The organism is Mariniradius saccharolyticus AK6 (assembly GCF_000330725.2).
In the GTDB taxonomy this organism is placed as follows: domain Bacteria; phylum Bacteroidota; class Bacteroidia; order Cytophagales; family Cyclobacteriaceae; genus Mariniradius; species Mariniradius saccharolyticus.
Genome location: NZ_AMZY02000001.1, coordinates 57,672 through 173,014, shown reverse-complemented (window position 1 = coordinate 173,014; position 115,343 = coordinate 57,672). Strand labels below are relative to the sequence as shown.

Annotated in this window: 96 protein-coding genes and 1 tRNA gene (2 of these 97 cut by a window edge); 57 read left to right on the top strand and 40 right to left on the bottom strand. The window is 47.4% G+C overall.

The window, feature by feature from the left end; all coding sequences use genetic code 11:
- Positions 1 to 303 carry the 3' portion of a magnesium transporter gene (mgtE, locus tag C943_RS00765; RefSeq protein ID WP_008623384.1) on the top strand. Its footprint begins 1,065 nt before the window's first position, so only the last 303 of its 1,368 coding nucleotides appear in the window; its start codon lies beyond the left edge, outside the window; it ends in the stop codon at positions 301 to 303.
- Positions 304 to 422: 119 nt separating this feature from the next.
- The gene (locus C943_RS00760) at positions 423 to 2,336 is read left to right on the top strand and encodes a sialate O-acetylesterase (protein ID WP_008623383.1); all 1,914 of its coding nucleotides are present in this window, start codon (positions 423 to 425) and stop codon (positions 2,334 to 2,336) included.
- Between the two features lie 12 nt (positions 2,337 to 2,348).
- On the opposite strand, the gene C943_RS00755 is transcribed toward C943_RS00760, so the two are convergent.
- Complete coding sequence (locus tag C943_RS00755; protein ID WP_008623382.1) at positions 2,349 to 3,698, bottom strand: hypothetical protein; 1,350 nt, start codon at positions 3,696 to 3,698, stop codon at positions 2,349 to 2,351.
- Between the two features lie 107 nt (positions 3,699 to 3,805).
- Positions 3,806 to 5,533, bottom strand: coding sequence for a bifunctional isocitrate dehydrogenase kinase/phosphatase (aceK, locus tag C943_RS00750; RefSeq protein ID WP_008623380.1), 1,728 nt, complete (start codon positions 5,531 to 5,533; stop codon positions 3,806 to 3,808).
- A 483-nt stretch (positions 5,534 to 6,016) separates the two neighbouring features.
- On the opposite strand from aceK, the gene C943_RS00745 reads away from it, so the two are divergent.
- The 4 genes from C943_RS00745 to C943_RS00730 all read left to right on the top strand — a co-directional run bounded on the left by C943_RS00745 (position 6,017) and on the right by C943_RS00730 (position 9,126).
- Entirely contained in the window at positions 6,017 to 6,721 is a 705-nt protein-coding gene (locus C943_RS00745) for a bifunctional isocitrate dehydrogenase kinase/phosphatase (RefSeq protein WP_245545491.1), read from the top strand.
- Positions 6,696 to 7,328: an NUDIX hydrolase gene (locus tag C943_RS00740; protein WP_040478391.1), complete on the top strand. Its 633-nt coding sequence runs from the start codon at positions 6,696 to 6,698 to the stop codon at positions 7,326 to 7,328. Before C943_RS00745 ends, C943_RS00740 begins: the two co-directional genes overlap by 26 nt.
- 45 nt (positions 7,329 to 7,373) lie before the next feature.
- Positions 7,374 to 8,627: a DUF819 family protein gene (locus C943_RS00735; protein WP_008623376.1), complete on the top strand. Its 1,254-nt coding sequence runs from the start codon at positions 7,374 to 7,376 to the stop codon at positions 8,625 to 8,627.
- A gap of 259 nt (positions 8,628 to 8,886) precedes the next feature.
- Complete coding sequence (locus C943_RS00730) at positions 8,887 to 9,126, top strand: (2Fe-2S) ferredoxin domain-containing protein (protein ID WP_008623374.1); 240 nt, start codon at positions 8,887 to 8,889, stop codon at positions 9,124 to 9,126.
- 64 nt (positions 9,127 to 9,190) lie between these two features.
- Here C943_RS00730 and lepB read toward each other — a convergent pair whose 3' ends face one another.
- From lepB to C943_RS00690, 8 genes are all read right to left on the bottom strand, one after another.
- Positions 9,191 to 10,267 carry a signal peptidase I gene (gene lepB / locus C943_RS00725; protein WP_008623373.1) on the bottom strand — a complete coding sequence of 359 codons (1,077 nt, stop codon included), beginning with the start codon at positions 10,265 to 10,267 and terminating at the stop codon, positions 9,191 to 9,193.
- Between the two features lie 13 nt (positions 10,268 to 10,280).
- On the bottom strand, positions 10,281 to 11,003 hold the full coding sequence (dapB, locus tag C943_RS00720; RefSeq protein ID WP_008623369.1) for a 4-hydroxy-tetrahydrodipicolinate reductase: 723 nt from the start codon (positions 11,001 to 11,003) through the stop codon (positions 10,281 to 10,283).
- 3 nt (positions 11,004 to 11,006) lie between these two features.
- Positions 11,007 to 11,618, bottom strand: coding sequence for a DUF5683 domain-containing protein (locus tag C943_RS00715; protein WP_245545490.1), 612 nt, complete (start codon positions 11,616 to 11,618; stop codon positions 11,007 to 11,009).
- 3 nt (positions 11,619 to 11,621) lie between these two features.
- Entirely contained in the window at positions 11,622 to 12,539 is a 918-nt protein-coding gene (locus C943_RS00710) for a ParB/RepB/Spo0J family partition protein (protein ID WP_040478483.1), read from the bottom strand.
- Positions 12,540 to 12,550: 11 nt separating this feature from the next.
- Positions 12,551 to 13,330 carry a ParA family protein gene (locus tag C943_RS00705; protein ID WP_008623365.1) on the bottom strand — a complete coding sequence of 260 codons (780 nt, stop codon included), beginning with the start codon at positions 13,328 to 13,330 and terminating at the stop codon, positions 12,551 to 12,553.
- 8 nt (positions 13,331 to 13,338) lie between these two features.
- On the bottom strand, positions 13,339 to 14,022 hold the full coding sequence (locus C943_RS00700) for a metal-dependent hydrolase (RefSeq protein WP_008623364.1): 684 nt from the start codon (positions 14,020 to 14,022) through the stop codon (positions 13,339 to 13,341).
- 157 nt (positions 14,023 to 14,179) lie between these two features.
- Positions 14,180 to 15,982 carry a membrane protein insertase YidC gene (gene yidC, locus C943_RS00695; RefSeq protein ID WP_008623363.1) on the bottom strand — a complete coding sequence of 601 codons (1,803 nt, stop codon included), beginning with the start codon at positions 15,980 to 15,982 and terminating at the stop codon, positions 14,180 to 14,182.
- Positions 15,983 to 16,079: 97 nt separating this feature from the next.
- Positions 16,080 to 17,699 (bottom strand): CTP synthase, encoded by a 1,620-nt coding sequence (locus C943_RS00690; RefSeq protein WP_008623362.1) that lies wholly within the window; start codon positions 17,697 to 17,699, stop codon positions 16,080 to 16,082.
- A gap of 443 nt (positions 17,700 to 18,142) precedes the next feature.
- On the opposite strand from C943_RS00690, the gene C943_RS00685 reads away from it, so the two are divergent.
- From C943_RS00685 to C943_RS00635, 11 genes are all read left to right on the top strand, one after another.
- The gene (locus tag C943_RS00685) at positions 18,143 to 19,147 is read left to right on the top strand and encodes a DUF6242 domain-containing protein (protein ID WP_040478389.1); all 1,005 of its coding nucleotides are present in this window, start codon (positions 18,143 to 18,145) and stop codon (positions 19,145 to 19,147) included.
- Positions 19,148 to 19,192: 45 nt separating this feature from the next.
- Positions 19,193 to 19,600 carry a DUF6855 family protein gene (locus C943_RS00680; protein WP_008623359.1) on the top strand — a complete coding sequence of 136 codons (408 nt, stop codon included), beginning with the start codon at positions 19,193 to 19,195 and terminating at the stop codon, positions 19,598 to 19,600.
- Between the two features lie 112 nt (positions 19,601 to 19,712).
- Complete coding sequence (locus tag C943_RS00675) at positions 19,713 to 20,249, top strand: NADPH-dependent FMN reductase (RefSeq protein ID WP_008623357.1); 537 nt, start codon at positions 19,713 to 19,715, stop codon at positions 20,247 to 20,249.
- A 183-nt stretch (positions 20,250 to 20,432) separates the two neighbouring features.
- Positions 20,433 to 20,684: a DUF6364 family protein gene (locus C943_RS00670; protein WP_008623356.1), complete on the top strand. Its 252-nt coding sequence runs from the start codon at positions 20,433 to 20,435 to the stop codon at positions 20,682 to 20,684.
- Complete coding sequence (locus C943_RS00665; RefSeq protein WP_008623355.1) at positions 20,681 to 21,103, top strand: type II toxin-antitoxin system VapC family toxin; 423 nt, start codon at positions 20,681 to 20,683, stop codon at positions 21,101 to 21,103. Before C943_RS00670 ends, C943_RS00665 begins: the two co-directional genes overlap by 4 nt.
- A 99-nt stretch (positions 21,104 to 21,202) precedes the next feature.
- Positions 21,203 to 21,595, top strand: a complete 393-nt coding sequence (locus C943_RS00660; RefSeq protein WP_040478387.1) for a hypothetical protein — start codon at positions 21,203 to 21,205, stop codon at positions 21,593 to 21,595.
- Positions 21,596 to 21,728: 133 nt separating this feature from the next.
- Complete coding sequence (locus C943_RS00655) at positions 21,729 to 22,202, top strand: hypothetical protein (RefSeq protein WP_008623352.1); 474 nt, start codon at positions 21,729 to 21,731, stop codon at positions 22,200 to 22,202.
- A complete protein-coding gene (locus C943_RS00650; RefSeq protein WP_008623351.1) occupies positions 22,199 to 23,617 on the top strand; it encodes a CCA tRNA nucleotidyltransferase in 1,419 nt (472 codons plus the stop codon). The genes C943_RS00655 and C943_RS00650 overlap by 4 nt, the downstream gene beginning before the upstream one ends.
- Before the next feature lie 4 nt (positions 23,618 to 23,621).
- On the top strand, positions 23,622 to 24,326 hold the full coding sequence (locus tag C943_RS00645; RefSeq protein WP_008623348.1) for a tetratricopeptide repeat protein: 705 nt from the start codon (positions 23,622 to 23,624) through the stop codon (positions 24,324 to 24,326).
- A 361-nt stretch (positions 24,327 to 24,687) separates the two neighbouring features.
- Positions 24,688 to 25,752: a phytase gene (locus C943_RS00640; RefSeq protein WP_008623345.1), complete on the top strand. Its 1,065-nt coding sequence runs from the start codon at positions 24,688 to 24,690 to the stop codon at positions 25,750 to 25,752.
- Between the two features lie 26 nt (positions 25,753 to 25,778).
- Positions 25,779 to 28,577: a TonB-dependent receptor gene (locus tag C943_RS00635; RefSeq protein WP_008623343.1), complete on the top strand. Its 2,799-nt coding sequence runs from the start codon at positions 25,779 to 25,781 to the stop codon at positions 28,575 to 28,577.
- A gap of 84 nt (positions 28,578 to 28,661) precedes the next feature.
- On the opposite strand, the gene C943_RS00630 is transcribed toward C943_RS00635, so the two are convergent.
- Together C943_RS00630 and C943_RS00625 are read right to left on the bottom strand one after the other, a co-directional pair.
- Positions 28,662 to 29,111 carry a GNAT family N-acetyltransferase gene (locus C943_RS00630; RefSeq protein ID WP_008623342.1) on the bottom strand — a complete coding sequence of 150 codons (450 nt, stop codon included), beginning with the start codon at positions 29,109 to 29,111 and terminating at the stop codon, positions 28,662 to 28,664.
- Positions 29,112 to 29,200: 89 nt separating this feature from the next.
- Positions 29,201 to 29,383: a hypothetical protein gene (locus C943_RS00625; protein WP_157198371.1), complete on the bottom strand. Its 183-nt coding sequence runs from the start codon at positions 29,381 to 29,383 to the stop codon at positions 29,201 to 29,203.
- 352 nt (positions 29,384 to 29,735) lie between these two features.
- Here C943_RS00625 and C943_RS00620 point away from each other — a divergent pair, with 352 nt between their 5' ends.
- The 10 genes from C943_RS00620 to C943_RS22170 all read left to right on the top strand — a co-directional run bounded on the left by C943_RS00620 (position 29,736) and on the right by C943_RS22170 (position 43,684).
- Entirely contained in the window at positions 29,736 to 34,721 is a 4,986-nt protein-coding gene (locus C943_RS00620; RefSeq protein ID WP_051069454.1) for a translocation/assembly module TamB domain-containing protein, read from the top strand.
- The gene (tamL, locus tag C943_RS00615) at positions 34,718 to 37,012 is read left to right on the top strand and encodes a translocation and assembly module lipoprotein TamL (protein WP_008623338.1); all 2,295 of its coding nucleotides are present in this window, start codon (positions 34,718 to 34,720) and stop codon (positions 37,010 to 37,012) included. The genes C943_RS00620 and tamL overlap by 4 nt, the downstream gene beginning before the upstream one ends.
- A gap of 315 nt (positions 37,013 to 37,327) precedes the next feature.
- Positions 37,328 to 37,807, top strand: coding sequence for a hypothetical protein (locus C943_RS00610; protein ID WP_008623336.1), 480 nt, complete (start codon positions 37,328 to 37,330; stop codon positions 37,805 to 37,807).
- 206 nt (positions 37,808 to 38,013) lie between these two features.
- Positions 38,014 to 39,150, top strand: a complete 1,137-nt coding sequence (locus C943_RS00605) for a DcaP family trimeric outer membrane transporter (RefSeq protein ID WP_040478380.1) — start codon at positions 38,014 to 38,016, stop codon at positions 39,148 to 39,150.
- 14 nt (positions 39,151 to 39,164) lie between these two features.
- Positions 39,165 to 39,974 (top strand): carbonic anhydrase family protein, encoded by an 810-nt coding sequence (locus C943_RS00600; protein ID WP_008623333.1) that lies wholly within the window; start codon positions 39,165 to 39,167, stop codon positions 39,972 to 39,974.
- A 143-nt stretch (positions 39,975 to 40,117) separates the two neighbouring features.
- Positions 40,118 to 41,194, top strand: coding sequence for a hypothetical protein (locus tag C943_RS00595; RefSeq protein WP_008623332.1), 1,077 nt, complete (start codon positions 40,118 to 40,120; stop codon positions 41,192 to 41,194).
- 120 nt (positions 41,195 to 41,314) lie between these two features.
- Positions 41,315 to 41,854: a TetR/AcrR family transcriptional regulator gene (locus C943_RS00590; protein WP_040478378.1), complete on the top strand. Its 540-nt coding sequence runs from the start codon at positions 41,315 to 41,317 to the stop codon at positions 41,852 to 41,854.
- A gap of 600 nt (positions 41,855 to 42,454) precedes the next feature.
- Positions 42,455 to 42,913, top strand: coding sequence for a hypothetical protein (locus C943_RS22325; protein ID WP_008623330.1), 459 nt, complete (start codon positions 42,455 to 42,457; stop codon positions 42,911 to 42,913).
- Positions 42,914 to 43,000: 87 nt separating this feature from the next.
- Positions 43,001 to 43,303, top strand: a complete 303-nt coding sequence (locus C943_RS00580) for a hypothetical protein (protein WP_040478475.1) — start codon at positions 43,001 to 43,003, stop codon at positions 43,301 to 43,303.
- Positions 43,304 to 43,492: 189 nt separating this feature from the next.
- Positions 43,493 to 43,684, top strand: coding sequence for a hypothetical protein (locus C943_RS22170; RefSeq protein WP_008623326.1), 192 nt, complete (start codon positions 43,493 to 43,495; stop codon positions 43,682 to 43,684).
- Between the two features lie 156 nt (positions 43,685 to 43,840).
- Here C943_RS22170 and feoB read toward each other — a convergent pair whose 3' ends face one another.
- Positions 43,841 to 45,958: a ferrous iron transport protein B gene (gene feoB, locus C943_RS00575; protein ID WP_008623324.1), complete on the bottom strand. Its 2,118-nt coding sequence runs from the start codon at positions 45,956 to 45,958 to the stop codon at positions 43,841 to 43,843.
- A 3-nt stretch (positions 45,959 to 45,961) separates the two neighbouring features.
- Positions 45,962 to 46,177 (bottom strand): FeoA family protein, encoded by a 216-nt coding sequence (locus tag C943_RS00570; RefSeq protein ID WP_040478376.1) that lies wholly within the window; start codon positions 46,175 to 46,177, stop codon positions 45,962 to 45,964.
- Between the two features lie 289 nt (positions 46,178 to 46,466).
- On the opposite strand from C943_RS00570, the gene C943_RS00565 reads away from it, so the two are divergent.
- Entirely contained in the window at positions 46,467 to 48,341 is a 1,875-nt protein-coding gene (locus C943_RS00565; protein WP_157198370.1) for a hypothetical protein, read from the top strand.
- Between the two features lie 4 nt (positions 48,342 to 48,345).
- Positions 48,346 to 48,588 (top strand): VF530 family protein, encoded by a 243-nt coding sequence (locus C943_RS00560; protein WP_008623320.1) that lies wholly within the window; start codon positions 48,346 to 48,348, stop codon positions 48,586 to 48,588.
- Between the two features lie 84 nt (positions 48,589 to 48,672).
- Here the strand turns inward: C943_RS00560 and C943_RS00555 are convergent, their stop codons facing one another.
- Complete coding sequence (locus C943_RS00555) at positions 48,673 to 49,647, bottom strand: 3-keto-disaccharide hydrolase (protein ID WP_081610428.1); 975 nt, start codon at positions 49,645 to 49,647, stop codon at positions 48,673 to 48,675.
- Positions 49,648 to 50,079: 432 nt separating this feature from the next.
- Here C943_RS00555 and C943_RS00550 point away from each other — a divergent pair, with 432 nt between their 5' ends.
- The 3 genes from C943_RS00550 (at position 50,080) to C943_RS00535 (ending at position 54,814) form a co-directional block, all read left to right on the top strand.
- Entirely contained in the window at positions 50,080 to 50,292 is a 213-nt protein-coding gene (locus C943_RS00550; protein ID WP_008623316.1) for a hypothetical protein, read from the top strand.
- Between the two features lie 235 nt (positions 50,293 to 50,527).
- The gene (locus C943_RS00540) at positions 50,528 to 53,590 is read left to right on the top strand and encodes a PVC-type heme-binding CxxCH protein (protein WP_008623314.1); all 3,063 of its coding nucleotides are present in this window, start codon (positions 50,528 to 50,530) and stop codon (positions 53,588 to 53,590) included.
- A 12-nt stretch (positions 53,591 to 53,602) separates the two neighbouring features.
- Complete coding sequence (locus tag C943_RS00535; RefSeq protein WP_245545488.1) at positions 53,603 to 54,814, top strand: FG-GAP repeat domain-containing protein; 1,212 nt, start codon at positions 53,603 to 53,605, stop codon at positions 54,812 to 54,814.
- Between the two features lie 294 nt (positions 54,815 to 55,108).
- Here C943_RS00535 and C943_RS00525 read toward each other — a convergent pair.
- The 5 genes from C943_RS00525 to C943_RS00505 form a co-directional block, all read right to left on the bottom strand.
- A tRNA-Ser gene (locus C943_RS00525) sits at positions 55,109 to 55,193 on the bottom strand.
- A 261-nt stretch (positions 55,194 to 55,454) separates the two neighbouring features.
- Positions 55,455 to 57,230: an acyl-CoA dehydrogenase gene (locus C943_RS00520; RefSeq protein WP_008623310.1), complete on the bottom strand. Its 1,776-nt coding sequence runs from the start codon at positions 57,228 to 57,230 to the stop codon at positions 55,455 to 55,457.
- A gap of 276 nt (positions 57,231 to 57,506) precedes the next feature.
- The gene (locus C943_RS00515; protein ID WP_008623306.1) at positions 57,507 to 58,070 is read right to left on the bottom strand and encodes a sugar O-acetyltransferase; all 564 of its coding nucleotides are present in this window, start codon (positions 58,068 to 58,070) and stop codon (positions 57,507 to 57,509) included.
- 11 nt (positions 58,071 to 58,081) lie between these two features.
- Entirely contained in the window at positions 58,082 to 58,645 is a 564-nt protein-coding gene (locus C943_RS00510) for a DinB family protein (RefSeq protein WP_008623304.1), read from the bottom strand.
- Positions 58,642 to 59,898 (bottom strand): neutral/alkaline non-lysosomal ceramidase N-terminal domain-containing protein, encoded by a 1,257-nt coding sequence (locus tag C943_RS00505; RefSeq protein ID WP_008623302.1) that lies wholly within the window; start codon positions 59,896 to 59,898, stop codon positions 58,642 to 58,644. Before C943_RS00505 ends, C943_RS00510 begins: the two co-directional genes overlap by 4 nt.
- 145 nt (positions 59,899 to 60,043) lie before the next feature.
- On the opposite strand from C943_RS00505, the gene C943_RS00500 reads away from it, so the two are divergent.
- Positions 60,044 to 61,795, top strand: coding sequence for an ABC transporter ATP-binding protein (locus tag C943_RS00500; protein ID WP_040478370.1), 1,752 nt, complete (start codon positions 60,044 to 60,046; stop codon positions 61,793 to 61,795).
- A gap of 67 nt (positions 61,796 to 61,862) precedes the next feature.
- On the opposite strand, the gene C943_RS00495 is transcribed toward C943_RS00500, so the two are convergent.
- Positions 61,863 to 62,798, bottom strand: a complete 936-nt coding sequence (locus tag C943_RS00495) for an NAD-dependent epimerase/dehydratase family protein (RefSeq protein ID WP_157198369.1) — start codon at positions 62,796 to 62,798, stop codon at positions 61,863 to 61,865.
- 28 nt (positions 62,799 to 62,826) lie between these two features.
- Positions 62,827 to 63,696, bottom strand: coding sequence for a TraB/GumN family protein (locus C943_RS00490; RefSeq protein ID WP_008623297.1), 870 nt, complete (start codon positions 63,694 to 63,696; stop codon positions 62,827 to 62,829).
- A 265-nt stretch (positions 63,697 to 63,961) separates the two neighbouring features.
- Here C943_RS00490 and C943_RS00485 point away from each other — a divergent pair, with 265 nt between their 5' ends.
- Entirely contained in the window at positions 63,962 to 65,641 is a 1,680-nt protein-coding gene (locus C943_RS00485) for a bifunctional metallophosphatase/5'-nucleotidase (protein ID WP_008623296.1), read from the top strand.
- Positions 65,642 to 65,717: 76 nt separating this feature from the next.
- Here C943_RS00485 and C943_RS00480 read toward each other — a convergent pair whose 3' ends face one another.
- The gene (locus C943_RS00480) at positions 65,718 to 66,950 is read right to left on the bottom strand and encodes a DEAD/DEAH box helicase (RefSeq protein WP_008623295.1); all 1,233 of its coding nucleotides are present in this window, start codon (positions 66,948 to 66,950) and stop codon (positions 65,718 to 65,720) included.
- 260 nt (positions 66,951 to 67,210) lie between these two features.
- Here C943_RS00480 and C943_RS00475 point away from each other — a divergent pair, with 260 nt between their 5' ends.
- Positions 67,211 to 67,765 (top strand): cupin domain-containing protein, encoded by a 555-nt coding sequence (locus tag C943_RS00475; protein ID WP_008623294.1) that lies wholly within the window; start codon positions 67,211 to 67,213, stop codon positions 67,763 to 67,765.
- Between the two features lie 6 nt (positions 67,766 to 67,771).
- Positions 67,772 to 68,620 (top strand): helix-turn-helix domain-containing protein, encoded by an 849-nt coding sequence (locus C943_RS00470; RefSeq protein WP_040478360.1) that lies wholly within the window; start codon positions 67,772 to 67,774, stop codon positions 68,618 to 68,620.
- A 51-nt stretch (positions 68,621 to 68,671) separates the two neighbouring features.
- Here the strand turns inward: C943_RS00470 and C943_RS00465 are convergent, their stop codons facing one another.
- Positions 68,672 to 69,142: a DUF1905 domain-containing protein gene (locus C943_RS00465; protein ID WP_008623291.1), complete on the bottom strand. Its 471-nt coding sequence runs from the start codon at positions 69,140 to 69,142 to the stop codon at positions 68,672 to 68,674.
- A gap of 199 nt (positions 69,143 to 69,341) precedes the next feature.
- On the opposite strand from C943_RS00465, the gene ygiD reads away from it, so the two are divergent.
- Positions 69,342 to 70,175, top strand: coding sequence for a 4,5-DOPA-extradiol-dioxygenase (ygiD, locus tag C943_RS00460; RefSeq protein WP_008623289.1), 834 nt, complete (start codon positions 69,342 to 69,344; stop codon positions 70,173 to 70,175).
- A 167-nt stretch (positions 70,176 to 70,342) separates the two neighbouring features.
- On the top strand, positions 70,343 to 71,029 hold the full coding sequence (locus tag C943_RS00455) for a DUF1349 domain-containing protein (RefSeq protein ID WP_051069453.1): 687 nt from the start codon (positions 70,343 to 70,345) through the stop codon (positions 71,027 to 71,029).
- Positions 71,030 to 71,042: 13 nt separating this feature from the next.
- Here C943_RS00455 and C943_RS00450 read toward each other — a convergent pair whose 3' ends face one another.
- Both C943_RS00450 and C943_RS00445 read right to left on the bottom strand, forming a co-directional pair.
- Positions 71,043 to 71,675: a hypothetical protein gene (locus tag C943_RS00450; protein WP_008623287.1), complete on the bottom strand. Its 633-nt coding sequence runs from the start codon at positions 71,673 to 71,675 to the stop codon at positions 71,043 to 71,045.
- Positions 71,676 to 71,988: 313 nt separating this feature from the next.
- Complete coding sequence (locus C943_RS00445) at positions 71,989 to 73,095, bottom strand: serine hydrolase domain-containing protein (protein WP_157198368.1); 1,107 nt, start codon at positions 73,093 to 73,095, stop codon at positions 71,989 to 71,991.
- Positions 73,096 to 73,282: 187 nt separating this feature from the next.
- On the opposite strand from C943_RS00445, the gene C943_RS00440 reads away from it, so the two are divergent.
- Both C943_RS00440 and C943_RS00435 read left to right on the top strand, forming a co-directional pair.
- Positions 73,283 to 75,313 carry a S9 family peptidase gene (locus C943_RS00440; protein ID WP_008623283.1) on the top strand — a complete coding sequence of 677 codons (2,031 nt, stop codon included), beginning with the start codon at positions 73,283 to 73,285 and terminating at the stop codon, positions 75,311 to 75,313.
- Between the two features lie 239 nt (positions 75,314 to 75,552).
- Positions 75,553 to 77,223, top strand: coding sequence for a SulP family inorganic anion transporter (locus C943_RS00435; RefSeq protein ID WP_008623282.1), 1,671 nt, complete (start codon positions 75,553 to 75,555; stop codon positions 77,221 to 77,223).
- An 87-nt stretch (positions 77,224 to 77,310) separates the two neighbouring features.
- Here the strand turns inward: C943_RS00435 and C943_RS00430 are convergent, their stop codons facing one another.
- The 10 genes from C943_RS00430 to C943_RS00385 form a co-directional block, all read right to left on the bottom strand.
- Entirely contained in the window at positions 77,311 to 78,174 is an 864-nt protein-coding gene (locus tag C943_RS00430; protein ID WP_008623281.1) for an RnfABCDGE type electron transport complex subunit B, read from the bottom strand.
- Between the two features lie 257 nt (positions 78,175 to 78,431).
- On the bottom strand, positions 78,432 to 79,289 hold the full coding sequence (locus C943_RS00425) for a ferredoxin reductase domain-containing protein (protein ID WP_008623280.1): 858 nt from the start codon (positions 79,287 to 79,289) through the stop codon (positions 78,432 to 78,434).
- A 2-nt stretch (positions 79,290 to 79,291) separates the two neighbouring features.
- Entirely contained in the window at positions 79,292 to 79,510 is a 219-nt protein-coding gene (locus tag C943_RS00420; protein WP_008623279.1) for a hypothetical protein, read from the bottom strand.
- A gap of 11 nt (positions 79,511 to 79,521) precedes the next feature.
- Positions 79,522 to 80,100, bottom strand: a complete 579-nt coding sequence (locus C943_RS00415) for an electron transport complex protein RnfA (protein WP_008623277.1) — start codon at positions 80,098 to 80,100, stop codon at positions 79,522 to 79,524.
- Positions 80,097 to 80,738 carry an electron transport complex subunit RsxE gene (gene rsxE / locus C943_RS00410; RefSeq protein WP_008623275.1) on the bottom strand — a complete coding sequence of 214 codons (642 nt, stop codon included), beginning with the start codon at positions 80,736 to 80,738 and terminating at the stop codon, positions 80,097 to 80,099. Before rsxE ends, C943_RS00415 begins: the two co-directional genes overlap by 4 nt.
- Positions 80,735 to 81,436: an RnfABCDGE type electron transport complex subunit G gene (locus C943_RS00405; RefSeq protein ID WP_008623274.1), complete on the bottom strand. Its 702-nt coding sequence runs from the start codon at positions 81,434 to 81,436 to the stop codon at positions 80,735 to 80,737. Before C943_RS00405 ends, rsxE begins: the two co-directional genes overlap by 4 nt.
- Complete coding sequence (locus tag C943_RS00400) at positions 81,433 to 82,446, bottom strand: RnfABCDGE type electron transport complex subunit D (protein WP_008623273.1); 1,014 nt, start codon at positions 82,444 to 82,446, stop codon at positions 81,433 to 81,435. The genes C943_RS00405 and C943_RS00400 overlap by 4 nt, the downstream gene beginning before the upstream one ends.
- Positions 82,439 to 83,785, bottom strand: coding sequence for an electron transport complex subunit RsxC (gene rsxC, locus C943_RS00395; protein ID WP_008623272.1), 1,347 nt, complete (start codon positions 83,783 to 83,785; stop codon positions 82,439 to 82,441). The genes C943_RS00400 and rsxC overlap by 8 nt, the downstream gene beginning before the upstream one ends.
- A gap of 4 nt (positions 83,786 to 83,789) precedes the next feature.
- Positions 83,790 to 88,688, bottom strand: a complete 4,899-nt coding sequence (locus tag C943_RS00390) for a 2-oxoacid:acceptor oxidoreductase family protein (protein WP_008623271.1) — start codon at positions 88,686 to 88,688, stop codon at positions 83,790 to 83,792.
- 70 nt (positions 88,689 to 88,758) lie between these two features.
- Positions 88,759 to 89,118, bottom strand: a complete 360-nt coding sequence (locus tag C943_RS00385; RefSeq protein WP_157198367.1) for a HEPN domain-containing protein — start codon at positions 89,116 to 89,118, stop codon at positions 88,759 to 88,761.
- 393 nt (positions 89,119 to 89,511) lie between these two features.
- Between C943_RS00385 and C943_RS22460 the strand changes: the two genes are divergently transcribed.
- Positions 89,512 to 92,283: an ATP-binding protein gene (locus tag C943_RS22460; RefSeq protein ID WP_051069452.1), complete on the top strand. Its 2,772-nt coding sequence runs from the start codon at positions 89,512 to 89,514 to the stop codon at positions 92,281 to 92,283.
- Positions 92,284 to 92,301: 18 nt separating this feature from the next.
- On the opposite strand, the gene C943_RS00375 is transcribed toward C943_RS22460, so the two are convergent.
- Positions 92,302 to 93,036 carry a LytR/AlgR family response regulator transcription factor gene (locus C943_RS00375; RefSeq protein WP_008623268.1) on the bottom strand — a complete coding sequence of 245 codons (735 nt, stop codon included), beginning with the start codon at positions 93,034 to 93,036 and terminating at the stop codon, positions 92,302 to 92,304.
- Between the two features lie 578 nt (positions 93,037 to 93,614).
- On the opposite strand from C943_RS00375, the gene C943_RS00370 reads away from it, so the two are divergent.
- The 5 genes from C943_RS00370 (at position 93,615) to C943_RS00350 (ending at position 98,945) form a co-directional block, all read left to right on the top strand.
- The gene (locus C943_RS00370; RefSeq protein WP_008623266.1) at positions 93,615 to 94,250 is read left to right on the top strand and encodes a DUF2306 domain-containing protein; all 636 of its coding nucleotides are present in this window, start codon (positions 93,615 to 93,617) and stop codon (positions 94,248 to 94,250) included.
- 207 nt (positions 94,251 to 94,457) lie between these two features.
- Positions 94,458 to 95,459 (top strand): c-type cytochrome, encoded by a 1,002-nt coding sequence (locus C943_RS00365; protein ID WP_008623265.1) that lies wholly within the window; start codon positions 94,458 to 94,460, stop codon positions 95,457 to 95,459.
- A gap of 101 nt (positions 95,460 to 95,560) precedes the next feature.
- Positions 95,561 to 96,742 (top strand): acetyltransferase domain-containing protein, encoded by a 1,182-nt coding sequence (locus C943_RS00360; RefSeq protein ID WP_008623261.1) that lies wholly within the window; start codon positions 95,561 to 95,563, stop codon positions 96,740 to 96,742.
- Between the two features lie 104 nt (positions 96,743 to 96,846).
- Positions 96,847 to 98,151 carry a Zn-dependent hydrolase gene (locus tag C943_RS00355; RefSeq protein ID WP_008623260.1) on the top strand — a complete coding sequence of 435 codons (1,305 nt, stop codon included), beginning with the start codon at positions 96,847 to 96,849 and terminating at the stop codon, positions 98,149 to 98,151.
- 2 nt (positions 98,152 to 98,153) lie between these two features.
- Entirely contained in the window at positions 98,154 to 98,945 is a 792-nt protein-coding gene (locus C943_RS00350) for a sterol desaturase family protein (RefSeq protein WP_008623259.1), read from the top strand.
- A gap of 81 nt (positions 98,946 to 99,026) precedes the next feature.
- Here the strand turns inward: C943_RS00350 and C943_RS21205 are convergent, their stop codons facing one another.
- A complete protein-coding gene (locus C943_RS21205; RefSeq protein ID WP_008623258.1) occupies positions 99,027 to 100,886 on the bottom strand; it encodes a sensor histidine kinase in 1,860 nt (619 codons plus the stop codon).
- A gap of 382 nt (positions 100,887 to 101,268) precedes the next feature.
- On the opposite strand from C943_RS21205, the gene C943_RS00340 reads away from it, so the two are divergent.
- The 4 genes from C943_RS00340 (at position 101,269) to C943_RS00325 (ending at position 104,450) form a co-directional block, all read left to right on the top strand.
- Complete coding sequence (locus C943_RS00340) at positions 101,269 to 101,934, top strand: DinB family protein (protein ID WP_008623257.1); 666 nt, start codon at positions 101,269 to 101,271, stop codon at positions 101,932 to 101,934.
- 124 nt (positions 101,935 to 102,058) lie between these two features.
- Positions 102,059 to 102,721, top strand: coding sequence for a gamma-glutamylcyclotransferase family protein (locus tag C943_RS00335; protein ID WP_008623256.1), 663 nt, complete (start codon positions 102,059 to 102,061; stop codon positions 102,719 to 102,721).
- A gap of 17 nt (positions 102,722 to 102,738) precedes the next feature.
- Positions 102,739 to 103,911 carry a DmpA family aminopeptidase gene (locus C943_RS00330; RefSeq protein WP_040478456.1) on the top strand — a complete coding sequence of 391 codons (1,173 nt, stop codon included), beginning with the start codon at positions 102,739 to 102,741 and terminating at the stop codon, positions 103,909 to 103,911.
- An 8-nt stretch (positions 103,912 to 103,919) separates the two neighbouring features.
- Entirely contained in the window at positions 103,920 to 104,450 is a 531-nt protein-coding gene (locus tag C943_RS00325) for a DUF4440 domain-containing protein (RefSeq protein WP_008623254.1), read from the top strand.
- A 116-nt stretch (positions 104,451 to 104,566) separates the two neighbouring features.
- Here C943_RS00325 and C943_RS00320 read toward each other — a convergent pair whose 3' ends face one another.
- The gene (locus C943_RS00320; RefSeq protein ID WP_008623250.1) at positions 104,567 to 105,196 is read right to left on the bottom strand and encodes a hypothetical protein; all 630 of its coding nucleotides are present in this window, start codon (positions 105,194 to 105,196) and stop codon (positions 104,567 to 104,569) included.
- Positions 105,197 to 105,199: 3 nt separating this feature from the next.
- Entirely contained in the window at positions 105,200 to 105,847 is a 648-nt protein-coding gene (locus tag C943_RS00315) for a DUF4136 domain-containing protein (protein WP_008623248.1), read from the bottom strand.
- A 315-nt stretch (positions 105,848 to 106,162) separates the two neighbouring features.
- Between C943_RS00315 and C943_RS00310 the strand changes: the two genes are divergently transcribed.
- The 7 genes from C943_RS00310 to C943_RS21195 form a co-directional block, all read left to right on the top strand.
- The gene (locus C943_RS00310; RefSeq protein WP_008623246.1) at positions 106,163 to 106,603 is read left to right on the top strand and encodes a DUF4440 domain-containing protein; all 441 of its coding nucleotides are present in this window, start codon (positions 106,163 to 106,165) and stop codon (positions 106,601 to 106,603) included.
- A 32-nt stretch (positions 106,604 to 106,635) separates the two neighbouring features.
- Positions 106,636 to 107,355: a hypothetical protein gene (locus C943_RS00305; protein WP_008623245.1), complete on the top strand. Its 720-nt coding sequence runs from the start codon at positions 106,636 to 106,638 to the stop codon at positions 107,353 to 107,355.
- 334 nt (positions 107,356 to 107,689) lie between these two features.
- Positions 107,690 to 108,214, top strand: coding sequence for a nuclear transport factor 2 family protein (locus C943_RS00300; RefSeq protein ID WP_157198366.1), 525 nt, complete (start codon positions 107,690 to 107,692; stop codon positions 108,212 to 108,214).
- A 422-nt stretch (positions 108,215 to 108,636) separates the two neighbouring features.
- Positions 108,637 to 109,020: a response regulator gene (locus C943_RS00290; RefSeq protein ID WP_008623242.1), complete on the top strand. Its 384-nt coding sequence runs from the start codon at positions 108,637 to 108,639 to the stop codon at positions 109,018 to 109,020.
- Between the two features lie 3 nt (positions 109,021 to 109,023).
- Positions 109,024 to 112,905, top strand: coding sequence for a sensor histidine kinase (locus C943_RS21200; RefSeq protein ID WP_008623240.1), 3,882 nt, complete (start codon positions 109,024 to 109,026; stop codon positions 112,903 to 112,905).
- 12 nt (positions 112,906 to 112,917) lie between these two features.
- Positions 112,918 to 113,301, top strand: coding sequence for a response regulator (locus tag C943_RS00280; protein WP_008623230.1), 384 nt, complete (start codon positions 112,918 to 112,920; stop codon positions 113,299 to 113,301).
- Positions 113,302 to 113,380: 79 nt separating this feature from the next.
- Positions 113,381 to 115,343, top strand: the start of a protein-coding gene (locus C943_RS21195) for an ATP-binding protein (protein WP_008623226.1). It continues 3,377 nt past the right edge of the window; only the first 1,963 of its 5,340 coding nucleotides appear in the window; the start codon lies at positions 113,381 to 113,383; the stop codon falls past the right edge of the window.

Here is a 115,343-nt window from a genome sequence, read left to right as displayed (position 1 = left end):
CCTTGGCAGCGCTTTGTCAAGGGTGTGATGATTGCCCTTGTAAATGGCATCGTATTGGGTGGATTTGTGTTTTTGGTGGTGAAGTTTGTCTATGGATTTGACGCGATTTTTGGATTGACGATTGGATTGGCCATGTTCTGCGTGGTTTTGTTGGCATCCTTTATGGGTACGGTGACGCCTTTGGTACTCAACAAATTCGGCATCAACCCCGCAATCGCTTCAGGTCCCTTTATCACGACGGCCAATGACCTTTTGGGTCTTGCCGTGTACTTTGGTGTGGCGATGGCGCTGCTGAATATGTGATTTAGCAAGTAAATCAGGAGCGTTCATTTCCGTTTTTTTTCTTCATTTTCTCTTTAGAGAAGGAATATTGCGCCAATCGATTTGAATCGATATTTTCGCCTACCCAAAATTTACCTGACATGCGACATTCCTACTTGATGCTGATTGCTGTTGTACTCTTTTTTGGCCTCGTTGGCTGTAGGTCGGAGGAAGAAACGGCAGAGGTTTTTATGCCCAAGTTTTTCACCGACCACATGGTTTTCCAGCGTAATCAACCCATCCGGGTATGGGGCGACGGTACGCCGGGGCAAAAAGTCGTCGGTACCTTCAACAACCAACAGAAGGATACCCGCGTCGATGCCGATGGCTATTGGCTGTTGGAGTTTGATGCGCTCCCTGCCTCCGGACCCTATGAACTCGACATCAACGGCAAGAAAATCCGCGATATCCAGGTCGGCGATGTATGGGTATCTGGAGGTCAATCCAACATGGAATGGGTCATGAGTGGCGAGGTGGAAGGCCTGGCAGAAGAAGTTGCAGATGCCGAGTATCCCTTGATCCGGTTTTTCAAAATCCCCCACGATTACGATGCCAAGGCAAAGTATGATGTCCGAGGAGGACAATGGGTACAGGCTAGTGCGGACAATATCCTGAGCTTTTCGGCCGTAGCCTGGTTTTTTGCGAAGCGCTTGCATCTCGAAAAAGGCGTGGCGGTCGGCATCATCGAATCCAACTGGGGTGGTACGCCGGCACAGGGCTGGACCGCTGCGGAGAAACTGCTGGAAATGGACGCCTACAGGGACAAAGCCAAAGACGTCCTTGACCGGCAGGATTATTGGATTCAGGAGGTAATTGACAACAAAGTCCGGGAACTGAAACGCAACGACCTTGTCCTCGCTCCCCAAAACGGGGAAATCCAAGGTGTCGTCAATCCGGATTATGATGATTCGGCATGGCAGACAGTGAACTTGCCGGCAGACAATCCCCTGAAGGATATCGCTTGGTTCAGGAAGAAATTTACCGTCAATCAGACCGAGGGGGTAAAGCTCAATCTGGGCGATATCCAGCAAATGGCCTATATCTACTTGAATGGAGGCCGGCTGCTGTTCAAGGACTTCGGGCAAAGCCTGAATGAGTTTGTAATCCCTGCAGGGATGCTCAAGAAAGGCGAAAACCTGTTGTCTGTCCGCATTGTCAATACTTGGAACAATGCCCCCGTTTTGGGCAAAGAAGGACAATTTTACGTCAAGGAAAGTAACCGCACAATTAGCCTTGAGGGACCTTGGAAGTTTTCCAATACGATTGAGGAATCCCTGCCCGTGGTTGAATGGCACAATTGGCTACCGGGCATGATGTACAATGCCATGATCGCCCCGATTGTGAAGTATCCGATCGCGGGCGTCATTTGGTACCAAGGCGAAAGCAATACTGGGGAGCATGCCCACTACCGTCAGCTTTTTGGCACGATGATCCAAACTTGGCGTGAAAGCTGGGGAATCGGGGATTTTCCTTTCCTATTTGTACAGCTCGCCAACTTTATGGAAAGAAAGCCCATCCAGCCCGATTCAAATTGGGCCTTTCTCCGGGAAGCACAGACCCAAACGCTGGAGCTCCCCAAAACCGGCATGGCGGTGACCATTGATATCGGTGAAGCGGACGACATTCATCCTAGGAATAAAAAAGACGTCGGTATCAGACTTTGGCAAGCGGCACGAAAGGTAGCCTATGGGGAGGAAGTGGTCCACTCCGGACCGATGCTCAAATCAGCCAAAGTAGAGGGAGGAAAAGTGCTCCTAGAATTGGACCATGTGGGAGAGGGGCTTGTGCTTTCTGATGGCGGCAAATCAGTCAAGGGTTTTATCTTGGCTGGTTCAGATGGGAATTTTGTCCTGGCAAAGGCGGAGATCACCGGCAAGGACCAAATCACCGTCTTCCATCCCGGCATCAAGTCCCCGACAGAAATCCGCTATGCTTGGGCAGACAATCCCGAGGTGAATCTCTACAATTCGGAAAGGCTCCCCGCGGTGCCGTTTAGGAAGACCCTGGGCGATTGATTTCCATAAAGCCTATTGTCTGCGCTGTCCAAACCCCCAACTGAGGCCCATTTGGACATCGGCTGTGCCTCGGTTGGCCAATAGCGAGGTCAGCACGGTTTGTGAGCTGAGGAAAAATCCCCCGTAGCGGAAGCCCAAGCCACCCGTAAGTTCGGAGATTTGGAAGTAGCCCCAAGGCGAGAACACCTCAAATTTCCCAAAAAGCATGCTCGGCGTGACTGCAAACACATTCACAAATGGGACTTGGTTGTTTTTGTCTTGGTTTTTGACCATTTGCTGCCAAAAGGCACTGACAAAAAACTGATCGGTTAACTTGATTTCTGAATACAGGGCAAAAGTCGTTGGCAATCCAACTTGGATGTTTTCCTGTGTGTCATCCAACGTGAAGAAACCTGACCCTGTGAGTTGGTCGAGTGTGTTTTCAAGATCCAAGTCGAATCTATCGATGCGGAAAGAGCTTCCTGCAGGAATGTTGATGCGCAGGTTATTGGAGACGTTGCTGGTGCCAAACTTCAGGTTGCCGATGTTGGTGACCGAGATGCCGGAATTGATCCAAACCTTTCCATTTTTCTTTGCCTGGTAATTGACTCCGAAGTCAAGTCCAACAGAGCTGGGAGAGTTGATTTCAAGGTTGCTATAGTCCAGTCGAAGGTTTCGGGCATCGATAATGTCCCTGTTGTAGGTCAGGTTCATGGTGCCACTGGCATTGGAAAGGCTGGCTACTCCGTTTTGCACGGTAAGTGTTCCAGACAGCTGACTTACACCCACGTTGGTATAGTTGACAGGCACGAGGATCTTGATATTGCTGCCGACCGAGAGCTTTGAGTTGGCGTTGTTGATCAATTCCCGCCCCACGACGATGCCCGATTCAAACCACATGACACCGTTCACCCGCTGGTTGTTAGGATTGCTGAGTTGATAAGTAGTCCCGCCCGATGCAGAAGCGCTTCTGATCACACTGTTGCCAAGATCGGGATTGATTTGGTGGAGTGCTACCCGTGAGTTGAATTGGTTTGCCCAGCCCAGGGACCATTTGCCGAGATTAATTCCGAAGGAAGGCAAAAGTGCAGACCCGTGAGTATCCCCGTTCACTTGGGTGTTGGCTTTGGACATCAGGTCCTCCAACAGGTTTTCTTGTATGGAAGTAAGATCTGAGAAACTCAGGATGTTATTAACGAACAAGGCATTGACGCCCACGAAATTCACTTCGACTTTGCGGTCGAAATTGTTGATTTCGGCGGGATTCATCATGACGCTCACCATTGATTTTCTGGTGCTATTTTGGATGCCCACATAGGAATGTTGGGCAGTGGCCAAGATCGGGAGGAGAAGCAATATGGGGAGGGCGATTAGGGATTTCATAGTGAAGGGGATTGGTGCCAAAATTACGCTAAAAACTCAAGACAAAACCTAAACATTGGTCATCCTTTGAAGAATGATTACAATCCTCATTTCCGGGTTGCAAACCATTATACCAATTCATTCGGCCTGAATCGAATTGATCTCGGGTAAGAAAAAGCATGGGGCATTTCCCCAGACCGGATATTTTTTTGGATCGATTGCCAAAACATTGGATCGAACAGCCGGCTATGGACTTCAAAAAAATAGTCCCTGATATCAGCCCGCCCGATCATGAACCTTTTGAAATCCTCGGGAAACACGTCCCTTGGCCCGATTTCGTACCAAGGTTCGGGAGAATATATCTGCTCGTAGGTTTCAGGCTTGGGTTTTGCCCGGAAATTCATGTCTGTCACAAATTCGATTTCATCGTAGTCGTAGAAGATGACCCGTTTTTGCCGCGTTACGCCAAAGTTTTTGACCATCATGTCCCCCGGGAAAATATTGGCTTGTGCCAATTCCATAATGGCATTGCCGTAGTCTTCGACCACCTGCTTGGCTTCTTCTAGGCTGCAGTTATCCAAGTAAATGTTCAGTGGGGTCATCCTACGCTCGATGTACACATGCTTGAGGATCAGTTCTTCTCCGCGGATTTCCAACAAGGAATTGACCGTGCTGCGCAATTCCTGCATTAAATCCGGATGAATGCGCCGAAGCGGAAGGTGGAATTCCTCAAACTCATGAGTATCCGCCATCCGGCCCACGCGGTCGTGCAGGCCGACGAGCTTGTATTTTTCCCGCACTTCCTGGCGGGTCATGGTCTTGGGTGGATCAAAATAGTCCTTGATCATTTTGAACACGATGTTGTAGGAGGGGAGGGTAAATACCGTCATCACCATACCCTTGATGCCTTCGGCTATCACAAATTGGTCATCACTATGTGCTAAGTGATTCAGAAAGTCGCGGTAAAATTCCGTTTTGCCGTGCTTGTTAAACCCGATGGAGTTATACAGTTCGTGGATTTTCTTGTTGGGAATGACGGAATTCAAAAATGAAACAAGTTGTGAAGGGACATCTACCTTCACCATGAAGTAGGAGCGCGTATAGCTAAAAAGGCCCGACATCAAAATTGGGTCAAAGATCAGGGTGTCGACAAAAACGCCTTTTGAGCCATAAAGGAATGGGATGATGAAGGGCATCCATTTTCCCCCAAGTCTTGTCCGTCCGATGAGATAGGCGGATTTTCCCCTGAAAAAGATGGATTTCCAAATCTGCGTGATCGTATCTGCGTCCGGCTTGTATCTAGTTAAAATCACGTTTTTGACCGCGCTCTCGAGGAAATGGATATCTGCCTCCGGGTCCATCAGGGGCGCTCCGAAATCATAGTCGGAAAAGATTTTCCGAAGTATTGGGACCAAACCCATATTGGCAGAATAGGTATTGAACAAGTGGCCGTTAGGCAGAAGGTCGCAGGAATTGTAGCCTTCATGCACATACATCAGCGCTTCGTTGATGGCTAGCCCCGGATATGTTTTTCGGATGACCGAGTTAAAAAATGTCTCTGCGAGTTCCTTTTCCTTTCGTTCTGCTATCAGACGGGAATAAATGCCCTTTGTATCCCTCCAAAAGAAGAAGTCGCTTGCATAGAGACCGATTTCGGCAAGCACCTTGGTTTTGGTTTGGGCGACATGGTCTTTGTAAAGGCGCAGTCGCTTTCTTTGGTTTTCCCGCTTTGCCGCCCAATCTCTCATTTTGTAAAACCATGGCGAATTATCCGTATGGATGTGGAAATTTTGGAGGTAATGCTGGAAACCCTCTTGGATAAGTACGGCGGTATGGTAGGAGGGGTCGACTTCCACGGATTAATGTTGTTTGACTGGGGTTGAATTTAATCATATTCGACAGGAACGAAGCGGCTTTGCGGGCGAAGAATCTTCCGAATTTTCGATCTGCGACTTGAGCATGATTATCTGGTATATTTTGCAAATTCATTGAAAGTCAGGTGGATTTGTGGTTTAGTTGGAAAAATAAGGTACCGAATTGGAAATTTTTTCTCAGAATGCCAGATTTTTTAACTTCCAAAAAAATGTTTTAAGTAAGCAAAATCAGGTAACTTAAAACGTGATTTTGACACGGAAACTTTTTTTCAATCTCGCAGAATAAAATTTTCGCAATCGATTGTTTGTAGAATTTGAAAACATTACATACCTTTCAAACGGTTATTCATACATTGAATATCTACAATAGGTTTAATAGGTTTGAGAGATAAAAAAGGTCTGGACGATGTTCGGACCTTTTTTGATTTATGGGGTTTTTGTGCTTGATTCGTGTTTTCACCAATCATGATGCGTACCCAAGTCAAGAGATGTATTCTCAGCAAATTTTCTTTGTTGATCATTGTGTTGTTGGCGGCGTGTTCCTTTCAGAAGGAGAAATCCGAGGAAGTATCCGACACCAGCCAATTGAGCAAGGAGGAGGAAATGGCCCAATTGCTGGCCTCAGGTATCCAGCAAATGCCTGCTTGGCAGTCCCATTGGAAATCCATAGATAATTCGTTTGACCCCAGTGCTTTTCAACTCAGCAAACAGCTGGAGTATGAGGATTTGGAATGGCCGGAGGAGAACTTTATCCAAGCGGGGAATCCTTTTTTCCCCTATCTCATTCCCCATCCCGACGGATTGGGAGTGGTGGATATCTACAGCTATAAAGTAGTAATTCCTGAGGAGGGAAGTGTGGCTTTCAATCCCGATTCGGAGGTGATTTTTTTCAGATCCAATGGCATGCGGCAAAGACTCTTGTTCATTGGGCCTTCGGGAGGATTTCAGGAAGCTGTGTGGGTATCACCTGACTATTTGATGGTATCCGGATTTTTTGAATATGAAAATGGCGTCAGTCCGATGGTTTGGCTGGTCAATGTGGCCGATAGAAGCTATATCGAGTATTCCAGCCCACTTCGGACATCCCAATATCCCAAATCGAAATACCTGAGAGAGAAGTTGAAGAACATTCCTTTCCCCCAAGATGAAGCTGGTACAGATCGTCAATAGGCTGGAAATCTTGCTCAGGCAACCCTTGCCGGGGATCGAGGGGCAGCTTTCTATGGCACCGATGCCGATTGACACCAAGCGGTTCCAGATTCGGGAAGACCACCGCAAAGGCGCCGTACTGATGCTGCTTTTCCCGGACCAAAGCAGTGCCTTTGTCCCCTTTATCAAACGGCCCGAATATCCGGGCGTGCATGGAGGTCAGGTATCTTTTCCAGGCGGGAAATTCGAGGAAGGAGATAGCTCGTTGGAGTCTACGGCGCTGAGGGAAGCAGAGGAAGAGATCGGGGTGGATGCATCCAAAGTCAAGATTTTGGGGTACCTGTCAGACGTTTATATCCCCCCCTCCAATTTTTTGGTACGGCCATTTATCGGTTTTGTGGAGGAAACGCCGCTATTCAAGCCTGATCCGATAGAAGTTGAGCGGATCATTTCTTGCCCTTTTCCTGAACTGATTGATTCCAAAATCCGCAAAATCACCAAAGTGAAGGGTAGTTCGGGCTTTCAGTTTGATGCACCGTATTTTGATATCGACAGGGAAGTCGTATGGGGTGCGACAGCCATGATGTTGGGTGAGTTTACCTTTCTCTGGGAAAAATCCAGACTTTGATCTTTTGGGCTTTTGTGGTATTGTTGTAAGCAAAGCTGGAAACCTATGCAAGAGAATGTTCCCCTGATTGCCAACGATGCCGTTGTATTTGGTTTGTTGATGACCATTTTGGCTTTTGTTTTTGCCACTTCGGCGAGTAAGAAGCCATTTTGGACCAAGTTTTACAGGATCGTACCCTCGGTGCTCCTGTGTTATTTTATTCCGGCTGTTTTCAACTCGCTTGGCATTATTTCAGGAGAATCTTCTGGTCTTTACAAAATTGCCTCCCGCTATATGTTGCCAGCCTCGCTGGTGCTTTTGACGGTAAGTATCGATCTGAAAGGGATTTTGAAATTGGGGCCAAAAGCCTTAATTATTTTTTTGGCGGGGACAGTGGGTGTGATGATCGGTGGACCGATTGCACTTTTTACTGTATCCCGATTCTTCCCGGATATTCTTTCAGGGACAGGACCTGACGAACTTTGGAGGGGGCTTTCCACGATTGCGGGAAGCTGGATAGGAGGAGGTGCCAACCAAACGGCCATGTTGGAGGTTTTTGGAGCGAGCCCGGCATTGTTCAGTCAGATGATCGCAGTGGATGTACTGGTAGCCAATCTTTGGATGGCGGTATTGCTGTATTGGGCGGCAAAGCCCGAGAAAATCGACCGTTTGTTCAAGGCAGACAGCAGCGCCATCATGGAGCTTCAGGAAAAGGTCGAAAAATACCGCGCCGGAATTATGAGAATGCCAAACCTGAGTGATACGATGGTGATCCTGGGCGTAGGGTTTGCGATTACTGGTCTGTCGCACTGGATTGCGGACATTGTAGCGCCTTTTATTGGTACCAATTATCCAAACTTGAAGCAATATTCGCTTGATTCGACCTTTTTCTGGATCGTGGTGATCGCGACGACGGGCGGATTGCTGTTGTCCTTTACCAAAGCCAGGGAGTTAGAAGGTGTCGGCGCGTCCCGATTGGGTTCGGTGCTGCTGTATATCCTTGTCGCTACGATCGGGATGCAGATGGACTTGGGCGCGGTCTTGGATAATCCCGTTTTCTTCCTGATTGGAATTATTTGGATCATCATCCATATGCTGACGATGCTGATTGTGGCTTACCTGATCAAGGCACCGTTCTTTTATGTGGCTGTTGGTTCGCAGGCCAATATCGGCGGCGCGGCTTCAGCACCCATCGTAGCTTCCGCCTTCAATCCATCCCTGGCGCCCGTGGGTGTGCTGATGGCCGTATTGGGATATGCCGCGGGTACTTATGGCGCCTATCTTAGTGGCTTGGTCATGCAGTGGGTATATGGGATGTAATCATCAAGCAGAATGTAAGAAGGGAAAGGCAGTTTGGATTTGGCGAAAACAAGAATGACTATTCAACCAGCCAATTCTATTGGTGGTCGTGGTCACTTTCTTAATAAAATGACGAATAATGAACAACGAATATCCAATGTCGAATTTTGAAAACCCTAGCTAACGCCGGAGAGTTTCAGGAGTTACGCTACACTTGGTTCTTGGTGCTGAACCTCGTACTTCCAACCTCGTACCTCTAACTTCGTACTTCTAACCTTATATGGGTAACCACCGGAAATTCATTTTCATCTGCAATGGCTCCGACTGCAAGGGGGAAGGCTGCAAGGAATTGGGCAAAGAAATCAAAGAATTGACCCAGTCTGGGCATAACAAGGGTAAATTCAAGATTATCAAGACCAAGTGTATGGATTTTTGTAAATCTGCCCCAGTCGTCATTTATCACAATGAGGTGATCAAAAAGGCAGACATCGCCCATGTAAAGAAAAAAATCGAACATTGATTGACACCAAAAAAAAAAAGGCCGAATCATCTTCGGCCTTTTCTGTTGTTGAAAATCAGTTCGATCAGTCAATTCCATTGAAAAACCTGCTCCAACGGATCTTGTTGAACATGGATTTGTGCTTGTCCAAAGAGAGCCACAGGAACCAAGCTTTGCCCACGATATGGTCTTCGGGCACAAAACCCCAATACCTTGAATCCAATGAATCGTGCCTGTTGTCTCCCATCATGAAATAATAGTCCTGCTTGAAGGTGTAATTCTCGACTTTTTGACCGTCGATAAATAGCTCGTTGTTTTCAACTTTCACATCCTTATGTCCTTCGAACTTCTGTATAGTGTAGGCGTACTTTGCGATATTGTCTTTGTTTATCTCGATTGTCCAGCCTTTGCCGGGGATTTCCAAAGGACCGTAGTTATCCTTGTTCCAGCCAAAATAGGAACCATCAGGGAATACCCTTGGGTCACCAAGACCAACGCGATCCATACGTTTGGTGATATTTCCGACCGCGGGGGATTTTTTCAATTCCGCAATGATTTCTTCGGTCGCCATGACCATATAGCCTGAGGCATCGGAAAAGGGACGATAACTGTCCTGGTTGATGCCGTATTCGTCAAAGAAATCAGAGGTGAGGTTTCTGCTGCTCATCACGTCGTAGGAAAACTGCATCTCTGCGGGATTCTGCTGCGCCTCGCCGTTGACAAAAATCTGCGTTTCCCTGATTTCAAGGACGTCGCCGGGAATCGCCACTGCCCGTTTGATATAATTAGTCTTGAGATCTACAGGATATTCCAATTCTGCGGGATAGTTGAAAACCACCACGTCATTCCTCTCTACATCCGAAAAACCGGGAAGCCTATAGTAGGGCAATTGGATCCAATCCACATAAGAGTTCATGTCGGTCCCCCAGATTTTTTGGTGGGTGAGCGGAACCTGAAGCGGTGTTCGGGGAACGCGTGTTCCGTAATGCATTTTGCTCACAAACAGGAAATCGCCTACAAGGAGCGATTTTTCCATGGAAGCAGTTGGGATTGTAAATGGTTCTAACAACAACCACCTGATTAAGCTTGCGGCAATCACCGCAAACACCAAAGCGTCTACCCACTCACGGGCAGCTGATTTTTTCTTTTTTGGTTCAGTCATCGGAATTTAAATTTCAGAAAGATAGGAATTCGTTCATCGAAAATATGCCTTTTCTACCGATTATCCATTCGGCCACAAGCACCGCACCCAAGGCGAAGCCCTTGCGGCTATGGGCTGTATGTATGATCTCGATGTCGTCGATTTCGGATTGGTAGCGTATAATATGGGTGCCAGGCGCGGGATCTATTCGTTTGGAGGTGATGGGTAAAACGTCAGCGCCTGTGGTTTGGCCTTGGTTGAGCTCCCAAGATTTAACCTCTTTTAACTCTGCGAGGATGCCTTCGGCCAAGGTAATTGCCGTGCCGCTCGGCGCATCTTTTTTCTCGGTATGGTGGATTTCTTCGATGCTGGCCTTGTATTCGTGTTGGCCCTTCATCAGCGACGCCAAAAACTGATTCACTTTGAAGAAGATATTGACGCCAATGCTGTAGTTGGAAGCGTAGAAGAATGCTGTATTTTTTGCCAAGGTCATCGCCTCTACTTCAGGTTTTCTCTCCAACCAGCCTGTGGTCCCGGAGACGACAGGTATACCCCTGCTGATGGCCCAGGAAATATTTTCAACTGCGGCATCTGGTTGGCTGAACTCGATTGCCAGGTCAATTGAAGCTGGATCGAGTTTTTCCAAATCAGCGCGGTTTTCGATATTAATTTTTCCGACTATGGAATGCCCTCGGGATTCGGCGATTTCACCGATGATTTTTCCCATTTTTCCATAGCCCAATAATAGAATGTTCATCTTTTAAAATTTGATCTTAAGGGAAAGGCCCGTGACGGTACCGCCTGCAGCGAGCATCTCAAAGTTGGGTTCGAACTTGAAACTCAGGTCATCAGTCACATCAAAGGCCGACAAGTGCGCGTCCACAAAGGCATCTACTATATTGAGTGCATAAATACCAACAAACAGGAAATAATTCAAATCCCTATTACGGCGCCAATAGTCGATGTTACGCACCAAGCCTTCCCTGTTGAGGCCCGGAAAAGGCCTGTCTGTACTCGTTGGATTTTGGTCGTAAATCGCCAAGGCGTCCAAAAACAGCTCGTAGCGCCTGTTGTTGTACTCGATAAAATAGATGTTGGCGGCAAAGCCCGTATAGATGATCGGTACCTTCCAAGGCTTGCCGTTGTAGATTTGTCCGGCACCAGGAAGGATTGCGGAGAGGATCATCGCTTTACTCGGATTTTTGATTTCTTTCTGCGTAAGCTCCAACTTGATCGTATCCTGTGTGTCCGAAATAAGCCTTTGGGCCTTGCAATTGACGAAAGTGCAAAAAACAAAAAGAGCAATGAGCGTAAGTACCTTCATTGCTTGTGTGGGGGATATCACCCTTGTATGCAATCTTTCCTTTTCCAAGGCTTAGATGATCTCCAATATTTCCAAAATTCTGTTCAGGTCTTCCGAGGAATGGAACGGGATTTTGATCTCGCCTTTACTTTTAGCGTCAGACTTCAGATGTACCTTTGTCCCAAAATGGTTGGCAAGCCTTTGCTGGATTTTTCCCAATTCATATTTTTTCAAAGGATCCAAAGCGGGTTCCTGTCTCTCTGTTTTTTCCTCATTCTCTTGGTTGAGGGATTTTACAAGTTCCTCCACTTTTCTTACGCTGAGGTCTTCGGCGAGTACCTTTTTGAAGATCGCCAATTGCTTGTCGATACTGTCTACGTTAATTAGCGCCCGGGCGTGGCCCATGCTGATCCTATTGTCCCGAAGACCTGCTTGGATATCGGGCGGTAGTTTAAGGAGACGGAGGTAATTGTTGACTGTAGTTCTGTTTTTGCCTACGCGGTCGCCCAGTTCTTCCTGCTTGAGGTTGCACTCTGCGAGTAGCCTTTGGTAGGAATGGGCGATTTCCAAGGCGTTGAGGTTTTCCCTTTGAATGTTTTCGATCAGAGCCATTTCCAACATCTGTTGGTCATTGGCAGTGCGCACATATGCGGGAATTTTTTCCAGCCCCGCCATTTTGGAAGCTTGGAACCTTCTTTCTCCCGAGATCAATTGGTATTCTCCCTCGGCAAGCTTACGTACCGTAATCGGTTGGATGATACCTTGTACCTTGATGGATTCGGCGAGCTCTTCCAAGGCGGTTTTGTCAAAATGCGTCCTTGGTTGAAAAGGATTGACTTGGATGTCCGAAAGGCTGATATCATAGATCCCTGCCACCGGATGTGATGGTATCAGGGTTTCGTTTTTTGTTTTTTGTGGAGAATCCTGCAGCAAGGCCCCCAATCCTCTACCCAGCGCACTTTTCTTTGGGGTTGGTTTTTTGTCGTCCATAGCTTCATTCATCAGTTTACTTTTTCCATGCCGTTTTTGACGGCAATTTCCTGTGCCAAATTCAGGTAGGCCACAGCGCCTTTACCCTCCGCATCAAAAGCAATCACCGGAAGGCCAAAGCTTGGCGACTCGCTCAGGCGGACATTTCGAGGGATGATCGTTTCGAACACAAGGTTTTTGAAATGCAACCGCACTTCGTCCACGACTTGGTTGGAAAGCCTCAAGCGTACATCGTACATCGTCAGGAGAATTCCCTCGATTTCCAAATCCGGGTTGAGACGGGTTTGGATAATTTTAATCGTATTGAGCAACTTGCCCAAACCCTCGAGCGCGAAATATTCGCACTGAACCGGAATGATCACAGAATTGGCAGCCGTAAGGGCATTGATCGTAATGAGCCCGAGGGATGGAGAGCAGTCAATGATTACAAAATCGTATTTGTCCTTGACATGCTGGATCACGGACTTCATCTTTTCCTCCCGGTTTTCGAGGTTGATCATTTCCACCTCGGCACCGACCAGGTCTATGTGAGAGGGGACAAGGTCAAGATTTTCTATTTCTGTCTTGTGGATGATGGTATGGATATCCACTCCGTCAACCATGCATTCGTAGATGCTTTTGTCGATTTCTTTGGGATCATGTCCCAAACCTGAGGTAGTGTTTGCCTGTGGGTCAGCGTCTATCACCAGGGTTTTGTATTCCAATACCGCCAAACTTGCCGCGAGATTCATGGCAGTGGTCGTTTTTCCTACGCCTCCTTTCTGGTTGGCGATTGCGATTACTTTTCCCATAAAATACCTTAGAGGGTAATAGAGTCTCCAATATTAAGCAAAATCAATTCTTTTCCTGCCTCGGCTGCGGCTTTTTTTGCCGCCTCTTGGTCGATGGCGATGTACGGAAATGTGTCGTAATGCATTCCGATGATCCGCTTTGTTCCCACCCAATCCGCAGCTTTGATTGCGTCCATGATACCCATTGTGAAGTTATCACCGATCGGCATGATCGCGAAATCAACCTTGAATTCCTCGCCAATCAGCTTCATGTCGTATGTAAGGGCCGTGTCGCCCGCGTAGTAGAAGCAACCTTCGGCATGCTCGATCACAAATCCTCCTGGATTCCCACCGGAAGCGCCGTCGGGAAGCGTACTGCTGTGGACGGCAGCCACGGATTTTACTCTACCAAAATCAAACTGTTTGCTGCCTCCGATATTCATTGGGTGGTATTTTTCCACACCCTTTTGGGCAAACCATACTGCGATTTCATAATTGGAAACGATCATGGCGTTGTTCCTTTTGGCAATGCTTTCGGCATCTGCCACATGGTCTTCGTGTCCATGACTTAGCAGAATGTAATCCGCACCTATCGATATCGGGTCGATTTTGGACGCTTTTGGATTGGGGCTGATAAATGGGTCGAAGAGTACGTTTTTGTTTTGGATTCTTGCGAGAAAGGAAGAATGTCCGAGGTAGGTGAGTTCGATCATGAAGGAGGATGATTGGATTACCTTAGCTTACAAATATATCATTTATATTTTTCCACGAAACGAATTGTTATCCACATGTCGGTTTCCGAAATGTTAATTCGCTGGCTATGAGCCTGCAAGGAGCGACAAAAAAAGGAGGCTCTCAGGAGCCTCCTTTTTATTGTTTCTTTTTGTTGGCCTCGGCGGCCTTCATGGCATCTTCCAGTCTTTGCTGGAATTTTGACTTCTTTTTGTTGACATTCTTGACCTTGTTGGCTTCGATTTTTTCGCGGATTTTGGCATCATCGACAAAGAGCTTGATCAAAGCTTGTTGCCCGAATGTGACCATGTTGGAGACGAAATAATAGAAACTTAACGCAGCCGGGAAGGAGTTTAACACAAACATAAACACCACCGGCATGATGTAGCCAAGGTTTTTCATTGGCCCGGCCTGTGCAGTCAGCTGGTTGTTGAAATGGGTATAGGCAATCTGCGACACCGTCATCAATATCGTAAACAAGCTGACGTGCGAACCATAGAAAGGAATCGCAAATGGTAGCCTCAGGATCGAGTCATAGGTAGACAAATCATGCGCCCAAAGGAACGACTGTTGGCGAAGCTCAATCGCATTGGGGAAGAAAAAGAACATCGCAAACAGGAAAGGCATCTGCAGCAACAGCGGCAAGCAGCCCGAAATCGGACTCACGCCCAACTGCCCGAAGAGTTTCATCTGCTCCTGCTGCATTTTGGTGGGATCGTCGCCGTATTTTTCTTTCAGCTCGTCGATTTCCGGCTTGATGACCCGCATCTTAGCCATCCCGATGTAGGACTTGTAGGTCAGTGGAAACAGCGCCAACTTGATGATCAATACGATCAGGATGATGATAACCCCATAGTTGGTGAAGTATTTCTCCAAAAACTGGAACAGGTTGACAATGATGTATTTGTTGACCCAACTGACAAAGAAGTAGCCCATGTCCACGTTCTTTTCAAAGCCATCGGTGACTTTTTTGAGGACGTTGTAGCGGTTGGGTCCAAAGTAATATTGCACCGCCGCTTGGTTGTTTTCAAGTGGTAGCACGAGTGAAACCGACACATTCTTGATCGATAAGGTGTCTTTGGGAGTCTCCTGGAGAAGTTTCCCGCCTGAAAACGCATTGCCCGCAATGATACCCGTAGTGAAGAATCTTTGGCTGAAGCTTACCCATTTGGTGGCTTCGGTGAGCTCACCTTGATCGGTCTCCGCAGTGGTGCTCAAGTAATCGTAGCTGCCTGCCGCGGAGAAGAAATTGATGTTGGTCTTTCTCCTCGATTCCTCGATATCAGCTTCCTGGCGGGTAAGCCTGTCATTCCATTGGATCTGGACTTGCTTGTCTTTCAGATTGGCTGCGAAGCCGTTGATCTCCAAGTTTTTGTCCACCACATAGCTGCCATTGCGGAGGGTGTAGGTGCGGACGATTGAACCATTTTCACCTTTTGCAATGAACGTCAAAACCGAAGCCTCGACTTCATCCACCACGGTTTTTGAAACGGTGGGATTGAAATAAAACTGATTCAGGCTCAGCGTTCCTTTATCTGTCTGGATGCTGTAGGAAAGGTCTGAACTGTTTTGGTCCAAAAGGAAAACGGGACGCTGGTCCCAAGTCTTGTATTCCTTCAGTTCGACTTTCGTGATTTCGGCGCCTTTGGTATTGAAGGTGACGATGATGTTGTCATTTTCCAACACCACTTCCTCGGCTGCACCTTTGGTCATCGGCGCAAATGCACCAAATTGTCTGACTGCTACCAAGTCCTGAATGCTGTCATTCAGTTCGACTTGGGAAGCTTCTGGGGTCGTTTCGGTGGGGTTTGAGGGGCTCGCCACCTCAGTCGTTGTGGTGTTTTCTTCGGTTGGTGATTCTGGTGGCTTTGCGAAAAAGATCGAATACACCAGCAATACTGCTGCGAAAAGGATCAAGCCGATCGCTTGGTTTCTGTCCATATTTTAAAATTAGTACTTATCCATTTACAAGTGGCAGACAAAAGAAATCCATCTTGGAACCTTGGATTGCCGATGTGTTTGGACAAATGTGATGCAATTATTTGATTTTCTTGTTGGCAATGGTTGCGCTGATAAACTTCACAAACAATGGATGCGGATTCAGCACGGTACTCTTGTATTCTGGGTGGAACTGTGTACCCAAAAACCAAGGATGGTTTTTGAGCTCCACGATTTCCACCAATTTTGAATCTGGGTTGATGCCGGAAGGAATCAGGCCATGCGATTCGATTTGCTCCAGGTATTCGTTGTTGAACTCGTACCTGTGGCGGTGCCGTTCGTGGATTTTGTTTTTCCCATAGGCCTGCGCCGCCTTGCTGCCTTTTTTGAGTTCGCAAGGATACGAACCCAAACGCATCGTTCCGCCCATGAGTTGGACATTTTTTTGTTCTTCCATTAAGGCAATCACGGGATGGGGCGTATTTGGAGCCATTTCGGTGCTGCTGGCATTTTTCAGACCCAATACATTGCGCGCAAATTCGATTACGGCAACCTGCATTCCGAGGCAAATCCCAAAGAACGGCACCCCATTTTCGCGCGCAAATTTAACGGTTTCTATCTTTCCTTCAAGTCCTCTTTCCCCGAATCCCGGCGCCACCACGATTCCGTCGAGGCCTTCTAGTCTGCGGGTGACGGTCTCCGGCTGGAGGTCTTCGGAAGAGATCAGCTTGAGGTTGACCTTGCTTTCGCAAGCCGCCGCCGCATGGGTAAACGCCTCGATAATTGACTTGTAGGCGTCGGGAAGGGAGACGTATTTGCCGACGAGGCCGATCGTCACTTCTTGGGTCGGATTTTTGAGTTTGCCAAGGAAATCTTTCCATTGCTCGAGATCGGCGTTGTTGCGGGTACCCATTTTGAGCTTGCTCATGACTCGCTCGTCGAGTTTTTCCTTTTTCATCAGGAGTGGGACGTCGTAGATGGTCTCCGCGTCCATAGCCTCGATGACGCTGTTGAGCTCGACGTTGCAGAAGAGGGAAAGTTTCTTTTTGACCTCGATCGGAAGCGGATGTTCGGTCCGGCAAACAAGAATGTCCGGCTGGATACCCGCTTCGAGGAGTTGCTTGACAGAGTGCTGGGTCGGCTTGGTTTTGAGTTCCTTGGCCGCCGCGAGATAAGGAATCAGGGTCAGGTGGATTACGAGGAAATTGCTGGCGCCGATTTCCCATTTGGCTTGGCGCACCGCTTCGATGAAGGGAAGCGATTCGATATCCCCCACGCAGCCACCGATTTCAGTGATGATGACATCGTATTTGCCATCCTCGCCCAACTTGAAAAAGTTCCGCTTGATCTCATCCGTGATGTGCGGGATGACTTGGACGGTTTTGCCAAGGAATTCGCCCTTGCGCTCCTTGGTAATGACGTTGAAATAGATCCTGCCCGTGGTGACGTTATTGGCCTGGGAAGTCGGAGTATTGAGGAAGCGCTCGTAGTGACCGAGGTCCAAATCCGTCTCGGCGCCGTCCTCGGTGACATAGCATTCCCCGTGTTCGTAAGGGTTGAGCGTCCCCGGGTCGATGTTGAGGTACGGGTCAAATTTCTGGATGGTGACGCTAAAACCTCTGGCTTGGAGCAGTTTGGCCAAGGAGGCGGCGATGATGCCTTTTCCCAAGGAGGAAGTCACGCCTCCGGTGATAAAGATATATTTGGTGGATTGGCCCATAAGAAGGGTGGGATGTTGTTGCGTTTGGTTTCTTATGGGATTCAAAGGTAGGGGAAATTTTCGAAAGGATTGAGATGAGGGATTGGAAGATTGAAAAATTAGAAAATTGGGAGATGTTTGGTGATAAAGCTCCAGATAAGGTCTATAAGGCATAAAGTCGAAAAATCTGCTGGCTGACAATACGCTTAAACGCTGCCTCAATCCCTGAGCTTTCCCAATTGTATAAAAACCTGATTTTAAGCTGATTATTTTTGGCTGGGAAAAAATTGAGTTTGATATGGGTAGGCCTATATTTGTTACAAGGCCAACATTTCACCTGATCGAGGATCATTGGATATTTGGTTCGGAATCATGCTTTTCTAGTTTCTTGGGGCTTAGATCCGATCGGATTTTGGCTTCCAATTTTAATCCTCGTCTGACTTTGTAATCCAACAACCCAATTTATGGCACGGAATCAGGGTACGGTACTACAATTCGCTTTGCTCGCGGTGCTGATTTTGTCAGTTCAGGCTTTTTCCAGCTGTACGAAGCAATCCACCATTGCGGAACCGTTACGGCATGGGACCGACGTAGATAGCGCCTCACTGTACGTCTGGAGTAAATTGCTGGATAGCGCTGCCTGGAGAAAGAACTATAATTTTCAGATGTTCAGTATCGGGGACGAATTGTGGGTGTTTCACCCTGATGGAACTTGGCGCTCCAAAGATGGGACTTTATGGGAAAAAGCCCCGTTGACCAACGCGATCAAGAACTTGGCCTTTTTGGATTATGTCCAATTCAAGGGCTCGATGTACGGATTGGGGTATTTTGAGGGAAACGTGGAGCGGTTCCAATTTAGGCCTGAGATTTACAAAACCACAGATTTCAAAACTTGGTCAACTTTGGCAAGCGATAGCAACCTGCCGCAGCGGTTTTTTTACCATCCCTTTGTATTTCAAAACAAAATCTGGATCATCGGCGGGGAGGATTCCCGGCGTAAATACGCAGATATAAGGAACTCTGAGGATGGTATCCATTGGGTGAAACAAAAAGACAATCTTCCTTTTGGTGAGCGCAGCGGCAGCCAGGTGGTTCAGTTGGATGGCAAGCTATACCTGTTGGATAACGACGTCTGGATATCCCATGATGGTCTGAATTGGGAACTGGTGACTGAGGAAATCGTCCCGGGAGAGGAAATTTTCGGGTATGCGGCGATGGTCCTGGATGGAAAAATTTGGCTTTTGGGCTGCAACAGGAACGGGCAGTTTTCGAGTCAGGTATTAATCAGTGCGGATGGAAAGCACTGGCAAACACAGCAGGCACCATGGGCACCACGTGGGGGAGTAGCTGCGACGGTGCACAATGGTAAAATCTACATGACCGGCGGGAAATATGGGGGCACACCCAATCACCCTGACTTCAGGTACGACAATGATGTATGGGTACTTGAAAAAAGAGAATCCCAGTAAACCCAAACCGATTTTCAGCAATTTGTACACTCTAAATATATCACGATGCCCTATTCAATCGGTACAAAACAAAACCCCATGGTACTCAAGACGCCACCGCTGACCAGTGAGTACACCATGCATGTGGAGGAAAAGGATGGCAAGCCGGTGTTGGTCTGCACGGTAGGAAAAACTGTCCTCCATTACAATATCGCCTGCATCGACGACCTGCACGCCATGCTCAAACAGCACGGGGATTGGATGGAGTTGGGTAGTGCGGACGAGCAAAAGCCAGCCAAGGAAGGCACTGTCGAGGCTTGGGGTCGCGCCGCATCCAATCCTGTGGGCGGCTGGTACGGACTCAAAAAAGGCCTGAGGGGGAGATTCGGCATGTACATTCCGCCACTGATGGAAGCCCTCGGATTGGCTGAAGTCACCCATGAAGCCAAAGGAAACAGGATGAGGGCGAGGTGATTGGCCCTTTTGCTAGGTTTTTTCAATCGATACATATTGTAGACCGGCTTACTCTGGATAAATTTCGGTCCAGCCAGAGAAGATCAATTTTTCCATTTTTAAATAAATCAAGATGAAAATCACCGCCTTTGCAGGTAGCAACAGTAGCAGGTCCATCAACAAAAAATTGGTTGAATACACCTTGAAGGCCTTTCCGGAATTTGAAATTAAGCTTTTGGATCTCAACGATTTCGAAATGACGATCTATTCAATGGATCGTGAAAAAAATGGCGGAATTCCAGAAAAGGCCTATGAATTTCGCACGCATTTGGCCCAATCCGATGCCATAATCTGCTCCCTCGCCGAGCACAATCGGGCGTATACCGTTGCTTTCAAAAATATCTTTGACTGGTGCAGCCGGATTGATATGAACATTTTCGCCAACAAACCCATGCTGTTGATGAGTACCTCGCCGGGCGGATTTGGAGGGGGAAATGTCATGAACCTTGCCAAGGCCTTCTTTCCAAAATGTGGAGCAAATATCATTGAGACGTTTTCTTTGCCCTCCTTCCATCAAAACTTCCCGGAGGCCGACATCGTGAATGAGGAACTGAAAAAGGAGCATCAAGCAAAAGTGGCTGCGTTCAAAGCTGGGTTGGGGAATGCCTAAAGTTGTCGATTCTTGGACTGTGGTCCTTCATGAGTGACATTTAAGCGAATTGCCCTTTAGGTTTCTTAAAAAGATAGTCGAAAAATCCCGTCGTGTCTCGCTCTTTTGATGAGCCGTTTTCCAAAAAAGAAGGAAAATTGTACGGATAAAAATTTTATATTTGTACGTATATACAACTACAGGATGGATACCAAACTCACTTTAAAACTCGAAAAGGAGGTTATCGAAAAGGCGAAGGAATATGCCTCGGCCCAGAGGAGAAGTTTGTCGAGCTTGGTCGAATCGTATCTCAAGTCCCTTGTCACAAAAGAAAACCCTGAATCTGATCCAGAGATTTCTCCTTATGTGAAAAGTTTGAAAACAGGAGTCAAGGTGCCCGCGAATTTGGATCCGAAGGAGGTTTACAGTGATTTTTTGGCTGAAAAGTATAAATGAAAGACAGGTTATTCCTTGATACAAACATTGTGCTGGACCTGCTTGGCGAACGGGAGCCTTTTTATCTACCGGCCGCAAAAATTGCCACCCTGTCTGATCAAGGGGAAATAGACATCGTAGTTTCCGCGTTGACATATTCCACGGTATACTATGTTCTTTCAAAGTTTGAGGGCAAAGAAGTTGCAAGGGAAAAAGTTCGGAAGTTCAAGGTTTTGGCACAAACGGCTGACCTGACAGATCAAATTATCGACAAAGCGTTTTTGTCAAAGTTCAAGGATTTTGAGGATGCACTGCAATACTATTGTGCCCTTGGCCAGCAATGCAACCTTATCATTACAAGAAACGGAGGGGATTTCAAAAATTCGGAAATTCCGGTTTTGGGACCCGATGAATACCTTAAAAGTCTGCTGGCAAAGTAAGAGCCTTAACTTCACTTTGTCGCTTTCCGATCGAATGTTTTCTGGTACCACGGCCGTTGAAGGCCCAAAACAACGTATTGGCACTCATATAGCATTAAAATGACGAGACTTTCACCATCCACCGCCATCAAAATACTCGTTGGTATTACCGCGGCTGCTATTTTTTTCCATCTTCTGATCCTGGTTCAGATCATCCCATACGACATTACCTGGGGCGGTAGACTGAAATCCGATGCGGAGATGTACGTCTTCGAATCGGTCTCCATCTTGATCAATGGGTTCTATATTTATGTCCTGCTGCAAAAAGGAGATTTCATCCGGCGGACATTTAGCAAAAAGGCCATCAGCACCATCCTATGGATTTTCTTCGCGCTTTTTGTCCTCAATACACTGGGCAATTTGGTAGCCGCAACGAATTTCGAGAAGGGCTTTGCAGTCCTTACCTTGGTGAATGCGGTGCTTTTGTGGATAATCAACCGAGCTCGGGAATAACCGGCTGTTTCAATCGGGAATTGTGAAAAATGCGGGATGACGATGCGTGTTTTTTCCCCATTTTTCCCCAAAACACATTTTTAGTAGGCTGCTTCCAATAATCCGACTTATTTTTGGGACAAATTCGCATGGAATGGAAATCAAGGAAATCGTAGCCGAAATCAAGAAAAGCGGACGGGTTTGTATTTTGGAGGGTAGCGGGCAAATATTGGAACTTATCGCGCCCAATGCCTGGAACATGGAGCAAGACGCCAAGGATGGGGTTTTTCTCTTGTTTGAGATTTTCCAAATAAGGACGATCGCCGAGCCGTTTTCAGAGATTTCCCTCGACATCGTGGAGTTTGCCACGAAGCCAACGATTTACCATTCTCCGGCCAGCAAAATGCTACCCGCAGGTCCCGTCCAGGATGGATTGGTACGCTTTGCCCTGATCAAAAAGGACTTTTGGAACAAACTGTTGTTTGCCTATTCCCAAGCCCTTATCCTTCAGTTTCCCAAGGGAAAAAAGGCCATGTTTGAGACCAAGGAATACTTCCCCCTGCTGAGTGCAGGCACAAAGGAGATGTTTCTTGATGGAGAGGGCTTGGTAAAAATTCTCAAGGCATGAATTTCAAGGAGCAACTCGATCAACAGGAAATATTCGCACGCGTCGGTAGAATCGCCGACCAATTGGGCATGGAAACCTATGTCGTGGGCGGCTATGTCCGTGATCTTATCCTGAACCGTCCCAGCAAGGACATCGACTTCGTCTGTGTAGGTTCGGGCATACAGTTGGCCCATGCGGTAGCAGCGAGTTTTGACAAGCATGTTCCCCTGAATGTTTTCAAGAACTTCGGTACGGCCAATATCCGATTGGATGATTGGGACGTGGAGTTTGTGGGTGCAAGGAGGGAATCCTACCGGCATGACTCGCGCAAGCCGATTGTGGAAGACGGCACGCTGCAGGAAGACCAAGAGCGCCGTGATTTCACGATCAACGCACTCGCTATTTGTGTGAATGCGGCACGCTATGGAGAATTGATTGATCCCTTCGATGGTTTGGGTGATATGAAGCGAAAAATCATCCGCACGCCCACGGATCCCATTATCACCTTTTCCGACGATCCTCTGCGGATGATGCGGGCGATCCGCTTTGCGGCGCAGCTTCATTTCGACATTGAGCCGGAGACCTTCATGGCCATTGTGCATGATGCACACCGGATTCAGATCGTGTCCGCCGAGCGGGTGATCGACGAATTGAACAAGATCATCATGACACCGAAGCCTTCGTATGGCTTCAAGCTGCTATTTGTAAGTAAATTGTTGCAGGAGATTTTTCCTGAAATGGTTGAGCTCCAAGGTGTGGATTCTGTTGGCGATAAGTCCCACAAGGACAATTTCTACCATACGCTGCAGGTGTTGGACAATGTTTCGCAGATGTCTGACAACCTTTGGCTGCGTTGGGCAGCGATACTGCATGATATTGCGAAGCCCGCCACCAAGCGCTTTAATCCGAAAGTCGGATGGACTTTCCACGGGCATGAAGACCGCGGGGCGCGGATGGTTCCGGGGATTTTCCGCAGGCTCAAGTTGCCGATGGACGAGCGGATGAAATATGTCCAAAACCTCGTTCGCCTGCATTTGCGGCCTATTGCGCTCGTGTCGGACAAGGTCACGGATTCGGCTGTTCGGAGATTGCTTTTCGATGCCGGAGATGAAGTGGAGGACCTGATGAAACTTTGCCGGGCGGATATTACCTCCAAAAACAACAACAAGGTGCAGAAGTTTTTGGCCAATTTTGACAAGGTGGAAGCCAAGATGCTGGAGGTGGAGGAGAAAGACCATGTCCGCAATTTTCAACCTCCGGTATCTGGTGAAGAAATCATGGAGATTTTCGGCCTTCCCCCGTCCAAAGCCGTAGGAGACCTCAAAGAACAGATCAAAGAAGCGATCCTTGACGGACAAATTCAGAACAACAAGGGGGAAGCTTTGGACTTATTATATAAATTAGCCGCCCACAAAGGCATTCAAGCGAAAAATTAACCCTATGCAAAGAATCATACTTATCCTGGCTTTCTTCGGCCTATCCGCGACGACCCTGATCGCACAAGACCAAAATGTAGATACAGAAGCCAACAAAAAAGCAAACGATGCCGACCGAAAAGTGTACCAAATGGCCATGCGGTACAACGACCTTGCTGTGGCAAGGATGAAGCTGCATGAACTGATGGAGCGCAATCCTACTAACCTTAGCTATTTGGAGACTTTGGTTTCCCTGTATTTTGAGGCTGGGCAGTACACTTCCGCTGCCGTTTCCGCCTTGGATCTATTGGAGAGGAATGACCAAAGCCTCGTTGGTATCGAAGTGGCGGCGTATTCATTGGAGCAGTTGGGCGCCTTTGACCGTGCGTTGCCACAGTTTGAGAGACATTACCTCTTGACGGGTAATTTGTTCAGCCTTTATAAGACTGCCTATATGCAGTATTCGCTCAACAGGCAGGAGGAAGCGCTCAATTCCATCACCATGATCGTGAAAAATCCAAAATCTTCCGACGAAAAGGTAGGCTTCCCAAAGGCTGACAATACCAACCAAGAAGTCAGTATCAAGGCCGCGGCGCTCAATCTAAAGGGAATGGTTTTCATGTACCAAAAGAACAAAACTGAGGCGCTGCAGGCATTCAACCAGGCTTTGGAATTGGTTCCGGATTTTGAACTTGCCAAGGAAAATGTGAAGGAGGCCCAAAAGCTCTAAACCATCATGAACTTGTTACCCTTCAAGAAACCATCCCCAAAACGGATGGTTTTTTTGTTGATGAAGAAAAGGTTTCCCATCGGTGGAAATCCGAAATATTGACTTAAAGGAATGTCATTGCTTATTAATCCTACATGAACGAATCGGATTTGTTTCTTCAATAACGACAGAATGATTTAGCTATTTTTTGTTTTATAGTATTGATTATCAATTGTTAACTCTGTGATCGGGCGATTAATTTGGAAGCAGGCCTTTGGTTAATTTTTTGTAAACGCGAGGTGTTACAATTCATTTTTTGATAACAGTCGTTTTTAGGTGATCGGTTTTTCGGCCTCTACTTTTGGCGAATTGAAAACCACCTATGAAGCTTCATTTACTTGGATTTGGCGCCTTGGCCTTGTTAAGCCTTGGCTGTAGCCCGGGAGCAAAGGAACAATCCGCTCCCATCAAACCACTCTTTGTTTCCGGTCAAGTCATCCATGATACCGATGATCCGGCAATTTGGATCAACTCAGACAATCCTTCCCAAAGTTTGGTGATAGGCACCGACAAGGACCAAGACGGAGCACTATATGTCTTTGATTTGGAGGGGAAAACAATCGATTCCCTTGTCGTGCGCAATCTCCAGCGTCCCAACAACGTAGATGTGGCTTACGGTCTCAAAATGGGTGACAGAAGACTTGATTTTGCGGTCACAGGAGAGCGGTTTACTTCGAAACTGCGCTTTTACTCATTGCCTGACATGAAGGAAATCCACCCCGGAGGCGTTGAGGTCTACGTCGGGGAGACCGGCGATATGTACCGCGATCTGATGGGTGTGGCGGTTTACCACGATCAGACAAATGACAAACATTATGTATATGCGGGGAGAAAGAATGGCCCAACCGATGGAACCTACCTGTGGCAGTATGAGATCATCACGAGTGACAGTACCTTGGACTTGGCCTTGGTGCGGAAGTTTGGCAAATACAGTGGACAAAAGGAAATCGAGGCCATCGCTGTGGATAACGAACTTGGCTATGTCTACTACAGTGACGAAGGAGTAGGAGTACGAAAATACCATGCCGACCCATCCAAAGGCAACGATGAGTTGGCACTATTTGCGACCGAAGGATTCACGTTGGACCACGAGGGCATTTCGATCTACAAACTCAACGACAAGGAAGGCTATATCCTTGTCTCCGATCAGGAAGCCAATCTTTTTCATGTCTTTCCAAGGGAAGGCGAATCTGGCGATCCCCACAGCCACAAACTCATCACCACGATAGCCACGAGCACGATTTCCAGTGACGGCTCGGAGGTGACGAGCACGGCATTGCCTCCTCACTACCCAAAAGGGCTTTTTGTCGCCATGTCAGATGATAAAACCTTCCAATTCTACCGCTGGGAGGACCTTGCCGGTAACAAATTGAAATCAAAAGAATAGAACAGACTAAACTTAACTTAACCTATATGAAAAAACAAGTACTCTTTCTCACAATCCTGGTCGGTTGGATGAGCATGGCATCTGTGATGGCCCAAGGTGTCATCCGTGGCAAGGTCATCGACGACCAAAACCTATCCCTTCCCGGCGCTAACGTGATTCTGGAAGGTACGGTCAAAGGCTCCGTCACCAACCAGTTGGGGGACTTTGTGATCCTGGATGTTCCCGCTGGCAATTACAAGGTGATTGTCACCTATTTGGGTTACAATTCATCCAGCCGCGAGGTAGCATTGACGGATGGACAAACCTTGGACCTTAGGTTCCAACTTGATCCGGGTACACTGGACGGCGTCGAGGTAATCGTTTTTGGCGATAGACTGAAGGGCCAAGCACGCGCGCTCAACCAACAAAAAACCAATTCCAACATCACCAACATCGTGGCTGCCGATCAAATCGGACGATTCCCAGACGCCAATATCGGCGATGCGATCAAAAGGATCCCTGGAATCACCATGCAAAATGACCAAGGGGAAGCCCGGAACATCATCATCCGCGGGATGGCGCCAGAATTGAATTCTGTCATGATCAATGGGGAAAGGGTTCCTTCTGCAGAAGGTGACAATAGGCGAATCCAAATGGACCTGATTCCGTCCGATATGATCCAGACCATCGAGGTCAACAAGAGTGTACTTCCTGATATGGATGCCGACGCGATTGGCGGTGCGGTGAACTTGGTGACGAGAAAGGCGCCCAACCGACTGCGGGTTTCAGGTACTGCGGCATCCGGTTACAATTTCCTATCCACCAAACCTATCTGGACCGGTGGATTGATCATTGGAGACCGGGTATTCAATGACAAGCTTGGCGTCATTTTCTCGGGCTCCTACAACAACCATAACTTCGGTTCGGACAATTATGAGGCGCAATGGGCAGAAACAGATGATCCCAACAACCCGGTTGTTGTCAACTCTTTTGACATCAGAAAATATGATGTGCAGCGGGTCCGTCGAAGTGCTTCCTTGGCATTGGATTATGAGTTCAACCGCAACCACAGCATCATCCTCAATACCATGTACAATTGGAGGGATGACTGGGAAAGCAGGTATCGTTTCCGTGTGGACCGGACCGACCTTCCTTTTGGAACCGGGAATTTTACCCAGATCGAGCCAAACCTATTCCAGATGCGCGGCAGGACCGCCATCCAAACCAAAGGAGGTATCGACAATGACCGCGTGAGAAATACAAGGTTGGAGGACCAACGGGTGGTGAATGCGACGCTGTCCGGTAGCCACCTTTTCAATAGGTTGAAAATGACTTGGAATGCAACCTACGCCAAGGCTTCAGAAGACAGACCTAACGAACGTTATATTACCCACAGGGGAAATGCCGATGTAATTCTTGATATACGTGACCCATTCAAAGTCCTCACCTCGCTGGTCAATGAAGACAGTAGATTGGGACTTGGATTGAACGAAATCTATGAATCCAACAACAATACCTACGAAGAGGATTTCAATTCCCGATTGGATTTTGCCTTGCCATATGCTGGCAACAAAGGATTGCTGAAATTTGGCGGTAGGCTCCGTGAGAAATACAAGCAGCGCACGGACTCGTATGATGTGTATGATCCGATTGTCGATCTAGGAACCGATGGCAACAGACTTGGTGGACTTCCAACCAGTTTGCAAAACGACCGGGTTTTCCTCAACGGCCCACAGTACGTACCAGGAAGGTTTGTCACCAAGGAGTTTTTGGGTGGCTTAGACCTTTACAATGAAAGCCTTTTTGACTATGAGGATGCCGTGGGTGAATACATCACGGGTAACTATGAGGCTTCGGAAAGAATCACGGCGGGGTATGTGATGACGGACTACCAATTCAATCCCAAGCTTTCTGCCATATTCGGTTTGCGTCTGGAAAATACCAACCTGGAATACAGAGGCTATGAATTTGATGAGGATAACGGTACGTTCCAACAATCAGCCACAGTTTCCGACAACTACAACAACTTCATGCCAGGTGCGCATTTCAAATATGATTTGAAGGAAAATCAGATTGTCCGTTTGGCTTGGGCCAATACCATCGCCCGTCCAAATTACTTCGACTTGGTGCCGTACGCGATTTTCAGCCCGGACAACCAGACTTTGCAGCGCGGTAATCCCAACTTGGTGCCAACCACATCCATGAACTTTGACCTGATGTACGAGCATTACTACAAGTCGGTGGGTGTGTTTTCGGCAGGCGGTTTTTACAAGGATGTCGACAACTTTATCTACCAAAAAACCCAATTGAACATCAACGATCCCGATTTCGGGCAATTGCTGGAGTCAACCCGTCCGGAAAACGGTGGTACCGCCAATGTTTACGGATTTGAAACGTCGATCCAAAGGCAATTTGACTTCTTGCCAGGCATATGGAAGGGATTGGGGATTTTCGCGAATTACACCTTTACCGATTCAAGGACAACTGGTATTCAAGAGCGTGAAAACGACAACCTGAAGCTCCCAGGAACGGCTCGAAACATGTTCAATGCTTCCCTTTCTTTTGAGACTGAAAAAATCGTATTGAGAGTTTCCGTCAACCATGCCAGTGGTTATTTGGATGAAGTGGGAAGCTCAACTTTCGACGACTTCTACTATGACCGTCAGACTTTCCTCGATGTGAATGCCTCCTATGCGATCACCAAAAACTGGAGATTCTTTGCCGAAGCCAACAACTTGACAAATCAGCCCTTGCGCTACTACCAAGGAATCAGGCCACGTACCGCACAGGAAGAATACTACAATGTGCGGATGAACTTCGGTGTGAAGTTTGACCTGTTTGATTGATACAAATAAAAAAAGCAGCCGAATTATGGCTGCTTATCAAAAGGCCCGACAGGTTTCAAAAAGCCGTCGGGCTTTTTTTTGCCTTTAAGGTTTCAAGAAAAACCGCATTTTCTGCTTGCCTATTCCGCCAAGCCCGACGTAGAACTTGATTGCGCGGGCATTGAATTCGGGTGTTTGCCATTGGATATTGACACAGTTTTTTTCCCGGGCAACTTTGCGGATGCGCTCCATGATATCCGCGCCGATACCCATACTGCGGCAATTCTCGTTGAGATACAGGCAATCCATATACAAGAACGGCGCTGCATCCCAAGTCGAAAAGTCGAATGTGAACGAGGCAAAACCCTCAGCTTTTCCCTCAATATCCACGATCCAGCAGTTCAATCTTTTGTTCGGGCGAAAAATTGCCTCGCGAAGTCCTTCCGCTTTTCCCTCCGGATCGTATTCCGCCCTTTCATAGGCGGCATGGTCCGCACAGAGTTGGACTAATGCGGGGAGGTCCTTTTCTTCACAGGGTCTGATGACGTATTTCATTGGTTATGTTAGGCTTGGTGAAAGATCAGTTTAGGGTGGTAAAATGGCCAAAAAAATTGACTTCCTGAAAAAGAACTGTCCAAACTTTATCAAGGGTAGTAGAGGGGATAAACAAAGTAATAGAACATCAAACCGGAAAAGATGCTGGCAATCACAAAGCTAATCAACAGGATTTTTCCGTATTGGAGTACCTGACGCACCTTGCCGTCTTTTTCCTGCACAATCTTACTGGTTCCCGGAATATACCCCTGCACCAAGGCTAGTGTGGTCATAAAATAGGATACTAGCAGAAAAAGGATACTGAAAAATATCTCGATCACTTGAATTTTCGTCTTGATTGGAAAGTAATATATTTTTGAAAGAACCTGAATGCCAAGCTAAAAACTTCACAATTTCTTAATGGAGTATTTTTCCAATGATTGATTCGGCAGTGCGGCAAATCATGGATTTTCCCAGATATCATTCAATCAGTAATTTTGATTCACTCCTTTGGTGACCGCCTGCTGCCGACAAAAAGTCTAGCTTGCGAAGATTCGCCAGTTGGCAGAATCACGTATATTTGAATAGCGTCTGATTTAGAAATTAGCCATTATCAAAAAGTTTATCCGCATTTTTTTCAAAACCTTGGGAATCAGTCTTGCAGTAATCTTGCTGTTGCTGATTGGCGTTTTCTTTTTCATAAGAAGTCCTTGGGGTCAAGAAATTATCGTTCAAAAGGCCACCAAGTTTGTCTCCAGAAAAACCGGCACCACAGTTTCCTTAGATCATTTGTTTATCACGTTTCGAGGAAATATTTATTTAGAGGGACTTTTTTTAGATGATTATCAGGGTGATACGCTCGCCTATGTCAAGGAACTTGAAACGGGCATTGCGTTGATGCCGCTAATTCGAGAAGGGTCCATCCATGTTTCGCGGGTAGATTTGGAAGGACTACACGCCAATATTGCAGTGGACAGTGTTTCCGGTAAGTTCAATTTTGATTTTTTGATCGAGGCCTTTGTCAGTCCGGATACGGCAAAAGTCGAGAAGGAACCAAGTCCATTTCCTGATATCCAGCTTGGTCCAATTGATCTTCGGGATGTACGGTTTGCCTATTTCGATGGAGCGGGAGGGATGGATTTAAAGGCCAACTGGAACCGGGTCCAACTCGATATCGGTAAACTTGACCTCAATCGGATGGATTTCGCTGTCAGCAAGGCGGAGATCGACAAGGCAGATATCAGTTTCGTCCAGCGTTTTTACCAAGCTTCCGAGCCAGACACAGCGACAGAAGCTGTTCCTTTACCAATGGTGGTTCTTGAAAAACTTGATGTCACGCAGTCCAAATTCCAATATCATTCCGTCCCAGACGCCATTATGGCGAATGTTGATCTCGGTACCCTTCAACTTTCACTTCCCGAGGCCAATCTTGAAGACCAAAAAATCCTTCTCCGTTCCTTTTTGCTAAAGGACACAGACATCGCGTTGCAGATGGATCAGCAAACTCCGCCACAGGCTGCATCAGTCAGTTCTGAACCTGCGCCCTTTTCGTGGCCTGAGTGGTGGCTCGAGGTCGGGAGTTTCGAGATTCAAAATTCAAACATCAAATTCACTTCGGGTTCTCCTCGTCTCGTTCCCGGTCTTTTTAATGCAGATGCCGTCGAACTATCCAACCTCGAACTCGGACTGAATAACCTTTATCTCAAAGACCAACAATTGCGGGGAAATTTGGATGGAATATCCTTCCAGGAACGCAGTGGGTTACAGTTGCAGCGGTTCTCCGTCAATCTGGGAATGGACGACCGCTCGCTTAGTTTGAACGATTTGCGGGCAGAAAGCAACGAATCAAGATTGGCGGGAAGCTTTTCCTTGGATTATCAATCTTTGGCCGCTTTGATCGAAAATCCCGAAAAGGCGGCGTTTTCGATCGATCTGGAAAATGCCCAAACACGCGGTGCTGAGGCCTTGTTTTTTGCGCCCGAATTGGCGAGGGACAGCTATTTCAAGGAGTTTATGAAAAATGGCATCCGCGCTTCCGGAAAGGTGAGCGGAAACCAAAACAGGATTTCGATCCCGAGATTTGACTTGGGCTATGGGCGTGAGACCACGCTTCATATCGGAAATACGAGCATTGTACAGTGGATGCAACCAGAGAAAATCAAAGTTTCCGCGCCGGATTTTAGATTTCGTACCAAAGGACGAGTCTTGGATCCTTTTTTGGATGTATATGATTTTCAAATTCCCGAGGATATTTCCCTTACCGCAAATGTCGTAGGGGATATTGAGAAAGGAACGGCTGATCTCGCCTTGGAGACCAGTGACGGAGATGTGTTTTTTGAAGGGAAACTCCTCAATGGTGGAATCTACGAGTTGAATTCCCAGCTGCGCGTCGTAGACCTGGATTTTGGGAAGATATTATCAATCCCTGATTTTTCGCCTATCACCATGGAGACGAGTCTTGTTGGCAAGGGAAGTACCTTGTATGACTTGGAAGGTAGGCTGGGTGTGGCTTTTGAGCGTTTGGAATTCAAGGGAAAAGATTTATCCGACTTGGTTTTGCGCATTGATGCCAAAGACACCCTAGCCAATTTGACTTTGGCTTTGGCCGAGGATTTTTTGGATGTGGCATTGGGAGCCGCGATCCGGTATGACACGTTGAATCCCGCCATGGATATGGAGTTGGACCTCAAGATGCTGGACCTGAATGCCTTGGGGCTTGTCAAGCAAAATATCCAAATGGGATTCAAGCTTCAGGGACAAGTTTCGGGATTGCTGGACGATTTGCGACTGATGGTCCAAACAAGCGAGGGGTCCTTTCAGACTGACCGTAAGTCATACCCTATGGGCGATATCCGGCTTGAGGCCCGTGTAGCGACTTTGGAAACTGATGTGAAGCTGCTTTCGGATTTTCTCTGGGGGAATCTGAACGTGGAGGGAGAATTGGCCCAATTAGCACCTTCGCTTACCCGCTATTTTGAGTATCAGATTTTGGGCAAAGCTTATGAAGTCGATACATTGGATATCAAGGCATTAGCAAAAATCGACTTCCGGTCCACACCTTTTCTTGACCAGCTATTCCTGCCTGATTTGCAGGGAATGGACACGGTGCATATTGATTTGGCTTACGATGCGAAGCGCCGGGATTTTCGCTCGAGTGTTGAACTCCTGTGGGCGCAGTACCTCGATGCACGATTGGATAGCTTTGATGTTGAAATTATAGGGACAGGGGATTTGCTGGCAGTTGATTTGGGTTTCAAAAAACTGGAATATAGCCCGATCTCCATGGATCTCACGGGATTTGAGGCGGATTTCAGGCAGGGTAATGGCGAATTGTCTTTCTTTTCCAAACAAGGTGAAACACTTTATAACCAAATAGCAGCTGAATTGGAATTCAAAGGAGACACGGTGGCCCTGCGGGTGACATCGGAGGGATTGGTATTTAACAAGGAACCCTGGAAAACGCCCATCGACAATGAGGTCATATACGCTCCGAAATACCTTTCGATCCAGAATTTCAATTTTACCAATGAAGCACAACGTATTGGCTTTTTGACCGACGATCCCAAAATCCTCGAGCCACACATTGCGCTTGAGTTCGAAAACTACGATATCAATACGCTCATTGGTTTTCTAAATCCAGATGAGCCTTTGGCTAAGGGAATCGTGAATGGTGAGATTGCAGGCATCGATCCTTTCAGGGAGCTGGGTCTACTTGCAGATATGGATATTAGGGATTTTGAGGTCTTATCAGTACCACTCGGACGCTTGGATTTGGGTGCGCAGGCGAGTAGTCTGAAATCCTATGATTTTAACCTGGCCTTGAAAGAAGGAAAAATCGATCTCGATATATTGGGTGCACTCACAGCGGATACAGTAAGTACAAACCTTGACCTCCGGGTGAACCTGAATGCCCTTCAGGTTTCATTGTTGGAAATCCTTACGGATTCAGCCATTCGTGAGGGAAAAGGAATTATCACCGGTGATATCAAGATCGATGGGTCCATCCAGGCTCCAAGGTACGCGGGAGAGCTTCGGTTCAAGGATGCAGGCCTATTGGTCTCCGAATTGAATACACGTTTCTCGATGCAGGATGAGGTTTTCCGCATGGACAATGCCAAGTTTGTATTCGATGATTTTACCATCAAAGACGAAGTGGGGGACGCTTTTGTCATTGACGGAAATATCGACACGAGCGATCCAACCAATCCTTCCTTGGACCTGAGTCTAAACACGAAGGAATTCCAAGTCATGAATTCGACCCGCAAGGACAGCGATTTGTTTTTTGGCCATGCGACAGTTGATCTGGACATGAAGATCGGAGGAACGGTCAATCTCCCCGTGGTCAACATGCAATTGAAAGTCAACGAGGGTACCGAAATCAGCTTTATTGTACCCGAAGACCAAGTGGACATGGTCGAGCGGACCGGCGTGGTACTTTTTGTCAACCAAAAGGATCCATATGACATCCTTTACAAGCGGGAAGGTGATTTTAGGACTAAAGGCCTGACGGGATATGATGTCCATGCCAACCTTCGTGTGGATCCCAAAACAGTTTTTAACCTTATTGTGGACGAGAGGACAGGGGATAACCTGCGCCTGCAGGGAGAGGCAGACTTGAATATGGTGATGAACCCTAACGGGGATATCTCGCTCTCGGGTCGATATCAAGTCGGCAGCGGGCATTATGAGATGAACCTGTTTGGTTTGGTCAACAGGCGTTTTGAATTGGCGGAGGGAAGTACCGTGGTTTGGACTGGTGAACCTATGCTGGCCAAGCTCGATCTTCGCGCTATTTACAATGTCCGGACTTCTGCCGCCGAGCTGATGCAGGCCCAACTTTCTGGAACGACCAACGATACGCGGAGCCAATTCCGTCAGGTACTTCCATTCATGGTTTACCTGAATGTCGAAGGAGAAATCCTGAAGCCAGAGATATCCTTTGCCCTTGACATGGCAGAGAATGAAAGGGGTGCTTTTGGCGGCAGTGTCTATGGCACGATTCAGCAAATTAATGAGAAGGATGACGAATTGACCAAGCAGGTGTTTTCCCTCTTGGTGCTGAATCAGTTCTTCCCAGTTATGGGCAATGACGGTTCGGGCGGTGGCTCGGTCAATTTGGCCAGGTCATCCGTTAGCCAAGTGCTTTCCAGTCAGCTTAATGCACTTTCGGATAAGCTGTTTGGCAACTCGGGCTTCTCCGTGGATTTCAACTTGGATTCCTATCAGGATTTCCAGTCCGGGACAGGAGAGGACCGGACGCAGCTCAGCGTAGCGGCGAAGCAATCGCTTTTCGATGATCGCTTGGTAATATCCGTAGGGGGGCAGATGGACGTCGAGGGCGGTAACCAACAGACCAACCAAGGAGAGGCAATGTTTGGGGACGTGAGCGTCGAGTATCTCCTTGACACCAGGGGCAAATGGCGGGCCAAGGCCTACCGGAAAAACACTTTCGAATCCGTCATAGACGGTCAATTGATCGTCACAGGGGTATCCTTCATTTTCAATAAGGAGTTCAATGAGTTCATCGACCTGTGGCGAAAGTCGGCGCAGGAAGCCCTGCTGGAAGAAGAGGAAAAGAAACGCAGGGAAACTAGGAAGGAACGAAAAAAAACCAAGAAGCAAGAACAATGAGAAATACGGTAACCATCCTATTCGTTTTTGCCCTGTTGCTCCAGTTTTCCTGTAGCGTGAAGAAATTTATTCCCGAAGGAGAAAAACTGTACACCGGTTACAATTTGGATTTTGAAGTTCCATTGGAAAAAAGGGAGAAAGCTACCCTGCAGGCTGAAGTCGAGTCATTGATTAAGCCCTCACCCAACGGCAAACTCCTGGGAACGAGATTCGGACTTTGGGCACACTACAAGGGGCAGAAGGATAAGCCGGGATTTATCAACCGCTTTCTCAACAAGCGTTTTGGAGAGGCGCCTGTCTACCTGAGCAATATTCAGCCGGATAGAACTTTGGGCGTAATCATGAACCGGCTTGAAAACAAGGGATACTTTTTTGGAGAATCTTCCAACGCCGTTGTTGAGAATGGGAAATTTGCTTCGGTGCATTACAATATCACCTTGGGTCAGCCTTATGTGCTGGAGACTTACCAACTGCTGCAGGATTCCTTGGAAGTCATGCAGGTGATCCACCGCAACCTCGCAAACACTGAGATGGTAAAGGGTACCCGTCTGGATTTGGACTTGCTTAAGGAGGAGCGGACACGCATTGACCAGGAACTCAAGGCCATGGGCTACTACAACTTCAACCCCGACCTTTTGATCTTCGAGGCTGACACCAACCAATATCCCGATCGGCGATTTGATTTGTACCTGCGCTTCAAGGGTGACGCCCCGGAGAAATCCAAATTCCCCTACACCATCCGTGACATCAAGGTGTTTCCGAATTATTCGATCAATGCGGACAAAGCGAGTGCCGACACCGTGATTGTCAACGACATAGACTTTATTCAGGACGAGTTGTTTTTCAGGCCGGAATTGTTGGAGAAATATATCCTGTTTAAAAACGGCACCTTGTTCAACCCACAGATTTCACGGACCACCTCGGGAAGGCTTTCCGCCATTGGCAATTTCCGCTACGTGAATATTTCTTTTGATGAAGCCGATTCGGTACGGAGTGAGGATGGTACCTATCCGCTCAACGCCCGAATCCTACTTTCCCCACTCAACAAACGGGCCCTGCGTGCCGAGATCCAAGGAGTAACCAAGTCCAACAGCTTTGTTGGGCCAGCCTTGATACTGAATTACCAAAATCGCAACATTTTCAAAGGAGGGGAAATCTTCCAGCTCACTGGGAAATTGGGCTATGAGCAGCAGATCCTCTCGGGAGAGCGGGAAGCGCAGCAGTCAATCGAACTCGGGTTTAACGCATCTTTGATTTTTCCGAGGGTGATTTTCCCGGGTTCGGTTACGGACAGATTCAAGTTTTCCATTCCAAAAACAAGGGTATCTCTTGGTTTGGAATATCAGAAGCGCACCGACCTATACCTGATCAACACCTACAATGCGTCTTTTGGTTATTTCTGGAATGTCAATCGATATGTGTTGCACGAATTCAATCCCATTAGTTTGAGCGTCGTCAACCTCAGAAGCACGACGCCTGAGTTTGATGAGATTTTGGAACAGAATCCCTTTTTGCGCCGAAGCTTTGAGCAGCAGTTCATCGCCGGGATGAATTACACCTTTAACTACAACCAACTCGTGGACAAAGAAAGGCGGAATCCGATCTTTTTTGCCGCATCGTTGGATTTGGCAGGGAATGGATTTGGACTCGTCAATGAGCTGACAAACAGCAATACCCCCGGCTTTATTTTTGGCTTGGAGTATGCCCAATACGTCAAAGGGGACGTGGACCTGCGGTTTTTCCACAAGTTTTCAAAAGAAGTAGTGTTCGCCAGCCGCTTATACGGTGGCTTGGGTGTGCCATTGGGGCGTTCGGTCTCGCTTCCATTTGTTAAGCAGTTTTTCGCTGGCGGTCCCAACTCAGTCCGGGCATTCAGGATACGTGCCTTGGGTCCCGGTACTTATATTCCCGAAGCAGCCAACACAAGCGGTTTTTTTGACCAGGCGGGTGATATCAGAATGGAAGGAAATGTGGAATTGCGCTTTCCTATTAACAAATACTTGAAGGGCGCATTCTTTGCCGATGCTGGTAACATATGGTTGTGGAATGACAACGAGGCCCTGCCTGGCGGACAGTTTTCAAAAGACTGGGCAAAGGAGCTTGGTGTTGGTGCAGGATTGGGATTAAGGGTCGATATTCAATTGTTTGTATTGCGTTTTGATTTGGCCTTTCCTGTCCGTAAACCTTGGCTGCCGGAAGATGACCGCTGGCTTTCCGATTTTAATGTTTTTGATAGCGCTTGGCGCAGAGAAAATATGGTCCTCAATTTTGCTATCGGTTATCCATTCTAGTCTTTTTCCTAAATTCGAGTTTTTGTATCGGGGAGTTTTTTGAAGGAAAATATTGGCAACCTAGATTGGCGACTATGGTAGCAAATTCCGGTTGATTTCCATCGTCCCTTGATCAAAATCAAAAAAGCTGGAATTGGACGGAAACGTCTAAATCCCAATCTGATTTTCGGTTATTTTTAAATCTAGCCTTCGGCTTGCACCAGTTGATTAACGGTTAAATCGGAGTACAAAATATGGCTATTCCACGGACTAATGGTAGGAAATTAGCTTACATTTGATTTCTCAAAATATTTTCAATCAAATCAATCAATAACTATGAAGAAGTTAATTTTCGCGGCAACTCTTGTGCTGATTTTCGCCAATTTTTCACTGTCAAATGAGGCCAATGCCCAATCCAACAAGGAAGAGGTCGAGTTTATCCAATCCATTTTTGGCATGGAAAAGAAACAGGCTGTTGCAGGGTTTCTAAACCTGCCGCCAAGCGACCCATTTTGGGTTCTCTATGACGAGTATGAGACCCAAAGAAAAGCGTTGGGAGCCGAACGCATCAAGGCAATTGAAGACTATGCAAAGGTGTACAGCAACATGCAGGACGCTGATTTCGATAAGGTTGTAGCAAACATGAATTCCTTAAGAAGCAAGAATGACAAACTGATCGATACTTATTATAAAAAGATCAGAAAAGCATCTGGGTCAAAGGTTGCTGCGCAATTTTATCAAATCGAGGAGTATATCCTGAGCGAAATCAGGGCTGCAATCCTAGGGTCACTTCCGTTCATTGGCGAACTTGACTAATAGCTTCCGGAAATGAGCATTCTTGAAAACCCGTTTTGTCCTAAGGCGGGTTTTCAAGTAAAAGGACTGTTCATTTTAACATCGTTATGTGCAGAGATCGGGATTTGTGTCTGACGGACATTACGATTTGATTTCATCAACCCCGCCTGGGGCAATGCCGAAATTTTTACTGAAGATCTTTTTCTCAACCTGTGATTTGATAGCCTATGAAAGCCAAAACCGTTAGGGTGAGCTTTGTTATTCTATTCAATGTGTTGTTTGCAACAAGTGGTTTTGCCCAGGAAAATAAGCCAAAAAGCAATTGGTTTAACTTGTACGGTTTTGGGCGTACCAACTTTGTATGGGACAACCAAGACCTAGGTCGTAGTGACCTTTTCGTTCCGGCCAACATCAAAGTTGGGCAGCCAAGGAATCCAAATTTCTTTATAGGTGCCAAACAGACGAGAATCGGCATCGATTTCCATCAGACCGTGGGTAACGAAGAGCTATTTATCAAACTTGAAGGCGATTTCCACAACGATGCCTCTGATGCGACAGGAATATTCCGGATGCGGCATGCTTTGGTAAAATACAAATTCGCCATGATCGGAATGGATTGGAGTAACTTTTTCGATATTGATGCCAACCCAATCGCAGTTGATTTTGAAGGTCCCAATAGTTCCACGCTGGCGAGGACACCCCAAATTATGTTTGCGACTTACAGATCAAAAAATAGGCTCGCGATTTCTTTTGAAAACCCAATTGAGAAGATCACTTTGGGCGGCAACATCACAGCATTGCCTGAGCGGTTTCCCGACATTATTGGTTCTTACAGGGTCAATGGAGATTTCGGCTTTGTAAAGGGCGCCGCACTCTTCCGCGAGGTGCGGTATGAGAGCGATCAATCAAGAAGTGTTTTTGGATATGGTTTTACAATCCTGTCTGCATTGAAAATCGGCGACTCGGATAGATTGAAATTTCAGGGCGTGACGGGAAACGGTATTGCGCGCTACATACAGGGAGCAGTCAATCTCAATTATGATGCGATCTTCAACGGTACCCCCGAAATGGAATCACTCCACATGACAGGAGCAAATATTTCCTACCAACATTTTTGGGCCAAGCACATACATTCGTCTCTAACCGCTGGCTGGTTGGGAGTGGCGGACAATCCAAACCTCAAGCCGTCGGATTACAAAAGCAGTTTTTATGGGTCTGCGAATATTTTCTGGGATGCCGTGCAGAACTTGAGCTTTGGATGGGAAGCATTGGCTGGACAAAGGACAAATATCGATGGCAGTACCGGTTCTGCACTCCGTCTACAGATGAACGCTACGTACAAATTCAACCATTCCAAAAAATAAAAACTTTCCGTACTATGAAAACGACAGTTTTTCCAACATTGATTCTGGGTGCATTTCTCGGTTGGTTTGCATGCTCTCCAAAGCCCGCGACCGAGACGACTGAAACGACCGAGGCTAATGAAATCGAAAATACAGCCCCCGACGCCCAAGGGAAGCGAACCATGGGGTATGCTTTGCCGGGACTTGAACACGGGCTTTGCCAGTCTCCCATCAACATTCAATCAGCCAGCACAGGAGAGGAAGGGAGACATTTGATCACCTTAGATTTCAAAGATGAAATCAATAAGGTCGAAAATCTCGGGCATACCGTCCAGCTGGATTTTGCAGAGGGGAGCACGATTACAGTCGATGATACTACTTTCAATTTCAAGCAATTTCACTTTCATACTCCCTCCGAGCATCAGATTGACGGGATTACCTATCCCATGGAAATGCACATTGTTAATCTACTTCCAAATGAAGATAAAAACGCTGTTCCTCAATACCTTGTGATTGGGATTCTCTTTAAGGAAGGAAAGGAAAGCAAGTTTATCAACGATTTCCTTGCTGCCATTCCAAAACAGGAACATGAAACCGCTGAACTCAAGCCGGGAACGGTAAAGATTGCCGACTTGGTGGGTACAATCCCAACCACCGCTCTGGGAAATTATTACCATTACAAAGGCTCCCTGACCACGCCTCCCTATACCGAATCGGTGAGATGGTACATTGCAAAACATGTATATGAAGCGTCTTCAGCACAAATCGAAGCCATCAATAAAGTGGAAGGCAACAATGCAAGGCATGTACAGGCATTATACGGCAGGGCCGTTTTGACAAAATAGAAGCGTGTTTTCGACGACACAAGTAGAAGTAACATACAGAATTAAACTCTGCAACCGTGGATTCACTTTCATTTGGCGACCATCAATTTGAAAAGCTACTAGACCGCCTTCATCTGAGATACTCTGAGAGGAAATTTCTCATCGTGAAGGTAGCATTGGCATTTTTCGTTTGTTGGTTGCCGCTGGCGGTGCTTTCCTTGGTCTATGGAAATTTTTGGACTGGCCATTTCCATGATTCCTTTATCACTTCGCTTGAAGCCCAAACTAGATTCCTGGTTTCGCTTCCCATATTGATTCTCATAGAGCCAATGATCAATTTTAGGCTGAAGAAGACGTTGCTTCAGTTTCACGACGGCGGTCTCATTCCGGAACACCGGATCGAGGAATATTGGAACCTGGTGAAGCGAAAGATCGGTTTTCTCCAAAATTCATGGACATATTTCGGAATCGTTGTGATCTGCTATATCCAAGTGGCCGCAATTTTTTATTTTGAGGTCAATTACACATCGCTTTCTAGCTGGCAATTGGAGGAGGTAAACGGAGAGATCGGGTTAAACACGGTCGGAAAATGGGCCGTATTTGTAAGCAGGCCGCTTACATTGTTTTTTATTTACAGGTGGATATTGAGGGTGTTTGTTTGGGGGAGGATTTTGGCGCGGATTTCAAACCTCGACTTGAGATTGTCTCCATTTCATGCGGATAGGGTTGGAGGTTTAGGCTTTTTGGCTTTCAGCGTATCCTATTTTGCGCCCTTTACATTCGCGGTATCAGTAGCTTTGGCGGGCAATGTTGCCGACTTGATGTTGGTCGACAGCATGAAGTTGGTAGATTTTCGTTTACCGCTTTTGGCGTATGTCATTTTGATAAGTCTGTTTTTTACTTACCCGCTTTTCGTTTTTTCCCGAAAATTGGTATCACTAAAGGAACGGAGCATTTTCAGCATGTATGATCAGATCAAATTTGTCTACCAAAAGGCCGAGTTGCCTCCGTCGCTTGGCGCCGAGTCCAAGCCTATGGAAGACGAAAAGATTGCCTACATCGCTTCCCTGTCCGATTTCAATGCCATGATGGACAATGTGCTCAATTTAAGGGCAGTCCCTTTTCAAGTCCGAGACCTCTTCCCCCTTTGGGCCCTGACACTCGTGCCATTCATCTTCGTCATCATGATCGAGATTCCACTTTCCGAAATCCTTTCAAGGGTCGTGTCGACCTTGTTCTAGACATTTTGGGAATCCGATGATTTTTTTTGTTTTCCTGACAATATGCCCATGTAGTGTTGCGGAAAAGTGATTATTTTTCACTTTTTGATCGAAACACTCAAACCTTACAATGCTGGAATAATGGCTTTTTCCAAAAAAACAATGCAGGGATGGCTGCATGTGGGTTATAAGATCTTCTCGGATGAAGGTCCCGAGGGAATACAGGTGGAAAGATTGGCAAGGATTCTGGGCGTCAACAAATCCAGTTTCTACCATTTTTTTGTGGACAAGGAAATTTTTATGAGTGAGTTGATAAAGCTTCATTTAGAACATGCGCAGAGATATGTAGCAGAAATCAAGAAGTTGGACAATTTTGATCCTGAGTTCATCGACCTTCTTGTGGCAGAGAAAGAGATCATACTGTTTCACAGACAACTAAACAAGAATGCTGATAACGTGGTGTTTAGGAAAACCTTTATTGAGATCAATGCTGTAGTTGACTGTGAGATTTTGAGACTTTGGGCGAAGGAAATCCAACTGCCCCCAGACCCAGCCTTCAAGCTATTTGATTTGGTACGCGACACTTTTTACAGCCGTATTAGCCCAAAGAATTATTCCGCAACAACTGTTCGACAGATAGTTGACGAAGTCAAGCTATTTCTGGCACAGTTGGATAAGTGATCATTTCCTTTATTCGGCCGCACCCTTTTTGCCGACGGTCGTCGATCAAGTAACCAGATTGCAGGAGACTTGAAATTGAGAAAACCTTGCTTGTCCTTTTCACGTTCCAGAAATCAGGTAAAGGTTAAAAAGTAAAAGTGTGAACGAGTTTAAGTTCAAGCGATTAAAAACGTCCCCTGATGGGGGCGTTTTTTTTTAGGCTTTGGGGCAAGAACACATTCAATCTCGTTCGCGGGTTGTAGGGAAATTGGTCTTAACGACTAAATATTGGTGATAAGAATCATAAAAATATCTAATGGCGTGCTTTGGATTCAGAGCAATTCGTTACATTTATGGGTCTTGCGGGCACCATACAACCTACCGAACCACGTTAATAAGCGCAGTCCCTAGCTGCGCTTTTTGCGTTTATGTAATAATGGGTCAAAAAATCAAAGAAGTGTTTCGGTAAATGGTTTCGCTACGCCCTCAGTTGTCGCGAATTTTATCAATTCAAGAGCTTTTCTGTTTTGTGTTTTTCCGTCTTACTTCCTTCATTTGGATGGGGGTTTTCCTGATTATATTCGAAATCTTTTATCAGACATAACGCTACACGATATCTATATGCAGGCATTGAAACTCAAACTTAGACCTGAAATCACAGCACAATCGAAGTTTTCAAAGCAAATGCTTGTTTTCCAACATCTGCTCGATGAAATCGAAAAACGGAACATTCCACCACACATTTATCAAAGGATCGCGGAAAGGATAGAGGCGCTGAATGTGATGGAGACTGGGGAGTTGCAAAAGAAGCTTTTTAAATCCCAATCTAGTATCGTCCGCTTGCTGGAGAAGGAACTCAAGTTGGTTCCCAAGACCTACTATCAGACCTTGTGGATGGTCTTGGGGATGTCCGCTTTTGGTCTTCCGCTAGGTGTAGCAATCGGAGCGGCGCTGGGAAATATGGCGTTTTTGGCAATTGGGTTGCCGATCGGAATGCCCATCGGGATGGCGATCGGGATGGCGATGGACAGGAAAGCAGCTCAAGAAGGACGGCAACTAAATGTGAGCCTGAGTGCCTGACCCATAGCAGGTTTATCTGATTGATATTTTTGTAAATACTTGATTTTCAAACTGTATTTGGTGATATTGAAAGAAAAAAATCTGGAAATGGAGAACTTCGATACACTTTCGCAGGCGATTGACGGACTCAGGAAGCAAGGCTACGTGGAGGATTTTAACCTGAAACAAAATTGTCTGGAGTGCAGGCAGGGACAATTCAAGATATTCCACGATGAGTTTGAAATCGACAAGGTCTATCGCTTTGACGTGATGACCGACCCGGATGACCAATCGATTCTCTATGCCATTTCCTCCGACAAATACAGACTCAAAGGCCTTCTGGTCAATGCCTACGGCATTTACAGCGACCCGCTGGCGGATGAAATGATTGAGAAGTTAAGGCATCACTGACACGTTGCGCGGGTCTTTGTTCCAATTTGGTATTGGTTGTTTTTGTTCCGTTCAGTCTGTTCACTTTCGTTCAGTTTGGCGTCACCATTTGAACATCGTAGAAAGCGAAAAATGCAAATACGGTTGCCTTTCGTGGTTTTTTTGTTTTGGAACAGGGATTGATCTGAATTCGAAAAACAATCAATCCCGATGGTAAGCTTTCTTCTTTGGATGATCTTGTTGGTGCTATGTTGGCCGCTCGCACTCTTGGCAATAATACTATACCCAATTATTTGGCTGATTCTGCTTCCGTTCAGGTTGTTGGGATTTGCGATTGACCTTTCTTTCTCATTTGTCAGGAACCTGCTGATGCTACCGTTTACCGTGCTTCAGAGAAGGTAGATGTAGGGTTTCGGGGGTTTAAAAGCCATCTTCTAGCTGCCGCATTTATCGCAGCCACAGTTGCTCTTAGCCTTCGGCTTGGGTGAAATTTTTCTCCATGCCCAAGTCCCCAATACCGTAGCGAACAAGCCGAATACGATGATTTCCTGCCACATTTTAAGAGAGGATTTGATAGGTGATTAATGCCAGTAGGTAAGCGATAGCCGTCATTCCTATTCCCTGCAGGATCGGCCATTTCCAAGTTTTGGTCTCCCGATATACAACAGCAAGTGTACTCATGCATTGCATCGCAAAAGCATAGAATACCATGAGCGAAAAACCTGTCGCAAGGTTGAAGACTTTTTCACCCGTTTGGGGGTTGGTTTCTTGTGCCAGTCTTTCCATGATGGTCAATTCATCATCCGCGTTGCCGATACTATAGATCGTCGCGATCGTACCGACAAAAACCTCCCGGGCTGCAAATGAAGTAAGCAGTGCAATCCCGATTTTCCAATCATATCCAAGCGGCTTTATGACTGGTTCGATGCCTTTGCCCAGAATCCCAATAAATGAATTCTCAAGTTTTTGGGCTTCAATACGCGCCTCGATTTCCTCCCATTCGGATTCTGGACTGCTGGAGAGGAGGGTTTCCTTTTCTGCTTCCAAAGCGTCCATGCGAGATGGCGGACCATAGGATGCCAATACCCAAAGTACAATCGAGATAGAGAGAATGACCTTGCCTGCTTCCAGAACAAATACCTTTGACTTGTTATACATAGTCATGGCTACTGCTTTCCAGCGTGGCAACCTGTATATTGGCAATTCTGTCAAAAGGTAGCTCAGTTCTTTTCCCTTGATGATTCCTTTCAAAACAAAGGCACCCAACAGTGTGCCGACTGTACCGAGAAGATACATTGCGAGCAATGCGATCGCCTGAAGATTGAATCCCCAAAATTGATCATCAGGAACAGTCAATCCTATCAAAATAACATAGACGGGGAGCCTTGCTGAGCAACTCATCCAAGGAGTCACCAAGATCGTGATTAGGCGTTCTTTCGTATTGCTGATGGTTCGTGTAGCCATAACCCCCGGTATCGCGCATGCCATGCCTGAAATCAAGGGAACGACGCTTTTGCCATGTAATCCAAACGGCCGCATGATACGGTCCATCAAGAATACTACCCGCGATAAATATCCGGTATCCTCCAGAAATGCCAAAAAACCGAAAAGCAATGCGATCTGGGGAATGAAAATCACTACCCCTCCGATACCGGGTACGATGCCTTCAGCCAATAGATCCGTCAATACTCCCGTGGGTAGATTTTCACTGATCCAAGTACCAGCCCAGGCAAAGCCTGCGTCGATCATATCCATAGGCACGCTTGCCCAAGCAAAAATCGCCTGAAAAATGAGCAACATGATTGATAGGAATACCAAATATCCGAGGATTGGATGCAGGAATACTCTATCCAATTTGAATGTCAGCGATTTACTTTGGGGCTTGGTCCTGGAGCTCGTCGCGCTGAGGAGGGATTGTATCTTTTGGTTTCGGACTTCGGTTTCGTTTAGTTGACTCTTTTTGGGGTCAAATCCGTGCGATCTCGCAAACGATTCCAGTCGGCTTCTCTCCTCTCGGGAAAGGTTGTTGTCCCAAGAACCAAATACCAACAATTGAAAAGCTTGGTATTCATTTCTGAATAGAAAATCTTGTTGGACCGCTTCAAGGAGCTTTTGTGGAGCAAGTGCCCTTGCATCCACAAAAGGCTTTCCTATTTCAAATCGTTCTTCCACGATGAGCGCCTTGATGGCATCCATGCCCTCGTTGTTTCTCGCGTCGGTGATCACCATCGGCACCCCCAGCTGCTTATAAAGCTCATGGGTTTTGATTTGGATTCCCTTTTTCTCGGCCAAATCCTTCATGTTGATGATGAACGCCATAGGAATTCCCAAATCCAGCACTTGGGTTCCCAGGAGCAGGCTCCGTTCTAGGTTGCAGGCATCCAAAATGACCAAAACATAATCCGGTTTTTCTACACCCATGCCGTTCAATACACGGTGCGCTATCACTTCATCCTCCGATTTTGGGTAGAGCGAATAGGTCCCGGGAAGATCGATGATGTCAAAAGCCTTGAATCCGACTTTAATATGGCCGACGGTTTTGTCAACCGTCACCCCGGGATAATTTCCAATTTTCTGGTTGAGGCCAGTCAATTGGTTAAAGATACTGGACTTTCCGACATTGGGGTTTCCAATGATGGCGATCGTCTTGGTGCGGGTCTGGAGGCTTGTTTCCATGGGCTATTTGACGAGGATCAATTGGGCTTCCTGCTCCCTGATTGCCAAGATATTTTCGCCCACCTGAAACGCTATCGGTCCATGGAAAGGGGCTTGGTGGAGGAATTGAATCGACTTGCCCGGAATCAGCCCAATTTCAAGGAAATTCACAGAAAGGGGAGAGTCTTGGATGCGATCGATGGTGAATATACTATTCGGGGTAATTTCTGCTGCCGTCATATTTGGGTTCCGGGAGAAATACAAGGTACTGCCCTCTCCGGATTTGCCTGCGCAATTTAATCCCTCTTGCCAGATTAACCAATTTATTTAGATTGGTTCTTGATAAAAATCATATGATTTGCATCATAAGTTTGGGCAATTCGAAAAATCTGAATCAGGGGACAACAGTGGATTCGGATTTTGAATTGGAAAATTCCAAAGGTGACAAAACCTTTGGTGCCTGTATCTGAAATAGTCCCTCAGGATTGTTATATTCGATTTTTAAACCCTTTCTACGATTTTGAAAATTTTGGATCAGATTAAAGGAGCTTGGAAAAAACTGCGCAGACTGCCGACCGCTGAGCGGTTTGCATTGGCGCCCGTTTGGGTCCAACTGGTCGCAATATTCATCACTTCGGCTGTATTGATTTTCATGATGGCTCCTTTTCTAAGCCTTCGGCTGGCCTATATGATTTTTGCGGATCCGGCTTATTATTCGGAAGCAAAGGGTCCTTTGCAACTTGTGGTCGGATTGCTCCAGGTGTTGCTTGGAATGGTGCTTTTTTCCTTTATCATTTCTGTTTTGTCAGCCGCTTTAGTCAAATACATCGAAAATATCAGAAGTGGATCGCTGGGTTTTGTACGAAGTGGGCACATGATCTTTGTCAATTACAACGTGAAACTGCCCTTAATTTTGGACCAACTCGATATCCGTGCAAAGGAACGTAGCGCGACTGAGGAGATTGTACTCTTGTTTTCCGATATAGATACCGTAGCCAATTTCCGTAACCAGATGGATCCCAAACGCTGGAAAAACCTTGACATCTTTGTCCGGCAGGGTGATTTGATGAATTTCAAGACATTTGAACGGATATCGGTTTTTGAAGCACTTTCTCTAGTCATCCTCCTTCCCGACGGGGCACAGAGTCATTTTTTTGCGGATAACATCAACCTGAAAATTCTGACGACTCTGGTGAACAATCAGCAATACCGGAAGCACTTGGAGGAGCGAAAGGCGTCAAGGAAGCCCGTCAAATGTTCAATAGAATTGTCCAATAATGCAGACTCGAGGGTGATTGCCCAGAAGATGTCCCAAGCACTGTTTACTGTTATCACACCGGGTGACGTGATAGGGAGTATTCTAGCGAGGGGAAAGGTAGATATAGTCTTCTACAAGGTGTTCTTTGAGGTAATGGCCTTTGATGGTTCCACGATCCATTTTGTCAATCCACAGGTTTTTGGGTTGGAATTGGTGGGCAAGTCATTTGAGGAGCTTTATTTTGGTTTTGAGGGAGGCACTTTGCTCGGGTATTCCGGCATCAACCAAGCAGGTGAATACCGTATGCGGCTTTGTCCGTTTGGCCAAAATCTTACTTCGAGCGATTGGCTGTTGTTTTTGACAACCAAGGTCAACCGAATCGTTTTTAGACCTTCTGATGATTCGTTCAAATTAGAGAGGTTGGATGATATTATTCCGCCTACGGAGTCGGTCGCCAAGCAGATTTGTGTCATTGGCAATCATAATCCACTGGGCAATATTGACGATTTCATAGATGTTCAAAGTATGCGTGCACTTAAGGAGGCACATTTCGTTTTTGATAATCAAGAAGAATACTTCGCAGACAAATTTCTACAGCGACTCAAGTCTTCAAATTTTGAGAACATTGTCGTCAACTTGGACGATGAAACTGGATTTAGACTCACCATGTGGCTGGTTTCAAAAGAAGGGGAAAACGATGATTTTCTCAAAAAAATCGTTACCATCCTCGGCGATCCGGTGACAGAAAATTTGCTCAGCCATTATCACCTCAAGTTCAATACGGTGTTATCACATAAACTGTCAGCGCGATATATTGCCCAGATTTCGTTTCAAAAGAACCTGGATCGACTGTTTGAAGAGTTGGCATTTCCAGAAGGTGTGGAGTTCAATTTGTTGGAAATTGGCAAGCATATTCCCCATAATTTGGTGAATGATCGAAAAGAACTTACGAGGCTTTTGGCTGGACAGCAGTTGATTTATCTGGGAATAGTCGATGAGGACAAGAATGTTTATTTTGAAAGCAGCAATTTTACGGCGGCCAAACAAATACTTGTATTGAGCCAGGGAGGTAACGAAAACCCTGATTCGGCGAAGAGAGCGACTCCAGAATCAACCATTTCCAAGCAAAAATCCGTAGAATTGTAACCCTATGGATACCCAACCGAACAATCCTCTTCACGGCGTGAGACTTGTCGATATTTTGGAACACCTCGTCAACAGGTATGGATGGGCCAAGCTTGGGGAGAAGATTCCGATCCGCTGCTTCACCCACGACCCGTCGATCAATTCCAGCCTGAAGTTTCTTCGAAAGACGGAATGGGCAAGGAAAAAAGTGGAGGAACTTTACATCAGATCAACCCAACAAAAACAGCGCAAAGACACAGATCAGTGACGTTTTCTTCGCCAAAAAGTAGGTCTGGGGAAGAAATGGAAAGGGACGGCCTTTGCGACCGTCCCGTCTCTTGGCAGCAACAAATCAATACGTGCCGGGTATCAATTCTATCTTCCTGAATTCAACCGGGCCATGGTCGCCCTGAATCATGATCGGCCCTGGAAGTCCTTCTTGGCTATCCAATGCACCGCCCGTGATGCCCGGTATGATTTGGTCGCAGATGATCGTTTTGCCGTTTGCAACGATTGTAACGCGTCTTCCAATAAGAGTAATTTCAAATTTTTGCCATTCGCCCGGGGATTTTTTGACCATTTCATTGGGTGTAAGGAAACCGTAAATACCTCCGAAATAGACAGATGAAGGATAGTCGGTTTTACTGTCCTCGATTTGGACTTCGTAGCGGCCGCGTAGGTAAATACCGCTATTGCTTCCCTCTGGGTAGCGGAACTCTACGATCAATTTGAAGTCCTCAAACTTTGCGTCTGAGATCAGATTTGCGCCACTTTTTGGACTTGAGAGAACTCCGTCCTTGACAGTCCATTGGTTTTGGGTTTTGTCGGCATGCCAGCCGGCCAGGTCTTTACCGTTGAAGAGCGCGATGGATTTACCCCACTTGGGGGCTTTGTCTCGGACCAACCTTGGGGCACGCTCGCCGACAAAGCTGTATTTCTTTTGGTCGGGATAAGTAATCGTCCCCTTGATTTTTCCATCAACCAACTCTCCTTCCAATACCAAGTCGTTGTTGGCCATTTGCCATTGAGGAGGGATGCTGAATCCAAATTTCCCATTGTCAAAGGTCACCTTTGAGATCGGTCTCGCGCTTCCGTCGTTTCCGACAAAATGTCCCACCAAGGTACGGATGCCCGAAAGTTTTACTTCGAGCCACGAAGGGGCGGGCTTTCCATTCATGTCCAAGGTGATGTCCCAAGTGCCAATCAAATCAGCCTGATTGGCTATTGCCCTGTCATGATTGCCAAGGGTAATAGGGAGGTGAAAACTATAGGCCATCAAAATGGCGATCACAAAACTGATGGATTTGGAAAAAGGGCTGTATCTCATTTCGGATGCGTGTTTTATTGTGATTCAAATTATGGAATTGAACCAAAGATTCAAAACCCCATTGATGCCAGCGGTAGCGGGTGGTTTTTTGAAAGGCAATAGAGACTTTTGCCCAGAATGCCAATCAGGGAACCATGCCGGAAAAAATTGTGAAAAAAATTGAAAATTTTTTTTCGGGGCGTCTTCTAAGTGAATTTTGTGCGAAGTGCAGAATGCTTGGAACAAGTTTCAAATTCTGTTTTGTGTAATTTTCATCCGATCAAACAAGGGGGAAAAGCGCTTGGAACGGAGAGGTTTTGGTCCTGATTGGGGGTTTGGATTTCCATTTTTTTCCCTCATCTTAGGATAAGAATCCAATAGTTCGATGCCTAGGATCGAGTTCGTTGTGTTCATAATCACCTAGTAATTAATCACCCACGCTTTTTATCCATTATGAAAAACAAGAAAAGATTGATCAAGGCAAATCTGTTTGCTTTGGTAATGGTCTTGGGCATTCTGACTGTTTACAGAATCCTTGGAATTCAAATCGGTCTCCATGAAGGAGCCTTCATGGCAAACGCCACTTTGCTCGCAGTTCCACAGTTTGGCTTCGTCTATTTTTATTGGAAGTCCATTTTGACGGAAGGCAAGAAGGCAGTTGCCTAAAAGATTTCTGACGTTTGCTTTCTGGTACCGGTACGGGTGGGATCGAAAAATTCCATCTGTACCGGTTTGGTTTTTTTATCCAAATTCCATCTGCTAATGTGGATTTGCTGATGACAGTTGATTTTTTCAGCCTTGGTTTGATGAACGGATAACCGCTCGCAAAATACTTTTTTGGCATTTTGCATTCTCAGGTTCAATCGGTTAAGTTTAAGATAACCACTGACACTCGACCCAAATGAACCAGAAAACCATCTTGGCATTTATTGCCATTTGTTGCTTTTCCATCTCCTGTACCCGATCGGAAAAGGAAACGAAAGTTATCTCCGAACCCGAAGGAGACATTTATGCAGAGCACATTCGGAGTTCGGAGTATCAGACCCCGGAGGAAGAAATGGCTGATTTTGTTTTGCCACCGGGATTTGAGGTCACGCTTTTTGCCTCTGAACCGATGATTGGAAAGCCCATCAACATGGAGTTTGACGAAAAGGGGAGGCTATGGGTGAGCCAGTCGTTTGAGTACCCCTTTGCGGCAGAGCCCGGCGAGGGCAAGGACCGCATTTCCGTTTTAGAGGACACAAATGGAGACGGGAAGGCGGACAAGATTACGCATATCGCAGAGGATCTGAATATTCCCATTGGCTTGCAGCCCGTAAAAAATGGCCTAATCGCCTACAGCATTCCCCATGTATATCGATTTTGGGATGACAATGGAGATGATATCGCAGACAGAAGGGAAGTCTTGCTTGGGCCATTTGAGCACAAGGACACGCATGGCATGGTCAATAATTTATTTAGGGGATTTGATGGTTGGATACATGCCTCCCACGGATTTTCCAATGTGTCGAAGGTCGCCGGAAAGGACGGCGACACCATCAAGATGGTCTCGGGAAATACCTTCCGGTTCCGTCCCGATGGGAGTAGGGCAGAGAAAACCACCGACGGCCGTATCAATCCTTTTGGGTCTGATTATGATGAATTGGGCTACCACTACTCAGCCGATTGTCATACCATGCCTGTGTACCAATTGATTTGGGGAGGCAACTATACCCAATGGGGCAAGAAAACTCCCCATATGGGATTTGCACCGGAGATGATGGATTATGGATTGAATTCCACGGCGCTCTCTGGGTTGGTTTACTATACCGACGACCAATTTCCGGAAAAGTACCGTCATAGCTTTTATTCAGGTGATGTGGTGACTTGCCGCATCAGCCGCAATACGATGGAATTCCAGGGAAGTACACCGAGGGCCACGCGGCAGGAGGATTTTTTGGTAAGCAAAGACCCTTGGTTCAGGCCTGTTGATATCAAGATCGGTCCGGACGGGGCGATGTACATCGCTGATTTTTACAACCGGATCATTGGCCACTACGAGGTTGCGCTGGACCATCCGGGTAGGGATAGGATAAGCGGCAGGATTTGGAAAATCACCTACAAAGGAAACCAAAGACCCATCACTGATTGGTCAAAGGCTACGAAAGACGAGTTGTTGGATGGGCTTGCGGGTCCGATTTTGCATCAACGGATGATAGCCACGGATGAATTGGTTGACCGAATCGGGCAGGTGGCCGTTACTGATTTGTTGGCACTTGCAAACAATCCGTCAATTCCCCAAGCGCAGCGCATCCAGGTCAACTGGGCGTTGTATCGTTTGGGAGCCATGAATAGGGACATTCTGTTTGGCGCCCTAGGCAATCCGGACAGGGGAGTGCGCATGCATGCCTATAGGCTTTTGGCAGAGTATCCAAGCCCCGATCCCAAATTGAGGGCAAAAGCGGTGACCGATTTAGCCGATCCTGATCCGCATATCCAGCGGGCAAGTGCAGAGTTTCTCAGCCGTCATCCGGGAATGGACAGCTATCAACGCTTGGTTGAAATCCATGAGGGAATCCCTGACTACGATACCCACTTGGCATACACCGTCAAAATGGCCCTTTTCCATCATTTGCAAATGCCAGAGATATTGAAACTTGCCGTCAACAAACCTTGGCCGAAGGAGCAGGAGACCCTGCTGGCTTTGGTTTTGTCGGATATCCCAAGCCCCCAAGCTGCTGGGTTTATTCTGGCCCATGCGAAGCGATATGAAAGCGCCATGGAGCGCAACGTTGGTTTTGCCGAGGCGATGGCTAGGAGTTTGCCGGCAGCAAAAAGACCGGAACTGCTGGACTGGGCAAAGGGGGTCGCAAAAGACAACAGGAAGGACGCCCACGCTTTGGCCGCTGCATTGGATCGGGGATTTACCCAGGGCGGATATCAGTCGCCAACGGGTTTTGAAACTTGGTACAAGGATTTGGCAGTGGAAATCCTGAAGACCTCGGCAAACGGAAAGCGAACAGAAGAATCACTAAAGGATCCTTTGCTTTTTGCGACACAAACAGCCGGTCGCTTTAAGATGGCGGACCAAATCCCTTCATTAACGGCACTTTTGACCAATGCTTCAAACGATGAGGACGTACGCGCGGAGGCAGCCAAAGCCCTGATGACAATTGCGCCAGTTAACCATAGCAAGGTGGTTGGCGATTATTTCAAAAACGTCAATGAGGCCGTATCCTTCCGACGGAAATTGGTCGCGATCCTGTCGATTTGGGACAATGATGCCGCCAGGAATTTATTGGCGGATGGATTGAAAAACTCCCCTCCCGAGCTGCAGGAGACAATTGCCGGATCCCTTGCCAAAAATCCCAAGGGCAAGACTATGTTGATGGACAGAATCAAAGCAGGTGAGGCCCCTGCGCGGATACTGTTGGCGAGAAATGTAAGCGAAGCCATGTTGAACCAGATTTCCCCTGACCAAAAGGCTCTTTTCGAATCACTGACGGCCAATTTGATCCCCGTATCGGAAGAGCGACAGAAATTGATCGATGCGCGGCTGGCCCGATTTGAACCCAGGGAGGAAATGCTCAATCCCGGTTCGAAGGTGTTTCAACAGCACTGTGGACAGTGCCATCAGATTGCCGGAAAGGGGGGACTGATCGGGCCCCAGTTGGATGGGATTGGGAATTGGGGCAAAGAGTCTTTAGCGACAAAGATTCTGGACCCGAACCGCAATATCACAGAGAATTTTAGAACCTATCATATTTCATTGAAAAATGGACAGACTATGACAGGTCTTTTCAGAAGGGAGCAAGGTGAAACCACTGTTTTCGCAGATCAGACTGGGAAGGAATTTTCGGTTGCGAAAAATGAAGTGAAGGAGATGAGCCCATCCAAATCCACTTTGATGCCAGACAATTTCCACGCAGTATTGACCGAATCCGAGTTTGATGCCTTGCTTACTTATTTGCTCAAAACCAAATAGTTGAAGATCCAAATGATGACCAAATTAATGCAAAATCTAAAAGCCATGTTGAATCCAAGGTTTCCCATTTTCCTCAGTCTATTCCTGTTGATGGGGTCGGGGGCATTCGCCCAAAAACCGCGTACCGCCGTTCCCGGCGATCGGATATCGTTCAAAAAACATGTCTTGACGAGGGAGTTCTTGGCGGAAGGCGTGGCAGTAGGTGACGTGAATCGTGATGGCTTGGTGGATGTGATGGCGGGCGCTTATTGGTTTGAAGCACCAGACTGGAAGATGCAGGAAATGACGAAGCCGATAAAGTTCGAATACGATAAGGGTTATTCCAATGCGTTTGTCAGCCATGGAATCGACGTGAATCGGGACGGATGGGTGGATTTTGTGCGGATCGGATTTCCGGGAAAGGAAGTGATGTGGTATGAGAATCCCAAGAACCAGTCAGGGTATTGGAAAGCCCATGCAATCTATCCCACTTTGGGCAATGAGTCGGCAGGGTTTTATGATATTGACGGTGACGGGGAGTTGGAAATCATCGGAGGAAATCCCTATACAGGAGAAATCATTTGGCTCAAAGCCCCCAAATCCGGGAATGGCGAATGGACCCGCTATACCATCAACCCACAAGATGGCCTTGGTACGGCACCTTATTACCATGGCCTCGGAGTCGGTGATATGAATGGGGACGGTCGGATGGATGTGATCATCCGCGAGGGTTGGTGGGAGGGACCTGCGGACCCGACCCAACCAAACTGGAAATTCCATCCTGCCAATCTCGGTGAAGCGGCCGCACAGCTGTTTGCCTACGACTTCAATGGCGACGGCTTGAAGGATGTGCTCTCCTCCTCGGCGCACAACCAAGGGATTTGGTGGCATCAGCAAATAAATGACAATGGTGTCAGTTCTTGGAAAACACATACCATAGACACCACCTATACCCAGACCCATGCGCTTTCCCTCGTCGATATCAATGGAAATGGGATTCCCGATTTCGTGACGGGAAAGCGGTTTTTTGCCCATATGGGCGCTGATCCCGGAGAGTATGATACACCCTATTTGTATTGGTATGAGTTTGTCCCCGGCAAAGAACCGCGTTGGATTCCGCATGTGGTAGACACTGATTCCGGAGTAGGGGTACAAGTCCTCACCCAAGATATCACTGGTGACGGCCTGATGGACATCATTGTCGCGAATAAGAAGGGGGTGTTTGTTTTTAAGCAGGAGAGGTGAGGGCGGAGCGTGAAAAAAACAGTCCGGTGGACTGTTTTAGCGACGAGCCAGTCCCGAAAGTTATCGGGAGCGGGGCTGCTCCCGCCGATTCGAAATGAAAAAAGCCAAGCAAACGCTTGGCTTTTTGAATGCAGAGGAGGAGGGATTGACTTCGTCGATCCCGAATTGGGGGAGTTGCAAAAGAAAAGCCTCTTCACTTCGTTCGATTTGGGCTTTTTGCACTTCAAGCAGCTCAAGCAAGCTTGGCTCCTTAAAATGCAAAAAGCCCAGCGCTTTGCGCCAGGCTTTCTTTTGCAGAGGAGGAGGGATTCGAACCCCCGGAACCTCTCGGTTCAACGGTTTTCAAGACCGCCGCGATCGACCACTCTGCCACTCCTCTATGAAATTGAGTCGTTTTCAAGACCGCCGCTCCCGATAGCCATCGGGACGACCACTCTGCCACTCCTCTATGAAATTGAGTCGTTTTCAAGACCGCCGCTCCCGATAGCTATCGGGACGACCACTCTGCCACTCCTCTATGTGATCCGTTCTTTTACGGATTGCAAATGTAGATGGATTGCTGGAATTTGCAAAAAGGAAAAAGGCAAAAATTGATTGTTTTGGGCTAAGGAGCTCAATTTTTGGGACTTATGTTTTTTACTCAAAACCATTCCTGCCGCATTTCTACGGTTACTTGGTCCAAGGACGACAGTCTTTTTCCCAAGCCATCCATTTTCACCAATTCATATTCGTAGAAATACCGCATGGCCGCCAATTTTCCATATAGGAAATCAGACTGGCCATTCTCCCTTTCCAATGATTCCGTGGCGGTGATTCCCATTGCAAGCCATCGCCAGGCCACCACCAAAATGCCCAAATACTCCAAGTACAAGGAGGCATCCGCCAAAAATACTTCCGGATCCTTGGGAGCTTTGGCGACAAGATGCTGGGTGAGGGCACCAGCCTTTTCGAGGTAGCGCTGCAGACTCTGGGAAAACGGCCTGAGTTTTTCTTGCTTTTCAGCCGAATGGATGGTTTCAACAATAGCCTTTGAGAGCAGTCTCAAAGCCATTCCCTCTTTCATCAGCACTTTTCTCCCCAACAAATCCATGCCGTGAATCCCCGTCGTGCCCTCGTGGATAGGATGGATGCGGGCTTCGCGGTAGTATTGCTCGACAGGGAAATCCCGGGTGTACCCTGCGCCTCCAAGGACCTGCACGGCTGCAGAGGTTGTGAGGCAACACATTTCGGAAGGATATGATTTGGCTATTGGGGTCAATAAATCCAGCAGCAAAGCGGCTTCCTCGGCATCATTTCCGGCACCTGCATGTGCGATATCCGCCAATTGGGAACAATATAGGATCAGGTTCAAGGCGCCTTCGGTAATCGCTTTTTGGAACAACAGCATCCGCTTGACATCGGCATGTTTGATGATGGGGACTTGGGGTTGGGAAAGGTCCTTTTCTCCGAGTTTTCTTCCCTGGGGCCGTTCTTTCGCATAGTCCAAGGAAGCGTAATAGGCAGCGGTGCCGATAGCGACTGCATTCATGCCGACGCCGATGCGCGCTTCGTTCATCATTTGGAACATGTACGCAAGGCCTTGGTGGGGTTCTCCGACCAGATATCCCTCACAACCATCCTGCGAGCCAATCATCAAATGGGCAATTGGAGCGCCTTTGTAGCCCATTTTGTGGTAGATACCCTCCGTCAGCACGTCATTGCCTTCTCCCGAGGGAACACGTTTTTGGGGTACCACAAAAAGGGAAATGCCTTTTACCCCCAGTGGCGCACCGGGTATCTTGGCCAGCATGAGGTGTATTACGTTTTCGCAGGCATCATGGTCCCCGCAGGAAATGTAGATTTTTTGGCCCTTGATTTTGTAGACTCCGGGACGGTCGGTAGGGTGGGCCGTGGTCCTGATATCCGCCAAGGAAGATCCGGCATCGGGTTCAGTCAGTGCCATGGTGCCTTGCCATTTGCCGGACAGCATGTTTGGGATGAAGGTTTCCTTCAATGTTTGACTGCCGAAAGTCCGAATAAGATTTGCTGCTCCTGTGGTCAAAAATGGATAAACCGAAGCCGAATAATTGGCGGATTGGAAGATAAATCCGGCCGCCATGTGCATGACGCTGGGAAGTTGCTGTCCGCCTTCGTCGTAGGAAAAGGTGGCATTGATCCAGCCCCCTTCCGCGAATTGACGAATAATATCCCCCATGGCGGGGTGGACGTGGATTTTTCCGTCGACGAGTTGGGGCTCGTTCCTGTCCATATCCGTCAGGTGTGGCCGAAGTGACTGTGTTGCAATTTGCTCTGCACTATCCAGCACCATTTGAAAAGTCTCCCGATCATGGTCTTGGAAATAGGGCAACCTGCCGAGTTCCGTCACTTGGAGGTTTTCGAAAAGTTGGAAGTGAAGATCTTTTTTTGAGAAGTACATAGGTGAAAATTAGATTTGAGACACAAGACACAAGACACAAGACACAAGACACAAGAATCAAGAGACTAGAATCAAGAAACAAGAGGCAAGAAATGAGAGTGGATTTTTGATGTTTCTAGAGAATTGAATCGCCAGATTCAGCTTTGAGAAACGCAGGCCGAATCTGTGGGATGCGGACCCCTTACCGTGGTCGTTTCTATCGACTATGGTCTATGGACTATCAACTCAATAACTCAATAACCAATAACTCAATAACCAATAACCGATAACCAATCCTTATTTCCCCCCAATCTCCCTAATCACCCGGCAGGGATTCCCGGCGGCGATGACATCGGCAGGTATGTCCTTGGTAACTACAGACCCTGCTCCAATGATGCTGCGGGGGCCGATTTTTACCCCAGGGCAAATCACAGAACTTCCCCCAATCCAGACATCCTCACCAATTTCAATCGGTTTGGCGTATTCCAGGAGGCTTGCGCGCTCCTTCGCATCTATGGGATGGGTAGCCGTGTAGAATTGGACATTGGGTCCCGCCATTGCCCGGTCTCCGACGACAACCGGCATGACATCCAGAAACACGCAATTGAAGTTGAAGAAAACACCTTCGCCCAGAAGGATATTGTACCCATAGTCGCAATAAAACGGCGGCTCAATCCAACTTCCTTTTCCCATTTTTCCCAACAATTGCTCCAAAATCCCAGTCCGCTTTTCAACCTCTTCGGGAAACGCATCATTGTAGCTTTTTACCAGTTGCCTGGCGCGGATTCGCTCTGCCGTCAATAGGGGGTCCGAAGCCATATATAGCTCTCCGGACAGCATTTTTTCTTTCTCGGATTTCATGCTGATTTCATTTATAGTTTGTTGGTGACAGCCTCCAAAGCCCGCTTGGCCTGATCCAGGTGCCGAAGTTCATGGGCGGTGATGATGTCGAAAGCCCGCTCCAAGGTGTAGACGATGAGCTTGTTGGCCGGGGAATGGATGACGGCTTTCTTTTCAAGAAAAGGGATCATTTCCTGAATTTTCTCCTCAAATTCCCTTTGGTGAACCATGAACCTGCCGATGATTTCTGGATCGCCAATCTCTACCTTTGGTTCCCAAAGCGGAAAGGTTTTGTATTTCTTTTTGCCCCCATCGCTGATCGATTTGAAAACCATATCGCCAAACATCTTGGTGAAAAAAGGAAACCTTCCGATAAAAGCCCCATGGTAGGTCCCTCTTTTGAGGTTGTCAAAAATGGGGTAATAACTGCGGTTGATCGTGATCAGGTGTTGCAGGTTTTCGGCGATGCTCCACTGTTGGGGATGTGGCTTGGCGTATAGCGTTTCCAAGTTCAGCCCCGCAAAGTGCGTCTCCACTTCTTTGGAGACGAAGCGGAAGGTGTCTATCCAACTTTTGGTTTTATCGAAAATGCTCATTTTTTGGTGGATTGGGATAGTTCGGAAATTGCCTGCATCATCGTCTCAGCGGTATTTTTGCCCAAAGAAGTCCGGGTGAGGTAGGCTGCATGGGGAAGCGTGGGATCTTCAAAATAGCTGGGTTTGAGGATATAGCCGAGCGCGTCCTGCCCGAGTCCAAGGACAAATTTTGGCCCCTCAGGCATCATCTTTTTGGTTTCCAAGGAATGGAATGGCGTGCTTTCACCGGGATGCGTGGCAAAAGTAGCCTCTCCGATTCCGAACCAAGTGACTTCTGATTCGACCATTTCCCCGATGTTCCGATCAAAAATCCCCCCGGCAGCTAGGGCCTTCCAAGCTTCATTTTCGACGGGGAAGAGAATGGTTTTTCTACTGAAGAAAATACGGTCCGATTGCAAGGGCGTTTCTTTTTGGTGGGCATTGATGACCGTTTCGGCCAAGTCCCTTCCTCTTTGTAGGGCGATTTGGTAGTCGGCTTTGTCTTTCGGTTGCACCCAGCCGCCAATGGCACCTTGCAGGAAGAGATGCTCTCCGCCCCAATTTTTTTCCATGGCCTTGTAGAAACCCGCCAGGTAATCGGCTGATATCTCGGAAAATACCGCATCCAGATGGGTTGGATGGCAGGCGAAATTGGTCAGGGATGCGACGGTTTTTTCTTCCTGATCGACAAAACGAATAGAGGTCACTTCCCGGTCGATTTCCTCTCCACAGATGTTTTCGACCCAAGATTCACCAAAACTGGCACGGGCAAAACGGGCGCTGACGGGCTGTAGGGATTTGGAAGCTTCCAGGATTTGGGCAGAGATCGTTTGTACCAAAAAATCCATGTACTCGGGGTTCCGACCACTTTGACTGTAGTCTTTACCCCAAATCCCCACGACATCGGGTCCTGAATGGGTATGGGTGCTGGAAATGACAATGTTTTCCGGGGAAAAAGGAATATCAAAAGGCATCAGCGCCACGGCTTCCCTCACTTTTTGGAGTTCGGGATAAAGTAGTCCAATGCAGTCTACCGTTACCAAGGCAAGGGCTTTTTCTCCATCATACAGCACCACCGCTTTGGCATAGAGGCTGTCCAAAACCCCGGTGAACACCCGGTTTTGTTTGTCTCCGGCAATGAAGGCACCAAGCGGCGGATTGATGGACGCCTTCGAAACGCCTACCAAAAGTTCAGGGCCTTTTTTGGATTCCTTGGGTGCCGCGCAGCCTAGGAGCGATAAAATGCAAAGACTCAGAAAAAGCAGTTTTCTCATTTTGGATGGGTTTATTGGTAAGAGAAGCAATGCCATTGAAAGATAAAAATTCTTTCGCTAGAGGCAGATGATAAGACTGTTTTTATTGCTGCCTCCCGAACTTATTTCCGGGATTGGGATGTTAGAAAATGTTTTTAACCCAACTATGGCAAAATCAAGACCGAAGGAAAACAGGGTCACTATGGCCCATGTTTTCAAAACCATCATTTGGCCCAGAAGGAGGCATCTTTTCACCGGCCTTTTTTTGATCATTATCTCAAGACTTTCCGGCCTCGTGCTTCCCGGAGCGAGTAAGTTTTTGATCGATGATGTGATTCCATCCAACAACCTTGACTTGCTAAAATGGCTGGTCATCGCCGTTGTCGCGTCCATTACGATTCAAGCAGTCACCTCTTACGCATTGACCCAAATCCTGTCCGTGGAGGCGCAGCATTTGATCTCGCAACTCCGTGCCAAGGTCCAGCGCCACATCATCCAGTTGCCCATCAGGTTTTTTGACAATACCAAAACCGGCGAGTTGGTATCCCGCATCATGACTGACGTGGAGGGTGTACGTAATCTGGTGGGTACCGGCTTTGCCCAGATGATTGGCGGGGTCTTGACGGCGGCAATTTCTTTGGGCTTGTTGATCTACATTTCGCCGCTGATGACTTTGTACGTCTTGGTACCGGTGATCATTTTTGGGCTGATTTCATTAAAGGCTTTTGGAAAAATCCGACCCATTTTCAGGGAGCGGGGTAAAATCAACGCCGAAGTCACGGGCCGACTGACAGAGACCTTGGGCGGTATCCGCGTGATCAAAGGCTTCAATGCGGAAGCGCAGGAGATCAAGACCTTTGAGGCCGGGGTAGAGAGGCTCTATCTCAATGTGAAGGCCTCTCTGACTGCGACGAGTTTCGTGACATCCTCAGCGACTTTCCTGCTCGGTTTGGCTTCGGCCGGCATTATGGGCATCGGTGGCTATATGATTATGGATGGGCAGATGACCTTCGGGGACTTTTTGGCATTTACGCTTTATCTCGGCTTTATGATCGCGCCCATCGTCCAAATGAGCAATATCGGCAGCCAGTTCACGGAGGCATTTGCAGGACTGGACCGGACCGAGGAGATCATGAATACGCCCTTGGAGAATGCTTCCGGCAAACGAACCATCCAACTCCCCGGACTGAAGGGAGACATCCAATTCAAGAACGTTTCCTTCGCTTACGAAGAGGGGAAGGAGGTTTTGAAAAACATCAGTTTCCATGCTCCTGCGGGTTCGGTGACGGCTTTGGTGGGGACTTCAGGTTCTGGAAAAACGACCATCGCGGGATTGGCGGCTTCTTTTTTGAATCCGGAATCGGGTATGATTACCGTGGACGGAGTGGATTTGGAGCAGTTGACCTTGGATTCCTACCGTTCCCAGTTGGGCGTAGTGTTGCAGGACGACTTTCTATTTGAGGGAACGATCCGCGAAAATATCCTTTTCCCGCGGCCAAATGCGACTGAATCCCAACTACTGCAAGCCGTAAAGGCGGCCCATGTGCATGAGTTTACGGATAGGTTTGAAAAAGGCTTGGATACCTTGATCGGGGAACGTGGCGTCAAGCTATCGGGTGGACAAAGGCAACGGATCGCAATCGCACGGGCGATATTGGCTGATCCGCGGATTCTGGTATTGGACGAGGCTACTTCCAATCTTGATACGGAAAGCGAATCCTTGATTCAGGCGAGTCTGAAGGAACTGATGCAGGGAAGGACGACTTTTGTGATCGCCCACAGGCTCAGCACCATCCGACAGGCAGATCAGATCCTTGTGATCGAGCATGGCCAAATCGCCGAACAGGGCCAGCATGAAGAACTGATCGAGAAGAAAGGAAGATACTATCAGCTGTACACCTATCAGGCGAGGATTTGATGGGTTTCTATTGGGAAAAAACCAAAGTCGATTGGCTTTCAACCAAAAACCCAATAACCAATCACTTTCATCTCCCCTTCAAACACGCCTTCAGTCCCGTCTGGATAGCGGTTGGTTTGAGGCCATAAGCCTTTTCGATCTTGGAGGAATCAAAGCAATAGTCTTGGTCCAATTGGTAACGGAGTTCGACAACTTCCTTGAGAATTGGGGTGAAAACTCCCAATAGCTTGACCATCCATGCAGGCACGACCATCAGCTTGTTGCCCATTTTCAGCTCTTTTGCTACGATATCCACGATCTGCTGTCCGCTTGGATATTCATTTGAAGTTGGCAGATGCCATACTTGGTTCCAGGCGCTTTCGTGCTGCACCAATTCGGCCATGGCCCGGGCGCAATCGGGGATATAGGTAAACGAGTGCTTCTTGCTGCCGCTGTACAGCCATTGTGGCGTCTTGCCAGCCATCATCCGGTTGATGACGATTTCATGCAGGAAACTCAGTTTGGCGCCCGGACCATAGAAATCCGCCGCCCTCACAATCATGGCCGTCAATTTGGAGGAACTGATCGCATCCAATACCATCTGCGCTATCTTTGCCCGTACTTTTCCCTTTCCGCTTTCCGGCCGCATGGGCGTTTCCTCGGTCAGGTGACCAACATGTTTCGGGTCATAGGCATACATGTTGTCAAAAAAGACGAGCCGTGCACCGTGTTTCTCGCAGGAATTCAGCACGTTTTCCATGATCACTGGCCATTGCTCTTGCCAGGTTTTCACATTGTAGGGAATACCCGTCACCAAATACACTACGGAAGAACCAGCTACAGCTTTTTCAACATCCGTGGAATTCAATAAATCGGCCTTTACCAATTCATCGTTGGCGTTGATCGCTTTCGGGTTTCTGGAAACGAGGCGGATTTGGACCGGCTTTTTGGAAAGCTCATTGGCGAGCGCGGTGCCGATATTGCCCGTGGAGCCCAAAATGGTGTGGACAGGGGTGGTTACCATTGGTGTCATCGGTTTTGAATAGTGAAGATTATTTGACGGCTTCGACCTTGAAGCCCGCTTTTCGCAATAATTGGATCACGCCGGAATCGGACGGCAGGTGGCCGGCACCGACGGCAATGAAGGCAGATTGGTTTTTGACCAGCTCTTCGATTTTTGGGATCCAGTTTTCGTTTCTTTGCTTCAACAGCAGGTCACCGTATTGTTGGAACATCTCATTGTCCGTGATGATCTGATACATTTTGTCAAGGTCTTGCGAAAGATAGGTTTCGACGAGTTGGTTGAGTTCGGCAAGCGCGTCCTTTTCCGTTACCATTTCTGCTAGATCTTCGATTTGGATCTTTTGCGGGATTTGGTCAAACATGCCAATTTGGAAGGCGGCTGTCTCGAGGCCGATCACTTTCTTTCCTTGGGATTTTGCTTTTTCGGTGAAAAAAGTCTCGTAACTGCTCTGCTGCTCGCAGGGAAGCATTTTGATCATCACCATAGAGGACAATACAAAAGGCTTCAGAATGCCCAATTGGTCCAGTCCTGCCCCATAGTGCTGGGTCAAAAATCCACTCAGCGCGGCCGCCTGCTCATCCGTGAATTCGCCTTTGATATTCTTGAAACCGGGATTAATGGAGAGCTGCTGCATTTCGGCCATCAGGTTCGGGTCGGTCATGTCGATTTCCAATGCAAGGACTTGGGCGGATTCGAGGGCTTTTTCGATTTTTGGTTCCATCCAGAACTGCTCCTCACAGATGATGTGGATTGTGCCAAACAGGTAGGAATCCTGTTTCAAGCCATTTCCGCTGATCCGCCAGAGAAGTGAATTGTCAAGGGTCTGTGAAATGGATTGGAGGACGAATAGCAGGGAAAAGGCCAGCGCTAAAAATGTTTTCGATTGGATGGATTTCATATACAAGGATTTCAAAAGATGGTTTTAGGGTTTCAACTTTAACCAAATATACTGACTGGCGGTGTAAAATGGTATTGTCGTTAAGGGTTGCAGGAAAAAGGTGATGGGGCAGTCTTTTCTCATTCAGGGAAGGCCCGCGTGTAACGCTTGTCACAAAATATGGGATAGGAAATCTGCAATTTTATCCCGTTCAATTAATTTGCCTAAGTCCATGCTTTGCACGAACATATAGGTTTCATCTCACCAAACTTTATCCAAACCCAAAATGAATCCATCCAAAAGAGACTTCCTCAAGAAAATCACCGCACTCGGTGCAGGTTCCGGCTTGCTTCCATTGAGCGGCTTGGCCAATGCAGTTGGGCATTCGGAGGAACAGACAGGTAAGCCAGAAAGGTTTACTGTCGGACTGTTTCAGACTACCGATGTGCATTGTCAGTTGCATCCCCATGATGAGCTCTTTTGGGAAAACGGAAAGACCGTCTTTAGGAAAACAGGCGGATACGCTGAAATGGCCGCTTTTTTGGAAAAGGAAAGGGCAAAGTATCAACATTCTTTTCTGGTCGATACTGGCGATATGTTCCAGGGTTCCATGCTTTCGGTCAAAACCGAAGGAGAAGCTTTTGTGCCGATTTTGAATGCCCTCGACTACGACCTATATCTTCCGGGTAACTGGGAAGTGATCTATTATAAGCCAGCCATGCAGTCCCTGATGGGATCGCTGTATGCACCAAAAGTATGCGCCAATATGTACCATGACCTCGGCAATGGGGAAAAAGGCGAGCTGATTTTTCCTCCCTACTACATTTGGCACGTCAATGGCGTCAAAATTGGATTTCTTGGCTACAATGACCATTTGATCCCACAGCGTCAATCCCCGAACTACAGCAAAGGGATCATTTTCACCAAACCGGAATACAACCTCAAGCATTACGTCGAAGTCCTCCGCAACCAGGAAAAGTGTGCATTTGTCGCCGTACTTTCCCATACGGGCCTTTCGCAGGAGATACATTTGGCAAACCTTCCGGAATGCGAAGGGGTGGATTATATCTTTGGTGCCGATACCCACGAGCGTGTGCGTGTTCCGATCCAATGCAGATATGCCAAAGTCGTGCAACCAGGGGCTTTTGGATCTTTTGTGGGGAAATTGGAATTGACTTTCGAAGGTGGAAAAGTGGTAGGGGAGCGCTATAGCCTTTTGGAAGTAGATGCGAACAAAACGAAACCCTCGAAGGAAATGCGGGATTTGGTACAACAAGCTGAAGCGCCGTTTTTATCCGAAATCAACGAAGTGGTAGGTCATTCGACAATTCCGCTCTATAGATATTTTGTGATCGAAAATCCGATCGATACGATGGTGTTGGATGCCTTGGATTGGCAGTTGCCAAACATTGATATCATCCTGTCTAATGGTTTTAGGTTCTGTCCGCCCAGAGCCACACCCGACGGTACCGGAAATATTCCAATAACCAAAGGCTTTATTTTTGACATGCTGCCGGTGGATTCGGTCGTGCGAACAGGAGAAGTCACGGGTGCCCAAATCAAAACCTGGCTCGAACGCGAACTCAACAACGTATTCGCAGAAGATGCCTCCAAGCGTTTTGGGGGTTGGGTGACCAAGTTCAAAGGCATGGAGGTAGAATTCTATGCGTATGGCGAGGAAGGTAAGCGGGTGAAATCCATCACCGTCGGCGGTCAGGCAATCAGCGATGACAAAGTGTACTCCATCGCGGCCTGCGAGCGGGACGGAGACCCTGCGGATATGGTCTGCCGGATGCGCAATGTGAAAAACACCCAAAACACGTCCTACACGCTTCATCAGGTGATGGTCAACTACCTGAAGGCCAATTCGCCGGTGACGCCGAGGCCAAGGGGAGCCGCTAAGGCATTGGACGCACCCGCTACGCTGCTGACCCAGGTGCGGGGAGTTGACTATGAATTCCGATAAAATGAAGCAAGGGCTCCAATAAGCCGGTTTTTGGTATTGGAGCCCTTGTTGTGATTGTATTGTAAAAACGGAGAAATTACCGTCTCCAGCGATTTTTGCGGTTTTTGTCAGATGATCTGTTTCCGGATTGACTTGCCGGTTTCTGGGCTGGTTTTGCAGGAGTTGGTTCCGGTACCACTCCGGTAAACGGAAAAGGATGGTCTTCTATCACGGGGATTTTTTTGCCGATCAACTTTTCTATATCCTTGAGTTCCTTCAATGTTTCGCCATCCACAAAGGACATGGCCAAGCCCGAATTTCCAGCGCGTCCCGTGCGGCCAATGCGGTGCACATACGTTTCGGGAATATTGGGCAGGTCATAATTGAAGACATTGGCTAGTTCGTCGATATCGATCCCGCGGGCTGCGATATCCGTCGCTACCAACACCTGCAGCTTGCCGCTTTTGAAGTCATTGAGCGCGTTTTGGCGGTTGTTTTGGCTTTTGTTGCCATGGATGGCTGCGCATTTGACCTTTTCACGTTGGAGTAGCTTGACGACTTTGTCGGCACCATGCTTGGTCCGTGTAAAGACAAGTGCGGATCCGATTTTTTTCTCCTGCAAAAGATATAGCAAGAGCGCCGGTTTATCCCCTTTGTTGGTATAGTACAGCCGCTGCTCTATTTTGTCCACGGTGGAGGACGGTGGCGTCACTTCCACCAATGCCGGATGGGTCAAAAGGCTATCAGCCAGTTTTTGGATTTCCGGGGGCATCGTTGCCGAGAAGAACAAGGTTTGCCTTTTTGAAGGCAACAAGGCGATGACCTTTTTGACATCATGGATAAATCCCATGTCGAGCATGCGGTCTGCTTCGTCCAAGACGAAAATCTCCAGTTTGCTGAGGTCGATGTATTTCTGTCCGATCAGGTCAAGCAATCTGCCGGGGGTAGCCACCAATACGTCCACGCCCCGCTTGAGGGCATTGACTTGGTGAAGTTGGGAAACACCGCCGAAGATCACCGTGTGGCTGATTTTGGCAAACCGGCCATAGGCGGCGAAGCTTTCGTCGATTTGGATTGCCAATTCGCGGGTCGGGGTAAGTATCAGAGCTTTGATGCCTGGACGGTGCTGTTTCTTTTCCGCCAAATGCTGGATAATCGGGATCGCGAATGCGGCCGTTTTTCCTGTGCCTGTTTGTGCGCAGCCCAAGAGGTCCCTGCCCTGAAGGACGATTGGGATTGCCTGTTGCTGAATGGGCGTGGGTGTAGTGTATCCTTCCTGGGCCAATGCCTGAAGGATGGGATCAATGATTCCGAGATTTTTAAATGCCATTTTGAAGTGGGGCCGACCAAGATGTTGTACGTTCTTAAGGGTCGGAAAGTAGAAGGAAAAGCGGCCTACAACGGACCGGACTTTTAACAAAGTGAGACAAAGGTACGATTTTTTTGGGTATAAACTACCATTTGAACCAAAATCGTAATTCTCCGAAGTTCGTTAGCAAGTCGGAAGGGAAGAAAACAATGTCCGATTTTTACCACTAGACGGATTTTGGGCCATGGTATTTTTGTATAGCAACCTACTCAACGTAAACCATGAAACGAAGAAAATTTCTCTTAACCTCCGCTGCGCTGACGGCATTTGGCTCAGATCTGATGGCATTTCCAATCGGGAAGACCGAGGGAAATGAAGGCTTTTTGGTGAAGGCAGGCGAAGCAAGGCACGGCAAGCATACGCCGTTTAAAGGTGTCAATCCCAACGATCTCAAAATTTCCTCCAAGGATACCTTGGGACAGTTGTCGGTATTTGAGTATATTGGAATGGAGAAAACCGGTCCTGCGCTCCATGTTCATCTGGAACAGGATGAGGTTTTCTACGTGGTGGAAGGAACGTTTCTGTTCCAATTGGGTGAGGAGTTTCATGAACTTGGGTCGGGTGACACGATTTTCCTGCCGAGAAACATTCCCCACACCTGGATCCAAACTTCAGACCGGGGCAAATTGGTCTATTTGCTCCAGCCTGCATTCATGATGGAAGAGTTTTTCCAAACCATGCATGACCTTGGCAGGGCACCAACCGCGGAGGAGGCACAAAAAATTTCACTGGACCATGGAATTAAAAATGTCGGACCTCCATTGACTTTAAGATAAGACAACATGATTCTCAAGGATTTTTTGCCAAGCCCGCATCTGCGGGAATACGTGAGAAAACACCAGATCATTAGGTTTGAGTTTGGGTCGAGGGCATCAATTCCTGCAAAGGTGTATTGTCCCCGACCCGAAATTTGCCTTTTATTCTTCTTGAGAAATGTCCAAAAAGTCAACATCCACGGAAGCGCAGATGTGCTGAGCCATTATCGCTGCACCATCAATGGACTTCACACCCTGGTAACCAACCGACATACGGGCAATGATTTTTGGTGTTTGCAAATAGTCCTTCAACCAAGTACCTTGTACCTACTGACAGGGATTCCCGCCTTTGAACTCACCAATACGTTCATAGACGCCGAGGCCATTTGGGGCAAGGAAATCAGGACGGTTCACGAGCAAATGTGTAATTCCGATGAAGTCGAGGCGGTGATTGGTCTGGCAGAAGCATTTTTGAATCGGTTGGTCAAAAACTCAAAATTCGGATTGCAGGGAATAGACAAGGTGGGGGCGGCGATTTTGAACCAGAAAAGGCCACTTTCGATAGACACACTTGCTTCCGATTCCTGCCTCAGTAGCCGGCAATTTTTGAGGAGATTTGTGGAAAGGACTGGAGTTGGTCCCAAACTTTTTGACAAAGTGGTACGGTTTGAGCGGGCCTTTTTTATGAAAAATGCCCACCCGCATTTGGACTGGCTTACAATTGCCTTGGCATGCGGATACCATGATTACCAGCATTTGGCCAAGGATTACAAGTACTTTACCAATATGACTCCGACTGGATTTTATGAACTCGATACCAAAGCACCCGAACGCACATTCGGGGTGGTGGAGGTCAGGCAGGAATTGGTTTTCTGAGTATAGGAGGGGATTTCAGGAGTGGGTACTGAATAGTCCTTGGTTAAAAGGCTACAGATTCCGCTCCAACTGCTCGATCAGCCTAACAATTTTCTCCACTTTCCGATCTTGGATTTTCAGATCGTTGATGGATTGGATGTGCATTTCGCGTTCCTCTTCGGGAAGCTGCAGGAACCTTTCAAGTGCCAGCGGCGCGTCTTTCAGGCAAGTCATCAATTCATCCTCAGTTTCCTCGATCGCCTCGGTGAAGAGCCTGACACGTACCCAGTCACCTTCTCCTTTTCCTATTTTTTTGCGGATTTCTGATTTCACGGGAAGGAAAAGCACCCCTTTGCCAAAAGGCATGAGGGTCATTTCAGCAAACTCATAGGAATCGATCTGTCCGCTGACTTTGCGCATACCAAAGGGGGTTTTCTTCTCTACCAGTAGTTCGGGAAACAAAAGGAAAGTCCAGCCTCCCTTTCCGGGGAACTTTTGCAATTGGCAGTCTTTGTCGACGAGCAGTTGAAGTTCCATTTTCATCTAGAAAAACAATCCCAAAAAACCTGCTCAAATTTAGTGAACCGTCCCCAAAAGACCCGCTTAGATTACTCCGAATAAATCGTGTTCAAGGGTCCGTTGTAAGGAGGGAAATTGGCATTTGCGGTCATTTGGATATCCTTGAAAAAAATCTGTTGAACCAGGGATTGAAATTTTCAGATTCCTTGTTCAAATCCTGTATATGGCAAATTCACTCCATTCCCTTTACAATTGGTCGCTCGATCAGCTGAGTCAAGATTTGATGCCGACGCTGTTTGTCGGACATGGCTCACCGATGAACGGGATCGAAAACAACGAGTTTTCGCTGCAGTGGCAGCAATTGGGTAAGACACTTCCCCGACCAAAGGCCATTTTGGTGGTCTCGGCACACTGGCTTACCCGGGGCACACATGTCACCGCCATGGATTTTCCGGAGACGATCCATGATTTTGGGGGATTTCCCAAAGCCCTCCACGAGGTGCAATATCCTGCGCCGGGAGAACCGACATTGGCAAATTGGATGCAGGAACATTTTTCCAATCCGTCCATCCATACAGACCATGAATGGGGCCTTGACCATGGGGCTTGGACTGTAGTGCGCCATATGTATCCGGATGCGCGGATTCCCGTGCTTCAGCTGAGCATTGATTATCATCAGTCGCCTGCCTTTCATTATGAATTAGGCAGGCAGTTGGGAATATTGCGGAGAAAAGGCGTCCTGGTGATTGGCAGTGGCAATATGGTGCACAACCTTCGCATGGTGGCTTGGGATAAATTGGCGCAGCCGGGATTTGGCTATGATTGGGCGATTGAGATGAATGCGTTTTTCAAAGCAAGGATTGCGGATAAGCGGCACGAAGATTTGCTGGATCTGGAAAAAATGGGAAATGCGGGACGATTGGCAATCCCGACTCCCGACCATTACAATCCTTTGCTGTACATTCTCGGTATGCAAGGAAGCGCGGATCAGGTTTCAATTTTCAACGACCGCTTGGTTGGAGGTTCGCTGACGATGACATCTGTGTTGATGTCGTAGCGAATCAGTTTTGAGGTTTCCGGTTTCGGGTAATCTTAGCATCACTGTCGCATGTGCCTGGTTGCGAAGGTCTCTACAGAGGACCAATTCCCTGTCTGGAGTTCCCTGCAGGACCTTTTCCGATTTAACTTGAGAACGGCTAAATTGCAGTTACAATACTCCCGTCCATGATTAGATCCCTGAGAATCTTGTTTGCATTGTTATGGTTGCTGACAGCCTGTGAAAGAAACACCCTAAATATGGAGCCCTGTAATTTGACCCTCAACGCCTTTACCTTCAGCCACAGCCTCAATGGCGCCTGCGATGCCGTGAGCACCGATCAACTCGGGAAAATCGTATTCAAAAGCGGCCCTAAGACAGATTTCTTTAATGCTGCCGACGGCAAGACACGGTATGGGAATGCGCCGATTTTGGCCCGGGAAATCGACAATACCAAACCTTTTTCTTTTTCGGTAAAAGTGAGCCCCACCTTTGGAAAGATGTACGACGCCGGGGCACTTTACATTTACGAGCATGATATGCATTGGCAAAAGTTTGCTTTCGAAATGGACGAACGCGGGGCCACCCGTATGGTCACTGTCAGGACGGTGGATACTTCGGACGACGCCAACCATGAGATCATTCCCCAACCGTCGGTGTACATGAAAATCGCATCAAATGTCGAGTCAATTGGGTTTTACTACTCACTCGACGAGCAGCAGTGGCAGCTGTTACGGATATATAAAAACGACTTCCCTACAAAGGTCCATTTGGGCATCAGTTCCCAGTCCCCGATGGGTGAAGGTATTGAAGTTCTTTTTGAGGAAATTCACTTTGAAGAAAAGTCTCCTGATGATATGCGCAAGGGGATTTGAAGTACCTAGCCTATCAATTCGGCGCGATCTTCATGGTCTCGTTTGAAAAGGTAAACAATCTTCCATTATCAAGTTCTACCTCAATATCGACCAAAAGTTGCGTGGGCTGATCCGGCTTTGTCTTGCATTTGATGTAAATCCGTTCGTCTTTTTGAAAACGGTGATTACGTGCGATGAAATCCGATATCTGCAATTCCTGCTGGAAATTCTGTGTCAGGACAAAATGCGCGTTGATGGTTTCGCCAGCTGCAAAAGATACTTGATTGTTGAGCGTGACAGGGGATTTGTTGATGATCCGCAGACCGCGCAGTGTTTCGCTCGAAAAGGAGTTAGCCGGACTGCAGGCATATGCTGCCGGGAATAGTCCTCCCGTTTTGGGTTTTTCAATTGCATCGCTGATTTCTATCAGTAGCGAAACCCAGATGGCTTTGAACAATCCTTCGTGGAAGTAGAAGCGATTCGGTTCGATGGGGCGGTTTCTGTCTGTTCTATAGAGGGTCTCGATCGAAAATGAATTCGCTGAATAGAATCTTTCTGCAAAAACAGGTTCACATCCACAGGGTCCGTCACAGTTTTTCATGCAGGATATGGGCACCACACCGATGAAAACGAGGATCAAAAGGACTTTTGCAAAACGAATATTCATATCATTCGAACTTCATGCATTTGAAAACCAAGACACTCGCAAAAAGGTTTTTGGAGATTTTGTTTTTTTATGATTCACCTATTGTTTATGCGGTAAATTAGGCCAAGGTTTATTGAGTTTAATGTAAATATTCCAAAAAAGTATTGTTAAATTTCGAGCGGTTTAGCGATCTAAATCAATTTTTTAACTCTATGACCACAATGAAAACGCCGGTATCCCCGGCGTTTTTTTTTGATTCAATTGCCGACCTTTTTGCCTATTTGAGAAAATCCAAAATGCCACGTTGCCGTCGCCAATGCGATTTACAATTTGGCTAGTTTTTCGCAAGAATGCCAAGTTGGAGATTTACCAAGTCCTGCATATGCTCATGCGCATTGTTATTCAACAGGATCAGTGTCTTATTTTGCTCGATCAAGCGGACGATAATAGTCTTGTAGCCGGGGTTGTCGCCCGTGTGCAGCACGATTTTCCCCAATTTCGGGTCTTGTTGGATTTCCCAGCCGAATCCGTAATTGCTGAAGCTGCCGTCATTGAGTCGGGTGGGAGAGAAGGCTGCTTCTAAAGTTGCCTTGCTGACCAATTTTTCGTTGTAAAGCGCTTGGTCCCATTTGAGGAGGTCTTGCGCCGTACTGCTGATACGACCGGGGCCTTTGCGGTTTCCCAACCACACGGTATAATCCGATGCATGGAATCTGTTGGCATTGACGTATCTGCCGCTATCGTCTTTCAGATGGCCTGCGGCAAAATTGGGCACGGCGGCTTTTTCGGATAACGTTCTGATATCGGTGTTTTTCATACCTAAAGGATGGAAAATCCACGCTCTTGAGAGTTCGATGAAATCCTTTCCGGTCACTTTCTCTACGATACTCGCCAGAAAGACATAGCCCGTGTTGCTGTATTCGTATTTCTCCCCGGGCTTGGCGAGCATCGGCGGCTGGTAGCGACGCAGGTATTCCAAGATATCAGCATTGCTGGCCACTTTGGTTTTGTCCCAATGCTGGTCCATTACTGCCTGATAGTCGGGAAGTCCATTGGTATGACTCAGCAGTTGCCGGATACTGATGCCTTTGTAGGGAATGTCGAGGTACTTTTCCGCCAAATCATCATAGCCCAAAAGCCCTTTTTCGGCGCACATCATGACCATCATGGCAGTGAACTGCTTGGAAACAGAAGCCAATTCAAAGATATCCGTGCTCAGCAGCGGGGTGTTGGTTTCGAATGAGCGATAGCCTACCGCTTTTTCGAATACGATTTTGCCGTTTTCCGCAATCAGAATGACACCCGAAAATCCCTTTTCTCCAGCTTCCGAAAATCCCTTTTCGAATGGAGAAACCTGCGCATGGGAATGAAAAAGGCCGCTGAAAAACAGTACAAACAAAAGCATCAAAGCCGCAAAGGAAGGGATGATTCGGTAAGGCATGGCTGATGGGTTTTGGACGGTTTGGATCAATTGATTCTCAAAATCAACATAAAATCCTGATTTTGGAAATGGGATAGTTAGAACGTTGACTTTTGGAGTTTGTGGTTCGGATTTGGTTCCTTAACTTATGACTGGCATTAATGCTTCTTATTGGTCTATAACAGTCCTAGAACCCAACCACCGGTATATGAAAAACCTTTCCCTTTTCGTTATTGCGCTCTACTTGCTGATCGCAATTCCTGTTTTCGCGCAGCAAAAGTCCAATATGGAACTGATGGACTTGTTCGATCTGGAGTATATCTCGGATCCGCAGGTTTCCCCCGACGGTACCAAGATCGTCTATGTGCGCAACTTCAAGGATGTCATGACCGATCAGGATTATTCGAACCTTTGGATCATCAATACCAACGGAACCCAAAACCGTCCCCTCACCCAAGGAAATCAGCGGGACCTGGCGCCGCGCTGGTCACACGATGGGAGCAAGGTGGCCTTTCTGTCCAATCAGCAGGACAAGAAAATGAAGTTGTTTGTGCATCATTTTGACACCAATACGTCCATCGCGTTGACAAACTCAGCATTTCCTCCAGGTGCGGTTTCTTGGTCTTATGACAATCAGACACTTGCATTCACCCAGTTTGTCCCATCACAAAAAAACTCACCTCTCAAACTGCCTTCCAAACCCGCGGGCGCCACTTGGAATGATGCCCCGATTTATATCGATGAAATGGTCTATCGGCGGGATGGTGCCGGCTATGTCAAACCGGGCCATCGGCAGATTTTCACCATCGGGCTGGCGGGAGGTACGGCGAGGCAACTGACTTTCGACGAAAACGACTACGGTACTCCGATTTGGTCAAGAGATGGAAAAAGCCTCTTCTTCTCCGCCAATCTCCACGAGAACAAGGACTTTGAACCTGCAAATTCTGAGATTTACCAGCTCCAGCTTTCCGACGGCAGCATCAGGGCGCTGACCAGCCGATTTGGTCCAGATTCGGAGCCCTCGCTTTCACCCGATGGGAAAATGATTGCATTCACGGGCAGCGACGACAGCTTCCAAGGCTATCAGGTAACCAATCTGTACGTGATGAACCTGGATGGCTCGGGAGTAAAAAATCTCAGCGCCGACCTCGATCGCGACGCATCCAACCCACAATGGGAAGCCAACGGCAAGGGGATTTATTTCCAATATGATGAATTCGGCGATACCAAAATAGGCCATGTGGCCCTCACGGGGAAGATCCGGACCGTTACAGAAAAGTTGGGGGGACTCGATTTGGGTAGGCCTTACAATGCAGGTACGTTTACGGTTTCCGCCAACAATGTATTTGCCTATACATTGGGAAGTCCAGACCATCCTGCCGATTTGGCCGTGTGGCAAAACGGGGAAACCAAACGCCTGACCGCGGTCAATGACGATGTTTTCTCCTATCGTAAAATAGGGAAAACCGAGGAGATTTGGTGGAATTCGAGCTTTGACGGGAAACGGGTGCAAGGCTGGGTGGTAACGCCGCCGGATTTTGACCCCGCCAAAAAATATCCACTGATCCTCGAGATCCACGGTGGTCCGTTTGCGATGTATGGGGCCTCTTTTGCATATGAAATACAAGCGTATGCCGCGGCGGGTTATGTAGTCCTCTACACCAATCCGAGGGGCAGTACGGGTTATGGACAGGAATTTGGCAATGCGATCCACCATGACTATCCCAACCATGACTATGAGGACCTGATGTCGGGAGTGGACGCAGTGATTGCCAAAGGATATATCGATTCCAAAAATCTGTTTGTAACTGGAGGTTCCGGTGGGGGCGTATTGACCGCTTGGATCATCGGCAAGACTGACCGATTCAAGGCGGCCGTGGTTGCCAAACCGGTGATCAATTGGTACAGCTTCGTCTTGCATGCCGACAACCCGGTCTTTTTCACCAAGTATTGGTTTGGATCCAATCCCTGGGAGGACTTGGAGCATTACCACAGGAGGTCGCCGATTTCACTGGTTGGAAATGTAAAAACACCGACGATGCTGCTCACGGGCGAACAGGATTTCCGCACACCGATGTCCGAGACCGAGCAGTACTACGCGGCGCTCAAGCTCCAAAAAGTCGAATCCGCCATGGTCCGCATCCCCAATGCTTCCCACGGCCTCGTTGACCGTCCGAGCATGTTGATGAGCAAAAGCGCAGCGATATTGAGTTGGTTTGAGAAGTACAGAGAACGGTAGTAAGCTACCCTTCGCTGTTTTTTCTGCTTGCATAGGGTATGAGAAATCCCATTATCACCTTGGATGGTTTGGTATGCCGATATCATTTGTAGAAGGTGAAATGAAGGTTTGCAAAAGAGCGTAAAGTGGAGATCTCAGGGGTTCGGATAGGTTTCAAATGAAGAGTGGATTTTGCAAATGGATTTCATGCCGGATGGTGAAAAATGCTTATCTTTCTTTTGGCCCAAGGATGTTAGAAATTGAATATCAACCTATCCGTTAGCAACGTTTTCCGCATCATTCAATGGATTCCCCAATACAATTGGGGTGCCTTTCGGTTTGATTTGATTGCCGGAGTCACGCTTGCCTCATTTGTACTTCCCGAATCGATGGCCTATGCCCATCTCGCTGGTTTGCCCTCCGAAGTAGGGATTTATTGCTGCATTGCCGGAGGCTTGTTGTTTGCCTTGTTTACCACCGGACGTCAGATTGCCGTCGGCCCAACTTCCGCCATCTCGCTCATGGTGGGGGCCTCAGTAGCCGTGCTTTCTGGCGGGGATTTGGAGCGGGCTATTGCCATCGCTTCCTTGACTGCTTTCGCAATTTTTGTAATCTCGATTTTGGCATATTTCTTCAAGTTAAGTTCCCTGATGAGTTTCATCAGTGAAAATATCCTACTCGGATTCAAAGCGGGTGCGGCTTTGTCGATCATTTCTACCCAACTACCCAAATTGTTTTCCCTTCATGCGGAAGGAAGCAACTTCTTTGTCCGCATGTATAACTTGATCCCCAATTTGGGTGAAACAAACCTGACCGTGCTGATTTTCGGAGTGATTGCATTTTCGCTACTTCGTTTGGGGCATCGGTTTTTTCCGGGTCGACCGATTTCCTTGCTAGTCGTAATCGGGACTTTGTTGGTTTTTGCCTTTTATCCATTAGCTGAATATGGCTTCCAAATGGCGGGCGAGGTACCCTCAGGTTTGCCTGAAATCAAGAGGCCGAGTCTGCGTTTTTCGGATGTCGATGGGATTTTTGGACTTGCACTTGGCTGTTTCTTGATGGGATATGTCGAGACGGTATCCGTCGCGCGCACATTTGCCGAAAAGAACAACTACCAAATTGATCCGCAGCAAGAACTGCTGTCGTTGGGAATGGCCAATCTGGCCACTAGCCTCACCGGGGCCTATCCCGTCGCCGGCGGGCTTTCCCAATCCACTGTCAATGACAAGGCCGGTGCAAAAACACCGATGTCGCTGATCATTTGCTCTGTGGTATTGATATTGATACTCTTATTTTTGACTGACCTGTTGAAGAATCTCCCGGAAGTCTTATTGGCAGCGGTAGTGCTGGATGCTGTTTTGGGATTGATCAAAATCAAAGCGCTCAAGGAGATCTATGGAATCAAGAAAAGTGAGTTTTGGATTGCCATGGTGGCCTTGGGTTGTGTGTTGCTTTTCGGAATATTGAAAGGGGTGCTTATTTCGGCGATTTTTTCAATCCTGGCAATGATCGTGAAATCGAAAAATCCCAAGATTCCTGTTTTGGGTATGATTCCTGGCACGGAGGTTTATTCTAACATTGAAAGGAACCCAACAAATGTGGAGATTCCAGGAATCAAGATTCTGAGGGTGGATTCCAGTATTCTCTATTACAATGCGGAATTTGTCGAGAACCGAGTCTTGGATCTCAGCGCCGATCCCTCCATAAAGACGGTGATCGTCGATCTGAGCTCAGCGCCTTTTGTCGATGTCACTGGGGCGAAAACATTCTTCAAGATTGCCGAAAAGCTGAAGGAGACCAAGAAAACACTTCGGGTTGTTGGGGCACATTCTGAAGTGAGGGATATTCTGAGAAAGGTTCACCTCGAAGAGCAAATCGGTGAAATCAGCAGGCGGGATACAATACACGATGTAGTTTCCGAAATGAAGTGATATTTGGACAGGCAGCCATCGCTTGTCGGTATTCGAGGAATCAACTTTTTTCATTCCGAAAAACCTGCCACAATTATTCCTTTTGCCTCAACTCTCCCCAACCCGCAGCCTTCCCTTTCGGATGATCTTTTTACTTTCGGGGCCTTTGGTGACGTTGCCGTCCGATTCCAGCCATACGATGGCACCGGTAGGGCAGCGTTGGATAGGCGTTTTGGTTTGGTGGTTTTTGGAATAGTCGATGAGTGGAAGGTTTTGGACCATGGAGATCAGGTTGGGGGCATCCATGGCGCATTTGCCGCAGGCGGTACAGCCCACTTCGCAATCTTCCAAAACGGCATCCCCCGCTTCCAGACTTTTGCAGGCTACCCAAAGGCGGTGACTGACAGGATGGATTGAAAAAAGATCTTTGGGACACACTTCCACGCAGTCCCCGCAGGCGGTACACTTCGCTTCGTCCACCACGGGGATTCCGAAGGCGTTCATGGTGATGGCATCAAAATCACAGACTTTTTCGCAGTCGCCATGTCCGAGACAGCCCCAAGAACAGCCTTTTCCCCCACCCGAAATCAGTGCCTCGCCCCTGCAGGAGGAAATGCCCGCATATTTGGCGCGGTTGATGGCCACGTTGAAGCCGCCGGCACAGGCGAGCCGGGCGACCCGCTTTTCCTCTGCACCCGCATCGACGCCCAGGTAAGCGGCAATGGCCTGCCTGCCGTCTTCGCTGTTGACCGTGCATTTGGCAGGACTCATATCACCTTTGACCAAGGCCTCTGCAAAGGGTCTGCAACCCGGATATCCACAGGCACCGCAGTTGGCATGGGGAAGCATGCTCTCGACGACGTCGATCCTCGGGTCTTCGTAGACGTAGAGCTTCTTGTTGGCGAGGATGAGCATCAGCGCCAAGAGTAGGGTCAAGCCCCCAAGTGCCAATAATGCGGTGATGATGGTCATGGCGTGGATTTAGTTGACTTGTTATTAGTTATTGGTTATTCGGTACTCGAGGTTATCCCGCTTTTTCGAAAGCAGGATTGGTGCTGATTTATGTGGCGTACTGCTTCTGGAGAAGAAGCACAGCCGATCGATTGAAAGAGATTGCTTCGTCGCGGCAAAGCTTTCTCTGTTCTTTAAATCATTTCCGTCGCTCCTCGCAATGACGTGTCTCAAATCTCACATCTCACGTCTTATATCTTGCGTTTCATGTCTCAAGTCTAATAAATCACCTCCGCCCATTTCTTCCCTGCAATCAGCTCTGCTTTACGGTTTTCCCATTTTTCCTTGGAGCCAAGGATACTGATGAAGGCCTTGTTGAGTTTTTCTTTGACCTTTTCGTAGCCGGCGATGTAGATATAGGTGTTGGCTGAACCCAGCATCTCGAGGATTTCCTCCGCACGCTGCTCGATGGCTTGGTCCAACAAAATTGGATCCTGCCAATGAGGCCGCGCGCTGAGGGCATGAAAGGCCTCAAAGGTTCCTTTGTCATAATAGTTGGTCAGGTCGCCGTCCTTGTCATTCAGGTAAAGCAATTCAAGACCGCTTTTTGCTCCGTAAAACAGGCGGATTTTTCCTTTCCATTCTTTCTCTTGGCTGTAGACATGCTTGATAAAGGCGCGGAAGGGCGCGATTCCCGTACCCATTCCGATGAGTATCATGTTGGCGTTTTTGTCGTCCGGCACTTTGAATGGCAATTCAAACGGTCCCGTAACGGTGATTTCATCGCCTTCGTGCCGGTCGCAGAGGTAGTTGGAACCGATGCCCGGATACATTTCCCCGCTGAAATCATCTACATAAAAGCAGCGCTTTACAAGCATCGTGATGAGCGATTTTCCCGTCGAATGTTCTGGAATATCCGCCACGCTGTAGAGGCGGTGGTGGTAGGTGTTGCCGAAGTCGCTTTTGTGGTAAACCAGTACCCCAAAACTTTGGTCCACCTCGACCTTAAATTCGGGACTGTTGATCTCCAGTTGGATTTCGCGGATTTCTTCCACATTGGTCGGGGTGAGCCTTTTGGTTTTTTTCACCTTGGCCTTGTATTGTTTGCTGGTATCAAGATCAGATAGGTAAGACATGGCTATATCGTTTTTTGGTGGATGGATGCTTGATTTGATTGTTTCTTGTTGCACACTTTGGTGCATCCGCAGTTGCCGCAGCTTCTTCGCTCGGCAAGGACATCGGGATCAGAGATGTTTTCCGAAAAGGTCTCCCGCCATTGGGATTGTACCCAAACCCACAGCAGCATGATGCCGATGACGGCGATGATGGCGAGGAGATATGTCCAAATGTTTTCCATGGTTTTCCCTTTTATCCCAAGCCCGAAAATCCCATAAACGTGAGCGAGAGCAATCCTGCTGCCAACAGTGTGAGGGCAGTTCCCTTGACCACGTCTGGCACTTCCGCATATTCCAACTGCTCCCTGATTCCCGCCATCAATACCAAGGCGAGCGTGAAACCCAAACCCGCGCCGATGGCAAAGATCAAGCTTTGGCCCAGGTCATAGCCCTTTGAAGTCTGGAAAAGCGCCAAACCCAAAATCGCACAGTTGGTCGTGATGAGGGGGAGGAAAATGCCCAATGCCCGGAAGAGTGCAGGGCTCATTTTTTTGATAAACATCTCGACCAATTGCACGGTGGCGGCGATCACGACGATGTAGCTGATCAATTCCAGAAATGGAGCATTGATCGCCACCAAGAGGGCATGTATTCCGTAGGCACACACCGAACTGATGAGCATGACAAACGTAACTGCGCCGCCCATTTTGGACGCGGTTTCCATTTTTCCCGAAACCCCCAGAAAAGGGCAAATACCGAGAAAGTATGCCAAAACAAAGTTGTTGACGAGGCTGGCGTTGATCAATATGGTCCAGTAGGATTCGGTATTCATGCTTTTGCCTTTTTGAGTTTGAAGAAATTGAACAGCAGCAGCCAAGCCGCCAAGGTGAAGAATCCGCCTGCCGGCAGGATCATGATGATCCATTTTTCGAAGGATTCCGGCAAAACGGCTATACCAAACAGCGTCCCGTTACCTAGGATCTCCCGCACCGCGCCAAGGCAAAACAATGCAAATACGAAGCCCAATCCCATGCCCATCGCGTCGAGGATGGATTTGCCGATGCCGTTTTTGGAAGCAAAAGCTTCGGCCCGGCTCAGGATAATGCAGTTGACTACGATTAGGGCGATAAATGCCCCGAGGTTCTTGTGCAAATCCACACTGATCGCCTGAATGGCGTAATCAACGATCGTCACGAAAGTCGCTATGACCAGGATGAACGAGGCGATCCTGACTTCCTTAGGGATAAAATTGCGCAAGGCTGAAACCAGGATGTTGGACATCACGAGGACAAAGGCGGTCGCCAAGCCCATCGCAAGGGCATTTTGGGCTGAATTGGAAACTGCCAAAGTTGGGCACATGCCCACAACCTGTACGAACACAGGATTTTCCCGCCAAAGCCCTTTGATGAACTCATCGGTGCTGCTGGGATCCGCTTTTGGTTCGGTATGTTTGGTGATGCCTGCGCTCATTTTTGGTCAGGATTTTTCTTGAAACTTTCTTTTTGGGCGAAAATTAAAGGAACCATCGTTGCGGTGCTTTCGCCAATGATGTTACCAATGGCGCGCGAGGAGATCGTGGCGCCTGTGATGCCTTCTACTTCCCATGGATTCGATTTTGCACCTTGTTTTACCGGGATGATTTGGTTTTCGATTTTCGAAAAGTCAGCCGTAAGCTTGGCTGAGAGTTCGGTGAAATTGGCCAGGAAATGGTCTACCTTTTCGATTTTGTCTCCGAGTCCGGGCGTTTCCTTGCTTTCCAAAACATAGAAGCCGACGATGGTTTGGGTTTCTGGACTGTAACCGTAAAGTATCCGAATGATGTCTGCGTATCCCTGTCCGCTGCCTTCGATCGCAACGCCCAAAAATTCGCCCGTATCATTATAGCCTGCAAAGACGATTGGGTTTTTTCCCTCGGGTTTGTTTACTGGTTTGAATACCCCATCGGCTCCCAATTCAAACATCTGCGAACTGCTGACGCCCGGAAGAACCCTGAATACCGCTTTTTCCAAGGCTTCCGCCCGTAGCTGCTCGATCCTTTCCTTGGTCCCATCGTAGACCAAGACAATCAACAAGGCACAGATCACCCCAATACCCACCATAGCCGTCAGCATTTTCTTGCTGCTGGTATCTGCGGTGCTCGGTGTCGATATGGTTTGTTGTTGGCTCATGGTTTGGTTTTTTTGGTGCCGTAGATCCGCGGTCTGATCAGGTTGTCTATTTGGGGAGAAAGGGCATTGCCGAGCAGGATCGCGTACATGACACCTTCCGGCAATCCTCCCCAAATCCTGATCACCACGACCAACAAGCCGATAAATACCCCATAGATGACTACACCCAAAGGCGTGATTGGCGAGCCTACCATGTCTGTGGCCATGAACATCGCTCCGAGCATCAAGCCTCCTGAAAAGAGCATGAAGAATGGGGATGGATAGAGTTTTGGGTCGATGAGGAAAAGGATACCACTGAGGACAAACACGGTCCCCAAGATTGAAACCGGAATGCGCCAGTTCATCATCTTGCGGGTGATGAGGTAAATCCCTCCCAAGGCAATCAGCAATGCGGATGTTTCGCCTATTGAACCACTGACGAGGCCAAGAGCAAGGTCCATGCTGTCTGCCGTCACTTTGTCAAATTTGAAAGCAGATAGGGGCGTGGCTCCCGTGATTCCGTCCACGATAGGAGTGGAAAACGGAAATGCAAAAACGGAACCCGAAAAGTTGGTGAACCTTCCTTCGGAAAATGCAGGATACCAAGTCGTAATCGCTACGGGGAATGCGGCTTGCAGGAATGCCCGACCGACCAAAGCTGGATTGAATGGATTGCTGCCCAAGCCACCAAAGACAAATTTGCCCAAAGCGATTGAAAGAATGCCGCCAATGATGGTCATCCAAATCGGGAAAATCGGTGGCAGGGTCAGCCCTAGCAGTAAACCCGTAATCACTGCCGATCCATCGGAGATTGTGCTTGGCTTGCCTGACCAAACGCATAACAAGTGCTCGGTGCCCACACAAGCGACCAAAGAAGCAAGGATGACGAAAAGGGCATTGGTTCCAAAGGCATAGACCGCAAACACGACCATGGGCAGCAGTGCATAGACCACGTTTCGCATGATCGTGTCAGTGCTGATGCCCTTGTTGATATGGGGAGAACTGCTGATATGGAGGGTCTTGCTAAGCATGGACGGTGGGTTTTGCGGCCTTTCTTTTTCTGACGATTCCTTTTGCCAATCGGAAGTATTGTACCAGCGGGATATTGGATGGGCAAACGTAAGAGCATGATCCGCACTCAAAGCAATCCAACAGATGGTATTGCTCAGCCATCAGGTCATAGGCCTCGTTTTTGGCCAAAATACCCAAACGCGAGGGATTGAGGGAAATGGGGCATGCGTCTACACAGGCACCGCACTTGATGCATGGATAGATTTTGTCAATCTTTTTCAGGTTATCATCGCCAAAGACGACGATCCCCGAAGTTCCTTTGGTGATCGAAATGTCCAAATTGGACGCGGAAACGCCCATCATGGGTCCGCCCATGTAGACTTCGCTGATATTTTCCACCGCTCCGACCTGCTCCAATACATAGCGCAAGGGTGTTCCTATCGGAATAAGGTTATTTCCTTTCTTTTTGATGCCAGGACCGGTGATGGTTACCACACGCTCCTGAATGCCCCTTCCGTGGGGAAGCAATCTTCCGATTTCCGCGGTGGTCGCCACATTGACAACGACAGCGCCTACATCAATCGGTAATCCCCCTGAGGGTACTTCAAATCCCGTAAGGGCCGTGATAAGCATTTTTTCCGCACCTTGGGGGTACTTGACAGGGACGACTTTGACTTGAATCGGAAGATCTATGGGGGTTTTGGAACTCAGCAGGTCTGCTGCGTCCTGTTTGTTGGCTTCAATGCCGATGAGCACTTTCTTGGCGGATGTCGCTTTGAGCAAATACCTGATGCCGATGAAAATATCATCCGACTGCTCCAGCATGACACGGTGGTCGGTCGTCAGGTAGGGCTCGCATTCGATACCATTGATGATCAGGTATTCGCAATTTTTACCTTCCGGGATTTTCAGCTTGACGTGCGTGGGGAATGCCGCCCCACCCAATCCAACGATACCTGCGTCTTGAATACCTTGGAGGATCTTTTCTGGACTTGCGTGAAGTGAAATTGGCTCGCCTTCCAGGACCTCCTGTCCCGAAAAAGGAAAGGGTTCGATGAAAATGCCTGTCGACACCAGCCCGCCAATCAATGGTACATTGGTGATCTTTCGGACTGTTCCGGATACGGGCGCATGCATGGGCACCGACATGTATCCGTCCGCCTTGGCGACCAATTGCCCCCTAGCCACTTCTTGGCCTTCCCGGACTACGGGAACGGCTGGCTTGCCGATATGCTGCGTCATGGGCAGGATGATCACAGGCGCGAAGGGAAACTGTCGGATAGGCAGCTTGTTGGTCTCATCCTTGTTTTCGGGCGGATGGACTCCATGTTTGAAGGTATTTGATGCGAAAGTCAGCACGGCCTCAGTTGAATTTTTCCCCTCTCTTGATCCATTTATCCACATCGGGGAAGTTTCGATCGGCTGGTAAACCCGGATGTATCACGCCTGCGGTGCATTTTTCCGCTGCCTTGACCAAATCGGTGTATGGACCTCCGTTGGGATTTTTGATGAAGGCCTTTTTATCCGTGTTGTAAGCGAAGATCGCGGGGTTCAGTTTGATGCATTCGTCGCAGGAAGTACATTGCTCGGTCTCCAACCAGGGCGCCATGGCATCGCCTTTTGCTGCCGGAGCGGCATCTGTTGTTTTCTCAGGAGCATTTTCCAAAGCCAAATCCATGATTCCGGCACCATCTTCGCCAGCGAGTTTCAGTAAGCCTTTGGCGATTTTTCCGACTACCTCTGCACGTATCTTGCTTTCCAGGTCTTCTTTAGGAGCGGCGATTTGATCCTTGACGCCGGCGATGGCTTTGAGCATGATCCAAAAATCCCTTCGCTCTTCGCAGGATTGGACCATGGTTTTGGACACCAAGACACGGCTGAGGAGTTGCTTTCTGTCCACTGCCCAGATGTAGGGGAATTTCCCTTCCCTTTCAGATTCGGGCAATTCAAGGAAATCCGCCAAAACGACCATGTTTTCATTCCAGGTATCCCTCGGGGCTTTTCTGAAATGCTTCCTAAACCTGGCCTCCGTCAAGGCGAAATCAGCAAAGGTCATGGCAACATCCATGGTTTTTTGCCTGCCGTTTTCCAGATATTTCAATTCGTAGGTCGGCCAGATTTTGTCCATCGCCGGATTGCCGGAAAGGTCAAAGGCCTCTTGGGGAGTGACACCTTTGTCTGGATTGTAGCGGAAAATTGGATAGCCTCTGGACTCAACGACCATTTTTGCTTGGTTGACGCCCATATCGTCGCCGACCCCGTGTTCGGGTTGGCAGGTGGTGTACAGGTTGAACAAGGCTGGTCTTTTGGTCATCAGGCCATCGATAAATCCTTCGATCATGTGGCTGGTGTTGGCCAAAGTGCCTTGCATGACGTAGGTGTTGCGATGTGCCATGCCGATCAAGCCGATTTCCTTTCTGGGTTCGGGCTTTCCTTTCCAGACTTTGCCGAATTGGGCCATGTCGGATACCTGCCCGATGAAGCCTGATGTACATGCCTGACCACCGGTATTGGAATAAACTTGGGTATCCACGACCAGCACTTTGATCGGTTTGCCGGAAGCCATCATGCGGGAAAGGTTCTGGAAGCCGATGTCATACATTGCCCCATCACCACCCAAAGCGACTACGGGAGGACAGAGTTTCCACTCCTCGTCAGTGAATTGCTCCCAGTTGAAATAGGTGAAGAATTCCTTTTGGTCGCGGGCGTTGTACTTGCCGCTCAGCTCCATTTCGGCTTTTCGGATGAGTTTGAAGCCGTCGGCCATTTTGGCCATATGTCCTTCGAAAATCCCCATGGCAACTGAAGTGCTGTCCTGGAAGAGGTGGTTGGCCCAAGGGAAAGGATACGGGTTGTAGGGATAAGTACTTCCCCAAACGGAGGTACAGCCGGTGGCATTGGTCATGCCCATGTGGGAGCGGCCTTTCCCGGTGGTGCCTTGGGTATATTTCCAAAGCAAGTGTTTGAGTCCGGCAAGGACCCTGGTGGTTTCGGTAAGCCATTCCTGGTCGATCGGAGAGGAGCCTTTTTCAGATTCCAAACGGGAGGTAATCTCCGACATGGTCAGGTCCCCGCCTTTCATTTCCGAAACGATCTTGGCCATCATGTTGGTGTCCAAGATGTTGACCGTATTCATGAGCTTGACTTGGATATGCTTTTCCAGTTTTCCGATCAGGTCTTCCAGATAAGCCACGTGTTTTTCCACTCTTGGCATCATCAGAGAATCCACTGTGGCAAGGAAAAGGTGGACGACGGATTTTTCGGAACATCCCAAACAGGCACCATCCCCGCTGGCAAAACTCTGGTAAGCACTCTTGTCCAGCAAGATCGTTTCGAGGGGGCCGATTTTTTCTTCCAAATCGTCGATGCGTTGGAATTTCTTGGGAGTCGTGGGCAGATCACTCCACAGGCTCCATTCCTCCCGCAACTTGGCGATGGATTGGTCGGTCTGCTTCACAATACGCAGGGCGTCGTCGTTGCAGACTTTCACGCATTCCATACATCCCTTGCAAGTCGTGGGATTGACGGTGATGCTGAAAAGTCCGCCTCCGTTGGGCTGTTTTTTCTCGATGTTGTCGAAATAGGGCTTCGTCAATGCAAATTGGAAATCGCCCAACTCATCCCTGAACCAGCCCAATTCTGTGGAGACCAAAGACCCTTTTGGTTCCTCGGCGACCATGGTGTCGACAGCCTCGTTGATCAAATTGTTGACTGTGGCGCCATTGAGTGGCTCCTTGAAGAGCGAGCGGATTTTTGGTTCGAGTTGCTTGACGGTCTTGGGGAGGTGTTCGAGTTTGTCGTGTTTCCTTTTGACCCTTTTCAAAACCGTGTCCAACACATCCGAAAGCTCGCTTACCAAGCCCGGTATTGCCGTATCGGGACATACCGTGTAGCAATTGCCGCAAGCGGTACAATTATTGGCGACCCACTCGGGATGCTCGAAGCGGATGCCCGTCATATCCCTGAAGAGAGAAGTCGTGGCAGGGATCACACTCAGCCCGATAAATGGATCGGTGAGGTTGTCGTTGCCTTGGCCAGTCAGGTAGAAGTTGCCTGTTTGCTCCCAAAACCGGTGGATATCGCTCAGTTTGGATTCACTTTGGGGCGTGGTTTTGAGAATGCTCGGGATTGGCGGCGTGGCGTGGCCGTTGGTTTTTTCGGCTTGGGCACCGAGCACTTTGTTTTTGATTTCATGGACTTCGTCAAAGCCCCGCTTCACGACACGCATGTTGTCATCCACCACGCGTTGCCCTTTGCTGCCGAATTTGTGTTGCAATTGCTCTTCGATGGCCTTTAACAATGCCACATCGGTCAGTCCCGCTTTTTCCATCAAAGGTGAAGCCGCGAAGAATGCACCTTGGAAAGCAATTCCCTGCATCCGCAATTGAAGTTCAGGATCGGAGGCTTCCTCCCTGGCGATTTTAAATCCGTCGAGGTAGAATATCCGAATGTTGTTTTCGATGATCAGTTTTTGGTAATGCTTGGGGATATCCGCCCAAACTTCGTCGGCGGTTTTTCGCTCACTTTGGATGATGAACGTTCCGCCATTTATCAGTCCGGCAAGGGCATTGGTATGCTTGAATACATTGGGGTCGGGAGAAAGCACCACGTCCACGAAGAAATACTCGCAGTTGATGTTGATGGGTTCGGGTGCCGCGGCCAAATAATAGGTCGTTGGCTGCCCTTTTTTCTCCGAGCCGTATTTTGGATTTGCCTTGATGTCATAGCCCAAGAGGTCAAAGAGCGTCATGGCAAGGTTTTTTCCGGTCGTAATCGCACCCCATCCGCCTATGGAGTGGAACCGGACGGTAATGGCGCCTTTAGGCATCAGGTTGGGGTTTTCGGACCCGTGCACAGCCAATTCCTTGACATGTGGATAGGCATCCTGAATGGTTTCCTGGTGCGCCCGCTGCTTGGGTGAAAGCGCATTTTCGCGAACAAAATCAATCGATAGGTAGAATCTCTTTTTGTGTTTGCCGAGCGGCAGCATGTTTTCGACTGCGCCGATGATGCCTTCAGGCTGCAAGTCCCGGCTTCCCATGCCAAAGGATCCAGCATACAGCGGTGGCAGGTCGGCTGAGGAATAGGAGGGAAGCTCGGGGTAAGGAAGGTCTTTCTTATAGCTGCCGTTTTCGATGCACTTGGTCAATACCGCCCTTGTTTCACGCATAATGGGCGCATCTTCGGCTAGGGGTTGATCGAGCCTTTCCAAGATGGTCACGCCTTTTCTGCCTTTCAGCACTTGGGCCAAAAGATCAGCCGGGAAGGGACGGAACATCACTAGGTCAACTACGCCGACTTTGATTCCCCTGGTTTTTCTCAAATAATCCACCACCGCTTCCGCACTCGACACGACAGAGCCCTGACCGAGGATCAGGTAGTCCGCGTCGTCGGTTTTGTAAGTCATTACGCGGCTGTACCTGCGTCCCGTCAGTTGGTAATATTCCTCAAATGCCTGGTCTGTCAATTCCTTGATATGGTCAAAAAAGAATGGTCTTTGTGCGGCCACGCTCTGCATATAAGAGTCTTGGTTTTGCACAATGCCGGCCATCATGGGATTGTCCACGTCCCAGAGTTCTGGAATGCGGCGCCGTTTTTCCCCATAAATGATTTTTTGGGCCGGGGTCGGGGTGTCGATGATGTCATCCGGCCTGCCGAGGTATTCCTTGATCAATTCCCGCTCGGGAAGCAGGAGCGATTCGATCAGGTGCGTCGTGAGAAATCCATCTTGGGCGATCACACCGGGATTAAGCGCCAACTCAGCTATCCTGTGGGAAATGATATTGAGGTCAGCCACGTGTTGGGCTTTTTTGGCAAAAAGCTGGAAGAATCCCGTATCGTCGATCGCATGGTAGTCGTCGTGGCCCGCATGGACATTGAGTGTGGACTTGGTCATCGCCCGCGCGCCGATGTTGAGTACATAGGTAAGCCTTTTCCCGACTGCAGCATAGAGAGACTCGTGCATGTATGCGATCCCTTGGCCCGAGGAAAAATTCGTCGAACGCAATCCCGTCATGGAAAGTCCCGCTGTCACGGCCGCGGCGGCATGTTCGCCTTCGGGTTCGATAAAAATAAGAGGCCGATCCGAGATGTTCAGATGGCCTTTTGCTGCTTCTTCGGCCCAATATTCGCCCATTTGTGTGGAGGGCGTGATGGGGTAGGCGCCGGCTGCGTCGGAGGATTCGCGCTCGCACATGATCGCCACGGTGTTGCCGTCCAAGGCTACACGGGTGCCGGGATATTTGAATTTTTTGTTCTCCATGACTTTTTTGCTAAGGGGAATGGAAAGGGTTGGTGGTTTTTGCCTGTCGCTGATGGGGCATTCGGGGAATTTAATTGCGGACGTAATCCCGGGTCTTTTCGGCGAGGCGAAGGAATGTCTGCGCAGTATGCAGGTTCATCATGAGCTTCTCGGGATCCTCAGCACTAATGACCGGGTCGTAATTGAGGTCATTGAATTTGTTGTCGATCTTTCTGCATTGGCTGAGGAGTTCTTTAATATGGCTGTTGTGGTGGATTTCCACTCCACGGTGCATCAGGTATCCCGCCATGTACTTTTCGATGGCCTTGTAGGCATGTTTGCAGACATTGTAGTGTACCACGTCCTCCTGTGGACGGCAAAGTTCTTCTTTTGCTTGGTCGAGCATCTCGTCGGCTTCCGAAAAGGCGGTTTCATATTTGGTCGTATTCATGGCGGTGTAGGTTAGTTTTTTGATTGGATTTACTGTTTCAATTCTGGGATTGAAGGTATCCAGTAAAGCCCTCAAAAATCATGATCTAGGTCAGTGTTTGCCATGATATGAGTCAAGGTGGAAAAAACAGAGACACGAAAGAATACCTGAAAGACCGGGAGAATCATCTTTGGTTTTCATCAAAAGAGGCTCTTTCAAGACAAGGATCATGTCATGGACAATTATTCTTAAACAACCGCGAACCGAGTTCCGATCTATTTGTTTTCATATTCGATCCACCGAATACAACGTTGTGTCCAATTAATTTTTGTTTTTATATCTCCGGATTGCGCATTTGGTGGTTATTTCCTTAAATTCCGAAGATTGTTTGCCCACTTCCAACGAGATCCATTTATGAAGAAACTTCTACTCTTTGTAGCATCACTTTGCATATCCTTTTTTTGCCTTGGACAGTCCTATGAAATCGAAGCACTTAAGAAGCAGCTGGAGTCTTATACCAAGCAGGATACGGCCCGAGTCAACCGACTCATTGAACTGTGCAACATCAGTCCAAGACTTTCAAACGAAGACTTGGAAAAGTATGGAAATGAGGCTTTGCAACTCTCAAGAAGGCTTGATTATCCCCGGGGAGAGGGATTTGCGTTATTGACGCAGGCTCGGCTGCAGTTTAGCAAGAGTCGGGCGGATTCAGCAGAAAGCCTTATTCTTCAGGCTGATGCCATCGCCAAAAAAATTAACGATGAAGTTTTACAGGCTTGGGTTTATCTGAGGCGTTCTGGACTTTATGGTACCACAGAACTGAAACAGCGAATTTCTTGGCTTTTGAAAGCAGAGGAGCTTGCGGTAAAACTCAACGACAAGTACCTTACTTTGTTGATTCATGACGACTTGACTTCGATTTACTTTGCGTTGGGGGATTATGTCGCCGCAATGGATTATGCAGTCAGTGAATTAGAGCTTGCTGAGGAGTTGAACCAAACGAAATATAAGTACTACGGCATGTCCAATCTTGCAGATTTGTACATCATGATTGGGGAGTATGAAAAGGCCAATGGATACCAACAGCAATTGATCGACCTGCATCAGGAGTTAGGGTTTGGAGAATCGCAACTGAGGAACCTTTACAACTCTTTAGGCGAGAATTATCGTCTATCTGATAAACATCTTGAGGCAATAGAGGCCTATGAAGATGGCTTAAAATATGCGACTCGCCCGGCAGACAGCACTGTTTTTATAAGCAACATCGCCGATGTGTATGTTCGGATGGATAACTTACCCAAAGCCTTCGAAAAGGCGTATGAGGCGCTGACGATGAACAACAAGTTCCAAGAAGCCAGTTATTTTGGCTGGATCTACGGCATATTGGCCCGAGCCCATTTGAAGGAAGGGAATCTTGACAGTGCGGTGTATTATGGGGAATTGGGCTATCGTTGGGGACAGGACCTGGGCATCATGGAGGACTTGCGTGATAATTCCGCTTCGCTCGCCGAGGCCTATGCCAAGAAAAATGACTACAAGAATGCCCTTTCTTTTTTCCAAAACTACATCAGCTACCGGGACAGTATGGTCAATGACAAAGTAAAGAACCGGTCTTTGGTCCTAGAGCACGATTATGAGTTGGAAATGAAGGAGGATCAAATCGCCTTGCTCAACGAACAACAAAAACTGCAGCGAAATTTTCTTTACAGTTCGCTCATCGTTATCGCCTTAATCGTGGTGGCCGCGTTTTTGTTGCTGCGCAATGTCCGCCAAAAGCAAAAGGCCAATCGTCTGTTGCTGCAGCAAAAGCAGGAAATCGATGCCAAGGCCAAAGAGCTTGCTGCCCAAAAAGATATCCTACAGAAGTCTTACAACAACGTGGAGCTTTTGGGAGAAATCGGGCGAAAGATCACTTCCTCCCTTTCGGTCGAGAAGATCATCGGCACCGTGTACGACAACGTCAACGGCCTGATGGATGCCTCCATATTCGGGATAGGCATTTACCATGATGCGACCAAGGCCTTGGACTTTCCTGCCACCTATGAGAACGGGCATCCTTTGCCTCCCTATTCCAATGCGGTCAACGACCCCAACCGCCTGGCTGCAGTTTGTTTTTCCACCGGAAAAGAGATCATCATCCAAGACCTCGAGAAGGACTATTCCCGCTTTCTTCAAAAAATGCCCACCCCGATAGAGGGCAAAAGTCCTGCTTCATTGATTTATCTCCCGCTGGTGTCCAAAGGCAAACTGTTTGGTGTAGTCACAGTCCAGAGCTTCAACAAGAACGCTTTTACGGATTACCATGTCTACATGCTGCGGTCGATTGCCCTTTACACGGCAATTGCGCTGGAAAACGCGGAATCCTTCAACCAGCTGAACTCTGCTTTGGACACCCTTCAGGAAACCCAAGCCCAACTGATCCAATCCGAAAAAATGGCTTCGCTTGGAGAGCTAACCGCGGGCATCGCCCATGAAATACAAAACCCCCTGAACTTTGTGAACAATTTCGCAGAGGTGAGTGTGGAGTTGGTTGAGGAGATAAAAGATTCAAGACTCAAGACTCAAGACTCAAGACAAAAGACAGAGGAGGACGAGATTTTGGAAGATATCAAGCAGAATTTGGAAAAGATTAGGCACCACGGCAAGCGGGCGGATTCGATTGTCAAAGGCATGCTGGAACACAGCCGCAAGCAATCGGGAGAGAAAGTACCGACGGATATCAATGCTTTGGCCGACGAGTATATCCGCCTTGCCTACCACGGAATGAGGGCAAAGGACAAGTCATTCAATGCGGATTTCAAAATAGACTTTGATGCCGATATCCCCAAAGTCGGCCTAGTTGCACAGGACATGGGACGGGTTTTGCTGAACCTCGTGAACAATGCGTTCTACGCGGTCAATGAAAAATCAAAACAGCATCCGGATGGATTCAAGCCTACCGTCACGGTCAAGACTTCCAAAAAGCCGGATCGGGTAGAGCTAATGGTGCTCGACAATGGGAGCGGTATTCCTGAACATATCAGGGAAAAAATCTTCCAACCCTTTTTTACCACTAAGCCTACAGGTTCGGGGACTGGGCTTGGACTTAGCCTGAGTTATGATATCGTGAAGGCCCATGGGGGCGATATCCGGGTGGATAGTTCACCTGAAAACGGGACGCAATTCATCATCTCGCTTCCTATTTGATGGATTGATTTCTTGAATTCAGACTTTTTGGATGTTTTTCATGAGGTCTTCCTTGTATATTTTACCGATGGGGAGGACCTTGTTGTTGATCTCCACATAGGAGTCGGCCACCGCGTCCAGTTTTTTGAGGTTAACTACGAATGACCTGTGAACCCGGAGGAAATTTTTGCTCGTGAGTTTTTCGCATACGATGTTCAATGTGTTCACGATCAGGTAATCCTGGTCTTTGGTGTAGATGTGGCAGTAATTTCTATCAGCCTCTAAGTAAAGTATTTCGTCCAACATGACCTTGACCAACTTGCCATTGGTTCTGATAAAAATCCGGTCTTCCAACCCATCGATCAATTGATGGGGCACCGATTCGGTCTCCCTTTTTTCATTTACCTTTTCTTCCACCAACGCGATCGTTCTTTCGAGATTGAGTTTGTTGAATGGTTTGGAAATAAAGGCGAAGGGGTGGGTTTCTTTTGCTTTTTGAAAAGAGGCGTCATCTGTATTTGCAGTCAAGTACACCAATGGAATATCCCAGGTCTTCTTGATTGCCTTGGCGGCCTCTATTCCATCGATTTTCCCTTTGAGGTTGATGTCCATCAAGATAATGTCGGGATGGTTTTCCAGTGCATGGTTGACCGCATCCTCTCCACGGGTCTCTATCCCAGTCACCTCATAGCCCAGGTTGCTGAGTTGCAGGGAAATATTAGCTGCTATGATCATGTCATCTTCGACGATGAGGATTCGTGTCGGATTTCTCATGTAGACATTTGGGTTTGTGGTTTGATGGGTATTTTAGTTTAATGGGTTTGCAAAACCCGTTTTTGAACACTGATATGGGTGGGTTTAAATTTTTGCAGAATGTCCACACCTGGACCTGTAAAGCATACAAGGGTAAAGCTAATGATGAAATATAGGGAAAATAGGCCATTTGATATTCGGATTTATTCGTCGGGAAAGAAATTCTGCTCCTTTGGACAAAAAACTCGGGTGTTTGTCCTATGCCGTTGGGAAAATCGTTTATAAAGAATGAACTTCATCATATAAAGTTACCCTCAACCATGGTGCTGCGAATGGCAGTTTCCAAGGTGTCGATGGAAAAGCAGCCAGCGTCAAGGTGGGCCTAACGTTACAACTTAAACACAGATCATTCCTATTCTGTCGAAAAGAAATACCGACCGAATCTAGTGGGCTAAATTTTAAAAGCGGGTGGAGTCAAACTGGGTAGATTTTTTGACGAAGCCCGTTTTTTTTTCCTTTTTCTTGATTTTTTGAAATCAAAAAAAAAGGCAACCACCATTCAAACGAACTGATCGAAAAAGCGAAAAAACTCTGGCTATATGGCAACCCCACAAACATTGATTCCCGAAAAGTCTTATGGCTGGCTAAAGGCTTTGGCCTGGGCTTTCCTGTTGTTCTTTGCAGGCAAATTTGTAATTGTCGAAGCGCTGCCATACTTCGGGTTTGATGAGGAAGTGTATGGGAGGTTTTGGGGGATGAAGTGGCCGCTGATTGGACATATTTCCGGGGGATTGCTGGCGCTTGTGTTGGGTCCGTTTCAATTTTGGGATGGTTTTAGGAAAAGATTCCTGCATGTCCACCGCTGGATGGGAAGACTCTATGTGGCTGGGATTTTTGTCGGTTCGATGAGTTCGATTACCCTCGCGCTCACCACTGGGATGGCGATTCATTGGAATTGGGCACTTTCACTGATCGTTTTAGCCTTTGCCTGGATATCGACTACTGGCATGGCTTTCAGATTTGTGCTTTTGAAGCGGATCAATTTGCACAAAGAATGGATGATCAGAAGCTATGTCGTCACGTTTGCCTTTGTCCTGTTTCGGTTTTTGAACAGTTATCCGCCCATTGTAGAAAACGCGAGTTTCCTGGAACGGGGTGCTACCTTGATTTGGGTATCCTGGGTGATTCCATTGCTTATCACAGAAATGGCACTTCAGTGGAATAAGCGGCAATAGGTTCTTATGATTCCTATGCGCCAAGAGGTTGTAGGCAGACTGGATGCCTAGGTCATTGTTCGAGTAAACTTCAATTAGCTGATCTTTCGCTGAAGTCGATGCTATTGGAGATTTTCGAAGTAGAAAGTTGAATGAATGTAATTGAACGTGACCACTTTGAATAATACCTGAGACTCACCAAATACAACCACTCATTGATCCAACACCATGTTAAAGAAAATCATCTTCGGAATATTGATTCTACTGATTGTTGTCATCGGGGGATTTGTTGCATTCGTCCAGATGGCCTACGACAAAAAGTATGACATTGCCTATCCAAACCTTCAGGTAAGCACGGATTCGACCGTAATCGCACGTGGCAAATACCTCGTGCATGGCCCTGCCCACTGCTCCAATTGCCATGTGGGCTCTGTGAAGGACATGATAGCTGCAGATGCTGGCCAAGCCATTCCACTCAGTGGAGGCGTCAAATTTACTATGGGCCCTCTTGGAAGTATGTTTACGAGGAATTTGACTCCGGATCCCATTACTGGAATCGGGAGGTATTCGGATGGCGAATTGTTTCGTATGATGCGCCATGCTGTCAAGCCAGACGGCACGGCGACGATGTCGGTACTGATGCCGTTTTGGGATATGGCCGACGAGGACTTGATCGCCGTGGTGTCCTATTTGCGGACCATGGAGCCTGTGCAAAACGAGGTTGGTGCCAATGAATGGACGTTTATGGGCAAAGCCGTGCGTGTATTTGCATCTTCATTTCATCCGATCGAAAACCCCAAGCCCTATCCGAAAGCTCCTCCTATGGAGGCGACAATCGAAAGAGGCGAGTACCTTGCAAGGTATGTGGCCAATTGTGTGGGATGCCATACAAACAGGGACCTGATGACTTTTGAAGCCATTGGTCCAGAGTACGCCGGGGGAATGGAGTTTGAGCCGTGGCCGGAGTTTGCGCTTGCAGTTGGTGGAGACCCTGAGGCTTGGATGCGGACACCCAATATCACACCCCATCCCAATAGTGCCCTTTCCAAATTCAAGACAGTGGACGAGTGGAAAGAGCGGTTCCGTCAGGGTCGATTGATCAATATTTCCCAAATGCATTGGGGTCCGTTTTCGCGTATGACGGATGAGGACTTGGAGGCGTTGTATTTGTATCTGATGAGCCTTGAACCCGTGGAATATGATACAGGGGAATTAATGTTTAAGAAATAAATGGAAAAAGTGAGTCGCTTAAGAGTTGGACTTTGGCCCTTGGACCATTTTCCAGTTCTTTTTTCGAAACAAATAAACGGCAAAGTCCAATCTGATTTTTGATGAATTCTATTCCTGTAAACCACAACAGAATCACTTCCCTCGATTTCGTAAAAGGTTTGGCCATGTTGGTAATGGCCTTGGACCATGTCCGCGATTATGTGCATGCACCGGCTTTTTTGTTTGATCCGGCCGATCCGACTCAAACGACTTTGCCGATTTTCTTTACCCGCTGGGTCACTCATTTCTGCGCCCCTGCATTCAGTCTCTTGGCGGGTATGTCTGCCTATATGGTTGGAAGGAGAAAGTCCAAGAATGAATTGTCAGCATTTCTCTTGAAACGGGGGATTTGGCTGATTTTCATAGAGCTTACACTTGTGAATTTCGGATGGCTGTTTGATTTTGGGCATGGGACGATTTTGTTGCAAGTCATATGGTCCTTGGGTATCAGCATGATCGTTTTGGCGGGATTGGTGCATTTGGAGCGGCGTATTTTGCTGGTTTTGAGCCTTGTGCTGATTTTTGGGCATAATCTGCTGGATGATGTCGGTTCAGACGATTCAATAGGTTGGGCTTTGCTTCATCAGCTCAATATCTTCATGCTATCCGATAATCTGATGTTTGTTGTCGGTTACCCCATTATACCCTGGATTGCTGTGATGTCTTTGGGCTATGTTCTCGGTTCTTACTATGATGGCAACGTCGATGCTGGTACAAGAACGCGTACTTTTAATTTGATGGGTGCGATGGCATTAGTGCTGTTTGTCACCCTGAGATGGAGCAATATCTATGGCGATCCTATCGATTTTCAGCAATTCGGTGTCATTTCCAAAAGCCTGGTATCATTTCTCAATCCAACGAAATACCCGCCGTCACTTTCGTTCTTGTTGATGACTTTGGGCGGGACATTGCTGCTCTTGGCCAATTCCGAGAAATGGAAAGGAAAGGCGGTGGATTTCATCTCCACCTTCGGCCGGGTCCCGTTTTTTTACTACATCATCCATATTTACCTGATCCATTTGATCGCTTTTGGATTGGCAACTTTGACTGGTTTTAGCTGGCAGAAAAACATGGTTTTGGTCACTTGGGGCATTAGCGAGAATCCAATTCCTGGATACGGATTTGCACTTTGGGTGGTCTATGTCGTTTGGGTTTCGGTGATCTTGTTGCTGTATCCGATCTGCAGGAAGTTTGACCAGTATAAGCAGGGTAATAAGGATAAATGGTGGTTGAGCTATTTCTAATGAAAGACCATGGACAATAGTCAATAGTCCATAGCTGATATGCAACCTTTCAAATTTTTTTGGATATTGTTTGATGTATAAATCAACGATGAAACGCTAAAACAATGAAAATGCGATTACTTTCAATCTCCCTTTTAGTATACCTCAACGCTGTTTTTGCCCAGGAAAGCGTCCCCCTTGGCCAAGTCAAAGTGAATGAGCAGCGAATTGAGCAGCGTATTTTCGAATTGGCAAGGTTTGGTAGAAATGAAAAGGGCGAGGGTCAACGTACCGCTTACAGCCAAGGGGATATCGAGGGACGTGCCTACTATATGGAATTGATGCAAAAAGCAGGGTTGGCGGTAAGGATCGATTTTGCAGGGAATATCATAGGACGCAGGGCAGGTAAAGACTCAAGCAAAAAACCGATTGCTTTTGGTTCCCATATCGACATGGTACCGAATGGCGGAAACTATGACGGCGCTTACGGTGCCATCACGGCCCTTGAAATCATCGAAGTCCTCAATGAAAACAAGATCACCACCAACCACCCCTTAGAGGTCATCATCTTCCAAAACGAGGAGGGAGGCTTGGTCGGCAGTCGGGCCATGGCGGGGAAACTGAAAAAAGAAGCCCTCTCACAAACGAGTGCTAGCGGTTATTCGATTGCCGAAGGCATCAAACGACTCGGTGGTGATCCCGAAAGATTGCAGCAGGCAGCCCGGAAGCCGGGAGATTTGGCGGCGTTTATCGAAGTGCATATTGAGCAAAGCAAGGTGTTGGAATCACGCGGGATAGATATTGCCATCATCGAGGGGATCGTGGGCATTGAGGATTGGGACATCACGGTTACGGGACTGGCGAATCACGCGGGAAGCACGCCTATGAATGATAGACAGGATGCCTTGATAGCAGCGTCAAAGCTCGTCTTGGCTGTAAATGAGGTCGTCAATAGCTACGAGGGAAGCCAAGTCGGCAGTGTCGGCAAGATATCCGTGCCCTCAGGTGCACCCAATATCATTCCGGGAAGAGTGGAAATGAGCCTACAGATGCGCGACCTCTCTAGCGAGAAAATCATGAAGATGTATGCGGATATTGAAAAGCGAGCCCAAAAGATCGCAGAAGAGACCAATACCGAAATCGCCTTTGAACACCTCAACCTCTCTTCTTTTCCAACCATAGCCAGTAAAGAGATACAGGATAGAATGATCAAAGCAGCCGAATCACTTGGGATTTCCTATATGAAAATGCAAAGCGGTGCTGGACACGATACCCAGGAAATGGCAGCCTTGGGACCTATTGGGATGGTCTTTATCCCCAGCAAGGACGGCATCAGCCATAATCCCAAGGAATATTCCTCTTCGGTACAAATGGCCAATGGCGCAAACGTGATGTTGCACACGGTGCTATTGCTGGATCAAAATCAATAAGGATGAAGACAATAGAATACTTGCTCACCATTGACCTCAATTATGTCGTCCTTGTATTGATCGCGGTGTTTTTCACGCTCGAACAGGTCCTGAACACACAGTTTTACTTCAAAAACAGGCTTGGACACCTTGGGCAGGCTATATTGTTTCAGGTTGTATTTTTTATCCTTAACCTGTTTTGGGCGGCAATTTTTGTTTTTTGCGTTAATTGGCTCAATCAAAACCAAATCGGACTGTTTTATCAAATAGCGATTCCGCTATGGTTCAAACTGATTTTGGGCGTGGCGTGCATCGACCTGATGGTCTATTGGTTCCATAGAATGTCCCATACCTTTCCGCTTGTTTGGAAATTTCACAGGGTACATCATAGCGACACTACCATGGACTCCTCGACCTATTTGAGAGCCCATCCATTCGAAGTTATATTTTGGTTTGGATCAGCTTCACTCTTGGCTGTTGTGATTTTTGGATTGGACCTGCAAACGGTTGGGCTTTACTTTTTAATTGTCACGCTTTTTCAGGTTGCAGAGCATGCCAACCTCAGGTATCCAGCATGGCTGGACCGGACTTTTGGATTGGTTTTCACGACACCCAACCAGCACAAAATCCACCACGATCAGGATCAGCAATACACAGATTCAAATTATGCAGACATTTTCATCCTTTGGGACCGGATCTTCGGGACCTATCAATACAAGCCTGTAGCGGAAGTGAAATTAGGCTTAAAGGAATTTGAAGATCCCAAAAAGCAAACCTTTTGGTATTTGATCAGGAATCCGTTCTTTAGGCAGTAAAGGTCAAGAAATCCAATTTTGAAGGTATTTTTTTCTGACCGAATAGTGGCAAAAAACTAAAAGCTATCTCCTGAAAAAAGCTTAAACCTGACTACTCCCCGTCACCTGCCTTTTGAAATTGATTTGGATCATGGTCCCATTGCTGATTTCCTGAATCAATTGGCCGTCTATCTGACGGGTAAGTAGTTCCACCAATTGGGTGCCGAAGCCCGTTCCTTTCACTTCCGCATCTATAGGTTTACCTACTCCATTGTCACTGATTTTGAGTTGGAAGTCCTCTTCATTCAAATGTGACAGACTCAATTCGATGTTCCCGTTTTCGCCATTTGGGAAAGCGTATTTCAGTGAATTGGTAAGCAACTCATTGACGATCAGACCCAAAGGAACTGCTGTATCGACGTCCAATTCGAGTTCCTTCATTTCTACATTGACTTTGATTCTTTCTGATTCGTTGTAAGAGTCAAGGATATTGATGCAGAGGTTCTCGAAATAATTTTTCATTTCAATAAATGCCAAATGCTCGCTTTGATAGAGCTTTTGGTGCAAAATCCCCATAGAATGTACCCTGTTTTGGCTGGCGAGCATGACTTCCTGCATGGTAGGGTCCTCCATTTTGGCGGATTGGAGGGCCAATAAACCTGACACCACTTCCAAATTATTTTTTACCCGATGATGAATCTCCTTCAGCAATAGCACATTTTGGCTGTTCTTCACGGAAAGCTCCTTTTGGGTTTTGGTGAGGTCTTTGATCGTGTCATTCAATTGTTGGGTCCTTTCTTGCACCTCCTGCTCCATGGCGAGGAAAAGTCTACCATACTGATGGGTGATGTAGATGTAAATACCCAAGGGATAGCTGATGTATAGTAATATCAAATCCACATAGTACATGAATGTGCTCAATGAGATAAGCTCCGCATTGAACAATCTGTTGACCAATAGGAAAAACGAAGTTCCAATAGCTCCGATGGTCACGTATACCGCCCCTCGATTTTTTTCCTTAATGGCCCTTCGCATGATAACGACCATCAAAACAATGATGGAAAGAATGATGATGGCATCAAAAAGGATAAAATTGAATACAGGAGCAAAATAATTGGCGGTTCGTAGGAACGCCAACCATACAAGGTGCTTTGTCCAATAAAATCTTTGAATTCTGAATAACAAGCTAAGGGAATAGGGAAGAAGTGCATAACCCAAACCAAAGCATGTTGAATTTAAAATACTGCTGAAAATCGGATTGGTGAACCCGTCCAGTTCAACAAACAGGAGGATGTGTGCACAAAAAGCCGCACATAAGAAGAAAAATGTGATCAGCGTTATTACGAGATATGGTTCCTCCTTCCGGAACTTAAAGTATAGCAGCAGGTGCAGTACCAAGAGAATCAATAGCACGGCAACCAGTACTGATAGCGTGGCGAAGCTATTGGGATATCGAAAATCTGAATACTTGGCCCGGACCGCGGTGGAAAAACCAATATTGAAGCCGAGATTTTCAGAAAAATACTTGAATATCCTGAAGTTATTTTTTGCCTGATGGTTCGAAAATCTGATCGCCAGGGTATAAATGTTTTGTGGGGTGATCTTCAAAGGTCTATCCGGTGCATAGTTGGGGGTATAGGTTTGTTCCAGCTGGCTATCGGTTGAAAAATTCCCATATGTTTCAACCAACTCCCCATTCAGATAAATCTCGGCAGCACCCCAAGATTGAAAATACAGTCTCTCAATGGCTTCAATGATCTTTGGGTCGGCCGTAAAGCGAATTCTCCACCAGCCATAGCCAGACCACAAGCTATCTGGCATCCGATAAGCCTTTAAGTCTATTGGATTTATTTTGTGCCAATCGGAATCATCAAAATCTGGGTCAGCCCATTCCGGATTGTCTCCGGGCTGGTACTTCCATCTTTCTTTAAAGTTCAACTCCACCAAACCTTCTTTGAACAAACTTTCGTTGATGTGAGGTTTTTGTGCATAGGAGTCTAAAGTGCTGAAATAGAATAAAATAAAGGTAATTATTGAAAAGTATAGACATTTCAATTCGTAATTTTTCAAAATGATTTGTGTCCTATACAGCATTAATCAAACATAGATTTATTTTCTGGAATTGGCTGAAAAACTTTCTTTTCTGGGAATCAAACAGGAAAAGATTGGTCGATCAAAACCCGATGCTGAGGTTTTCATGCGTTGGTTATTCTCGGAAAGTTTTCGCTGTCGCTAGGGAAGTATTTTGCCCGTTTTGTCCTATCGCACCCTCGAAATGGACTTTGATTGTTTACCTTATCTGGACATCTAAGCTCCAATTATGGATTTTGCCAATCGTGTTCATATGAACTCAAAAAAACCTTCTACCCGCAGGGATTTCATGAAATCTGCTGCGGTCATTACCTCGGGAACCTTTGGTCTCTCCGTAGCACCGCATTTTAGCACGGCTGCAACTTTGCCGATCGAAGACAGGCTCAATGTGATTGGGCCAAGGGAAGGATTTGCGCCGCATATCGGAACCTTGCTATCCATGATGACATGGATGCGGGATGTGATACTGAGGCCTGTTGAAAAAATGAATGTTGAGCAGCTGGATTTTTTGCTCGATGAAAACTCCAACTCCATTGGCGCTATGCTGCTCCATTTGGCCGCCACGGAGCGTTTTTATCAGATCCATACTTTCGAGGGGAAAAAATGGGGGGATTTTCCCAAGGAGGATTTGGATCGGTTTGAGGTGGCGATGAACCTTGGTGACGAAGCCAGGAAAACCATCAAAGGAAACACCTTTGATTATTACCTTGAAATCATGACGGAAGTAAGGGAAAACTCCATCAGGGAATTTAAGAAAAGAGACGATAATTGGTTGATGAAAGTGGATGAGGATTTTCCTTGGGGCCCGACCAACAATTACTGCAAGTGGTTCCATGTCTGCGAACATGAATCCAACCACAACGGACAATTCAAATACATCAAAAGTAGGCTCCCTGGAGGGAAATTCAGTCGAGGTTAATGACTAGGACAAGTGCCAAAATCTAAAGAAATTCAGACCGGAAGTTTCAACCTTCATGAACAAATCGATTTACATTGTGCTTCTGGCTCTTTTTTCTCTACACTTTGTGAATTGTCATCAAAAAATGGAAACCTTCAAAATCCCTGAAGGGCACGTGGGCATGTTTGGGTACGGTTCCTTAATGTCCAAAAGCTTCATCGAAACAAGCTTGGTTGCCAAGAACTATAATGGGCCGTTTTTGCCTGCCCACCTCAAGGGTTATGAGCGCTCCTGGACCTTTGCTTGGCCGACGGAGCTTCCCTTGTACAATGTAGACAGCACATTTTCCAAAGATTATATTCTGGTCGAGGGAGATACCATCTACCCGAAATACCTGCATTACCTCAACATCCATGAAGATGCGAATTCGGTCATCAATGGAGTGCTTTACGTGGTGCCCGAGGCCGATTTACCCCTGTATGATGCATGGGAATTGGGGTATGAGCGATTTGAGGTCACCCATTTGATCCAAGGATATACCATTGAGGGAGGTCCGGTGTTCGCTTACAAGGCACTCCCTGATTTTACATGGGAGCCGAATGATGATTATCGACAGCATGTCGTTGACAGCGGTTATTGGAAGATCATCGAAGATGCCTTTGTCTACTGGGGAGAGGAATTTGCAGCTGAATTCAGACAAAACACAAAGCCATTTGCCCCGTCAATCCTTCGCGAAACCAAAAAGATTCCATGGACCGATCCCCCGATGGAGAAAGTAAAGGAATTGAAAGCGAAGTTCAAGTACTAAACATGATACCACCTGAAATGAGAAGACTATTTGCGTTCATCTTTGTCGGCCTGTGCTGTTCTGTGTCCTACGCGCAGAAACCCCGGGCACGGGACTTGGGAGTTCCCTTCGAAGGAACCCCGGGTCCGTACAATGCCATCACCGATGTAAAAGGGGTGGAAGTCGGATACAGCACCATCATCGAAGGCAGCGGGGAGAATATCGCAGGTAAGGGACCAATTCGAACCGGCGTCACCGCAATTTTCCCGAGAGGAAAGGCGCAAAAGTTCAGTCCCGTATTTGCCAATTGGTACAGCCTGAATGGAAATGGAGAGATGACCGGAACCACTTGGTTGACCGAATCCGGCTTCTTGGAAACCCCTATCATGATCACCAATACCAACAGTGTTGGTGTGGTCCGGGACGCCGTATTGAAATGGTATGTGGACACAGATTGGTACAGGGGAGAAGAATGGTGGTACACCTATCCCGTAGTGGCGGAAACTTACGACGGCTTTTTGAATGACATTTATGGTTTTCATGTAAAAGAGGAACACGTACTCGAAGCAATCAACAATGCAGCAACCGGAAAAATCGCAGAAGGCAACGTGGGTGGGGGCACAGGGATGATGTGTTTGGGTTTCAAAGGCGGAACAGGAACTTCATCGCGGGTTGTAAAAATCAAGGGAGAATCTTACACCTTGGGCGCTATGGTCCAGGCGAATTTTGGAAGAAAGCCCAATTTGACAATTGCAGGGGTTCCTGTCGGATTGGAATTGTTGGACACTTTGACCAATGAGTTGAAATTGCCACCAAAGTCCTATCGGAAAGAAGGGGACGGTTCCATCATCGTCGTGGTTGCGACGGATGCGCCATTGTTGCCGCATCAGTTGAAGCGGATTGCGCAGCGGGTCACAATCGGAATCGGGCGGACCGGAGGGTTCGGCACCAATGGTTCTGGAGATATTTTTATCGCTTTTTCCACCGCCAATCCAGATGCTTTTCAGCGATCTGATTTCGCTAAAGTGGACATGCTGGCAAATGACGAAATCGATCCTTTATTGGAAGCGACCGTCCAGTCTGTCGAAGAAGCCATCATCAATGCCATGATCGCAGCCGAAACCATGGAAGGAATCAATGGGAATAAGTCCTATGCATTGCCGCATGGATTATTAGTAGATGTACTTAAGAAATACAATCGAATAAACTAAAAACCAATATGAAGAAAGCACTATATCTCCATTTCCAAATTTTTGCTTTGATTGGATTGCTAGCCGTAGGGTCCTGTAGCCAAAAGGACAACGCAACAGAAGGAGAAACAACGCCCATGCTCGCTAAATCCGAATTGGAAGATGAAGCCTGGCATATGGAAGAACTGTACTGGGAATTTGTCCAGAAAATCGACACGGTCGCCTACAAAACCCTCTGGCACGAGGACTTTATGGGCTATCCGGGTTTTGGGGATGGAGTATCTGACGTAAGCAAAATTGCCAGTTGGATACCTGATTTGCATAAAGACCCGGATCTGAAATACAGCTATACCCTTCACAAAAAAGGATCAAACTCCATTGAGGATGTGGTGATGGTATTTTACGACACGGATTATTTTTGGACGGACAAAGAGAATCAGATAGTCCGCAAAGAGACCTATAAGTTCACCCATACCTGGAAAAAAGTGGAGGGAAAATGGCTGATATTAGGAGGCATGGCAGCAATGAAGAATCAGGGGAACTTGGAGATTGATGAGTGAAATCGGACCCTTTTCGACTTTTCGGAATACTTTGAATTCCTTGACACAGGGAAGTCACTTTTGGAAAAAAAATCCTGCCTCAAAAGAAGCAGGATCCTTTATTCAATTGGATTTTTTTACAAATACCGGCTCTTTATTCCTACACTGAATACTAAGAATGAATAGTTGAAGGGCTGATTGCTGTGCAGGAAGAAATTGTAGCGTGTACTCAACGTGAGCGAAGTAACGCGATTCAAAGGGAGATCGATACCCACTTGTGGCGTCATAGCAAAGCTTGTGATCGTCCTTTGCTCTTCAAAGAAACCAACCTGCATCACCTGATTGGAATGGGCGATCCCCAAGCCCAAGCCCACCCAAGGCATGATATCCGCATCCTCGGTAAAGGTATAATGCACGGTTCCCTGGAATGGGAAGGTATTGATCGTGCGAAACTGGTTGCCATTGATCGCGGCATTGCCGTTGTTCAAGTCTTGGGTAAAATTGTCCACCCGCTGCGCAAAAACCTGCCAGCCGACCAAAAAACCGACAGAGAGCTTGGGTTTGATACCCCATCGGTTTTCGATACTGACGCCGCGCCAGGACATTTGGCTGATGAAGTCCTCGGACATTTGACCAAGAGGAACCGCCACGTCGTAGTTGACGCGAAAGTTGTTCACCCGAAAATTCGGGATTCGGTTGCTGTTCGTTTGTGCATTTGCGGAAATGCCAAACGTGATGATGGCGATAAAAACGAATATCTTTTTCATCGGTTAGCGCTTTAGGTAGGGTGATTGGATAAACATCTGATCGATCGCTCTCAGCGTGCGGTTGTTCAAGTTGGTGTTGTTGCCTTGAAACAACCCTGAGCCCACACCATACCATACTTCGGGAATGTTCTGGTTTCTTTGAGCGAGGCGCTTTCCGTCAAGTAGCTCCACGATGATCGATCCCGTCCGGATATTGGAGGTAGTGACGACGGGCGGAAAGAAGCAACAGCCGCCCCAGCCCCAGCCGCCCCAGCCGCCCCAACCTCCCCAGCCACCCCACCAGGTGTTGAAGTAGTTGTCAGCGCGGTTGACGCTGACGAGGACAAGGTAATCTGCCTGTGTGGCCTGATTGATGTTGGAAATTTCGGTATAGCCTGCTTGGTTCATGTTGGTGCGAACCCTTGCCAAAATTTGGTCAAAGTCCACCTCAAGATTCGTGTCGGATACATTGGGGTCGGTGAGGACCATTACCGTATCCGCCAGGTAGAAGGTTCTAATCGCTGGATTTGCAAAATCGAAGTCAGGTTCAGACTTTTCGGTATACACAGAATCGAAATCCGATACAAATTCTTGGCTGATCGGGTAGCAAGCGCCGATGAGCAGTATCAACGCAAAGGCGATCAGCGATAATAGTTTGGTTTGTTTTTTCATCGAAGGAAAATTTGATTTCAAAGGTAGATATATTCCTTACAACTAATTCTGATTTCATTTTTCTTTTCTCCGTTCAGGTACTTCTCTAGGGGCAACTTTTTGCACATATTCGAAGTCCTGTTTCCGGATAAGCCGGAAACCCTGCATTGACATCAACCTCCTCCGAAAAATAAAACCACTGATTGGGAAAGAAATTCAGCCCTTTCGTCCTTGTTGGAAGCAATGTGACCGTTCATGTTTTTATCTTCTTCATCGATTCTTTTCCAAAATCTACCTGATGACAAAATCCTTTTCACCCCGTTTTTTGAATCGCCCATGAAAACAAGGCTTCTTTCATTTATATGCCTTTTGGTAATCACCTTCTCCCATGCGCAGGAGTCTGAGGTATCCCTGATTCTTGGGCAGCGCGAAGCGTCCAATCAAGCCCTGAGGGCTTTTGACGAGGAATTGAATGCGACTTTCTCTACAGCTGATGCCTTTATCACTACGGGTGCAGGCACCCTTATCGCTGGAAAGGAAGCGCTATCTGCTTACCTCAAATCCCAAAAGGGGCCCAAGATGTATTGGATTCGGACTCCGGATGAGGTGATCGTCAATCCCAAAACCATGTTGGCATGGGAAACAGGCACTTGGAAAGGATATTATGAAGACTCAGATAAACCAGTAGTGGGAGGGAAGTATTCCGCCCAATGGACAAAAGCCTCGGGGACTTGGCTAATTCGATCACAGTTGTTTGTCACTTTGGATCAACAGTAGTCTCCTACAAAAAGAATGAAGATCCCAACAGAATGAAAAGAATTCTACTTCTACTCAAAGAAAAATGGCCGGAATACATGATCGAGATTCTGGTGCTGATCATCGGTATCTATGTCGCATTTGAGCTGTCCAATTATGGGGAAAATAGAAATCTGAAGCGGGCTGAACTTGAAATCCTGAAAGGCTGTAAAACCGAACTTACCACTGATTTGGCGGAAATCAAGCTGAATATGGAGGAGCTGGGAAAAAGCGAAAGAGCCTTGGATTTGATTCTTGGAGTACTGGAAAATGACGGCGTTTACCATGATTCGTTGGCATTTCATTTCAATTACACCCTTTTGCCGATCCACTTTGTCCACTCGACCAGTTCCTTCGAAACCGCCAAATCCAGGGGATTGGACATCATTTCTAACGCCGAAATCCGTAATAAGCTGATTGCAGTCTATGACTCCCAATATGATTTTTTCCTCAAGGCGGAACAGGAAGAATTGGCCGAGGTAGAACACAATATGAGGCACATCCTGCCGAGTCGATTCGAATCAGGGTGGAATTTTTCCGGGAAATCCACCTTCGAAGGAAGCATGGTCCCCTTGGACTTTGAATCCCTGAAGGGTGATAAGGAATATCTTTATTTTATCAAAACCCAGAAAAACCGTACACGGTCCTATATTGGTTTCTTTTATGAAAATCTTAGAAAATCCGTAGAGGCGATGATACGTGATTTGGAAACTGAAATAAAAAGACTGGAATGATGACGTTCACCCTCTTGACTTGAATAAAATGATCACCTTCCTCCGCAAAATCCCTCAAAAACTCCTCCAAGAGAACCGAATCACGAGATACCTCGCATATGCCGTCGGCGAGATTTTGATTACGAGTAACTGATTTTTGCGCGGCTTGCTGGATTAAATTTTCCCATTCCTGGCCTACCAACTTTTATTGTCATTCGGCGGAAAACTTTTTGGCGTCATTGGGACAGAAACGATATATGTTCGTCCGTTAGCCATTGGAATATCAATTACTTGATTGGAAATTAAACCAAGAATCAAGAGTGATTCATGATGTTTAACCTAACTTTTCCAAACTATGAAGATTTTTAAGACAGTGATGGCGTGTTTGATTACTATGATGCTCATCCCAGTAATTTCCCACGCTCAGGAACCCGTATCGACACTGGAATTTCAAAATGCGGCAAAAGCTTTGGAGGTGGTGCAGAAATACACCAAAGCACTTCAGGCCGGAGATGTAGCCACCATGACAGCACAATTGGCGCCCGGAGCCATGGTCTATGGTTTGGGTGGTGGCTTGGATTCTCTCAATGTGTCCCAGCACAAAGACTACTATACTAACAGCACAAATCAGTTCAAACACACGCTTTCACAGGAACTTTATCTGCCCGTCAAAGTCACCAACAATTGGAACGAGGGTGAATGGGTCCTGTCTTGGGGCGTAAATACGATTCAAAACAAGGCCACAGGCAAAACGACAAGGATCCCCTATCATACCGCAGGCCTGATTGTCAATGGCAAGATCGCTAGGTTACATTATTGGTATGACATGCTAAATGTTCTGAGGGGGCAAGGTTATGAAATAAAACCACCTTCCAATTGAGACTTTTTTTTGTTGAAGACGATTGACTTTTCGCAGGCATTTGGAAATTGATTTTTCCAAGTGCCTTCATTTTTTTGATAGTGCTGAGTATCGAAAATCAGCATTTGTTCTTCTTTGGGAGCCTTGGCGATACTTTTTAGATTTTAAAGCCGGAAAAAAATCACCCGCATTCGGAAAGAAATCCAGCACTTTGGTCCAAGGTCGGTTTTAGGATCGTTCTATTCTCCTAATTTATAACTTAAAGTGAATGCCTCTCTCGGTACGACTCCAAGATGGCGTTCCATGAATCAATATTTATGTCTACCGAGTGCTAAAATCGCTTGGAAATGAGTAAATTATAAAGGGATTTTAAACTAATCTATTCCAACATCAACGAGCGATTAATGATATGAATCAGGATTGAATTTTAAACCCAAAAAGAAATGAAATTTTTGATTGTAGATGATGAAAAAGACGTTGAGATGCTGTTTCGGCAGAAGTTCCGCAGGGAAGTCCGAGATGGCTTGTTTGAATTGGAATTTGCCTTTTCGGGCAATGAAGCCCTAGAACTCCTGAGGAGTCATCTGCCTCCCGAGGTGATGTATATTTTTTCGGACATCAATATGCCTGGTATGACAGGATTTGAGCTTTTGGAAAAAGTAAAAGCCGAGTTTCCGGCAATTCAGGTAAGCATGATTTCAGCCTACGGTGATACCGAAAACCACGACAAAGCCATCAAGTCCGGAGCGAAAGAGTTTTTCACCAAACCCATTGATTTTGATTCCCTAAAGGCAGAGTTGCAAGAAATCCTCGACACCAACCAATAACACATGAACCCAGGCAAGCAAATAATCCGAGCTTTAACCATCGTTCTTTCCCTTTTCCTGAATCTCGCCCAAGCGCAAACCATTGAAACACAGTTTGTGTCCGTTTCAGACGGGCTGGCATCGCCTTTTGTGCGGGATGTCATCCAAGACAGCTATGGCTTGATTTGGGTGGCGACCAACAACGGGGTCCAAAAGTATGATGGGCTGAAATGGGAGACTTTCAAAAACATCCCCGGGAAATCCACCAGCATCCAAAGCATCAATGCCTGGGGACTGGAGGAAGATGCAGAGCGCAACATCTGGGTAGCCAACGAAAGAGGAGTTTCCAAATATGATCGCATCAGAAACGTTTTTGTCAATTATGATTTTGAAACGGAATTTGCCTTGTATGAAGGCGCTGGACGGACTTTCAATGTTTTTATTGATTCGGAGAATAGGGTATGGGCGACGACGCAGTACGTTGATTTGGTCCTTTTTGATCCCGAATCGGACAAGTGGGTATATCCAAAATATGAGATCCCAAATATCAAGGAGCCGACACATAATGGGATGTCATTGGCGTTTGCGGAGGATAAAGATGGCGGGTTGTGGTTTGGCTCTTTCATCCACGGACTGATGTACCGTCCCAAGAATGGCGATGCCTTTAGGCCTGCAGTGCTGAATAATCAACCTGCTTCATTTTTTTCCGATCCGGAAAACAGCATTACAGCGCTTTTTTCCGATCCAAGCGGGGTACTTTGGATTACCACATTGCAGGGTGTTTACAAATACTATCTAAAAGAGGGGACACTCAATACAGTCAAAGAATATGATTTCGGTGCAAGAGAATCGAGTTCAAATTGGAACAGGATACTCGCAGACAAAGACGGCAACGTATGGATTTCGAACAACAATCATGGGATGCTGAGATTCGAGGGGCGTTCGGATAGTTACCAGGAGATCGCGCTGGCAGATAGCCGGAGGCTAAACAGTGGTGGTTGGGATATTATTCTCACTGATTTCATGATTGATAAATCGGGGATTTTTTGGTTTGGAAGTTCGACCAAGGGACTCATCAAATACAATCCTGTCAACAAGCCTTTCGTCTATTTTTCACATGATGAATCCAATCCAAATAGCATCAGTCCAAATGGCGTATATGGACTCGTGGCTTCCAGGGCACGTCCGGGCATAGTATATGTCGGTACCCGAGGCGGCGGAGTCAACGCATTCGATCCCCAAAAAAGGACTTTTTCCAAAATTACTTACAAGTCTTTCAACGATATGTTTGGAGGATCCGCAAGGAGCATAGCGGAGGATGAAGATGGGTCGCTTTGGGTCGGAACATGGGGAGATGGGCTGATCAAGTTGGATCGAAGTTTCAGGGAGGAAAAGCGCTATGTCTATGACCCCACGGCCGGTACCGGAATTTCCAACAACCAGATCAGGGTAATCAAAAAGTCCAAGGAGGGAAAACTTTGGCTTGGGACCAATAATGGTCTGAATATCCTTGATCCAAAATCCGGGGAAGTCATCCGCATTCCCAGTACCTATTCCCGGCCCTATTCGGACGAAGTGATCGAGTTAGTCAGGGAACTTTTGGGCTCTGACAAAAAGGTCGGCAGCATCGAGGAAGCGACTGACTTCGCGGATGAAACTGCACCGTTTACAATCACCGAACCAGGAGAATATCTACTTGTGTGTGTTGGGGAAGGGGATTTTCGGAGTATGGCGGATTACGGCTGGCTGGAAAATGAAAACAACGACACGATTGCGAATTTTCAGAATTTCCAAAAGAGTTTCTATGCCGGTGGACATGCTAAGAATAGGATAATTATCGAGCCGCTGAATTTGAATCCTGGCGCATATAAATTGCGGTACCGTGCAGATGATAGTCATAGTTGGGACAAATGGAACGAGGATCCACCTACCGAGATCCCACTATATGGGATCGCCTTGTTCAATATATCTGACAAAAGGGTTTCGGGCAATCTTTCTGGATTATTGACCAAAGACAGTGATGAGGCTGTGGTATCAGGCTCTAGTGTCACGGCAATCGAGCATGGTACGGAGTATGTCTGGATTGGCACCAATCCTGATGGGCTTAATCGTTATGATTCCAAGACCAAGACGTTCCGCTATTATTTGCATGATCCTGAGAATCCAAATTCGCTGAGCAATAATACGATCACGGGCCTGTTTGAGGACAAAAATGGGATACTTTGGATCACCACCAATGTTGGCTTGAACAAGTTTGATCCAAAAACCGAGACTTTCACGAGATATACCGATGAAGATGGATTGCCCACCAACCTGACGGAAGTGATCGTGTCCGGCGAGAATGGGGAGATGTGGATTTCTACCCAAAACGGGCTATCCCAAATGGTCACCAACGAAGCGCTAGGTAAAATCACTTTTATCAACTACAACTCGGAAGATGGCTTGGGAGGTGACACTTTTCTTTCGCTGGCGGGAGTAAGGACTCCTGATGGTAGATTTTACTTCGGAGGAGACCATGGTCTGACTTCCTTTGGAAACATCACTGCCAACAATACGCCTCCTTCACTTATTCTATCAAGTTTCTTGGTTTCCAACAAGTCGATCTATGATATGCGCGATGAATTGGACCTTCAGACCGATCTCGCCCAACTCGAACAGATCACGCTCAAACATGACCAAAATGCCCTCAGCTTTGAGTTTGCGGCCTTGCACTTTGCCAATCCCAAGAAAAACCAACTTGCCCATATGCTGGAGGGATTTGATGCCGACTGGATTTATGACAACCGGAATTTTGCTTCCTATACCAACCTTGAACCGGGAGAATACACCTTCAAGATCCGAGGTTCCAATGCAGACGGGATTTGGAATGAAGAAGGGAAATCCATCCGTATTGAGATACTGCCTCCCTGGTGGCGTACTTGGTGGGCATACTTCGGCTATGGGTTGGTTTTAGTTTTGGGCGTATTTTCTGTGGACAGATTCCAGCGGAAGAGGCTTCTCCAAAAGGAACGGGAGCATGCGCGAGACCAAGAACTCAAACATGCCAAGGAAATCGAGGTCGCCTACGAAAACCTGAAAGCAGCCCAAAACCAATTGGTGCAACAGGAAAAACTCGCCTCACTGGGACAGTTGACAGCGGGCATTGCCCATGAAATCAAAAACCCCTTGAATTTTGTCAATAATTTTTCTGACCTGAGCGAAGAGCTAATCGAGGAATTGGAGGAGGCGCTTTCGAAAGGAGATACGAAAGAAGCCAACCAAATTGCCGCCGATATCAAGCTGAACCTCCAAAAAATCCACGAGCATGGCAGTCGTGCCGATCGGATTGTGAAATCGATGCTACTGCACTCCCGCGGTTCAGATGGCAAAAAGGAACCAACCGATCTGAATCAATTGCTGCGGGAATACACAAACCTGGCCTTCCACGGGATGCGTGCCGGAAAAAATCCCATCAATGTGGATATCCAATTTGATCTGGATGAAAGTATAAAACCAATCCCGCTGATAGGGGAGGATTTTAGTCGCTTGGTTGTGAATCTAGCCAACAACGCTTTTGATGCGATGCGGGAGAAACTGTCCAAGACGCAAGAGGCAAGACACATGATGCAAGAAGCGTTGCCAACAACTGTTGGCGAAAATGGGAAACCTGAATACCTGCCGACGCTGCGGGTGTCAACAAGATTACGTGAGGGGAAGGTTGAAATTGTGTTTGAAGATAACGGTCCTGGTATTCCCGAGGAGATCAAGGACAAAATATTGCAGCCTTTTTTCACTACCAAAAAAGGCACCGAAGGGACAGGCTTGGGACTCAGTATCACCAATGATATCATCAAAGCACACGGCGGCACTTTGGATATTGATTCGGAGGCGAATAAGTACAGTAGATTTAAAATAACACTCAGATAAATAAATAGTCTTATGAAATTTTTGATTGTAGATGATGAAAGAGACGTGGAGATGCTGTTTCGGCAAAAACTCCGTCGTGAAATCCGTGAGGGTCTGTTTGAGTTGGAGTTTGCTTTTTCTGGCAACGAGGCCTTGGAAAAGCTCCGTTCCCATAATCCTCCAGAGGTGCTGTATATTTTTTCGGATATCAATATGCCCGGGATGACGGGACTGGAATTGCTGGAGAAGGTAAAGACCGAATTTCCCAATATCCAAGTCAGTATGATATCAGCGTATGGAGACAGCGAAAACCACGACCGCGCGATGAGTTCGGGCGCCAAGGAGTTTTTCACAAAGCCGGTTGATTTTGACACCATCAGGGCAGAAATGCAGCAGATTGTCACCACAATGAAATAACAGCTTAGCTTACAGGAATAAAGATGCCTTGCTGGCCTGCCGCTCAGGCCAAACTCCAAACCGAAAGACTTTACCCACTATGACCGGAGAAAAGAAAGAACTTCTCGACAGCACTTTTCATAAGTTCATGGACATTGGATTTGGTCAGCGAAACCTACACTTGCTAAATGAAATCGTGGCGAAAGACGTCGTGGGATTTGGTACCGCCATCGACGAAAGGCTTTTTGGAATTGCGCAATTGCAGGAATTGCTGACCCGTCAAAAACAACAAAGTGCTGGCCTGGAGATGAAATGGGAGGTAACTACCCTTGATCTCCACATTTCCTCCGATGAGAATACCGCCGTATTCACCAATGAAGTAACCCTGGAGATTTCCAATGACCGGGATCCGATCAAAATGTACCTGCGGGTTTCGGTGGTTCTGGAATTTGAGCAGCACAAATGGGTCGTAGTACATTGGCATGGGTCCAAGCCAGAGCAGGTAGAGAGCGAAAAAGACACCTGGGGACTTGACCTATGGAAAGCCAAAGCGGATGAACTGGAAAAGCTGGTAGCCGAACGGACCGGGGAACTGTTGGTAAAAAACCGTGAACTTGAGGTAGAAGCGGCATTGGAAAGGGTTCGTGCCAGAACAATGGCGATGGAAAAATCCGAAGAATTGGGGGAGGTAGCCACGGTCTTGTTTAGTGAGTTGAATTCGCTGGTCGACGATCTTTGGACTTGCGGCTTTGTTTTCTGCGAAGAAAATCGCCAGGAAGATGAATGGTGGCTTAGCCTTGCCAATGGCTTAATCCAACCATTTTTCTTGCCAAATGTGGGGGATTTTACCCATGAAGCCCTCTATAGAGGTTGGGAAAATGGAGAAGTCTACCGTACAGTCACGTTAGAAAATGAGATGCTGAAGGAGCACTATGACTGGCTGATGAACATCCCCATTGCCCGGCAAATCTTTGATGAGATGGAAGGCTCAGGCATTCCGCGTCCAAACTGGCAGCGCTTGCACGCCGCATATTTTAAGACTGGATATTTAGTCGTCATCACGGAAATTCCCTGTAAGGAGGAGGAAATTTTCAAGCGCTTCGCGCAAGTTTTTGATTTGACCTACACCCGCTTCCTTGATCTGCAAAAAGCCGAAGCACAGGCCGGGGAAGCGCGGATAGAAGCTGCACTCGAAAAAGTGCGTTCCCGTTCCTTGGCCATGCACAAAGCAGATGAGTTGCTCCAAGTGGCTACCGTCATGCGCGCTGAAATGGCGGCTTTGGGGGTGGAGGAACTGGAAACAAGTTCCATCTATACCATGCTCGATCCTGAGACTGCCGAATGCTGGTATGCCATCAAAGATGTTCGCGGACAGAATTCAAGCTTGGTGTTTGATGAAATGACCATCAACCTGAATGCCACTTATGTGGGCAGGCAGATGTTGGAATTCTTTAAAAGCGCAGCGCCACAAACCTCAATATTGATGATCGGCGAACAGCGTAGGGAATGGATCAATTACTGCGCCTCCTGCTCGAACATATTGAAAGGTTACTATGGAGATGAAATCCCCGAACGCACTTATCACTTGGTGAAGTTTTCCCATGGCTATGTGGGCGCAGCCACGCCGGGAGCTATTTCCACGGAAAGCTGGAGTTTGCTACACCGTATGACGGCTGTTTTTTCATTGGCCTACAGGCGCTTCCTAGACCTCCAAAAAGCAGAAGCCCAGGCAAGGGAATCGCAAGTACAACTAGCGTTGGAAAGAGTGAGAGCCAGAACAATGGCGATGCAAAAGAGCAGTGAGCTGCCCGAAGCGGCCAACTTGCTTTTCCAACAGATTCAGTCATTGGGTATGCCCGCATGGAGCGCGGGCTATTGTACCTGGGATGATGATGAAAAATCATCAGTTACGCTTTGGATGAGTAGTGAGGGAGTTCTGCAACCACCCTTCTCTGCCCCGACTACAGAAGACCAATTGTTTATCCAGATGAGGGTAGGCGCTGAAGAAGGCAAGGATCTCCACGTGGTTGATCTGGGAGGAGAAGAATTGGAGCAGCATTATC

Coding starts and splice junctions, on each gene's coding strand:
- C943_RS00325 (WP_008623254.1), top strand. CDS start 103,920: ATGAAGAAAGCACTATATCTCCATTTCCAAATTTTTGCTTTGATTGGA.
- feoB (WP_008623324.1), bottom strand. CDS start 45,958: ATGGAAACAAGCCTCCAGACCCGCACCAAGACGATCGCCATCATTGGA.
- C943_RS00645 (WP_008623348.1), top strand. CDS start 23,622: ATGCAAAGAATCATACTTATCCTGGCTTTCTTCGGCCTATCCGCGACG.
- C943_RS00485 (WP_008623296.1), top strand. CDS start 63,962: ATGAATCCATCCAAAAGAGACTTCCTCAAGAAAATCACCGCACTCGGT.
- C943_RS00760 (WP_008623383.1), top strand. CDS start 423: ATGCGACATTCCTACTTGATGCTGATTGCTGTTGTACTCTTTTTTGGC.
- C943_RS00745 (WP_245545491.1), top strand. CDS start 6,017: ATGATGCGTACCCAAGTCAAGAGATGTATTCTCAGCAAATTTTCTTTG.
- C943_RS00685 (WP_040478389.1), top strand. CDS start 18,143: ATGGCACGGAATCAGGGTACGGTACTACAATTCGCTTTGCTCGCGGTG.
- C943_RS00705 (WP_008623365.1), bottom strand. CDS start 13,330: ATGGGAAAAGTAATCGCAATCGCCAACCAGAAAGGAGGCGTAGGAAAA.
- C943_RS00370 (WP_008623266.1), top strand. CDS start 93,615: ATGGCAACCCCACAAACATTGATTCCCGAAAAGTCTTATGGCTGGCTA.
- C943_RS00430 (WP_008623281.1), bottom strand. CDS start 78,174: ATGACCATCATCACCGCATTATTGGCACTTGGGGGCTTGACCCTACTC.
- C943_RS00680 (WP_008623359.1), top strand. CDS start 19,193: ATGCCCTATTCAATCGGTACAAAACAAAACCCCATGGTACTCAAGACG.
- C943_RS00535 (WP_245545488.1), top strand. CDS start 53,603: ATGATGACCAAATTAATGCAAAATCTAAAAGCCATGTTGAATCCAAGG.
- C943_RS00320 (WP_008623250.1), bottom strand. CDS start 105,196: ATGAAAAAGATATTCGTTTTTATCGCCATCATCACGTTTGGCATTTCC.
- C943_RS00315 (WP_008623248.1), bottom strand. CDS start 105,847: ATGAAAAAACAAACCAAACTATTATCGCTGATCGCCTTTGCGTTGATA.
- C943_RS00625 (WP_157198371.1), bottom strand. CDS start 29,383: ATGACCACACTAGCCTTGGTGCAGGGGTATATTCCGGGAACCAGTAAG.
- C943_RS00640 (WP_008623345.1), top strand. CDS start 24,688: ATGAAGCTTCATTTACTTGGATTTGGCGCCTTGGCCTTGTTAAGCCTT.
- C943_RS00735 (WP_008623376.1), top strand. CDS start 7,374: ATGCAAGAGAATGTTCCCCTGATTGCCAACGATGCCGTTGTATTTGGT.
- C943_RS00490 (WP_008623297.1), bottom strand. CDS start 63,696: ATGAAATCCATCCAATCGAAAACATTTTTAGCGCTGGCCTTTTCCCTG.
- C943_RS00740 (WP_040478391.1), top strand. CDS start 6,696: ATGAAGCTGGTACAGATCGTCAATAGGCTGGAAATCTTGCTCAGGCAA.
- C943_RS00355 (WP_008623260.1), top strand. CDS start 96,847: ATGAAAATGCGATTACTTTCAATCTCCCTTTTAGTATACCTCAACGCT.
- C943_RS22325 (WP_008623330.1), top strand. CDS start 42,455: ATGCAGGCATTGAAACTCAAACTTAGACCTGAAATCACAGCACAATCG.
- C943_RS00660 (WP_040478387.1), top strand. CDS start 21,203: ATGACGAGACTTTCACCATCCACCGCCATCAAAATACTCGTTGGTATT.
- C943_RS00350 (WP_008623259.1), top strand. CDS start 98,154: ATGAAGACAATAGAATACTTGCTCACCATTGACCTCAATTATGTCGTC.
- C943_RS00610 (WP_008623336.1), top strand. CDS start 37,328: ATGAAGAAGTTAATTTTCGCGGCAACTCTTGTGCTGATTTTCGCCAAT.
- lepB (WP_008623373.1), bottom strand. CDS start 10,267: ATGACTGAACCAAAAAAGAAAAAATCAGCTGCCCGTGAGTGGGTAGAC.
- C943_RS00690 (WP_008623362.1), bottom strand. CDS start 17,699: ATGGGCCAATCCACCAAATATATCTTTATCACCGGAGGCGTGACTTCC.
- C943_RS00455 (WP_051069453.1), top strand. CDS start 70,343: ATGATTAGATCCCTGAGAATCTTGTTTGCATTGTTATGGTTGCTGACA.
- C943_RS00510 (WP_008623304.1), bottom strand. CDS start 58,645: ATGAGCATTTTCGATAAAACCAAAAGTTGGATAGACACCTTCCGCTTC.
- C943_RS00700 (WP_008623364.1), bottom strand. CDS start 14,022: ATGATCGAACTCACCTACCTCGGACATTCTTCCTTTCTCGCAAGAATC.
- C943_RS21200 (WP_008623240.1), top strand. CDS start 109,024: ATGAACCCAGGCAAGCAAATAATCCGAGCTTTAACCATCGTTCTTTCC.
- rsxE (WP_008623275.1), bottom strand. CDS start 80,738: ATGAGCGCAGGCATCACCAAACATACCGAACCAAAAGCGGATCCCAGC.
- C943_RS00655 (WP_008623352.1), top strand. CDS start 21,729: ATGGAAATCAAGGAAATCGTAGCCGAAATCAAGAAAAGCGGACGGGTT.
- C943_RS00665 (WP_008623355.1), top strand. CDS start 20,681: ATGAAAGACAGGTTATTCCTTGATACAAACATTGTGCTGGACCTGCTT.
- C943_RS00385 (WP_157198367.1), bottom strand. CDS start 89,118: ATGAATACGACCAAATATGAAACCGCCTTTTCGGAAGCCGACGAGATG.
- C943_RS00465 (WP_008623291.1), bottom strand. CDS start 69,142: ATGAAAATGGAACTTCAACTGCTCGTCGACAAAGACTGCCAATTGCAA.
- C943_RS00310 (WP_008623246.1), top strand. CDS start 106,163: ATGAAAACAAGGCTTCTTTCATTTATATGCCTTTTGGTAATCACCTTC.
- C943_RS00710 (WP_040478483.1), bottom strand. CDS start 12,539: ATGGACGACAAAAAACCAACCCCAAAGAAAAGTGCGCTGGGTAGAGGA.
- C943_RS00480 (WP_008623295.1), bottom strand. CDS start 66,950: ATGGCATTTAAAAATCTCGGAATCATTGATCCCATCCTTCAGGCATTG.
- C943_RS00730 (WP_008623374.1), top strand. CDS start 8,887: ATGGGTAACCACCGGAAATTCATTTTCATCTGCAATGGCTCCGACTGC.
- C943_RS00375 (WP_008623268.1), bottom strand. CDS start 93,036: ATGAGAAATCCGACACGAATCCTCATCGTCGAAGATGACATGATCATA.
- C943_RS00630 (WP_008623342.1), bottom strand. CDS start 29,111: ATGAAATACGTCATCAGACCCTGTGAAGAAAAGGACCTCCCCGCATTA.
- C943_RS00475 (WP_008623294.1), top strand. CDS start 67,211: ATGAAACGAAGAAAATTTCTCTTAACCTCCGCTGCGCTGACGGCATTT.
- C943_RS00520 (WP_008623310.1), bottom strand. CDS start 57,230: ATGTACTTCTCAAAAAAAGATCTTCACTTCCAACTTTTCGAAAACCTC.
- C943_RS00605 (WP_040478380.1), top strand. CDS start 38,014: ATGAAAGCCAAAACCGTTAGGGTGAGCTTTGTTATTCTATTCAATGTG.
- C943_RS00330 (WP_040478456.1), top strand. CDS start 102,739: ATGAGAAGACTATTTGCGTTCATCTTTGTCGGCCTGTGCTGTTCTGTG.
- C943_RS00290 (WP_008623242.1), top strand. CDS start 108,637: ATGAAATTTTTGATTGTAGATGATGAAAAAGACGTTGAGATGCTGTTT.
- C943_RS00590 (WP_040478378.1), top strand. CDS start 41,315: ATGGCTTTTTCCAAAAAAACAATGCAGGGATGGCTGCATGTGGGTTAT.
- C943_RS00280 (WP_008623230.1), top strand. CDS start 112,918: ATGAAATTTTTGATTGTAGATGATGAAAGAGACGTGGAGATGCTGTTT.
- C943_RS00335 (WP_008623256.1), top strand. CDS start 102,059: ATGGAAACCTTCAAAATCCCTGAAGGGCACGTGGGCATGTTTGGGTAC.
- C943_RS00300 (WP_157198366.1), top strand. CDS start 107,690: ATGAAGATTTTTAAGACAGTGATGGCGTGTTTGATTACTATGATGCTC.
- C943_RS00305 (WP_008623245.1), top strand. CDS start 106,636: ATGAAAAGAATTCTACTTCTACTCAAAGAAAAATGGCCGGAATACATG.
- C943_RS00505 (WP_008623302.1), bottom strand. CDS start 59,898: ATGAGAAAACTGCTTTTTCTGAGTCTTTGCATTTTATCGCTCCTAGGC.
- C943_RS22460 (WP_051069452.1), top strand. CDS start 89,512: ATGAAGAAACTTCTACTCTTTGTAGCATCACTTTGCATATCCTTTTTT.
- tamL (WP_008623338.1), top strand. CDS start 34,718: ATGAGAAATACGGTAACCATCCTATTCGTTTTTGCCCTGTTGCTCCAG.
- C943_RS00500 (WP_040478370.1), top strand. CDS start 60,044: ATGGCAAAATCAAGACCGAAGGAAAACAGGGTCACTATGGCCCATGTT.
- C943_RS00360 (WP_008623261.1), top strand. CDS start 95,561: ATGAATTCTATTCCTGTAAACCACAACAGAATCACTTCCCTCGATTTC.
- C943_RS00440 (WP_008623283.1), top strand. CDS start 73,283: ATGAAAAACCTTTCCCTTTTCGTTATTGCGCTCTACTTGCTGATCGCA.
- C943_RS00415 (WP_008623277.1), bottom strand. CDS start 80,100: ATGAATACCGAATCCTACTGGACCATATTGATCAACGCCAGCCTCGTC.
- C943_RS00540 (WP_008623314.1), top strand. CDS start 50,528: ATGAACCAGAAAACCATCTTGGCATTTATTGCCATTTGTTGCTTTTCC.
- C943_RS22170 (WP_008623326.1), top strand. CDS start 43,493: ATGGTAAGCTTTCTTCTTTGGATGATCTTGTTGGTGCTATGTTGGCCG.
- C943_RS00550 (WP_008623316.1), top strand. CDS start 50,080: ATGAAAAACAAGAAAAGATTGATCAAGGCAAATCTGTTTGCTTTGGTA.
- C943_RS00390 (WP_008623271.1), bottom strand. CDS start 88,688: ATGGAGAACAAAAAATTCAAATATCCCGGCACCCGTGTAGCCTTGGAC.
- C943_RS00470 (WP_040478360.1), top strand. CDS start 67,772: ATGATTCTCAAGGATTTTTTGCCAAGCCCGCATCTGCGGGAATACGTG.
- C943_RS00675 (WP_008623357.1), top strand. CDS start 19,713: ATGAAAATCACCGCCTTTGCAGGTAGCAACAGTAGCAGGTCCATCAAC.
- C943_RS00400 (WP_008623273.1), bottom strand. CDS start 82,446: ATGCTTAGCAAGACCCTCCATATCAGCAGTTCTCCCCATATCAACAAG.
- C943_RS00515 (WP_008623306.1), bottom strand. CDS start 58,070: ATGAAATCCGAGAAAGAAAAAATGCTGTCCGGAGAGCTATATATGGCT.
- C943_RS00560 (WP_008623320.1), top strand. CDS start 48,346: ATGGATACCCAACCGAACAATCCTCTTCACGGCGTGAGACTTGTCGAT.
- C943_RS00420 (WP_008623279.1), bottom strand. CDS start 79,510: ATGGAAAACATTTGGACATATCTCCTCGCCATCATCGCCGTCATCGGC.
- C943_RS00555 (WP_081610428.1), bottom strand. CDS start 49,647: ATGAGATACAGCCCTTTTTCCAAATCCATCAGTTTTGTGATCGCCATT.
- C943_RS00445 (WP_157198368.1), bottom strand. CDS start 73,095: ATGCCTTACCGAATCATCCCTTCCTTTGCGGCTTTGATGCTTTTGTTT.
- C943_RS00425 (WP_008623280.1), bottom strand. CDS start 79,289: ATGTCTTACCTATCTGATCTTGATACCAGCAAACAATACAAGGCCAAG.
- C943_RS00450 (WP_008623287.1), bottom strand. CDS start 71,675: ATGAATATTCGTTTTGCAAAAGTCCTTTTGATCCTCGTTTTCATCGGT.
- C943_RS00365 (WP_008623265.1), top strand. CDS start 94,458: ATGTTAAAGAAAATCATCTTCGGAATATTGATTCTACTGATTGTTGTC.
- C943_RS00405 (WP_008623274.1), bottom strand. CDS start 81,436: ATGAGCCAACAACAAACCATATCGACACCGAGCACCGCAGATACCAGC.
- C943_RS00570 (WP_040478376.1), bottom strand. CDS start 46,177: ATGACGGCAGCAGAAATTACCCCGAATAGTATATTCACCATCGATCGC.
- yidC (WP_008623363.1), bottom strand. CDS start 15,982: ATGGACAGAAACCAAGCGATCGGCTTGATCCTTTTCGCAGCAGTATTG.
- C943_RS00580 (WP_040478475.1), top strand. CDS start 43,001: ATGGAGAACTTCGATACACTTTCGCAGGCGATTGACGGACTCAGGAAG.
- C943_RS00600 (WP_008623333.1), top strand. CDS start 39,165: ATGAAAACGACAGTTTTTCCAACATTGATTCTGGGTGCATTTCTCGGT.
- C943_RS00340 (WP_008623257.1), top strand. CDS start 101,269: ATGAACTCAAAAAAACCTTCTACCCGCAGGGATTTCATGAAATCTGCT.
- C943_RS00650 (WP_008623351.1), top strand. CDS start 22,199: ATGAATTTCAAGGAGCAACTCGATCAACAGGAAATATTCGCACGCGTC.
- ygiD (WP_008623289.1), top strand. CDS start 69,342: ATGGCAAATTCACTCCATTCCCTTTACAATTGGTCGCTCGATCAGCTG.
- C943_RS00635 (WP_008623343.1), top strand. CDS start 25,779: ATGAAAAAACAAGTACTCTTTCTCACAATCCTGGTCGGTTGGATGAGC.
- C943_RS00755 (WP_008623382.1), bottom strand. CDS start 3,698: ATGAAATCCCTAATCGCCCTCCCCATATTGCTTCTCCTCCCGATCTTG.
- C943_RS00495 (WP_157198369.1), bottom strand. CDS start 62,798: ATGGTAACCACCCCTGTCCACACCATTTTGGGCTCCACGGGCAATATC.
- C943_RS00670 (WP_008623356.1), top strand. CDS start 20,433: ATGGATACCAAACTCACTTTAAAACTCGAAAAGGAGGTTATCGAAAAG.
- dapB (WP_008623369.1), bottom strand. CDS start 11,003: ATGAACATTCTATTATTGGGCTATGGAAAAATGGGAAAAATCATCGGT.